The 111608-nt window shown below is 58.8% G+C and carries 110 protein-coding genes and 1 pseudogene (2 of these 111 only partly in view); 63 read left to right on the top strand and 48 right to left on the bottom strand.

What is annotated here, in order from left to right; translation table 11 throughout:
- The 16 genes from rfbH to FJD34_RS08775 form a co-directional block, all read left to right on the top strand.
- On the top strand, window positions 1-1209 hold the 3' portion of the coding sequence (rfbH, locus tag FJD34_RS08700) for a lipopolysaccharide biosynthesis protein RfbH (RefSeq protein WP_065942619.1). Its footprint begins 105 nt before the window's first position; 1209 of the gene's 1314 nt are visible here — the last part of the coding sequence; the start codon falls outside the window, past its left edge; the stop codon is at window positions 1207-1209.
- 2 nt (window positions 1210-1211) lie between these two features.
- A complete protein-coding gene (locus FJD34_RS08705) occupies window positions 1212-2096 on the top strand; it encodes an NAD-dependent epimerase/dehydratase family protein (protein ID WP_090291578.1) in 885 nt (294 codons plus the stop codon).
- A complete protein-coding gene (locus FJD34_RS08710; RefSeq protein ID WP_090291576.1) occupies window positions 2093-3112 on the top strand; it encodes a GDP-mannose 4,6-dehydratase in 1020 nt (339 codons plus the stop codon). The genes FJD34_RS08705 and FJD34_RS08710 overlap by 4 nt, the downstream gene beginning before the upstream one ends.
- Window positions 3112-4443, top strand: coding sequence for an oligosaccharide flippase family protein (locus FJD34_RS08715; protein WP_090291575.1), 1332 nt, complete (start codon window positions 3112-3114; stop codon window positions 4441-4443). The genes FJD34_RS08710 and FJD34_RS08715 overlap by 1 nt, the downstream gene beginning before the upstream one ends.
- A 58-nt stretch (window positions 4444-4501) precedes the next feature.
- Window positions 4502-5440 (top strand): glycosyltransferase family 2 protein, encoded by a 939-nt coding sequence (locus FJD34_RS08720; RefSeq protein ID WP_223232707.1) that lies wholly within the window; start codon window positions 4502-4504, stop codon window positions 5438-5440.
- A gap of 119 nt (window positions 5441-5559) precedes the next feature.
- Window positions 5560-6315, top strand: a complete 756-nt coding sequence (locus tag FJD34_RS08725; RefSeq protein WP_090291571.1) for a glycosyltransferase family 2 protein — start codon at window positions 5560-5562, stop codon at window positions 6313-6315.
- Between the two features lie 59 nt (window positions 6316-6374).
- On the top strand, window positions 6375-7334 hold the full coding sequence (locus tag FJD34_RS08730) for an EpsG family protein (RefSeq protein ID WP_146552194.1): 960 nt from the start codon (window positions 6375-6377) through the stop codon (window positions 7332-7334).
- 66 nt (window positions 7335-7400) lie between these two features.
- Complete coding sequence (locus FJD34_RS08735) at window positions 7401-8375, top strand: glycosyltransferase family 4 protein (RefSeq protein WP_029298656.1); 975 nt, start codon at window positions 7401-7403, stop codon at window positions 8373-8375.
- A gap of 1 nt (window position 8376) precedes the next feature.
- Window positions 8377-9501: a GDP-mannose 4,6-dehydratase gene (gmd, locus tag FJD34_RS08740; RefSeq protein ID WP_032867366.1), complete on the top strand. Its 1125-nt coding sequence runs from the start codon at window positions 8377-8379 to the stop codon at window positions 9499-9501.
- A 3-nt stretch (window positions 9502-9504) separates the two neighbouring features.
- Entirely contained in the window at window positions 9505-10479 is a 975-nt protein-coding gene (gene fcl / locus FJD34_RS08745; RefSeq protein WP_090291567.1) for a GDP-L-fucose synthase, read from the top strand.
- Window positions 10480-10719: 240 nt separating this feature from the next.
- Window positions 10720-12135 carry a mannose-1-phosphate guanylyltransferase/mannose-6-phosphate isomerase gene (locus FJD34_RS08750; protein ID WP_090291565.1) on the top strand — a complete coding sequence of 472 codons (1416 nt, stop codon included), beginning with the start codon at window positions 10720-10722 and terminating at the stop codon, window positions 12133-12135.
- A 4-nt stretch (window positions 12136-12139) separates the two neighbouring features.
- On the top strand, window positions 12140-12910 hold the full coding sequence (locus FJD34_RS08755; protein ID WP_090291564.1) for a glycosyltransferase family 2 protein: 771 nt from the start codon (window positions 12140-12142) through the stop codon (window positions 12908-12910).
- Entirely contained in the window at window positions 12907-13875 is a 969-nt protein-coding gene (locus tag FJD34_RS08760; protein WP_090291562.1) for a UDP-glucose 4-epimerase family protein, read from the top strand. The genes FJD34_RS08755 and FJD34_RS08760 overlap by 4 nt, the downstream gene beginning before the upstream one ends.
- Entirely contained in the window at window positions 13872-14885 is a 1014-nt protein-coding gene (locus tag FJD34_RS08765; RefSeq protein ID WP_090291559.1) for an MraY family glycosyltransferase, read from the top strand. Before FJD34_RS08760 ends, FJD34_RS08765 begins: the two co-directional genes overlap by 4 nt.
- A gap of 101 nt (window positions 14886-14986) precedes the next feature.
- Window positions 14987-16981 carry a polysaccharide biosynthesis protein gene (locus FJD34_RS08770; RefSeq protein ID WP_090291558.1) on the top strand — a complete coding sequence of 665 codons (1995 nt, stop codon included), beginning with the start codon at window positions 14987-14989 and terminating at the stop codon, window positions 16979-16981.
- Between the two features lie 109 nt (window positions 16982-17090).
- Window positions 17091-17426, top strand: coding sequence for a ComEA family DNA-binding protein (locus tag FJD34_RS08775; RefSeq protein WP_090291556.1), 336 nt, complete (start codon window positions 17091-17093; stop codon window positions 17424-17426).
- A 17-nt stretch (window positions 17427-17443) separates the two neighbouring features.
- On the opposite strand, the gene FJD34_RS08780 is transcribed toward FJD34_RS08775, so the two are convergent.
- The 3 genes from FJD34_RS08780 to eat form a co-directional block, all read right to left on the bottom strand.
- A complete protein-coding gene (locus tag FJD34_RS08780) occupies window positions 17444-18034 on the bottom strand; it encodes a TetR/AcrR family transcriptional regulator (RefSeq protein ID WP_032863116.1) in 591 nt (196 codons plus the stop codon).
- Between the two features lie 127 nt (window positions 18035-18161).
- The gene (locus tag FJD34_RS08785) at window positions 18162-18329 is read right to left on the bottom strand and encodes a DUF2897 family protein (protein ID WP_003172675.1); all 168 of its coding nucleotides are present in this window, start codon (window positions 18327-18329) and stop codon (window positions 18162-18164) included.
- 111 nt (window positions 18330-18440) lie between these two features.
- Window positions 18441-19805, bottom strand: a complete 1365-nt coding sequence (gene eat, locus FJD34_RS08790; protein ID WP_090291553.1) for an ethanolamine permease — start codon at window positions 19803-19805, stop codon at window positions 18441-18443.
- Window positions 19806-20141: 336 nt separating this feature from the next.
- Between eat and kdpF the strand changes: the two genes are divergently transcribed.
- From kdpF to FJD34_RS08820, 6 genes are all read left to right on the top strand, one after another.
- Window positions 20142-20231: a K(+)-transporting ATPase subunit F gene (gene kdpF / locus FJD34_RS08795; RefSeq protein ID WP_032863112.1), complete on the top strand. Its 90-nt coding sequence runs from the start codon at window positions 20142-20144 to the stop codon at window positions 20229-20231.
- 8 nt (window positions 20232-20239) lie between these two features.
- Window positions 20240-21934, top strand: a complete 1695-nt coding sequence (gene kdpA, locus FJD34_RS08800; protein ID WP_032863110.1) for a potassium-transporting ATPase subunit KdpA — start codon at window positions 20240-20242, stop codon at window positions 21932-21934.
- 5 nt (window positions 21935-21939) lie between these two features.
- Entirely contained in the window at window positions 21940-24003 is a 2064-nt protein-coding gene (gene kdpB, locus FJD34_RS08805) for a potassium-transporting ATPase subunit KdpB (RefSeq protein ID WP_090291552.1), read from the top strand.
- A 62-nt stretch (window positions 24004-24065) separates the two neighbouring features.
- Window positions 24066-24611, top strand: a complete 546-nt coding sequence (kdpC, locus tag FJD34_RS08810) for a potassium-transporting ATPase subunit KdpC (RefSeq protein ID WP_032863105.1) — start codon at window positions 24066-24068, stop codon at window positions 24609-24611.
- Between the two features lie 136 nt (window positions 24612-24747).
- Window positions 24748-27399 carry a sensor histidine kinase gene (locus FJD34_RS08815; protein ID WP_090291550.1) on the top strand — a complete coding sequence of 884 codons (2652 nt, stop codon included), beginning with the start codon at window positions 24748-24750 and terminating at the stop codon, window positions 27397-27399.
- Window positions 27400-27448: 49 nt separating this feature from the next.
- Window positions 27449-28144 (top strand): response regulator, encoded by a 696-nt coding sequence (locus FJD34_RS08820; RefSeq protein WP_032863102.1) that lies wholly within the window; start codon window positions 27449-27451, stop codon window positions 28142-28144.
- A gap of 123 nt (window positions 28145-28267) precedes the next feature.
- Here the strand turns inward: FJD34_RS08820 and FJD34_RS08825 are convergent, their stop codons facing one another.
- Window positions 28268-29305, bottom strand: coding sequence for a patatin-like phospholipase family protein (locus tag FJD34_RS08825; RefSeq protein WP_090291548.1), 1038 nt, complete (start codon window positions 29303-29305; stop codon window positions 28268-28270).
- A 216-nt stretch (window positions 29306-29521) separates the two neighbouring features.
- Between FJD34_RS08825 and FJD34_RS08830 the strand changes: the two genes are divergently transcribed.
- The 3 genes from FJD34_RS08830 to FJD34_RS08840 all read left to right on the top strand — a co-directional run bounded on the left by FJD34_RS08830 (window position 29522) and on the right by FJD34_RS08840 (window position 31557).
- Window positions 29522-29800, top strand: a complete 279-nt coding sequence (locus tag FJD34_RS08830) for a hypothetical protein (protein WP_032863097.1) — start codon at window positions 29522-29524, stop codon at window positions 29798-29800.
- 95 nt (window positions 29801-29895) lie between these two features.
- The gene (locus FJD34_RS08835; RefSeq protein WP_032863095.1) at window positions 29896-30657 is read left to right on the top strand and encodes a CHAD domain-containing protein; all 762 of its coding nucleotides are present in this window, start codon (window positions 29896-29898) and stop codon (window positions 30655-30657) included.
- A 102-nt stretch (window positions 30658-30759) separates the two neighbouring features.
- Window positions 30760-31557 (top strand): acyl-CoA thioesterase, encoded by a 798-nt coding sequence (locus tag FJD34_RS08840; RefSeq protein ID WP_065942598.1) that lies wholly within the window; start codon window positions 30760-30762, stop codon window positions 31555-31557.
- 7 nt (window positions 31558-31564) lie between these two features.
- Here the strand turns inward: FJD34_RS08840 and FJD34_RS08845 are convergent, their stop codons facing one another.
- From FJD34_RS08845 to FJD34_RS08855, 3 genes are all read right to left on the bottom strand, one after another.
- Window positions 31565-31927, bottom strand: a complete 363-nt coding sequence (locus FJD34_RS08845) for an Mpo1-like protein (RefSeq protein ID WP_032863091.1) — start codon at window positions 31925-31927, stop codon at window positions 31565-31567.
- Between the two features lie 145 nt (window positions 31928-32072).
- Window positions 32073-33554, bottom strand: coding sequence for a methyl-accepting chemotaxis protein (locus tag FJD34_RS08850; protein WP_032863089.1), 1482 nt, complete (start codon window positions 33552-33554; stop codon window positions 32073-32075).
- A 96-nt stretch (window positions 33555-33650) separates the two neighbouring features.
- Window positions 33651-34457, bottom strand: coding sequence for a TatD family hydrolase (locus FJD34_RS08855; protein WP_032863087.1), 807 nt, complete (start codon window positions 34455-34457; stop codon window positions 33651-33653).
- Between the two features lie 235 nt (window positions 34458-34692).
- Here FJD34_RS08855 and FJD34_RS08860 point away from each other — a divergent pair, with 235 nt between their 5' ends.
- From FJD34_RS08860 to FJD34_RS08870, 3 genes are all read left to right on the top strand, one after another.
- Window positions 34693-36114: an MltF family protein gene (locus FJD34_RS08860; protein ID WP_032863084.1), complete on the top strand. Its 1422-nt coding sequence runs from the start codon at window positions 34693-34695 to the stop codon at window positions 36112-36114.
- Window positions 36115-36216: 102 nt separating this feature from the next.
- A complete protein-coding gene (locus FJD34_RS08865) occupies window positions 36217-36651 on the top strand; it encodes a DoxX family protein (protein WP_032863083.1) in 435 nt (144 codons plus the stop codon).
- Between the two features lie 247 nt (window positions 36652-36898).
- Window positions 36899-37207, top strand: a complete 309-nt coding sequence (locus FJD34_RS08870; RefSeq protein ID WP_032863081.1) for a hypothetical protein — start codon at window positions 36899-36901, stop codon at window positions 37205-37207.
- Window positions 37208-37217: 10 nt separating this feature from the next.
- Here FJD34_RS08870 and FJD34_RS08875 read toward each other — a convergent pair whose 3' ends face one another.
- From FJD34_RS08875 to FJD34_RS08885, 3 genes are read right to left on the bottom strand one after another with little or no spacing between them, the layout of a single operon-like run.
- Entirely contained in the window at window positions 37218-38999 is a 1782-nt protein-coding gene (locus FJD34_RS08875) for a Gldg family protein (RefSeq protein WP_223232706.1), read from the bottom strand.
- Between the two features lie 26 nt (window positions 39000-39025).
- Entirely contained in the window at window positions 39026-39706 is a 681-nt protein-coding gene (locus tag FJD34_RS08880) for an ABC transporter permease (RefSeq protein WP_308425969.1), read from the bottom strand.
- A gap of 41 nt (window positions 39707-39747) precedes the next feature.
- Window positions 39748-40674, bottom strand: a complete 927-nt coding sequence (locus FJD34_RS08885; protein WP_090291541.1) for an ABC transporter ATP-binding protein — start codon at window positions 40672-40674, stop codon at window positions 39748-39750.
- A 309-nt stretch (window positions 40675-40983) separates the two neighbouring features.
- Between FJD34_RS08885 and FJD34_RS08890 the strand changes: the two genes are divergently transcribed.
- Window positions 40984-42177 carry a hypothetical protein gene (locus FJD34_RS08890; protein ID WP_174553287.1) on the top strand — a complete coding sequence of 398 codons (1194 nt, stop codon included), beginning with the start codon at window positions 40984-40986 and terminating at the stop codon, window positions 42175-42177.
- A gap of 138 nt (window positions 42178-42315) precedes the next feature.
- Complete coding sequence (gene greB, locus FJD34_RS08895; protein WP_032863073.1) at window positions 42316-42789, top strand: transcription elongation factor GreB; 474 nt, start codon at window positions 42316-42318, stop codon at window positions 42787-42789.
- Between the two features lie 82 nt (window positions 42790-42871).
- On the opposite strand, the gene FJD34_RS08900 is transcribed toward greB, so the two are convergent.
- Both FJD34_RS08900 and FJD34_RS08905 read right to left on the bottom strand, forming a co-directional pair.
- Window positions 42872-45382 (bottom strand): ABC transporter permease, encoded by a 2511-nt coding sequence (locus FJD34_RS08900; protein ID WP_032863071.1) that lies wholly within the window; start codon window positions 45380-45382, stop codon window positions 42872-42874.
- Complete coding sequence (locus FJD34_RS08905) at window positions 45382-46065, bottom strand: ABC transporter ATP-binding protein (RefSeq protein WP_032863069.1); 684 nt, start codon at window positions 46063-46065, stop codon at window positions 45382-45384. The genes FJD34_RS08900 and FJD34_RS08905 overlap by 1 nt, the downstream gene beginning before the upstream one ends.
- Window positions 46066-46075: 10 nt before the next feature.
- On the opposite strand from FJD34_RS08905, the gene FJD34_RS08910 reads away from it, so the two are divergent.
- Genes FJD34_RS08910 through FJD34_RS08920 form a run of 3 tightly spaced genes read left to right on the top strand, consistent with a single transcriptional unit; the run spans window position 46076 to window position 48063 of the window.
- Complete coding sequence (locus FJD34_RS08910) at window positions 46076-46681, top strand: arylesterase (RefSeq protein ID WP_032863067.1); 606 nt, start codon at window positions 46076-46078, stop codon at window positions 46679-46681.
- Between the two features lie 56 nt (window positions 46682-46737).
- Complete coding sequence (locus FJD34_RS08915) at window positions 46738-47034, top strand: hypothetical protein (RefSeq protein WP_029297976.1); 297 nt, start codon at window positions 46738-46740, stop codon at window positions 47032-47034.
- Between the two features lie 60 nt (window positions 47035-47094).
- Window positions 47095-48063: a L,D-transpeptidase family protein gene (locus FJD34_RS08920; protein WP_032863065.1), complete on the top strand. Its 969-nt coding sequence runs from the start codon at window positions 47095-47097 to the stop codon at window positions 48061-48063.
- Window positions 48064-48195: 132 nt separating this feature from the next.
- On the opposite strand, the gene oprI is transcribed toward FJD34_RS08920, so the two are convergent.
- Complete coding sequence (oprI, locus tag FJD34_RS08925; RefSeq protein WP_003172710.1) at window positions 48196-48447, bottom strand: outer membrane lipoprotei OprI; 252 nt, start codon at window positions 48445-48447, stop codon at window positions 48196-48198.
- A 614-nt stretch (window positions 48448-49061) separates the two neighbouring features.
- Between oprI and FJD34_RS08930 the strand changes: the two genes are divergently transcribed.
- Window positions 49062-49343 (top strand): GNAT family N-acetyltransferase, encoded by a 282-nt coding sequence (locus FJD34_RS08930; RefSeq protein WP_029297992.1) that lies wholly within the window; start codon window positions 49062-49064, stop codon window positions 49341-49343.
- 56 nt (window positions 49344-49399) lie between these two features.
- Here FJD34_RS08930 and FJD34_RS08935 read toward each other — a convergent pair whose 3' ends face one another.
- The gene (locus FJD34_RS08935) at window positions 49400-50476 is read right to left on the bottom strand and encodes a 3-deoxy-7-phosphoheptulonate synthase (protein ID WP_029297994.1); all 1077 of its coding nucleotides are present in this window, start codon (window positions 50474-50476) and stop codon (window positions 49400-49402) included.
- A gap of 187 nt (window positions 50477-50663) precedes the next feature.
- Here FJD34_RS08935 and FJD34_RS08940 point away from each other — a divergent pair, with 187 nt between their 5' ends.
- From FJD34_RS08940 to cysB, 5 genes are all read left to right on the top strand, one after another.
- Window positions 50664-50999, top strand: coding sequence for a YbbN family protein (locus FJD34_RS08940; protein ID WP_050593441.1), 336 nt, complete (start codon window positions 50664-50666; stop codon window positions 50997-50999).
- Window positions 50996-51958 (top strand): putative 2-dehydropantoate 2-reductase, encoded by a 963-nt coding sequence (locus tag FJD34_RS08945; protein ID WP_032863063.1) that lies wholly within the window; start codon window positions 50996-50998, stop codon window positions 51956-51958. The genes FJD34_RS08940 and FJD34_RS08945 overlap by 4 nt, the downstream gene beginning before the upstream one ends.
- 9 nt (window positions 51959-51967) lie before the next feature.
- Window positions 51968-52885, top strand: a complete 918-nt coding sequence (locus FJD34_RS08950) for a 5'-nucleotidase (RefSeq protein WP_032863060.1) — start codon at window positions 51968-51970, stop codon at window positions 52883-52885.
- Window positions 52886-52955: 70 nt separating this feature from the next.
- On the top strand, window positions 52956-53456 hold the full coding sequence (locus FJD34_RS08955; RefSeq protein WP_065942587.1) for a universal stress protein: 501 nt from the start codon (window positions 52956-52958) through the stop codon (window positions 53454-53456).
- A gap of 104 nt (window positions 53457-53560) precedes the next feature.
- Entirely contained in the window at window positions 53561-54535 is a 975-nt protein-coding gene (gene cysB, locus FJD34_RS08960) for an HTH-type transcriptional regulator CysB (RefSeq protein WP_010176165.1), read from the top strand.
- Window positions 54536-54540: 5 nt separating this feature from the next.
- Here cysB and FJD34_RS08965 read toward each other — a convergent pair whose 3' ends face one another.
- Together FJD34_RS08965 and FJD34_RS08970 are read right to left on the bottom strand one after the other, a co-directional pair.
- The gene (locus tag FJD34_RS08965) at window positions 54541-55023 is read right to left on the bottom strand and encodes a GreA/GreB family elongation factor (protein ID WP_090291536.1); all 483 of its coding nucleotides are present in this window, start codon (window positions 55021-55023) and stop codon (window positions 54541-54543) included.
- A gap of 13 nt (window positions 55024-55036) precedes the next feature.
- A complete protein-coding gene (locus FJD34_RS08970) occupies window positions 55037-55396 on the bottom strand; it encodes a hypothetical protein (protein WP_032863054.1) in 360 nt (119 codons plus the stop codon).
- Between the two features lie 132 nt (window positions 55397-55528).
- Here FJD34_RS08970 and earP point away from each other — a divergent pair, with 132 nt between their 5' ends.
- Window positions 55529-56662 carry an elongation factor P maturation arginine rhamnosyltransferase EarP gene (gene earP / locus FJD34_RS08975; RefSeq protein WP_090291534.1) on the top strand — a complete coding sequence of 378 codons (1134 nt, stop codon included), beginning with the start codon at window positions 55529-55531 and terminating at the stop codon, window positions 56660-56662.
- Between the two features lie 49 nt (window positions 56663-56711).
- Window positions 56712-57284 (top strand): elongation factor P, encoded by a 573-nt coding sequence (locus FJD34_RS08980; protein ID WP_032863050.1) that lies wholly within the window; start codon window positions 56712-56714, stop codon window positions 57282-57284.
- Between the two features lie 60 nt (window positions 57285-57344).
- Here the strand turns inward: FJD34_RS08980 and FJD34_RS08985 are convergent, their stop codons facing one another.
- The 3 genes from FJD34_RS08985 to FJD34_RS09000 all read right to left on the bottom strand — a co-directional run bounded on the left by FJD34_RS08985 (window position 57345) and on the right by FJD34_RS09000 (window position 59483).
- Window positions 57345-57764, bottom strand: coding sequence for an organic hydroperoxide resistance protein (locus FJD34_RS08985; RefSeq protein ID WP_076963876.1), 420 nt, complete (start codon window positions 57762-57764; stop codon window positions 57345-57347).
- 247 nt (window positions 57765-58011) lie between these two features.
- A complete protein-coding gene (locus tag FJD34_RS08995) occupies window positions 58012-58455 on the bottom strand; it encodes a MarR family winged helix-turn-helix transcriptional regulator (protein ID WP_090291532.1) in 444 nt (147 codons plus the stop codon).
- Window positions 58456-58532: 77 nt separating this feature from the next.
- Complete coding sequence (locus FJD34_RS09000; RefSeq protein ID WP_032863043.1) at window positions 58533-59483, bottom strand: LysR family transcriptional regulator; 951 nt, start codon at window positions 59481-59483, stop codon at window positions 58533-58535.
- 110 nt (window positions 59484-59593) lie between these two features.
- Here FJD34_RS09000 and FJD34_RS09005 point away from each other — a divergent pair, with 110 nt between their 5' ends.
- Window positions 59594-60343 (top strand): sulfite exporter TauE/SafE family protein, encoded by a 750-nt coding sequence (locus FJD34_RS09005; RefSeq protein WP_032863042.1) that lies wholly within the window; start codon window positions 59594-59596, stop codon window positions 60341-60343.
- Here FJD34_RS09005 and FJD34_RS09010 read toward each other — a convergent pair.
- The gene (locus tag FJD34_RS09010) at window positions 60333-61214 is read right to left on the bottom strand and encodes a LysR family transcriptional regulator (RefSeq protein ID WP_090291530.1); all 882 of its coding nucleotides are present in this window, start codon (window positions 61212-61214) and stop codon (window positions 60333-60335) included. The genes FJD34_RS09005 and FJD34_RS09010 overlap by 11 nt on opposite strands.
- A gap of 70 nt (window positions 61215-61284) precedes the next feature.
- Here FJD34_RS09010 and FJD34_RS09015 point away from each other — a divergent pair, with 70 nt between their 5' ends.
- The gene (locus FJD34_RS09015; RefSeq protein ID WP_032863432.1) at window positions 61285-61491 is read left to right on the top strand and encodes a DUF1127 domain-containing protein; all 207 of its coding nucleotides are present in this window, start codon (window positions 61285-61287) and stop codon (window positions 61489-61491) included.
- A gap of 43 nt (window positions 61492-61534) precedes the next feature.
- Window positions 61535-62767: a winged helix-turn-helix domain-containing protein gene (locus FJD34_RS09020; RefSeq protein WP_032863034.1), complete on the top strand. Its 1233-nt coding sequence runs from the start codon at window positions 61535-61537 to the stop codon at window positions 62765-62767.
- A gap of 51 nt (window positions 62768-62818) precedes the next feature.
- On the opposite strand, the gene FJD34_RS09025 is transcribed toward FJD34_RS09020, so the two are convergent.
- Window positions 62819-64165, bottom strand: a complete 1347-nt coding sequence (locus tag FJD34_RS09025; RefSeq protein ID WP_032863033.1) for a class II 3-deoxy-7-phosphoheptulonate synthase — start codon at window positions 64163-64165, stop codon at window positions 62819-62821.
- 141 nt (window positions 64166-64306) lie between these two features.
- Between FJD34_RS09025 and FJD34_RS09030 the strand changes: the two genes are divergently transcribed.
- Window positions 64307-65062: a spermidine synthase gene (locus FJD34_RS09030; protein WP_032863032.1), complete on the top strand. Its 756-nt coding sequence runs from the start codon at window positions 64307-64309 to the stop codon at window positions 65060-65062.
- Between the two features lie 85 nt (window positions 65063-65147).
- Here the strand turns inward: FJD34_RS09030 and FJD34_RS09035 are convergent, their stop codons facing one another.
- Entirely contained in the window at window positions 65148-65939 is a 792-nt protein-coding gene (locus FJD34_RS09035; protein WP_032863030.1) for a crotonase/enoyl-CoA hydratase family protein, read from the bottom strand.
- A 422-nt stretch (window positions 65940-66361) separates the two neighbouring features.
- On the opposite strand from FJD34_RS09035, the gene FJD34_RS09045 reads away from it, so the two are divergent.
- Complete coding sequence (locus tag FJD34_RS09045; RefSeq protein ID WP_032863027.1) at window positions 66362-68035, top strand: DEAD/DEAH box helicase; 1674 nt, start codon at window positions 66362-66364, stop codon at window positions 68033-68035.
- Window positions 68036-68130: 95 nt separating this feature from the next.
- Here the strand turns inward: FJD34_RS09045 and FJD34_RS09050 are convergent, their stop codons facing one another.
- On the bottom strand, window positions 68131-68898 hold the full coding sequence (locus FJD34_RS09050; protein WP_032863026.1) for a DODA-type extradiol aromatic ring-opening family dioxygenase: 768 nt from the start codon (window positions 68896-68898) through the stop codon (window positions 68131-68133).
- A gap of 103 nt (window positions 68899-69001) precedes the next feature.
- On the opposite strand from FJD34_RS09050, the gene FJD34_RS09055 reads away from it, so the two are divergent.
- Window positions 69002-69658: a thiopurine S-methyltransferase gene (locus FJD34_RS09055; RefSeq protein ID WP_032863025.1), complete on the top strand. Its 657-nt coding sequence runs from the start codon at window positions 69002-69004 to the stop codon at window positions 69656-69658.
- A gap of 57 nt (window positions 69659-69715) precedes the next feature.
- Here FJD34_RS09055 and htpX read toward each other — a convergent pair whose 3' ends face one another.
- Both htpX and FJD34_RS09065 read right to left on the bottom strand, forming a co-directional pair.
- Window positions 69716-70603: a protease HtpX gene (gene htpX, locus FJD34_RS09060; RefSeq protein ID WP_029298042.1), complete on the bottom strand. Its 888-nt coding sequence runs from the start codon at window positions 70601-70603 to the stop codon at window positions 69716-69718.
- A 314-nt stretch (window positions 70604-70917) separates the two neighbouring features.
- A complete protein-coding gene (locus FJD34_RS09065; RefSeq protein WP_029298044.1) occupies window positions 70918-72129 on the bottom strand; it encodes a pyridoxal phosphate-dependent aminotransferase in 1212 nt (403 codons plus the stop codon).
- A 203-nt stretch (window positions 72130-72332) separates the two neighbouring features.
- Between FJD34_RS09065 and msrB the strand changes: the two genes are divergently transcribed.
- The 3 genes from msrB (at window position 72333) to FJD34_RS09085 (ending at window position 73843) form a co-directional block, all read left to right on the top strand.
- A complete protein-coding gene (gene msrB / locus FJD34_RS09070) occupies window positions 72333-72734 on the top strand; it encodes a peptide-methionine (R)-S-oxide reductase MsrB (RefSeq protein ID WP_032863024.1) in 402 nt (133 codons plus the stop codon).
- Between the two features lie 165 nt (window positions 72735-72899).
- Complete coding sequence (locus tag FJD34_RS09080; protein ID WP_029298051.1) at window positions 72900-73385, top strand: glutathione peroxidase; 486 nt, start codon at window positions 72900-72902, stop codon at window positions 73383-73385.
- Window positions 73382-73843, top strand: coding sequence for a MarR family winged helix-turn-helix transcriptional regulator (locus tag FJD34_RS09085; RefSeq protein ID WP_065942581.1), 462 nt, complete (start codon window positions 73382-73384; stop codon window positions 73841-73843). The genes FJD34_RS09080 and FJD34_RS09085 overlap by 4 nt, the downstream gene beginning before the upstream one ends.
- On the opposite strand, the gene FJD34_RS09090 is transcribed toward FJD34_RS09085, so the two are convergent.
- Window positions 73827-76151, bottom strand: coding sequence for a hybrid sensor histidine kinase/response regulator (locus FJD34_RS09090; protein ID WP_065942580.1), 2325 nt, complete (start codon window positions 76149-76151; stop codon window positions 73827-73829). The genes FJD34_RS09085 and FJD34_RS09090 overlap by 17 nt on opposite strands.
- Window positions 76152-76316: 165 nt before the next feature.
- On the opposite strand from FJD34_RS09090, the gene FJD34_RS09095 reads away from it, so the two are divergent.
- Complete coding sequence (locus tag FJD34_RS09095; protein ID WP_090291527.1) at window positions 76317-77207, top strand: ATP-binding protein; 891 nt, start codon at window positions 76317-76319, stop codon at window positions 77205-77207.
- A complete protein-coding gene (locus FJD34_RS09100) occupies window positions 77204-77686 on the top strand; it encodes a GAF domain-containing protein (RefSeq protein ID WP_090291524.1) in 483 nt (160 codons plus the stop codon). Before FJD34_RS09095 ends, FJD34_RS09100 begins: the two co-directional genes overlap by 4 nt.
- Window positions 77687-77824: 138 nt before the next feature.
- Here FJD34_RS09100 and FJD34_RS09110 read toward each other — a convergent pair whose 3' ends face one another.
- From FJD34_RS09110 to FJD34_RS09145, 8 genes are all read right to left on the bottom strand, one after another.
- A complete protein-coding gene (locus FJD34_RS09110) occupies window positions 77825-81451 on the bottom strand; it encodes a transporter substrate-binding domain-containing protein (protein WP_090291522.1) in 3627 nt (1208 codons plus the stop codon).
- A gap of 8 nt (window positions 81452-81459) precedes the next feature.
- Window positions 81460-82086 carry a response regulator transcription factor gene (locus tag FJD34_RS09115; RefSeq protein WP_032863015.1) on the bottom strand — a complete coding sequence of 209 codons (627 nt, stop codon included), beginning with the start codon at window positions 82084-82086 and terminating at the stop codon, window positions 81460-81462.
- 353 nt (window positions 82087-82439) lie between these two features.
- Window positions 82440-82841: a response regulator gene (locus FJD34_RS09120; RefSeq protein WP_090291519.1), complete on the bottom strand. Its 402-nt coding sequence runs from the start codon at window positions 82839-82841 to the stop codon at window positions 82440-82442.
- A gap of 246 nt (window positions 82842-83087) precedes the next feature.
- Window positions 83088-84419 carry a deoxyguanosinetriphosphate triphosphohydrolase gene (locus tag FJD34_RS09125; RefSeq protein ID WP_032863012.1) on the bottom strand — a complete coding sequence of 444 codons (1332 nt, stop codon included), beginning with the start codon at window positions 84417-84419 and terminating at the stop codon, window positions 83088-83090.
- Between the two features lie 72 nt (window positions 84420-84491).
- Window positions 84492-85655, bottom strand: coding sequence for an EAL domain-containing protein (locus tag FJD34_RS09130; protein ID WP_090291517.1), 1164 nt, complete (start codon window positions 85653-85655; stop codon window positions 84492-84494).
- Between the two features lie 94 nt (window positions 85656-85749).
- The gene (locus FJD34_RS09135; RefSeq protein WP_032862787.1) at window positions 85750-86091 is read right to left on the bottom strand and encodes a hypothetical protein; all 342 of its coding nucleotides are present in this window, start codon (window positions 86089-86091) and stop codon (window positions 85750-85752) included.
- Window positions 86088-86474, bottom strand: a complete 387-nt coding sequence (locus FJD34_RS09140; RefSeq protein ID WP_032862786.1) for a phage holin family protein — start codon at window positions 86472-86474, stop codon at window positions 86088-86090. The genes FJD34_RS09135 and FJD34_RS09140 overlap by 4 nt, the downstream gene beginning before the upstream one ends.
- A 2-nt stretch (window positions 86475-86476) precedes the next feature.
- Window positions 86477-86791 carry an ElaB/YgaM/YqjD family protein gene (locus FJD34_RS09145; RefSeq protein WP_029298079.1) on the bottom strand — a complete coding sequence of 105 codons (315 nt, stop codon included), beginning with the start codon at window positions 86789-86791 and terminating at the stop codon, window positions 86477-86479.
- A gap of 354 nt (window positions 86792-87145) precedes the next feature.
- On the opposite strand from FJD34_RS09145, the gene FJD34_RS09150 reads away from it, so the two are divergent.
- Window positions 87146-88354, top strand: coding sequence for an ammonium transporter (locus FJD34_RS09150; protein ID WP_065942577.1), 1209 nt, complete (start codon window positions 87146-87148; stop codon window positions 88352-88354).
- Here the strand turns inward: FJD34_RS09150 and FJD34_RS09155 are convergent.
- Window positions 88341-90077: a cation:proton antiporter gene (locus FJD34_RS09155; RefSeq protein ID WP_373290089.1), complete on the bottom strand. Its 1737-nt coding sequence runs from the start codon at window positions 90075-90077 to the stop codon at window positions 88341-88343. The genes FJD34_RS09150 and FJD34_RS09155 overlap by 14 nt on opposite strands.
- A 148-nt stretch (window positions 90078-90225) precedes the next feature.
- Between FJD34_RS09155 and FJD34_RS09160 the strand changes: the two genes are divergently transcribed.
- The 3 genes from FJD34_RS09160 (at window position 90226) to FJD34_RS09170 (ending at window position 91813) form a co-directional block, all read left to right on the top strand.
- Window positions 90226-90462, top strand: a complete 237-nt coding sequence (locus FJD34_RS09160; protein ID WP_032862783.1) for a glutaredoxin family protein — start codon at window positions 90226-90228, stop codon at window positions 90460-90462.
- 75 nt (window positions 90463-90537) lie between these two features.
- Window positions 90538-90873: a hypothetical protein gene (locus tag FJD34_RS09165; RefSeq protein WP_032862791.1), complete on the top strand. Its 336-nt coding sequence runs from the start codon at window positions 90538-90540 to the stop codon at window positions 90871-90873.
- Window positions 90874-90922: 49 nt separating this feature from the next.
- Complete coding sequence (locus FJD34_RS09170; RefSeq protein WP_032862782.1) at window positions 90923-91813, top strand: pseudouridine synthase; 891 nt, start codon at window positions 90923-90925, stop codon at window positions 91811-91813.
- A gap of 68 nt (window positions 91814-91881) precedes the next feature.
- Here the strand turns inward: FJD34_RS09170 and FJD34_RS09175 are convergent, their stop codons facing one another.
- Window positions 91882-92103 (bottom strand): YgdI/YgdR family lipoprotein, encoded by a 222-nt coding sequence (locus FJD34_RS09175; protein ID WP_029298091.1) that lies wholly within the window; start codon window positions 92101-92103, stop codon window positions 91882-91884.
- A gap of 80 nt (window positions 92104-92183) precedes the next feature.
- A complete protein-coding gene (gene mobA / locus FJD34_RS09180) occupies window positions 92184-92786 on the bottom strand; it encodes a molybdenum cofactor guanylyltransferase MobA (RefSeq protein WP_032862781.1) in 603 nt (200 codons plus the stop codon).
- 76 nt (window positions 92787-92862) lie between these two features.
- Here mobA and moaB point away from each other — a divergent pair, with 76 nt between their 5' ends.
- The 3 genes and pseudogenes from moaB to yegS form a co-directional block, all read left to right on the top strand.
- The gene (moaB, locus tag FJD34_RS09185) at window positions 92863-93402 is read left to right on the top strand and encodes a molybdenum cofactor biosynthesis protein B (protein WP_029298095.1); all 540 of its coding nucleotides are present in this window, start codon (window positions 92863-92865) and stop codon (window positions 93400-93402) included.
- Window positions 93386-94612 (top strand): molybdopterin molybdotransferase MoeA, encoded by a 1227-nt coding sequence (locus FJD34_RS09190; protein WP_090291513.1) that lies wholly within the window; start codon window positions 93386-93388, stop codon window positions 94610-94612. Before moaB ends, FJD34_RS09190 begins: the two co-directional genes overlap by 17 nt.
- A gap of 87 nt (window positions 94613-94699) precedes the next feature.
- Window positions 94700-95624, top strand: a pseudogene (gene yegS, locus FJD34_RS09195) (lipid kinase YegS); the annotation flags it as partial.
- On the opposite strand, the gene FJD34_RS09200 reads toward yegS, so the two are convergent.
- From FJD34_RS09200 to FJD34_RS09210, 3 genes are all read right to left on the bottom strand, one after another.
- The gene (locus FJD34_RS09200; RefSeq protein ID WP_032862776.1) at window positions 95586-96245 is read right to left on the bottom strand and encodes a response regulator transcription factor; all 660 of its coding nucleotides are present in this window, start codon (window positions 96243-96245) and stop codon (window positions 95586-95588) included. The pseudogene yegS and the gene FJD34_RS09200 overlap by 39 nt on opposite strands.
- Window positions 96242-97135, bottom strand: a complete 894-nt coding sequence (locus tag FJD34_RS09205; protein ID WP_032862775.1) for a sensor histidine kinase — start codon at window positions 97133-97135, stop codon at window positions 96242-96244. The genes FJD34_RS09200 and FJD34_RS09205 overlap by 4 nt, the downstream gene beginning before the upstream one ends.
- Window positions 97136-97472: 337 nt before the next feature.
- The gene (locus FJD34_RS09210) at window positions 97473-97922 is read right to left on the bottom strand and encodes a hypothetical protein (RefSeq protein WP_032862774.1); all 450 of its coding nucleotides are present in this window, start codon (window positions 97920-97922) and stop codon (window positions 97473-97475) included.
- A gap of 549 nt (window positions 97923-98471) precedes the next feature.
- Here FJD34_RS09210 and FJD34_RS09215 point away from each other — a divergent pair.
- Window positions 98472-99407, top strand: a complete 936-nt coding sequence (locus FJD34_RS09215) for a chemotaxis protein CheV (RefSeq protein WP_065942574.1) — start codon at window positions 98472-98474, stop codon at window positions 99405-99407.
- 627 nt (window positions 99408-100034) lie between these two features.
- A complete protein-coding gene (locus tag FJD34_RS09220; RefSeq protein WP_032862772.1) occupies window positions 100035-100841 on the top strand; it encodes an MOSC domain-containing protein in 807 nt (268 codons plus the stop codon).
- Window positions 100842-100905: 64 nt separating this feature from the next.
- Here FJD34_RS09220 and ppnP read toward each other — a convergent pair whose 3' ends face one another.
- From ppnP to FJD34_RS09260, 8 genes are all read right to left on the bottom strand, one after another.
- Complete coding sequence (gene ppnP, locus FJD34_RS09225; protein WP_032862771.1) at window positions 100906-101190, bottom strand: pyrimidine/purine nucleoside phosphorylase; 285 nt, start codon at window positions 101188-101190, stop codon at window positions 100906-100908.
- 48 nt (window positions 101191-101238) lie between these two features.
- On the bottom strand, window positions 101239-101781 hold the full coding sequence (locus FJD34_RS09230) for a 3'-5' exonuclease (RefSeq protein ID WP_090291512.1): 543 nt from the start codon (window positions 101779-101781) through the stop codon (window positions 101239-101241).
- Between the two features lie 70 nt (window positions 101782-101851).
- On the bottom strand, window positions 101852-103786 hold the full coding sequence (locus FJD34_RS09235; protein ID WP_090291510.1) for an acetyl/propionyl/methylcrotonyl-CoA carboxylase subunit alpha: 1935 nt from the start codon (window positions 103784-103786) through the stop codon (window positions 101852-101854).
- A 65-nt stretch (window positions 103787-103851) separates the two neighbouring features.
- A complete protein-coding gene (locus FJD34_RS09240; protein ID WP_090293181.1) occupies window positions 103852-104613 on the bottom strand; it encodes an enoyl-CoA hydratase/isomerase family protein in 762 nt (253 codons plus the stop codon).
- 17 nt (window positions 104614-104630) lie between these two features.
- On the bottom strand, window positions 104631-105788 hold the full coding sequence (gene atuD / locus FJD34_RS09245; RefSeq protein ID WP_032862768.1) for a citronellyl-CoA dehydrogenase: 1158 nt from the start codon (window positions 105786-105788) through the stop codon (window positions 104631-104633).
- Window positions 105789-105808: 20 nt separating this feature from the next.
- Window positions 105809-107425, bottom strand: coding sequence for a geranyl-CoA carboxylase subunit beta (gene atuC, locus FJD34_RS09250; RefSeq protein ID WP_065942572.1), 1617 nt, complete (start codon window positions 107423-107425; stop codon window positions 105809-105811).
- A 3-nt stretch (window positions 107426-107428) separates the two neighbouring features.
- Complete coding sequence (locus tag FJD34_RS09255; RefSeq protein WP_032862766.1) at window positions 107429-108301, bottom strand: SDR family oxidoreductase; 873 nt, start codon at window positions 108299-108301, stop codon at window positions 107429-107431.
- A gap of 12 nt (window positions 108302-108313) precedes the next feature.
- Window positions 108314-110092 carry an acyclic terpene utilization AtuA family protein gene (locus FJD34_RS09260; RefSeq protein WP_090291508.1) on the bottom strand — a complete coding sequence of 593 codons (1779 nt, stop codon included), beginning with the start codon at window positions 110090-110092 and terminating at the stop codon, window positions 108314-108316.
- A 157-nt stretch (window positions 110093-110249) separates the two neighbouring features.
- Here FJD34_RS09260 and FJD34_RS09265 point away from each other — a divergent pair, with 157 nt between their 5' ends.
- Together FJD34_RS09265 and FJD34_RS09270 are read left to right on the top strand one after the other, a co-directional pair.
- Window positions 110250-110873 carry a TetR/AcrR family transcriptional regulator gene (locus FJD34_RS09265; RefSeq protein WP_032862762.1) on the top strand — a complete coding sequence of 208 codons (624 nt, stop codon included), beginning with the start codon at window positions 110250-110252 and terminating at the stop codon, window positions 110871-110873.
- A gap of 97 nt (window positions 110874-110970) precedes the next feature.
- Window positions 110971-111608, top strand: the 5' portion of a protein-coding gene (locus FJD34_RS09270) for a substrate-binding periplasmic protein (protein ID WP_032862760.1). The gene runs 160 nt beyond the window's last position; the window shows 638 of its 798 coding nt (coding positions 1-638); the start codon lies at window positions 110971-110973; its stop codon lies off the right edge, out of view.

Consider the following 111608-nt stretch of genomic DNA (forward strand, 5'->3'; position numbering starts at 1 on the left):
CCTTCCGGCAAGGTTATTGGGGCTCGTGAGCTGCAATTAATGGTTGAGGCCTCTCTGGATGGTTGGCTGACCACTGGGCGTTTCAATGCACAGTTCGAACAGAAACTGGCTGAGTTCCTGGGCGTCAAATATGCCCTGTCGGTCAACTCTGGTTCTTCGGCCAACCTGGTTGCCTTCAGTACGCTGACCTCCCCGAAGTTGGGGGATCGTGCGATCAAGAAAGGTGACGAAGTGATCGGCGTTGCCGCCGGCTTCCCGACTACGGTAAACCCAATCGTGCAGTTCGGGGCGATCCCGGTGTTCGTCGATGTCGATATGGTCACTCACAACATTGATACCAACTTGATTGAAGCGGCCATTACGCCCAAGACCAAGGCCATCATGCTTGCCCACACCTTGGGCAACCCATTCAACCTGGGTGCAGTCAAAGCCATCTGCGACAAGTACAACCTGTGGTTGATCGAAGACTGCTGCGACGCGTTGGGCGCTACGTACGACGGTAAGCTGGTAGGTACCTTTGGTGATATCTGCACGTTGAGCTTCTATCCGGCTCACCACATCACCATGGGTGAGGGCGGTGCAGTCTTTACCAACAGCCCACAGCTGAAAGTGATCGCTGAGTCCTTCCGCGACTGGGGTCGCGATTGCTACTGCGCACCAGGTTGCGACAACACCTGTGGCGACCGCTTCGGCCAGCAATTCGGCAGCCTGCCACAGGGCTACGACCACAAGTACGTGTACGCCCACTTGGGTTACAACCTCAAGATCACCGATATGCAAGCGGCCTGCGGCCTAGCCCAGCTGGACCGAGCGCAAGAGTTCATTGACACGCGCAAGCGCAACTACGTGTTGCTCAAAGAGCGTCTAAGCAGCTTGTCCGACTTCCTGGAAATCGCCGAACCTACGCCAAATAGTGATCCTTCGTGGTTTGGTTTCCCGGTGACACTTAAAGAAAGCTCGGGTGTCCAGCGCGTTGACCTGCTGAAGTTCCTGGATCAGAACAACATCGGCTCACGTCTGCTGTTCGCAGGGAATTTGACCCGCCAGCCGTACTTCCAGGGCATCGAATACCGTGTAGTGGGTGAGCTGACCAACACGGATCGTACGATGAACCAGACATTCTGGCTGGGGATTTATCCAGGCTTGGGCCAGGCGCAGTTCGATTTTATCGGCGAGAAGCTTGAAGAGTTTTTTGGTATTAACTTCTAAGTATGAAAAATATACTGCTGACGGGCGCTACCGGGTTTTTAGGTAGCGCACTTGCTCGACATTGGGTCCGGGCTGGGTATCAGGTCTCGGCCTTGGTTCGCCCGACCTCGTCGTTCATCAGGATCGAAGATCTACTCACGGAAATCCAGTTATACACTTGCGTCAGTGACGAAGATGTTTCCTCAGCGGTTGCTACGGTTGCGCCAGATTATATTGTGCATACCGCATGTGCCTATGGCCGTGCGGGAGAGACCATTGTCGATATATTTGATGCGAATGTACGTTTTGGGCTCCTGCTACTGGAGGCAGCCAAGCAACTGGGCAAGGGTGTTGCTTTTGTGAATACGGGAACCATACTTGATCCTGCCGTCAGCAGTTATGCCATGTCGAAACAGAGTTTCAGTGCCTTCGGCGCGCTTCAGGCTGGGCAAAGCGGCTCGATGATCAAGTTCGTCAATGTCGCGCTGCAGCACATGTATGGTCCTGGTGACGACGACAGCAAATTCACAACTTACGTGATCGGTTCGTGTCTGACGAACGTCGACGCCTTGAATCTGACATCTGGCGTTCAAAAACGGGATTTTGTGTTTATTGATGATGTCGTCAGTGCTTACGATGCGATTCTTTCTCGTATCTCGAGCATTGCCGACTCCGAGGAAATTGAAGTCGGGTCCGGTGATGCCTGGCCGGTGCGCCATTTCGTGGAGCTGGCGCATGCAATGACTTCATCTCGTACGCAGTTGAATTTCGGCGTTGTGCCGTATCGCGCTAATGAAGCAATGCTCTTTCAGGCAGACACCCGCCGCCTTCGTGCTCTCGGTTGGGAGCCACGTACCTCTCTAGAAGAGGGGATACAAAAAACGATAGACAAGGATATTATTCGATGAAGTTGCTCATTACTGGCGGTTGCGGATTTCTTGGCAGTAACTTGGCGTCCGACGCCATCCAGCGCGGGGACGAAATTGTTATTTTTGACAGCTTGTACCGGAGCGGTTCTCGCGAGAACCTTGGCTGGCTACAAAGCCAGGGAGGATTCAAGTTCGAGCACGGCGATATTCGAAATCAAAACGATATCACTCGAGTCGTTCAATCATATGAGCCTGATGTGATTTTCCACTTGGCCGGCCAAGTCGCAATGACCACCTCTATTGCCAATCCGCGAATGGATTTTGAGGTCAATGTGATGGGAACGCATAACCTTCTTGAGGCGGTAAGACTGCATGCCCCTGATGCGACGGTTGTGTATTCTTCGACCAACAAGGTGTATGGCGATCTTGAGCAATTTGCGTATCGTGAAACAGCATCGCGGTACGAGTGTATAGAAAAACCTAAAGGTTTTGATGAGACCACGCAACTCGACTTTCACTCTCCTTACGGTTGCTCTAAAGGTGCCGCAGACCAGTACATGTTGGACTATGCACGTATTTTTGGCCTGAATACCGTGGTGTTCCGACATTCATCGATGTACGGGGGGCGTCAATTCGCAACCTACGATCAAGGCTGGGTGGGTTGGTTCTGCCAGAAAGCAATTGAGTTGAAAACAGGCTCGTCCACTGGTCCATTTACTATCTCGGGTACTGGCAAGCAAGTGCGTGATGTCCTACATGCGGATGATATGAAGACACTGTACATGAGCGCTGTGCATAACATCGAGAAAGCGAAGGGCCAGGCATTCAACGTGGGGGGCGGTATAGATAACAGTCTCTCGTTGCTTGAGTTGTTTGGGTTGCTGAATGAAATTAATGATATAGAACTGCTTTATACCAAGCTTCCAGTGCGTGAGAGCGATCAGCGGGTATTTGTAGCTGATATCGCAAAGGCTTATCAGTTTTTAGGCTGGAAACCAGCGGTGTCTTCACGTGATGGCGTGACTCAGATGGTGGAATGGGTGAGTCAGCAGTAATGCCCGAGAATGTAACCGTTGAGCGGACGAATAACTATCTGAGGCAGGTTAAGGGATCGGTCCTCTATAAAGGCGCCGCTGTTGCGGCGTCTTTTCTGGTAATTCCCATTATGATTTCATACTTGGGGGTTGTGCAGTTTGGTGTTTGGTCGACGATGCTAACGATTATGTCTTGGGTCGTTTTCTTTGATTTGGGTGTTGGTAATGGATTGCGTAACAAAGTAGCGGAATCTCTTGCCAAGGATCAACCTGATGAGGCTCGCAGCTATATATCCTCTGCCTATAGCCTGATAGGTCTTATTGCGCTCGGGCTGTGGGCGGCGTTCTTTTTCGCATCATACGGTATTTCCTGGCAGGGCGTTTTTAATACGACGGTCGTGGTAGAAGAAGACCTTAGGTATGCCGTACAAGTTGCTATCAGCTTTGTGTTGGTAAATTTCTGGGTTGGTTTGATTACTGCGTTGTTGGGGGCTGTTCAGAAAAGCGCTTTGATATCGCTGGGGCAGCTATTTACAAACGTATTTGCACTGTTGGTTACTTATCTTCTATATCATTTTACCTCAGGTAGTATTGGTAAGCTCGCTTGGATGTACGGTGCCGGATTATTAGGCGGGAACCTTCTGCTGACAGCTTGGTTTTATCGTAAATATAAATATTTGTCCCCCGATTTATCGTTACAGCGTGAGCATTTAACGCCTCTGCTTTCTGTGGGGATTCGTTTTTTTATCATTCAGTTGGCTGTGCTGGTTGTGTTCACTACCGATAAAATATTGATCACTCAACTATTTGGTCCAGAGCATGTTGCTGAGTACGAAGTGGTTTTCAAGTTGTTCAGTGTTATTGCATTCTTGCATACGCTAATTTCATCACCCTTATGGTCCGCTTATACTGACGCTTATCATCGCAAGGATAATGCCTGGATTGTAAGAATGTTGCGAAATCAGTTGAAACTCTATGCAGTTGTAATTATTGGAATAATTTTCCTGGTCTTCCTAACTAAATTTATTGTGGGGGTTTGGATCGGTCATGACTTTAAGGTTTCGCTGGGTTTGGTCGCCTCCGTGGCTGTGTTCGTTGCTATCACCACATGGAACAATATTTTTGCAATGATGCTCAATGGTGCGGGTGCAGTAAATGTACAGCTATATACCGCGCTTGTAGCGATGGTTTTGAATATACCCTTGGCGTTGCTCATGGTTAAAGTTTTTGGAATGGGGGTGGAGGGTGTTGTCTTGGCAGCAACCCTGAGCTTACTGTTCTCTGCGATCTTGCTACCTTTACAGGTATTCAGGCTCACTCGCTCTCAATCACCAGGTGTTTCAATGATGTGAGAGCAGATTCTTTCCGAGTAAAAATATTGTTAATTGATATGGATGATGAGTTGGTATGGTGTCTACAAAACCGTTGGTAAGTATTCTCGTACCTGTGTACAACCGTGAAGGTATAATTTCGGAAACACTAAGCTCTGCGCTCTCTCAAACATATGAAAATATAGAAGTGATCGTTGTTGACAATGCCAGTACTGACGGCACTTGGTCAGTTATAAGCGATTATGCCAATCGCGACCCGCGCTTGAAGGCTTTTAAGAACGAAAGTAATCTAGGGCCAGTCCGCAACTGGCTGCGCTGTGTGGAATGTGCAACTGGCGTATTCGCCAAAATTTTATGGTCGGATGATCTGATTTCACCTGACTTCCTGGAAAAAACAATTCCGTATTTTGATGACCCTCAGGTTGGTTTTGTCTATACCGCTACCAAGATTTTTACCGAAGAGCCTGAGGCGGGCGTGCTTTCCTATGCCAACGGTAAAACTGGAATCTACGAGGCTGAGTCCTTCATTCAGGGCGACTTTAAGGCAAAGGGCTATCCGCTATCTCCAGGGTGTGCTGTATTTTATCTTAAGGATATTAAAAGAAACTTGATGTTGCATATCCCAAATGCAACGGGTAGTGATTTTTCAATGCATGCTATTGGTAATGATCTTTTGTTGTTTTTATTGACGGCGAATCAGTATAAAAAAATAGCATATATATCGAATCCAATATCTTATTTTAGAGCTCATCCGGGGTCGATCAGTATTGAGTCAGCGGATGGGAAGTTACCGTTGCATTATGATATGGCTAGAGCACATTTTGCAGAGGTTTACAGGCCCGATTTGATTTGCGTACTTAACTCCCGACTATTTATGGATCTTAGAAGGTACTCTGCAGCTAAGAGTTTTGGTCTTGAGCGGATATCTGATTTTTATGTCGAGAATCAGATTTTTAATGTGAGTTTTTTCTATATTTTTGTAGCGGTAATACGTAAGGTGTTGCGTAGGTTTTTCTGACGTTCTCTCTGTTATGTATTGGTTGTTTTTCAGAGTGATAATAACGTGTTTAGGAATGAATGGCGACTCTGAATCTATGCGGATTACCTTAGTCGTCGTTTAACTCATATGGTGAGTTTGTGATTAAACCTTTAGTTTCCGTTGTCACAGTTGTTTATAACGCATTCGGTAGTATCGAAGCTACTATTAAAAGTGTGCTTGAGCAAGATGTGGGGGCAGGTGGAATTGAGTATTGGGTTGTCGATGGCGGCAGTACGGACGGAACTCTAGATGTTATAGACAAATATTCCGGAGATTTGCAGCTTGTAAGTGCTCCTGATCGAGGTATTTATGATGCGATGAATAAAGGGGTTGAGCTTTGTAGCGGTCGTTGGATTATCTTTATGAATGCCGGTGACATGTTTTATAGTGATAGCTCCATTAAGGAGGTTTTTGATGGTAAGTCTTACGCAGGCGTGGATGTAATTTATGGTGATTGCATTGTAGATTATGATGGGGGGAGAAAGAGGTATCGCAAGGGGGGTAGCGTCAATCAGTTGTGGAAGGGGTCTTGTTTTTCTCATCAAAGTGCGTTCATTGATTTGAATCTCCATAAGAAAAATCTCTATAATATTAAGAATAGAATTGCCGCGGACTTCGAGTTTTTTTATGGGTTGAGTGCTACAGGTGGGAACTTTTTAAAAGTTGATCAGGCGATCAGTGTTGTTACATCTGGAGGCTTGTCGGATATCAAGCGAGTTGATGCAATGGTTGCTTGGTGGAATTGTGTTAATAAGTCAAGCGTTGTTAACTTTCATTATATTCGAATTGTTCTTTTGGAAATGCTTAAGGGGTTCGTAAAAAGCGTGATCCGTCCTGTGCGGAGGAAGATTTAGTGTTTTTATCTGTTTGGGGGGGGGTGTTTCTAAGCTCTATATTGTCGCTGAGATATAGAATGAAGTTTCTATATTGGGGGCTTGTTGCTCTGCTTGTGTATGTTGCGGCTTTTGTTGCTCCCGAGAATTCAAGGGATGCAGTTGCTTATCTGGGCTATTATCGTTCAATAATGTCCGGGGAAGCTGCGGATGTTGAATTGTCCTTTCGACTTGTTTCGTATTTGGCGAGTTTTTTATTTTCGTCAGGTATAGGTGTGTTTTTTATATACGCTTTTTTATCTGTTCCTATAAAGGCTTTCGTTATTTGGAAGCTGTCGCCTTATCCGTTTTTATCTTTATTGGCTTACGCGTCATATGTTTTTTTATTGTATGATTATACGCAAATTCGCGCAGGACTGGCAGCGAGTTTCATTTTTTTGGCTTTTTATTTTTATGTATGTTGTTCTCGTTACAAGATGCTATTTGCGATCTGCGTAGCATGTTTTTTTCATGTGAGCGCTGTAGTGTTTTTAGTTTCAGTTGTTTTGTTTTTTTTGGGTAACTATTTGTTGGTTTCAATGGGGTTGCTCCTGCTAGCATTGGTTGTCTTGTTTATAAACACTCTTTTCCCAGGCGGGGATATTGTCACTTTTTTGGGGACTCTGGATTTTACCGGAAAAACAGCACTGTATTTATCTCTTCAGAAAGAAGGTGTGTTCTCAGATATTTCTTTGTTGAGGCGTTTTTCTCCAGTTTTTTATTGCCTGATTCCTTTGTTTTTGCATTTGGTCTATGTTGGGCGAGATAGGCTGATTTTGCTATACTTTCAGACGCTATGCTTGGGAGTGTTTGTGTTCTCGTTGTTTAGTTCTGTTCCTGCGCTTGCATATAGGCTGTCTGATTATTTTTTTATGTTCTGCTGTCTGTCACTGGCAAGTGCTTGGCGTGTTCTGGGATATAGGGTTTTATTCGTTTACATTGCGATATATTCAACTGGTATGATGTATTATGTTTATTTTTACCTTGGTTTTGCAGGCTAACCTTCGATTCTGCAGTGGTTCAGATGCCATTTTCATTACGTGCTATGACTTTTTTCGAGGTCGAATATGATTTTATTTGATGGGGTGATTTATAACTTACAGCGCGGTGGAGGCATATCTGTACTTTTTAACGAGTTGCTTTCTCGCCTTTCGGTTGGTACGTATGAAATGATTGTTCCTGAGTCTAAGCGGCCACTAGAGCGTTATAGGGATTTTGAGGTTAAACAGCCCTATGATGTATTTCACTCTACTTACTACAGATTGCCGAGTAATAGAGAGGGGAAAATTGTAACGACAGTTCATGACTTTACTTATGAGCGCTATTCTTCTGGCCTGAAACGGCGGGTGCATTCTTGGCAGAAAAAGAGAGCTGTGCTTGGAGCTGATAAAATCATCTGTGTCTCTGAATGCACCAAGCGCGATTTAATTGAGTTTTATGGCGTAGAGTATGAGCCGCGTGTGGTTGTTGTGCCTAATGGGGTGTCGGACGACTATGCCCCTTTAGCGATTGAAGTTATTGAACAAGTTTTGTTTGTAGGCGCTCGTGGCGGATACAAAAATTTTGAGGCCACTGTTGATGCGATTAGCCAATTGTCGGGTTTAGGATTGGTTTGTGTTGGTGGGGGAGGGTTTTCTCCCGCAGAGCTGATTTTTCTGGAGCAGAAAATTCCAGGCCGTTATAAGCATGCAGGTTTTTTATCCAATGCTGAGTTGAATATAGAATATAATCGTTCTATTTGTCTTGTATATCCCTCCTTGTATGAGGGGTTTGGTATACCAGTATTGGAGGCAATGCGTGCAGGCTGTCCAGTCATCGCGGTGAATTCGTCTTCGATACCCGAAGTCGCAGGTACTTCGGCGTTCCTTGTTGAAAAAGGTGAGGCGACGGAGTTGCGTGATGCTATACGCTACTTTTATAGTGTCGATAATCGACAAAAATATATCGTTATGGGCAGGGCACAGGCAGAGAAGTTCAGTTGGGATTCGACTTTTCAGCAGACTGTGAGCGTTTACAATAACCTTTTAGATGAAAAGCAGTGAGATGAATATGAAGAAGGCGTTGATCACAGGTGTAACGGGGCAGGATGGCTCCTATCTCGCGGAGTTTCTCCTGGCTAAGGGCTATGAGGTTCATGGTATTAAGCGCCGAGCGTCGTCGTTCAACACTCAGCGTGTCGATCATATTTACGAAGATCCACACGTCGACAACCAGAAGTTCGTCCTGCACTACGGCGACCTGACCGATTCGTCCAACCTTACCCGCATCATCCAGGAAGTGCAGCCGGACGAGGTCTACAACCTCGGTGCACAGTCCCACGTTGCCGTAAGCTTCGAGTCTCCTGAGTACACGGCTGACGTCGATGCCATGGGTACCTTGCGTATCCTGGAAGCCATTCGTCTGCTGGGCCTTGAGAAAAAGACCAAGTTCTATCAAGCATCGACTTCCGAGTTGTACGGCCTGGTACAGGAAATTCCGCAGAAAGAAACCACACCTTTCTATCCGCGCTCGCCTTATGCCGTTGCAAAAATGTATGCCTACTGGATCACGGTCAATTACCGTGAGGCCTACGGCATGTACGCCTGCAACGGTATTCTGTTCAACCACGAATCGCCTCGCCGTGGCGAAACCTTCGTTACCCGCAAGATCACTCGCGCCCTGGCCAACATTTCCCAAGGCCTGGAGAAGTGTGTATTCCTTGGCAACATGGACGCACTGCGTGACTGGGGTCATGCCAAAGACTACGTACGGATGCAGTGGATGATGCTGCAACAGGACGAGCCTGAAGACTTCGTGATTGCCACCGGCGTTCAGTATTCGGTGCGTGAGTTCGTGCGCTGGTCCGCTGCTGAACTGGGTATCAAACTGCGGTTCGAAGGCGCTGGCGTTGACGAAGTTGCGGTCGTCGAGTCCATTGAAGGTGACAAAGCGCCTGCTTTGAACGTGGGTGATGTGGTCGTGCGTGTTGATCCGCGTTACTTCCGTCCTGCCGAAGTGGAAACCTTGCTGGGTGACCCAACCAAAGCCAAGACCAAGTTGGGCTGGACGCCGGAAATTACCGTACAGGAAATGTGCGCCGAGATGGTTCGCGAAGACCTGAAAGTAGCGCAGCGTCATGCCTTGCTCAAGCAGCACGGTCATGAGATCCCTGTAGCAACGGAGAACTGATCGGTGGCGCGCAATCTTAATGAGGCCGTATTGGTCGTAGGGCACCGCGGTATGGTCGGCTCGGCCATTGTGCGGCGCCTGTCCGACTTGGGTTATCAGAACATCCTGACCTTAGGTCGGGAGAATGTTGACCTGCTGGACCAGAAAGCGGTGCGAGCGTATTTCGATACGCATCAGGTCAGCCAGGTGTACCTGGCTGCCGCGCGGGTAGGCGGGATTCATGCTAATAACACTTACCCCGCCGACTTCATCTACGATAACCTGATGATCCAGGCTAACGTGATTGAAGCCGCACATCGTGCAGGCGTACAAAAGCTGCTGTTCCTGGGCTCTTCATGCATTTATCCGAAGCTCGCCGAGCAGCCGATGAAGGAAGAAGCCCTGCTGACCGGTACGCTTGAGTCGACGAACGAGCCCTATGCGATTGCCAAGATTGCGGGCATCAAGTTGTGCGAGAGCTACAACCGTCAACATGGTCGTGACTATCGTAGTGTGATGCCGACGAACCTATATGGCCCCCACGACAACTACCATCCGGATAACAGCCACGTTATCCCGGCGCTGCTGCGTCGTTTCCATGATGCTGTAGAGCAGTCTGTCGAAGAAGTCTCCATTTGGGGTAGCGGCAAGCCAATGCGTGAGTTCCTGCATGTTGACGATATGGCTGCCGCCAGCGTTCACGTGATGGAACTCGACGGTGAGGTATATAAAGCCAACACTCAACCGATGCTTTCGCACATCAATGTGGGAACAGGGATCGATTGCACGATCCGTGAGCTTGCTGAAACCATCGCCAAGGTCACCGGGTTCAAAGGAACCTTGAGTTTTGATGCTAGCAAGCCGGATGGCACGGCGCGTAAACTGATGGACGTATCGAGACTCGAATCCATGGGATGGAAAGCGAGTATCGAACTCGAAGACGGCTTGCGGGATGCCTATCAGTGGTTTGTCGTTAACCGCTTGGAGGTTCGAGGCTGAACGGTTTGTGGGCGGCGAGGTCTTAACGGGCGTCGCCGCTCCTCGTTTTGTATTCATACAGCACCAGATGAAGGACTTTTCTCACGATGCGTGTCAGGTTCTACCTCTGTGCCTCTTTATTGAGCTGCAGACGAACTAACACGAAGCGTATGATGAGTATCCCTGAGTCGTGTACTCATGTGTCACAACACCCGCGCGTATCCAGCCGCGCTGATTTCGTAAGAATCAAAGGATGATTGAATGTTTCTTCCAGTAATCATGGCGGGTGGCTCCGGCACTCGCTTATGGCCTTTGTCTCGTCAGCTTAACCCTAAGCAGTTCCTGCCTTTGGTGGATCCAGACTTGACCATGCTCCAGGCGACGATCCAACGTCTTGATGGCCTTGAGCACGCAACTCCACGATTGATCTGCAATGAAAATCATCGTTTTCTCGCCGCTGAACAGCTGCGGCAACTGGGCCTGGAAGAGGCCAATATCATCCTGGAGCCAGTAGGTCGTAATACGGCGCCGGCCATTGCCTTAGCTGCCTTGCAGGCCCTGTCCGAGCAGACCGATCCGATCATGCTGGTATTGGCCGCTGACCATCTGATTCAGGATGTGAACGCATTCCACCAGAGTATCGCCAAAGCCTTGGTGCTCGCCGAGTCGGGCAAGCTGGTGACCTTTGCCATCACGCCAACTCACCCTGAAACGGGCTACGGCTACCTTCAAATGGGGGCGGCGGTAGGCGAGGGTGGTTTTGAAGTTAGCCGTTTTGTCGAAAAGCCGGACCTGGCTACTGCACAAGACTATCTTGCTCAAGGCAGTTACTTCTGGAACAGCGGCATGTTCATGTTCCGTGCCAGTCGTTACATTCAGGAACTGGAGCGTTTCCAGCCGAAGATCGTTTCGGTGTGTCGTGAAGCCTTGGCCAAAGGCGAGCAGGATATGCACTTCACCCGGGTCGACAGCGCTATCTTTTCCAGTAGCCCTGATGATTCGATTGACTACGCGGTGATGGAGAAAACCAGCGACGCGGTGATGGTGCCGTTGAATGCCGGCTGGAGTGATATCGGTTCCTGGTCAGCTATCTGGGATTCGGGCGAGAAAAACGAGCAGGGAAACCTGTTCAAGGGCGATGTTCTGTCCGAAAACACTTCAGGCAGTTATGTGCACGCAACGCACCGCCTTGTGACCACCGTTGGCGTTGAAAACCTGGTCATTGTGGAAACCAAGGATGCGGTACTGGTCGCGCACAAGGACCACGTACAGGACGTGAAGAAGATCGTTGAGCAACTTAAGGGCTGCAAGCGCCACGAGCACACCAACCATCGTGAGGTCTACCGGCCGTGGGGTGTCTACGACTCCATCGATAACGGCGAGCGTTATCAGGTCAAGCGCATCACCGTCAAACCTGGCGAGAAGCTTTCGGTACAAATGCATCATCATCGTGCCGAACACTGGATCGTCGTGAGCGGGACTGCACGTGTGACCAATGGTGAGAAAACCTACCTGGTGACCGAGAACCAGTCGACCTATATCCCGATTGGTCAGATTCACGCCCTGGAAAACCCGGGAATGATTCCCCTTGAGTTGATCGAAGTTCAATCGGGGTCTTACTTGGGTGAGGACGATATCGTTCGTTTTGAAGATATCTACGGTCGTGTAAAGGGGTAATTATTTGAAGATTTCGATTGTCACCGTTTCGTATAATAGTGAGAGCACAATACGGGATACCATCGAGTCGGTGTTAGCGCAAACTTACCAGAATATTGAATACATTATTGTTGATGGTGCTTCCAAAGATAATACTATGGGCATAGTCTCTGAGTATTCCGGGTCTATTGCAAAAGTCGTCAGTGAGCCAGATAAAGGAATATACGATGCCATGAATAAGGGTATCGCATTGGCGACAGGGGATGTTGTCGGTATTCTAAATTCGGATGATTTTTACGAAAATACTACCGCCTTAGCAACAGTTGCGGCGGCGTTTACAAAAAATCCAGCTAGCGCTTTGGTTTATGGAGATGTGGTTTTCGTCGAGCCGGATAACCTTCAACAGGTAACCCGATTCTATAGCGCCGCTCATTTTCGGGCCTGGAAGCTGCGGTTTGGCTGGATGCCGCCCCACCCAGGTACTTTCATACGGTCGACGGTTTATCGTGATGTTGGCCCCTATTCATTACTGTACAAAATATCGGCTGACTACGAAATGTTTGTGCGGCTGCTATTGGTCAAACGTTTGCAATATAGCCATATCAATCAAGTGCTAGTTCGGATGCGTTCTGGTGGCGTGAGCACATCGGGTGTTAGAAGCAGTTTACGTCTTAATCGTGAAATTGTTCAGGCCTGCCGTCGTAATGGTATTTATACCAACTTACTCATGGTTTTGAGCAAGATACCATTCAAACTTATGGAGTTTGTCAAGCGCTCAACGTCGGGTGGGCGATGACACATATTTTTGTAACCGGAGCGACAGGCTTTCTTGGGGGGCATCTAATTCGCCACCTCCATCAAGAGTACAACTATGATCTTTCTGCGTCGGTTCGCAGTGTTTCTACGGCAGCACTGCCTGAAGGTGTAAATACCCACCGAGTGGAGGGGATGGGTGCGGATACTGCGTGGAAAGTCGCGTTGCAAAGCGTCGACGTGGTTATTCACTGCGCCGCTCGCGTTCACGTAATGGATGATACCTCTATTGATCCGTTAGCCGAATTTCGCAAGGTTAATGTCGAGGGCACTTTGCGTCTGGCTCGTGAGGCGGTTGAGGCCGGCGTCAAACGTTTTGTTTTTATCAGCTCTATCAAAGTCAACGGCGAAGAAACATTGCTTGGTGCACCTTATACGGCTGATGACACTCCTAAGCCAATGGATCCCTATGGCGTCTCCAAAATGGAGGCTGAAAGAGGATTGATGGAGCTTGCCAAGAAGGTCGACATGGATGTGGTTATCATTCGTCCGGTGCTGGTTTACGGTGCGGGGGTAAGGGCGAATGTCTTGACCATGATGCGTTGGTTGAGTAAGGGCATACCGCTGCCGCTGGGGGCCATTCACAATCGGCGGAGCCTTGTGGCTTTGGATAACCTCAGCGATCTCATAGCCACCTGCATCTGGCACCCGGCTGCTGCGAATCAAGTATTTCTAGTCAGTGACGGGGAAGATCTTTCCACCACCGACTTGATGCGGCGTATGGCTTTATCCTTAGGTACCTCTGCTCGACTTTTACCGGTTCCTGCCGGTCTATTGAAGATTGCGGCCACGCTCATCGGAAAATCGAGCTTTTCTCAGCGTCTATGCGCCTCACTGCAAGTTGATATCAGCAAGACTCGCCTGCTTTTAGGGTGGAGTCCACGCGTTAGCGTCGATAAGGGATTGGCTGTGACAGCCCAGCACTATTTGGAACAAACTAAACGATGAACTTCATTTGGTGTTTACCGGTGTTGGCCGGGATTTCTTTGTTTTTGACTTGGTTGCTTCGCCGCTATGCTTTGGCGACCAGCTTGATTGATACGCCTAACGCACGCAGTTCTCATACTATCCCCACACCTAGGGGCGGGGGAGTTGCGATTGTCCTCTGTTTTTTAATGGCTGTGCCTGTACTGGCATGGGCTGGTCTAATCCAGTGGTCATGGGCGTGGGCTTTACTCGGGGCGGGAGTTGCGATTGCCGCGCTGGGTTTCCTGGATGACCATGGTCATGTTCCTGCCCGATGGCGTTTGCTTGGCCATTTTTCAGCTGCAGTTTGGGCGCTGTTTTTCTTGGGCGGTTTCGCACCTATTCATATTTTTGGTTTTATTGTTGATTTGGGTTGGTTTGGTCATTTTTTTGCCGTCCTCTATCTTGTGTGGTTACTAAACCTCTATAACTTCATGGACGGTATCGACGGGATCGCCAGCGTTGAAGCTCTGTGCGTTTGTCTCGGTATGTGCGCCATTTATTGGCTTGCAGGATATGAAACGCTGATATGGGCCCCCCTATTGTTTTGCATGGCCGTCCTAGGCTTTCTTTACTGGAATTTCCCTCCAGCTCGCATTTTCATGGGGGATGCGGGTAGCGGCTTCATTGGCATCACCTTAGGCATTTTTTCCATCCAGGCTGCTTGGGTATCACCCCAGTTATTCTGGGCCTGGCTGATTATGCTGGGCGTCTTTATCGTTGATGCGACATTCACACTGGTTCGCCGGATTCTGCGTGGAGATAAAGTCTATGAAGCTCATCGCAGCCACGCCTACCAGTTTGCTTCTCGTCATTTTGGCAAGCATCGCCCAGTGACATTAACGGTGGCATTTATCAATGCTTTTTGGCTGCTGCCAATTGCGTTTGGCACGATTCTTCTGGGCTTGGATGGAGCGTTGGCGATTTGTGTGGCGTACATACCACTAATCGTACTCGCCATCAGGTTCAATGCTGGAGCGTTGGAAAAGTGAAGTCGTAAATTTTGGGTTGAATGTGCTTGAGTAAGCTATCTTGACGCTTCCGTGATCCAGATTTTGTTTTTATGCAGGGCGTTGTGAGCTAGGAGGTAAATATGGATAGGATTCGAGCTTTATTGTTGGGCCTACCTCGTAGATATAAACGGCTGATCCAGGTTCTAACTGACGTTGTACTGGTTTGGCTGGCTCTTTGGGCCGCTTTCGTCGTACGTCTAGGCATCGACGAAATGATCAACCCCGTCAGAATGCATTTCTGGCTGTTTATCGCCGCACCCGTTGTTGCAATTCCGTTGTTCATCCGCTTCGGCATGTATCGCGCCGTGATGCGCTACTTCGGCAACGATGCACTGATCGCCATTATCAAGGCCGTCAGCCTTTCATCGTTGATACTGGCGGTGGTGGTGTATTGGTATAGCAACCACCAGAACGTGGTGCCTCGCTCGATCATCTTCAACTACTGGTGGTTGAGCATGATCATGATTGGTGGGCTTCGTTTGGCGATGCGTCAGTACTTTCTCGGCGATTGGTTCACTGCTGCGCAGCACGTGCCATTTACCAGTCGTGACAATGGCCTGACCAAAGTGGCGATTTACGGTGCTGGTGCCGCTGGCAATCAACTGGTTGCGGCCTTGCGCATGGGGCGGGTAATGCGCCCGGTGGCATTTATCGATGATGACACGAGCATTTCCGATCGCATTATCTCGGGCCTTCAGGTCTACAAGCCCAAACATATCCAGCGCATGATTGATGCAACAGGGGCCGAGGAAATCCTCCTGGCAATCCCTTCGTCCAATCGTGGTCGCCGTCGTGAAATCCTCGGGTTCCTGGAGGGCTATCCGCTGCACGTGAGAAGCGTCCCAGGCTTCATGGATCTGGCCAGTGGTCGAGTCAAGGTCGACGATATCCAGGAAGTCGATATTGCCGATCTGCTGGGACGCGATGCCGTCCCCGCCCAAGGCGAGTTGCTGGAGCATTGCATCAAGGGCCAGAGTGTCCTGGTTACGGGGGCTGGTGGCTCCATCGGTTCTGAGTTATGCCGGCAGATTCTGTCTCTGCGCCCCACGACACTGTTGTTGTTCGAGCACAGTGAATTCAATCTTTACAGCATTCTCTCGGAGCTTGAGCAGCGGATCGTTCGCGAGTCGCTGCCAGTCAAGCTGCTACCTATCCTGGGGTCGGTGCGCAATCAGTCCAAACTATTGGATGTGATGAAAACCTGGCATGTAGATACGGTCTACCACGCTGCCGCCTACAAGCATGTCCCGATGGTCGAGCACAATATTGCTGAGGGCGTGTTGAACAATGTGATCGGCACCCTGAACACGGCTCAAGCTGCGCTGCAGTCGGGCGTTGCCAACTTTGTCCTGATCTCCACCGACAAAGCTGTGCGTCCCACCAATGTCATGGGCAGTACCAAGCGTCTGGCCGAGCTGACGTTGCAAGCCCTGAGTCGTGAACTGGCGCCGGTATTGTTCGGTGACAACGCCAATATTTCCCGCGTCAACAAAACCCGTTTCACCATGGTGCGCTTCGGTAATGTGTTGGGTTCCTCGGGCTCGGTGATTCCGCTGTTTCACAAGCAAATCAAGTCCGGCGGGCCTCTGACCGTGACCCATCCGAAAATCACGCGCTACTTCATGACCATCCCCGAAGCTGCGCAGTTGGTCATTCAGGCGGGCTCCATGGGGCAGGGTGGTGATGTGTTTGTGCTGGACATGGGCGAGCCGGTGAAGATCGTTGAACTGGCCGAGAAAATGATCCACTTGTCCGGCCTTAGCGTACGCTCCGACAAAAATCCCCATGGCGACATTGCCATCGAATTTTCTGGATTGCGCCCTGGGGAGAAGCTCTACGAAGAGTTGCTCATCGGTGACAATGTTGTCGCGACCCAGCACCCGATGATCATGAGTGCCAACGAAGATCACCTGCCATGGGATGTACTGAAGGACAAGCTGACTCAATTGCTCGCAGCAGTGGAAGCGGACGACTACAACCGCGTCCGCCAGCTCTTGCGCGATACCGTTAGCGGTTATGCCCCAGACGGTGAGATCGTCGACTGGATCTACCAGCAACGCCGCCTCGAACCCTGAACTCACACCCTGTAACTCACCCATTTTTGACTATCCCCAAACATCACCTAAGTTTGAAAAGCAGCTTCGGAAAAGCTGCTTTTCTCACTGATGTCATGGAGCGTCTCTAATGCGTAAATCCGTTTTATCCTCCCTGGTTTTCGCCGTCCTCACCAGCCTGTCAGTCGCGGCCTTCGCCGCCCCATCGGCCAAGCCCGAGGCGCCAGTGCCGGTAGGGGCCCAGGTAGACAAAAGCGAACAGCCAACCCCAAAAATCAACCTAAACGCAGCCGACGCTGAAACCCTGCGCCGCGATTTGTTCGGCATTGGCGCAGCCAAGGCCAAGGCGATCATCGCTTATCGCGAGTCCAATGGATCGTTCACGGCGGTAGATGAGTTGTTGGAAGTGAAAGGGATCGGCAAGTCACTTCTGGAGAAGAATCGCGACAGGCTGGAGGTTAAGTAATCAACGCAGGAGGCCGGTCATTGACCGGCCTTTTTTGCGTCAGCAGTGGCTGTATTGATCCCGGTCTTCAGGCTTTCCCGCACGACGTCGAGTATGCGTGTCGCCAGTTCCGGATTGTCGACACTGCGCGCCAACACCAAGGCGCCTACCAGTGTCGACATGATCACCAGGCTTTGTTCGTCCGCGCTGGGGCTGGCCAATGCGGTTTCGATTTGCTTGAGTCGGGCGTCGAGGACTGTATCGGTAGTGGGGCTTTGTTGCCCGCGCTGGCCCAGTTCCGATGACATGGTGGGCAACGGGCAGCCTTGATCGGGGGATGTGTGGTGCCACTCGGACAAGTAGCTGTCGATGAAGGCTTCCAGCGGTCGTTCCTGGCTGAAGAGCATTTCGCAGTGGGCGTCCAGTTCGGTGGCGGCGGCTTGCAGGGCCTTTTCCACCAGTTCGTCCTTGGATTTGAAGTGGGCGTAGAACCCGCCATGGGTCAGGTTCAGGGCTTTCATCAGGGGTTGCAGGCCGGTGGCGCCGATGCCGTCGCGGCGAAACCGGACCGATGCCTCTTTAATGATGCGCTGGTGGGTTTGAGCTTTGTGATTTTGCGAGTAGCGCATGAGAGGCCCCTCTGAAACATTGGGCCATATTAACCAAGGTCGGGTGCTGTTTCTCGGCTGTATTACAAAATACCTGAACCGATTCGCCTGGCGTGCTGCCGGTCAAGGTCAGCACGGGGCGTTTGCTTCAACGATCCTGCGCGTCCTTGGCGTCCGCTTGAGCATTGCGCTCGGCGACGCGTTTGCGTTGTTCGTCGGTCAGTTCCACTTTGTTGGCGCTGTCACGCAGCATCATCAAGCCACCAACGATCGAACCGATGGCGACCACCATGATCAACCAGGCATACCAGGGCATAGGGCTCTCCTTGAGGCCGACTGCCATGGGGAAGATTCCCCACGGCACTATCAGCTTTGAGTGACGACGTTTGTCAGTCGTTCCATTGTAGGCCCGTTCTGCCTCGCTGGTTTAAAGCCCAGTCAACATGGCATCTGCCGGTGCATCGGCGCGGTCTTGGGTGGTCAGTTGGAAGTAGATGAAGCCTACCGCCATGAACCCGAGGAAGATCAGGCCGATCAAGGTGTTGAACCACGCCATGGCCACCAGGCACACCAGTGCGAGGATCAGCGCGATGGCCGGCACGACGGGGTAGCCCGGTGCGCGGAAGGTGCGCTCCAGCAAAGGTTCGCTCTTACGCAGCTTGAACAGGCTGAGCATGCTCATGATGTACATGACGATGGCGCCGAACACGGCCATGGTGATCATTGCGGCGGTGAGGGTCATGCCGCCGAGGTTGATCAGGCCATCGCTGTAGATTGCGGCGATGCCCACCACGCCGCCGGCAATGATGGCCCGATGGGGTGTCTGGAAGCGCGACAGTTTGGCCAGGGAGGAGGGCAGGTAGCCGGCGCGGGCCAGGGCGAAGAACTGGCGCGAGTAGCCGAGGATGATCCCGTGGAAGCTGGCCACTAGGCCAAACAAGCCGATCCACACCAGCATATGCAGCCAGCCGGAGTTTTCGCCCACCACGGTTTTCATCGCCTGGGGCAACGGGTCGTTGATGTTCGACAGGGTGCGCCAGTCACCCACGCCGCCAGCAAAGAACATCACGCCCATGGCCAGGATTACCAGGGTCAGGATGCCGCTGATATAGGCCTTGGGAATCGTGCGTTTCGGGTCCTTGGCTTCTTCGGCGGCCATGGCGGCGCCTTCGATGGCGAGGAAGAACCAGATGGCGAAGGGGATCGCCGCAAACATCCCGGCAATCGCCGGGGCGCCAAAGGTGTCGGAGCCCGCCCAGCCGTTGAGGGCGAAATTGCTGAAACTGAAGGCCGGCGCGACCACGCCCATGAACACCAGCAGTTCGGCCACGGCCAGTACACACACCACCAACTCGAAGGTCGCGGCCAGCTTGACCCCGAGAATGTTCAACCCCATGAACACGAAGTAAGCCCCGACCGCCGCGTGTTTCGGGTCCAGGGCCGGGAATTGCACATTCAGGTAGGCGCCAATGGCCAGGGCAATGGCCGGGGGCGCGAAGACGAACTCGATCAAGGTTGCTAGCCCGGCGATCAACCCACCTTTTTCTCCAAAGGCCCGGCGGCTGTAGGCAAACGGCCCTCCTGCGTGGGGAATCGCGGTGGTCAGTTCGGTGAAACTGAAGATGAAACAGGTGTACATGGCGGCGACCATCAACGACGTCACCAGAAAGCCCAGCGTCCCGGCTACGCCCCAGCCATAGCTCCAGCCAAAGTACTCGCCGGAGATCACCAGCCCCACGGCGATGCCCCACAGGTGCAAGGTGCCCAAGGTGGGTTTGAGTTGTGTGTTCATTGTGCTGCTCCCTGAACGGTTTTGAATGTTTCAGGACATTGCAGCGGCCATGCCAGCTTGAAAAAGGGTGTCGCAAAGGGCTGGAACTGTCGTGTGGGAGATAGTCTGTTGTTTGAGACCGTTATTTCGTGCACCAGAGTAGGGCGGTGGTGGCTATGCTGACGCTATCGCGTGCTTGCCCGCGATAGCGGTCTCAACAGCCCCACTAACCTCTCGTCCAACCCACTCTTTACGCCCTCTTTACGCCCCCTCCACCCCCTCGCCCTCGTTCCTTTACGCCACTCCTGCGGACAATGCCCCCATACGCGGCAGTCGCCGTATGACGGAGAAACTTCCATGAGTGTTCTGGACGGGGTGTCACTGCTATTGGCCGTGGCGCTGTTCATTTATCTGCTGGTTGCGCTGTTGCGCGCGGACCGGGGTTAGGAGCGGCTATGCACAGTTATGACTATTGGCTGATCATCGCCTTCTTCGCCGTGGTGCTGGTTCCGGCGCCATTTCTGGGGCGGTTCTACTACAAGGTGATGGAAGGGCAGCGCACCTGGCTTACGCCGGTGTTCGGGCCGGTCGAGCGCGTGTGTTATCGCGTGGCTGGGGTCGATGCGCAACAAGAGCAAAGTTGGCAGAAGTACACGTTGGCCCTGCTGGCCTTCAACCTCGCCGGCTTTTTACTCCTCTTTGCGATCCTGCTCTTCCAGGACTACTTGCCCCTCAACCCGCAGCAATTGCCCGGGCAGGAGTGGACGCAGGCATTCAACACCGCGGTCAGTTTCATGACCAACACCAACTGGCAGTCCTACAGCGGTGAGGCGACTCTCAGCTACCTGAGCCAGATGGTCGGCCTGACTGTGCAGAACTTTGTCAGTGCGGCCACCGGCCTTGCCGTCCTCGTCGCTCTTTGCCGTGGGATTGGTCGCAAGTCCGCCAGCACCTTGGGTAATTTCTGGGTGGACATGACCCGCGCCACCCTTTATGGCCTGTTGCCGTTGTGCCTGGTACTGGCGTTGTTTCTGGTCTGGCAGGGCGTGCCGCAAACCTTCGCTCATTACGTTGATGCATTGACCCTGCAAGGCATCGACCAGGTGATCCCGCTCGGCCCGGCTGCCAGCCAGATTGCGATCAAGCAACTGGGGACCAACGGCGGTGGCTTCTTTGGTGTCAACTCGGCGCACCCGTTCGAAGATCCGACGGCCTGGGCCAACCTGTTTGAAGTGGCGGCGATCATCATGATCCCGGTGGCGCTGGTGTTCACCTTTGGCCACTACGTCAAGGACCTGCGCCAGAGCCGCGCGATCCTCGGCTGCATGCTCGCGCTGTTCCTGATTGGCGGTGCGGTGTCGTTGTGGTCCGAGTACCAGCCCAACCCGACCCTGAACAACCCGGCCGTCGAGCAGACTGCACCGCTGGAAGGCAAGGAAGCACGCTTCGGTACCACCGGCACGGTGCTGTGGTCGGTGACCACCACGGCGGCGTCCAACGGTTCGGTCAACGGCATGCAGGACAGCCTCAACCCCCTGAGCGGGATGGTGGCGCTGGTCAATATGATGGTTGGCGAAGTGATCTTCGGTGGTGTCGGCGCCGGCATGTACGGCATGTTGCTCAACGTGCTGATCGCGGTATTCCTCGCTGGCTTGATGATTGGCCGCACCCCGGAATACCTCGGCAAGAAACTCCAGGCCCGGGAAGTGCAACTGCTGGTGGTGACCCTGCTGGTGATGCCCGTAGGCGTGCTGGTGCTTGGCGCAATTGCCGCCAGCGTGCCGGCTACCGCCGCGACCATCAGCAACCCTGGCCCCCATGGTTTCAGCCAGTTGCTGTACGCCTACACCTCGGCCAGTGCCAACAACGGCTCGGCCTTTGGTGGTCTGGGCGCCAACACACCGTTTCACAACCTGATGCTCGGGTTGGGCATGTTGATCGGGCGCTTTGGCTACATCCTCCCGGTACTGGCCCTGGCCGGCAGCCTGGCGATGAAGAAAAGCGCACCGATTGGCCAGAACAGTTTCCCGACCCACGGCCCGTTGTTCGTGACGTTGTTGACCGTGACCATTTTGCTGGTGGGCGGACTGACGTTCCTGCCGACGCTGGCACTGGGCCCTATCGCTGAACACCTGAGCATGGGCTTCTAAGGGGTATGAACATGAATATGCCTGTAAACAATGCCGCTCCGGTCAAGACTCAGGAGTCGGCGAAAACCGCGATCTCCGCCCTGTGGCGCCCGGCGCTGGTCCAGGCGTTCGTCAAGCTGGACCCGCGCCAGTTGAAGCGTTCGCCGGTGATGCTGGTGGTCGAGTTGACCGCAATCCTCACCACCGTGCTGTGCCTGGTGCCGGACAGCAGCGTGCCGACCTTTGTCGCGGTGCAGATTGCCCTGTGGCTGTGGTTCACCGTGCTGTTCGCCAACTTCGCCGAAGCCTTGGCCGAAGGTCGCGGCAAGGCCCGCGCCGACAGCCTCAAGGCCGGCAGTGAGGGTCTCAGCGCTCGGCGTAAAGAGGCCGATGGCAGCTTCAAGGTGGTGCCCGCCACCAGCCTGCGCAAAGGTGATGTGGTGCGGGTTGCGGCCGGGGAAATGATCCCTGGCGACGGTGAAGTCATCGAAGGCATCGCGGCGGTCAATGAAGCGGCGATTACCGGTGAGTCCGCACCGGTCATCCGCGAATCCGGCGGTGACCGCTCGGCCGTCACCGGCAATACCCGGCTGGTCTCGGACTGGCTGCTGATTCGCATCACCGCCAACCCTGGCGAGTCGACACTGGACCGCATGATCGCCCTGGTCGAAGGCGCCAAGCGCCAGAAAACCCCCAACGAAGTGGCGCTGGATATCCTGCTGATCGGCCTGACCCTGATCTTCCTGCTGGTGGTCGTGACCTTGCAGCCGTTCGCCCATTTCGCCAATGGCAGCCTGCCGCTGGTGTTTCTGGTGGCACTGCTGGTCACGCTGATTCCGACCACCATTGGTGGCCTGTTGTCGGCCATCGGCATCGCCGGCATGGATCGTCTGGTGCGCCTCAACGTGATCGCCAAGTCCGGTCGCGCCGTGGAAGCAGCGGGGGACGTGCATGTGCTGTTGCTGGACAAGACCGGCACCATCACCTTCGGTAACCGGCGCTGCGCTGGCATCTATGCTGCGCCTGGCGTCAACGGCAAGGAGTTGGCCGAAGGTGCGCTGCTGGCCTCGCTGGCGGACGATACGGCCGAAGGCAAGTCCATCGTCGAATACCTGCGTGCCCTGCATCCGTACGCCGAGCCCTCTGTGCAAGAGCTGACCGGTGTGCCGTTCAGTGCCGAAACGCGCTTGTCCGGTGTGGACTATCAAGGCCGCGTCTACCGTAAAGGCGCTGTCGATTCGCTGCTGGCCTTTATCGGCCAGAAACGCCAGGACCTGTTGCCAGCGCTGTCGCGGGAAATCGACAAGATCGCCCAGAGTGGCGGCACCCCGTTGCTGGTGTGCGCCGACGGCAAATTGCTCGGCGCGATTCACCTCAAGGACGTGGTCAAGCCCGGTATTCGCGAGCGCTTTGCCGAGTTGCGCAAGCTGGGGATCCGCACGGTGATGGTGACTGGCGACAACCCATTGACCGCCGCCGCGATTGCCGCCGAAGCGGGTGTGGATGATGTGCTGGCGGAAGCCACGCCGGAGAAGAAACTGGCGCGCATCCGCCATGAGCAGAACGACGGGCGCCTGGTGGCCATGTGTGGCGACGGTGCCAACGACGCTCCGGCCCTGGCCCAGGCGGATGTCGGCATGGCGATGAATGACGGCACCCAGGCGGCACGCGAGGCGGCGAACATGGTCGACCTCGACAGCGACCCAACCAAGCTGCTGGACGTGGTGCAGATCGGCAAGGAATTGCTGGTGACCCGAGGCGCGCTGACCACCTTTTCGATTGCCAACGACGTGGCCAAGTACTTCGCGATCCTGCCGGCGCTGTTCGCCTCGATCTACCCGCAACTGGGCGTGCTCAACGTGATGCACCTGAGCAGCCCGCAGAGCGCGATTCTGTCGGCGATTGTGTTCAACGCGCTGATCATCGTGGTGCTGATCCCCCTGGCCCTGCGCGGTGTGCGGGTGCAGGCAGCGAGTGCGGCGGCGTTGCTGCGGCGCAACCTGCTGATCTATGGCGTGGGTGGGCTTTTGGTGCCGTTCGCCGGGATCAAGGCGATCGACATGCTGCTGACTGCGCTGCACCTGGTCTGACCCAACCCTGTAGGAGCCGGCAGCCGGCTCCTACAGGTCACGAATCAATTGAGGAAGATGAAATGTCCAGTACGATCCGTCCGGCCATAAGCCTGTTGGTACTGATGACCCTGATCACTGGCGTCGCCTATCCGCTGGTGGTGACCGGCGTCGCCCAGGTCGCCTTTCCCGACCAGGCCAATGGCAGCCTGGTGCGTGATGCCGAAGGCAAGGTGCGTGGTTCCAGCCTGATTGCCCAGCAATTTTCCGGTGACCGCTGGTTCCACTCGCGGCCTTCGGCAGGTGCGTTTGCCACTGTATCGAGCAGTGCCAGCAACCTGGGCCCAAGCAACCCGGCGCTGGCGACGCGGGTGTTCGAAGACGCTGGCAAAATCCAGGTCCCAGGCCAGGGACCAGTGCCACTGGCACTGTTGACTACCTCCGGCAGCGGTCTTGATCCACACTTGCCACCGCAGGCAATTGCCTATCAACTGGCGCGGGTAGCGGCGGCGCGGCAGTTGCCCGTGTCGACCCTGGAGCGCTTGATGGACGAGCATATCGAGCAACCGCTGGTGGGGCCGCCGGTGGTGAATGTACTGGCGCTGAACATGGCGCTGGAAAAGCTGTAACTCCCTGTAGGAGCGAGCTTGCTCGCGAAAAACCTGAGGGCGCCGCGTTTATCCAGGATGAATGCGGTGCACTTGAGTTATTCGCGAGCAAGCTCGCTCCTACAGTGGCTCTATTGACCTTGAGAGACCTTTGCACATGAGTGACTCCGGCCGCGCCGATGCCCTTCTAGCCGACCTACCCAAGCACGGCCGTGGCCGGCTCAAAGTATTCCTCGGCGCCGCCCCTGGCGTGGGCAAGACCTACGCGATGCTCCAGGCCGCCCACACCCAACTGCGCCAGGGCGTCAAAGTGGTGGCCGGGGTGGTCGAGACCCACGGCCGCGCCGAGACCGAGGCCTTGCTGGGTGGCTTGCCCCAGCAGCCACTGCTGCGTTCGGAATACCGCGGGGTGATGCTCGAAGAGATGGACCTCGACGGCTTGCTCGCCACCAAGCCCAAGTTGGTGCTGGTGGACGAATTGGCCCACAGCAACGCCCCGGGCAGCCGCCACGAAAAGCGCTGGCAGGACATCCAGGAACTGCTTTCCGCCGGCATCAACGTGTTCACCACGGTCAACGTCCAGCACCTGGAAAGCCTTAACGATCAGGTGCGCGGCATCACCGGCGTGCAGGTGCGCGAAACCCTGCCGGACTGGGTGTTGCAGGAAGCCGATGAGTTGCTGCTGATCGACCTGCCATCGCGCGAGCTGCTGGAGCGCCTGCGCGATGGCAAGGTCTACGTGCCGGAGCAGGCGCGCGCCGCCATTGATGCGTTCTTTACCCAGACCAACCTTATGGCCCTGCGCGAGTTGGCGATGCAGACGGCCGCCGCCCACGTCGATGACGATTTGGCCCAGGGCTATCGGCAACTGGGCCAGGCCGCTCCCACCGTGCGCGGGCGCCTGCTGGTGGGGGTGGACGGCGATGCCGAGGCCGAGCGCCTGGTACGCCACGCCAGCCGTGTGGCCCAGCGCCGGCATTTGCCCTGGAGCCTGGTACATGTGGACAACGGCCGGGTGCGTGACGAACAGTCTCGGTTGCGCCTGCAAAACGCCCAGCAATTGGCCGAGCGCCTGGGTGGCGAAGTGGTGTTGTTGCGTGCCGGCGAGGTGGCCAAGACGTTGATCCAGCACGCCGCCGAACGTCGTGCCAGCCTGGTGCTGGTCGGGCAGTCGCGCCCGCGCTGGTGGCGCAGGATCTTCGGTGGCGGCTTGGCCGCGCGCTTGTTGCGCAATGCCCGGGGCCTGGAAATCAACGTCCTCGACAGCGATGGAGCACCCGCCGCACCGCGCTTGCCCGATGTACGTGGCCTGGTCTGGTTCGACTACTCCTTGGCGCTGCTGGCGACCGTGCTGGCCAGTGCGTTGGCGTGGGGCGTGTCGAGTATCTTGCCGCTGCCCAATATCTCTCTGGTGTTCCTCGCAGCGGTGCTGCTGGTGGCGGTTCGCAGCAGCCTGGGCCCGGCATTGGCTTGTGCGGCGCTGTCGTTCCTGACCTATGACTTTTTGTTTATCCCGCCGAATTTCTCCTTCGCCATCCAGCGTGAAGAAGATGTGCTGACGCTGTTGTTTTTCCTGCTGATGGCGGCGCTCACCGGCAACCTGGCTGCGCGCCAGCGTCGGCAATTGCAGGCCCTGCGCGACACCCAGGAAGAAACCAGCGAGCTGCTCGACCTGTCGCGCAAACTCACCGCTGCCACCGACCGCCAGGCGGTGATCAGCGCAGCGGCCCATCATCTGCAGGGGTGGAGCGATTTGCAGCTGTGCCTGGTCAATCGCGACGGGCCCAGTGAGTGGAAGGTCGAGACCGGTGGCCCGATCACCTTCACCGAGGCCGAGCGCGCCGCCGCCGACTGGGCCTGGCAGCACGACCAGCCGGCAGGCATGGGCACCGGGACCTTGCCATTTGGGCGTTGGTGGTGGTGGCCGTTGTCCGCCGAAAATGGTCCGCTGGGCCTGCTCGGTGTCAGCCCCAAGGCCGGCCTGGAACTCAGTGGCCAACGCCGGCGCCTGCTCACGGCCTTGAGCCAGCCATTGGCCCAGGCGCTGGCCCGTGCTCAGTTGGCGCAGAATCTGGAGGCGGCCCGTTTGCATGGCGAGACCGAACAACTGCGCAGTGCCTTGCTGGCTTCGGTGTCCCATGATTTACGCACGCCGCTGACCTCCATGCGCGGCAGCATCGACAGCCTGCTGGCCCTGGGCGAAGCCATTCCCCTGGAAGATCGTCGCGAACTGCTGGAAGGCACTCGCGATGAAGCCGAGCGCCTGGACCGCTATATCCAGAACCTGCTGGACATGACCCGTCTCGGCCACGGCGCCTTGAAGCTGGCGCGGGACTGGGTGTCGCCCGGTGATATCGTCGGCAGTTCTCTCGGCCGTTTGCGCGCGGTGCTGGCGCCGTTGCAGGTGAGCACCGATGTGCCGGCCGAGTTGCCATTGCTGTATGTACACGCCGCCTTGATCGAGCAGGCGTTGGTCAATGTCCTGGAAAACGCCGCGCGCTTTTCACCGCCCCATGGCCGCTTGCAACTGCGTGCCGGCGTGGCGGACCAGGCGTTGTTTTTCTCGGTCAGTGACGAAGGCCCGGGGATTCCCGAGGAGGAGCGAGCGAAGATTTTCGACATGTTCTACACCGCTGCACGCGGCGACCGGGGCGGCCAGGGCACCGGGCTCGGTCTGGCAATCTGCCAGGGCATGGTCGGTGCCCACGGCGGGCATATCAGCGTGACCGAGGGCATCGAGGGGCGGGGCACGTGCATCACTTTGTTCCTGCCGTTGCAGGCGCAGCCAAGCCTGGACAGTGAAGCGTGATACCCGGTGCGCTACTCTTATCTTTTTTTAGCGATTGTGACGGAACACCATGAGCCAGACTGCGACGATTTTGGTCATTGATGACGAGCCGCAGATCCGCAAGTTCTTGCGCATCAGCCTGGCCTCCCAAGGCTACAAAGTGCTGGAGGCCGGAACCGGTGCCGAAGGACTGGCCCAGGCGGCATTGAACAAACCGGACCTGCTGGTGCTGGACCTGGGCCTGCCGGACATGGACGGCCAACAGGTGCTGCGCGACTTGCGCGAATGGTCGACGGCCCCGGTGCTGGTGTTGTCGGTACGTGCCAGCGAAGGGCAGAAGGTCCAGGCACTGGACGGAGGCGCCAACGACTATGTGACCAAACCGTTTGGCATCCAGGAGTTCCTGGCCCGGGTCCGTGCGTTGTTACGCCAGGCACCTGCTGGAGAAGCCCAACAGGCGGCGCTGCAATTTGGCCCGTTGACGGTGGACCTGGCCTATCGGCGGGTGTTGCTGGACGGGGCCGACGTGGCCCTGACCCGCAAGGAATATGCCGTGCTGGCGCAACTGGCACGCCATCCCGGCCGGGTGATAACCCAGCAGCAGTTGCTCAAGGATATCTGGGGGCCGACTCACACCGAAGACAGCCACTACCTACGGATTGTGGTGGGGCACTTGCGTCAGAAACTGGCGGATGACCCGACCCAGCCGCGGTTTATCGTGACCGAGGCAGGGGTGGGGTATCGGTTGTTGGGGGCTGAAGTCTGAGGGAATGTGGTTGCTGGGCCGGCCTCATCGCGGGCAAGCCCGCTCCCACATTTAGATCTGTGAATACATTCAAGTGTGGGAGCGGGCTTGCCCGCGATAGGGCCCCAAGCCCCAGCGAAGATCTCAACTCTGCTCACTCTCATACCGATCCAGCGTATCACTGGCAATCTCGCGCCCCAGCGCGATCAATTCCGGTGCCTTGTAGAACTCGAAGAACCGGCACACCCGCTTTGGCACGTTGATCAGCACATCCGGCGGATAACCGGCGATCTTGTACTGCGCCAACGATGTCTGCATCACCTCGAAACTCTGGTTGATCAAATCCAGCAGCGACGCCGGCCCGACGTTGTCGATGATGAACGAGCCGGTAGCGGATTTCGGTGTGCCGGCAGCTTCCGGCGCGGCAGCCGGTTGCTGGGTCTCAGGCTCGGCGCCTTCGAGCCATGGATTGATATCGGCGGCTTGCGCCTGTAGCGCTTCCTGCTCCAGCAGCAACAAGTTCTCGGCTTGTTTGCGCCGAAACGGCAAGTGCGAGCCCAATGAACGCACCAGGCTGTCGAAGCGACTCTTGAATGCCGGTGGGCGTTGGATCACCGGCAGTTTGTAATGCTTCTGGTTGGTGGCGTTGAGGTTGACCGCAATGATCAAGTCGCAATGGCTCGACACCACCGGCACGATGGGCAACGGGTTAAGCAGGCCGCCGTCCACCAGCATGCGGTTGCCTTGCATTACCGGAGTAAACAGGCTGGGAATCGCCGCCGAGGCCCGCATGGCCTGGTGCAGGCAGCCTTCCTGGAACCAGATTTCCTGCTGGTTGGTCAGGTCGGTGGCCACCGCCGTGTAGGGAATGCGCAGGTCCTCGATATTGATCTCGCCGACGATCTTGCGGATCTGCCCGAAGACTTTTTCGCCGCGTATCGCCCCCAGGCGAAAGCTCACATCCACCAGGCGCAACACGTCCAGATAGTCCAGGCTTTCGATCCAGTTCCGATAGTCTTCAAGCTTGCCTGCCGCATAGACCCCGCCCACCACCGCACCCATGGAGCAGCCGGCGATACAGGCGATTTCATAGCCGCGTCTTTCGATCTCTTCGATCACCCCGATATGGGCATAACCCCGCGCACCGCCGGAGCCCAGGACCAATGCAACACGTTTTTTCATGACCGGATCCTTCGCAAAACAGCTGTCCACAATGCACCCATCGAGGGGGCTGCTTCAATCCTAGCTGACAAGAGTGATTATTTTCAGAAGCCGAGCTATTTGCTCGGGTATGCTTTGACCATCGGCGCTGGGCATTTCAGGCTGTGTGATAAGGCACTTTTCGATGTAGGCAACGTCTACATCCCACGACTGTTTTCTTTTCTTGAGGTGTCATTGATGAAAGCCTGGATGTGTTTGCCTGTGATCGTACTGGCCTTGGCCGGTTGTGCTGGTAAAACGGCCTATCGCGATAGTTGTGGCAGCCAGTTGGATTCTGCCTGGCGTGAGCTGGACTTGGCCAAGGCTGAAGGTTTTGCCGGGACGGTCAGCTATTCCAAGGCCCTGTCGTTGCTGACCGGTGCCAAGACCCAGCAACAATTCGAAGCGTTCGAAGGGTGCGCCAATAAAGCGGAAAAAGCCCGTTTCTATATCCGTGAGTCGCGCGCCGGGCGTTGATCCGAGTCAGCGCAACACGCCGGGGTAGTGGTTAAGGTGGTTCCAGGCGCCTGTTTTGCGCAGGCGTATGGACGTTGTTTAACAGGGGAAGCAGCATGTCGGCGTTGGTAGATCAGTTGGTCGCCCAGGTCATTGGCCTGGAAGTCGGATTGTTGAGTTGCCAGGCGCGCCTGGCGGCGGTGACCGATGACGAGGCGTTGCATGACTTGCGCACCACCGTGCGGCGCTTGCGCAGCTTGTTGCGGCCCTTGCGCGGGCTGCCCGGTGTCGAGCAACTGGAAGCGGCCGCCAGCGCGGTCGGCCAATTGACCACGCCGCTGCGCGACCGTGAAGTGCTGGCGGCGTACTTGCAGCAGCACGGCTATCACGAAGCTGCGGCGCGGCGCCTGCGCCAGCAGCCACAAACCTATCGACAGGTGGCGCGTAGTCCGCAAGTCGCACACCTGCTGCTGATCCTGGATGCCTTTCCCCGCTTTATCCGCGCGTCCGATCACCAAAAATTGCTCAAGGGGCTGCAGGCGCGCATCGAAAAACGGTTGGCCAAGCAGTGGCAAACCCTCGATGAGGCCCTGCACGATCCCGGTCACGACCGTCATCGCCTGCGCTTATTGATCAAGCGCGTCCGTTACGCGGCCGAGGCTTATCCGCAATTGGGGCAATTGCCGGCCAAGGCCATGTCCCGTCTCAAGTCCGCCCAAGGCGCGCTGGGGGATTGGCATGACTGCTGGCAATGGCTGGCGCAGGCCGAACATCAGGCGGATCTGCAACCTTGTGTTGCGGTCTGGCATCGCACCATGGCCCAGGCCGAAGGCAAGGCCGATCGGGTGCTGGATAAGCTGGCGGCGGAGTGTTTCTGATCCGGCGGCTTATCTGTCCGGTTTTTTGGCCGGAATAAGCGCTGTACCTGACTGGCACGCTGGTTAAGATCGCACAATCGATTTTCTTGATGTGAGGTCGCCATGCGCTTTAGTGATTTGCTCGACGCCGCCCGTAATAACCCGTTGGATGTGTCTATCCCGGCCGAGTGGGCCCAGGGCCGCGCCACGTTTGGCGGGCTGGTCGCCGCTTTGCAGTACGAAGCCTTGCGCGCCCAGGCGCCGGCAGACCGCCCGTTGCGTTCGCTGGCCGTGACCTTTGTCGGGCCGGTAGCGCCAGACGTATCGGCCAGCTATCAAGTGGAAGTGCTGCGCGAAGGCAAGGCGGTCAGCCAGTTGCTGGGGCGGGTGGTGCAGGGCGGTGAAGTCATGACCCTGGTCCAGGCCAGTTTCGGCGCATCGCGCCCTTCGGAGATCGATGTGCAGGCGTTGCCGGCGCCGACCTTCAAGCATTGGGACGAGTGCCAGGAACTGCCGTATATCAAAGGTGCGACCCCCGAGTTCATGCGTCACCTGGCGATGCGCTGGAGCGTCGGCGGCTGGCCGTTCACCGGCAACAAGTCGCGGGACATGGGCGGCTGGGTACGTTTGCGTGGGGATGTGAAGGAAGAACCCTTGACCGAAGCGCATATCCTCGCGTTGGTGGATGCCTGGCCGCCGGCCCTGTTACCGCATCTGAAGCGGCCTGCAGCGGGCAGCACCCTGACCTGGACCATCGAGTTCATCCAGCCGCTGGCGCAGTTGACGACCCTGGACTGGTGCCAGTACCACGTCGAGATCGAGCATGCCCGTGATGGCTACGGCCATGCCGCTGCCAAGCTATGGGGGCCTGACGGCCAGTTGATCGCCATCAGCCGTCAGACCGTGGTGGTATTCGCCTGAGCGGCCTTCAGTGGCGGTGGCGCTGACGCCAGGCTTGCCACCAGCCGCCACTGAGGACAAAGCGCGGAAAAGTCACGAACTGCTCGACCAGCAGGCGCTGTACCGCATCTTTACGATCACTGAACGGTTCGCTGGCCTGGGCTTCCAGGCTATGGCCATGGCGTTGCAGCGCCAGGCCGGCCAACACGCCGATCACGCCGATGGCAAAGCTGGCCAGGCTCAGGCTGAACACCCCGGACACAATCAGCAGAAACCCGACGATGAACAGCGGCACGGCAATCAGGTGCAGTACCAGATTGGTTGGGTGCTGATGATTCTGCGGGTAGGCGCGCCATTGCCAGGCCGGGAGATTGGGGTGACGTTTACCCATGATGATAAATCCTCTGTCCATTGATACTCGATGAGCAGAGTTTAGGTTGGGCGGGCAGGGTCGGCGAATTGGTGTTGGCTATGGGGGTTATAGCGATTTGATGGGATCCGCCAACGGCAAGCGTTGGCTGATCGGCAGGCAAACTTCACAACTTCAGTTGACCGATCGCCTTGTTCAACTCGCCGGCCAGGGTCGCCAGCTCGTTGCTGGTGGTCGCGGAATCCACGGTCTGTTGCACGGTGTTTTCCGTGACATCACGAATGCTCACCACTGCGCGGTTCATCTCTTCGGCCACGTGGCTCTGCTGTTCGGCGGCCACCGCAATCTGCGTGTTGCTCTCGCGCATCTGCGCCACGGCGCTGGTGATTTCGGCGAGTGAGGCGCCGGCTTCCTGGGCTTGCTGTACACAGTCATCTGCCTTGAAGGAGCTTTCCTGCATAAAGTCCACCGCGTCCCGGGTGCCGGCCTGCAGGGCCGAGACCATGCGAGTGATCTCATCGGTGGAGCTTTGTACGCGCTTGGCCAGGTTGCGCACTTCGTCGGCGACGACGGCAAAGCCGCGGCCCATTTCACCGGCGCGGGCGGCTTCGATGGCAGCGTTGAGGGCCAGCAGGTTGGTTTGTTCGGCGATGCTGTGGATCACGCCGACCACGCCGTTGATCTTCTGACTGTCTTCGGCCAGCTTCTGGATCATCTCTGCGGTTTGCTGCACGCCGGTGGACAGCCCGGCAATCGAGCGCTGGACCCGGGTCACCACTTCCTGGCCGCTGCCGGCCAGGGTGTCGGCGGTCTGCGACAGATCGCGTGTGGCGCCGGCGTGTTGGGCAATGTGATACACGGTGGCGGTCATTTCATTGATCGCGGTGGCAGCCTGGTCGGTCTCGCTTTGCTGGCCGAGCATGCCGTGCTGGACTTCATTCATGCTGCTGGCCAGGCGCGCGGCACCGTCGTCCAACAGTTTGGCGGTGCGCGCCACGGTACTGACTACCCGCTGGTAGCCGGCCTGCATGGCGTTGAACGCGCTGGCCATCTGCCCGACTTCGTCCTTGCACGCCAGGGGGACGCGGGCCGAGAGGTCGCCGGTTTTCTCAACATGTAGCATCACGTCTTTCAAGGTGTTGAGTTGGGCGAGCAAAAAACGGATCAGCAACTGCGAGGCGCAGAGCATCGCCAGCATCAGGATCAGAACCGCTACCGCGTAGTGGGTGAAGCGTTCGGTAAACACTTGGCTCAAGCTGGGTGCATAGGCCAGGACGGCGACTTGCTGGCCGTCGGCGCGGGAGATGACTTCGGCGCCCAGCAACGGGTTTTCGCCGAACAGCGGCATAGGGTTGAACTCGACCCAGCCATTGGCCTCACTGAGGGCGGACAGGTCCTGGTCTGCCAGTTCGGGCGCCAGGCCCCGCTGGAACACCAGCCAGTGTTCATCCTTGGGCAGCGCCTGCCCCGCCGGCCATGCGCCGAGCAAGCGGCCCTGGGCTTGTGCCGAGGCTTGGGAGGCATGGCTGCGGGCCTGTTGCTCAAGGTGCACGGCATACAGCACCAGCAGCAGCGTGGTGATGAAAGCGACCGCATTCACGGCCCAGAATTTGTACTTCAGCGAGATATTGCTAAGCCAGGCACCCATGGAAGGTTTTCTCTGATAGCGGAAACAGTTTTGGCAAGGTGCCATTATTGTGCCGCTATTCGAAAAAAGGGTGTTGATATGGGTCAATACGCCGCGTCAATCCAACGCAGGCAGGCCGAAAAACGCGCGGGCGCAGGCGGTGCTGTGTTGTGCCAGGTCTTCCAGGCTTTCTTCGCGGTGCTGGGCCACTTCACGCAAGACTTCCGGTAAATAGGCGGGTTCATTGCGCCCGTTCTTGGGTTTGGGACGCAGGGTGCGCGGCAGCAGGTAGGGTGCGTCGCTTTCCAGCATCAGGCGGCCTCGGGGGATTTCCCTGACAAGCGGGTGCAGGTGCGTCCCACGCCGTTCGTCACAAATCCAGCCGGTGATACCAATATGCAGGTCAAGGTCGAGGTAGCTGAACAGGGCGCGCTGCTCGCCGGTGAAGCAGTGCACCACGGCGGCGGGCAGATGGTCGCGGTAGTCGCGCAGGATCTCCAGCAAACGCTGATTGGCATCGCGCTCATGGAGAAACACCGGCAACTGCAATTCGACGGCTAATGCCAGGTGGGCTTCGAGGACTTTTTCCTGCTGGGGGCGTGGTGAGAAATCACGGTTGAAGTCCAGCCCGCATTCACCCACGGCGCGTACCCGGTCCTGGCTGAGCAGGTCACGCAGTTGCCGGGCGCTGTCGGCGTTCCAATCGCTGGCGCTGTGGGGGTGAATGCCCGCGGTGGAGAACAGCCGTTGGGCGCTTTCATCCCAACGCTGGCACAGTTCCAGGGCCTGTTCGCTGCCTTGCACACTGGTGCCGGTGACAACCAATTGGCCCACGCCGGCGGCATAGGCGCGGTCGAGCACGGCCTGGTGTTTGTCGTCGAAACTGGGGTTGGTCAGGTTGACGCCAATATCAATGAGTTGCATGGTGCTATCTCCGCCTGCGGCCGGAAAGTCTATCAGAGCTGTAGATTTATAAGAAAAACCTAGAACTACAACGAGTTATCGCTGTCTTTGAACGTCGCAAGTAACACCGTGGTTGGCCGATGAGCTGCTGCTGTGACACCCTTGCGCCCAAAGTCTGTGCCTCTGGCGCTCTGTTTCTGTCCCCCAATGTGACGTTTTCCACGGTGCATGGGGCCTTGTTCTTTCCGGAGAGCGGATGATCCGACCCTCGGCATTGCTCATGGTATGCCTGACGCTGCTGCTGCCCACTGCGGCGGTTGCGCGCCTGGACGGGCCGCTGGAAGTGACCAAGACGGGCAAGGTCCGCGACCTGGCCGAAATCCGCAGCAGCCGCACGTTACGGGTGCTGGTCAACCAGAGTCGCAACAGTTCCGGTGAAGTCCAGGGGCAGTCCATCGGTGCTGAATACCATCGCCTGCGCGCCTTCGAACATTACCTTAATGGCCGGGCCCGTGACGGCCAGGAAATCAACCTCAAGATCATTCCCAAGGCCAAGGACCAATTGCTGGGGGCGCTGGCTCGCGGCGAAGGCGATCTGGTTGCCCCCGGTGAATTGCTGGATGCGACGGGGGCGCACAAGATCAGCAGCAGTGACCCGATTGCCAGCGATGTGCCGCTGTGGCTGGTGGGGCTCAAGGGCGAGCGGCGGTTTACCCGGCTGGAACAGTTGTCTGGGCGCACTTTGGCCTTGACCACTGGCAGTGCGGCGGGGGAGGCGGTCAATCAGATCAACCAGAAACTGGCGCTGCGCAAACTGCCGCCGGTCAAGGTGGAATGGGTGGACCCCAGCCTGGCGGTGGAGGATGTGCTGGAGATGGTCCAGGCCGGGATCTTCCATCTGACCATTGTCGAGCGACCGATTGCCGAGCGTTGGTCCAAGGTCCTGCCCAAGCTGCGTTTTGATCGGCAAGTGGCGATCAGCGAGCCGGGCGAAGAGTACTGGTTCGTGCGCCAGGATGCCTCGATGCTACGGGCGAGCATTGATCGCTTCCTGAAAACCTACAAGACCCCGTCGGACCAGGATGTGGCTTTCCAGCGTATCTATCGCCGTCTCTATAAGGTGCGCTATCCCCTGGCGCGGGCTGATCGCCAGCGCCTGGAAAAGCTGCGCCCGGTGCTGCAAAAGCATGCCCGGGAACAAGGCATGGACTGGTTGAACCTGGCGGCCCTGGCCTACAAGGAATCATCGCTCAATCCTGCGGCGAAAAGTGGCAGCGGGCCGACGGGCCTGATGCAGATCACCCCGTCAGCCGCCCAGCGGGTCGGGGTCAACAATATCCAGACCCTGGACAGCAATGTGCAGGCGGGCGCGCGCTACCTGGCGCTGATTCGCCGCAAGTTCTTCGCCAGCCCCAAACTCAACGAGCGCGAGCGCATGGCGTTCGTGCTGGCGGCCTACAACATGGGGCCGGAGCGGGTACAGGGCATGCGTGCCGAGGCCAGGCGCCGGGGCTTGAACCCCAATCAGTGGTTCTTTCAGGTGGAGCGCATCGCCATGGAGCAGGTCGGAATGGGCGGTGTCAGCTATGTTAATAGCGTGAACAAGTATTACTTGGCCTTTGATCGGGAACGGGACTCCCTGGAGCCGGTGTCAGCGAAGATTGTCTCGCGAAAATAATCGATATTATCGATATGATTTAGGCATTTTTTCCGCTTTTATCATTATTTAAACTGATTAATATAGCGGCCAACCAACCCCTACATTGAAAGGATTGTCAGCATGAGCCCATTGATCAAAAACATTCTGTCCACCCGCGCAGGCTACGGCCTGACGGTACTGCGGATTTTCGTCGGCATCATTTTTGCCGCCCACGGTTCGCAGAAGCTCTTTGGCTGGTTCGGTGGTGGTGGCTTGGCGGGGACGGCGCAGTGGATGGAAAGTATCGGCCTGGCACCGGGCACTCTAATGGCACTGTTGTCGGGCGGTACCGAGTTCTTTGCCGGCCTGGCGCTGATCATCGGTTTGCTGGTACGTCCAGCAGCGCTGGGCTTGGCCTTTGTCTCGCTGGTGGCGATTTTCTCGGTGCATATCAGCAACGGTTTGTTCATGGCCAACAACGGCTACGAGTTCGCCCTGGCATTGCTGGGCGGTACAGTGGCGGTGCTGTTTGAAGGGGCTGGCAAACTGTCTGTCGACCGCGCAATCGCCAATTGATCCTGCTAACGCTCCTGTAAAGGCCCGCCCCGTGCGGGCCTTTTTCGTTGTACGGGATTCTTGACACTTCCCCACCGGCTTCTCTAGGATGCTGCATGCGCCGATTTAAACAGCTAATTGCGGGGCGCCACAGGGACTCGATGCAGCCCCGACAGAAGCCTGCTCCAGGTTTCGAAATACCGCTAAAGCGCTGGTTCGGTGTTGCCTCTCACCTGCCCGCAGACTTTTGAGGCAGAGACACGACACGATGAATGCACTACGACCTCTTGTACGCTTGGCCCCGATCACTGCGGGCCTGACTCAGCGCAATCCGAAAATTCTTCTTGGCGGCAAGCACCAGCCGACGCTGCTGCGTTATCTGGATGGCTGGCCCCGGCGCACGGGTCGTCCTTCGGCTTTCCTGATCCAGTTTGTCGAAGACGGCGAGTCCCTGGCGCGTTTTGCCACGAACAGCTTTGATCTGGCGGTGATCCAGGCGCCGAACGCCGAGGATGCCGCTGAGTTCATCCAGCACCTGACCCGCGTGGCGCGCCAGGGCTTGATTACTCGGCGGTAACCCGTACGGCTCAGTAGAACGCTGCGGTAGGCGGATGATGGCGACGTCGCTGCGAGATGAAGATCCCCAGGCCCAGCAGGCTTACTATCAACGGAACGGTGGTGAGAGTGAGCAGTGCCACAGTGAGTTCGAGGCTGCGGACGTTCCTGTAGGCATCCCTTTCCAAGGTGTGAAGCTCCAAGCGTAATCGCAGGCGTTCTTTGTTTAACGCTTGCAGCAACGTATTGGAGGAGATGGCCTGACTCCCCAGCATTGATGACGGCGTGTTCAGCGACTGCCATTCTTTTTCTGCCTGGTCCAGGCGTTGCTCCAGAAGGGGGGCTTTTTTTCGATAGGACTGCGCGGCCTCGTTGCGCAACCTGTCCAGCAAACCGAGTGGTTGCCGGTCGCTCGCACGAGGGCTGATAGCGCTTAGTGTGTCGGGCGCAGCCAGGTTATCCAGGGTATTGAAGACAAACCTGGCATTGCCCGGAAGCCGTGCTTGTTGTCCGTTGGCATTGCGTGCGGCCAGCCAGACGCGGTCACTGAGCAGGTCAGTGTCGGCCACTACCACCACATGGATGTTGGCGGCCTTTTGCAACGTTGCTTTCTGACCATTGAGACCGTCAGGAAAGGCGGAATAGGCGGGCCCTTCTATGCGAGCGGCGATCACATTCTGCCGGCCGCGAGTGGTTGCCTCGCTGAGCATGGCGTCAAATGCGTCCTGTTGAGCGAAGCGTGCCCCATCGAACGTGCTGGCTTGTCTGGAACTCTGGAGTAGCGCGGTGAATGTGATGCGGCTTTTTTTCAGTGGCGTGAGCGTGCCGGGATTTAACAGCGTTATGTTGTCAACGCCCCAGGTGCTGATATCGTGCCGGGTCATCGCCTCTCTGGTCAGGGTGAGCGCCCCGGGATGGCGTACGGGCGGCAGGCCGCTCGCCAGTACTACCGGGGTTGCATAGAGGTTGTCTGCCAATACCTTGTTTGCTGGCATCTGCACGCCCCACGCCGCGAGCAGGTTTTGCTGGCCTGAGGTGTCGGCGGTTGAGCCCGGGTCATTCAGGGGGTCGATAAACATCATCAACTTACCCCCACCCAGGACAAATTGATCAATGGCAAACAGTGTCTGTTGCGGTAGACGATCGGGATGGATGACCATCAAGGTCTTTACATGCCCGGGGATGCGCGAGATGTCGCTGCCCAGGCTCATCAGATTAAACTGACTGCGGAGTGCCTTGAGTAACTGCCACGAAGGTGCGATTTCCTGGTTGGGTTCATCCCGGCTGCCGTCCATGGCTAATCCGGAGAGTAGCCCGATTATGGGTTGTTCCTGGCGCGCGACGTTGTGGATCAGGCGACTGATCTCATACTCCAGGAAGCCCGCCTGGGCAGGGTCGAATCGTTCGATTTTCTGAGGTTCATGGTTGGTACGGGTCCCGATGAGGCCAAACAGCCCATGCTTGCTATCCAGGCCCAATAACTCAGCCTTGTACTCATCTTCTGAAAAGGGTTTAGGGTCAATCAGGTGCAGCGTAACGTTGCCCTTTGACGCGCTTTCATAGGCCTTGAGTAGCAGGGCGATGTACTCGCCATGGCTTTTCAAGGCTTCACTTTTTGGGGGATGGCTTGCGTTGAAAAAATACAAGTCCATGGGGGTTTCAAGTGCCGCGAGCAGGGCGTTGGTAGACGGTGACAGGGTGTGGATTTTTTTCTCTGAGAGGTCCAGCCTATAATTGGGCAGCTTCAGTGCCCATACCAGATTGAAGGCGAGAAAAAGCAGGGCGATGACGATCAACGTCACACCGAAGTTCATAAGGTTCCTCATGGGAATTTCCTTCCTCAGCTTTTTCTGAAATTTAAAATAAGGGTGGTCGCGGTGAGGAAGGCAATGATCATGCTTATGAAGTACGACGTGTCTTGTAGCGTCAGAAGACCGCTGTCTATCGTACTGAAACGTATTCGTGGATTGAGTGAAATCAAACTGTCAACTACCCAGATGGGGGCCTGATGGGACAACATATCCAATACTGACGATAAAGTGCTTGCTGTCAGTAACAGCGCGAGTGTGATGCCGAAAATAATCAGGCGGTTATAGGCCATGACACAAACAAGGCAGGCGAACGAGAGATAGGCACCTGCCAGTAGCCAGCTCCCTATGAATTGAGCCAGTATGGTTGAATTGTCTGCTATGACCAGGTAGTTAATGGTAATGACCAGTGGGAGCGTCAGTGAAAGCGTTAGTGCGCAAAGGATCCAGGCGGCTAGAAATTTACCCAGTGTCAGTTCTAGGGCTGATACTGGCAGTGTGTTTGTAAAGGAAAAAGCATTGTCTTTGTACTCGTCCGACCAAAGTAGAGTGGAAATAAATGGAATGAAAAAAAGATAAAGCCATGGGTGGTACTGAAAGAAAGCGTGCAAGTTTGTTGGCGTATTCTCCAGGAATTTTCCTACATAAAAACCGAGCGCAGTGTTGGCAATCAAGAAGATCGCGATGCCAAAATACGTGGACGGGGTCGACAAGTAGTTACTCAGTTGTCGTTTGAATATCACGGGTAGACGTTTCAATTGGGCGCCCCCTGGCTCAAATGGTGGATGACATCGCTCAGGCGTCCCGGCTCAAGGCTCAAGGTATTGATCTTCCAGCGGCGGTTGGCGACCAGGGCGTTGACATGTGGGTAGATGATTTGCCCCGGCATCGCGAGTACTGTCACGCTGCCGTCGGCATGCCGGTCTTCTTCGATGCCAGCCACCCCCGGAAGCACGGCCAGTGCCAGGAGGTCCAGGGGGGTATCGCCAGCCAGGGTGATTGCCTGGTAATGACGCGAACTACGTTGTAGCTCGGTGATGGGGGCATCGGCCAGTAATCTACCCTCGGACAGAACCAGCGCCCGTTGGCAGATACAGGAGAACTCTTCTGGATTGCGTGAGGCGATAATGACCGTCATGTCTTCGGTCAGCGACTGGATAAGCGTCCCGACCTTTTGTTTTTGTAGGGGGGCCAGGCCTTCTGTTGGTTCATCGAGTAGCAGTAGCCTGGGGTCATGCAGGATGGCTTGGGCCAGCGCCACTTTGCGCTGGTGCCCTGGAGGAAGGGCTGCGATCGGCGAGTCAAGTATTCGCCAAAGCTCCAGGCGGGTGATGGCTCGATCGACCATCTTGCGCTTTTCCAGGCCATGGAATCCGCGGACTTCGGCCATGTAACCCAGAAAATTTTTTACCTTCATGTCGCCATGGCCGAGTGCGGATTCAGGCTGGTAACCTATTATTTTTTTTGCCTTTATGGGGTGGGTAGAGATATTAATATCATATATTTTCATAGTGCCGGAGGTTGCCGGAATTGCGCCTGAGAGCAATTTGAGTAGCGTGCTTTTGCCAGCACCATCATGTCCAAATAACCCTAGGCATTCCCGGGGATGGGCGCTAAATGACAAGTTGTCGATGGCCGTCGCCCGTCCTGTTTTTTTTGTTAGATTTGTTATTTCGATCATTGGGTTTTCTACTTGGTTGTTTGCCTGGGTATGCGAGTATGCGGTGGCCTCAATAAGCCTGTGTCTTTAGGTTGAAAAATTCCGAAGGTTGAAGGCGAAAAGTATTGATCAAGTGTTTCAGGTGCGGCTTTGTTAAAAAATGGTACGTTCAATAGGATCGCTTGGAAACGCTGAGGTGCTGAAATAAGGGAAGTCCTACATGTGGCTCAATCACTCGCTGAAACAATTGTGTTGCTCTTGATGTGGTGTTGATTTTTATTTGATAGATGGCGTGTATATGAAGTACTACCGTAATGGAGTCCGACACTCATGATGCTTCTACGTACTCTTGTTCTTGAACACTCTGGTCATGATTCCCCGGTTAACGGTGCATTGCTCTGTTGCTTTGCGATACCCCAAATCGCTTCGAACTTTCTTGTCTATAGCCTGGACGAAGAGGTTGAGCCGGGGAGCTCTCGGGTCTATATCGCCGCCCTGCGCAAAAAGGCCGAGCGTTATTTTCTTGGCGGCATCGAGTCCAAGGAGAACCTGCAACTGGCGATGAGGGTCCTCAAGCAGATCATCACCCTGGCCACGGGGTCCGGTGTCAAGGATGGCAATACCTCAGAGGCACAGGTGCCTTACCACTTCATTGACCTGAAGGGTAGCAAGCTACCGACGGCTAGACCGGAGGATCACCACTCGCTGATGATCAAGAAGGCATTGGTGATGAAGGTGATCACCCTCGGAACGTCAGTCATTGGTCTACCCGCGATTGAGAGTACCGAGTTGATTGTGCCGTCTATTCGTTTCTCGTCAAAAATGGTGTCGCCTCCCAGTACGGCAGATGGCACTGAGGCTGTGGCGCAGGGGGCGGATGAGGAACCGTCAGTCGTCTTGCCGGTGGCAGCGCCTGCTGACCTATTGCCTCCCCCGCCTAAGGAGTCGGTGCCGCAGGTGCCCGCTCCGCGAGTGCAGCAGCCTGTTACGCCGCCAGAAGCCGTTTCGTCAGTCGTGGCCCGGGATCAGTCCTCCCTGCTTGAAGTGGACACCACGCTGACCAATCTTGCCCGTGTGGCGCAAGAGTTGACGCAACAAAAGCGTGCAGTGTTCCAACAGCAGGAGGAGCTTGAGCAGCACAGAAGTCAGTTGCTACGGGAAAAGGCCGCACTGGAGCAGGCCAATCAACAGCTGGCCGTACTGGAGTCAGCCTTGCAGCAGCGAACCGAAGCGTTGAATGGGCGTGAGGAGCACCTGGCCCAGGATGCGCAGTTGCAGCAGGCAGAACAACGCCGCCTGGAGAGCTGGGCCCGCCAGTTGGAAGAAGAGTCGTTCAGGCTACAAGCGTTGGATAGGGCATCGCAGCAACAGGCTGAGCAATTGGCGACCGGACTGGGGCAGTTATCGGGTTTCAGAGGTGATCTGAAGGGGTTACTTTATCGCTTGGACGGAACCTTGTTTCCGGTTGAGAAAGTTGACCGGCGGCAGGGTGCGGATGCAGGCAATGTGCCTGGTCCTGATTGACCAGGGGAATCAGGCCTGGCTACTTTCTGGCGTTCATTTATCATCAAAGCCGACCGATTGCCGTCAGGCAGCCAGTGCATTCTTGGCTGATGCAGAGGTGGTTTGAACCAATGGACATTTCCTGGGGATGTGACGCTTTTGAGTACCAAGCTGATTACCAAAGAAGGTCATGAGGCGCTGAAGAAAGAGCTTGATTACCTGTGGCGAGAAAAGCGTCCCGATACAACACGCAAGGTCACTTGGGCTGCCTCGCTGGGAGACCGCAGCGAAAACGCCGACTACCAGTACAACAAAAAGCTGCTGCGCGAAATCGACCGCCGGGTGCGTTACCTGCGCAAGCGCCTGGAAGATATGCGGGTGGTGGAATACATGCCCGAGCAGGAGGGCAAGGTATTCTTCGGGGCCTGGGTGGATATCGAGAACGAGCAGGGCGATACCAAGCGTTTTCGGATCGTGGGCTATGACGAAATTTATGAGCGCATGGATTACATCTCCATCGACTCCCCCATGGCCAGGGCCTTGCTGCGCAAAGAGGTGGACGATGAGGCCATTGTGCAGACGCCCGGCGGCGAAATGTGCTGGTGGATCACCGGCATCGAGTACATCAGGTAGGCGCCGGCTTGCCGGCGATGGCGCCAGGAAGAACGCCGTGATGCAGTGAGCCGGCTCCCACAAGGGGGCCGGCTTTTTTGTTTCAGCCTTCGCGCAATACCGTCAGCGGGCTGGCGTTCAGCGCACGGCGTGTACCGAACACCCCCGCACCGCCGATCAAGACCGCACCAATCACCGGAAGTACCAACAACCAAGGGTGAGGGTGCCAGACCAGGTCGAACGCATAGCGATACAGCACCAGGGTCACCAACTCGGTACCCAGCGCCGCCAGCAGCCCACTGACCGCACCCAACAGACCAAACTCGATACGCCGGGCCTTGACCAGCAACTTGCGCTCCGCCCCCAGGGCGCGCAACAAGGCGCCCTGGCGGATGCGTTCGTCCAGGGTGGCCTGCAGGCCGGAGAACAGCACCGCCATGCCTGCCGCCAGGACAAACAGCAGCACATACTCCACGGCCAGCGTGACCTGGGCCAGGATGCTGCGCAGTTGGGCCAGCAACGCCTCGACCTGCAGGATGGTGACTGCCGGGAAGGCCCGGGACAGGTCGACGATCTGCTGGTCATGGCCGGCGGCCAAGTAGAAGCTGGTCAGGTACGTGGCCGGCAGGTCCTTCAGGGTGCCAGGTTGAAAGATCATGAAGAAGTTGGGTTGGAAGTTGTCCCAGTTGATCTCCCGCAGGCTGGTGACCCGGGCCTCACGGTTTTCCCCGCCAACGGTGAAGACCAGGTGGTCATTGAGCTTGAGCTTGAGGCTTTCGGCGACCTTGGTTTCTACCGAGACACCCGGTATTTCATCCTTCGGCTGATCCGCCCACCAGGTGCCCGATGTCAGGGTGTTGCCCGGGGGCAGGTTGGCGGCCCAGGTCAGGCTCAAGTCCCGCTGTATCGCACGATCGCCACTGGAGTCCTTGCTGACAATTTCCTGCACGGGTTCGCCGTTGATGCTGATCAGGCGCCCTGGTACCACCGGATATAAGGGCGCTGCCTGTGCTTGCAACTCCAGCAGGCGGGCACCGAAGGCGTCCTTGTCGGCCGGCAGGATGTTGAGCGCGAAATAGTTGGGGGCATCCTTGGGCAGTTGGTTCTGCCAGGTGTCCAGCAGTTCTCCACGCAGCAGGGCGATCAACCCCATCGACAGCAGGATCAGGCCGAACGCCAGGGACTGGCCCGCCGCCGCCAACGGGTGGCGCAATAACTGGCCCAGCCCCAGGCGCCAGGGCAGGGCTGCACGCGCCAGCAGGCGGCGCAGGCTTTGCAATAGCAGCAGGAGCAGGCCGCCGAGGAGCAGCGCGGCGATAACCCCGCCGCCCAACAGCGCGAAGGTCAGCACCAGGTCCAGGCTCAGGCGCCACATGATCAGGCCCAGGGCAAACAATGCCGCGCCATACACCATCCAAGTGCTGGAGGGGATCGGCAACAGGTCGCGCCGCAGAACCCGCAGTGGTGGTACGCGGCCCAGCGCCGCCAGGGGCGGCAGGGCAAAACCGGCCAGGGCTACCAGCCCGGTACCGATGCCGGCGACGGCTGGCAGCAATCCGCCAGGCGGGACATCTGCCGGCAGCAGATCGTGCAACAGGTAAAACAGCCCCAACTGCGCCAGCCAGCCAAGTGCCGCACCGGCGAGGCTGGCCAGCAAGCCCAGGACGGTCAGTTGCAGGCTGAACAGCAGCATGGTTTCGCGCCGCGACAGGCCCAGGCATCGCAACAGTGCACTGGCGTCGAAGCGGCGGCTGGCAAAGCGATTCGCCGACAGGGCCACGGCCACCCCGGACAGCAGCACGGCGACCAGGCTGGCCATGTTCAGGTAGCGCTCGGCCTTGCCCAGGGCACCACCGATTTGCTGGTTGCCGTCCCGTGCATCCTGCAGGCGCTGGTTGGCCGCCAGGCCAGGTGTTATCTGGTCGCGGTAGGTTTGCAGGGCGGTACTGGCTGGCGGCGCGCGCCACAGCTCGCGGTAGCTGACGCGGCTGCCTGGCTGGACCACGCCGGTGGCCTCAAGGTCGGCCAGGTTGATCATCACCCGTGGGGTAAGGCTGTAGAGGTTGCCGGCCCGATCCGGCTCATAGGTGAGGACGCGGGTCATGCGCAGGGCTTTCATGCCGACGTCGATGCTGTCGCCGACTTTCAGGTCCAGTGCGGTCAGCAGGCGAGCCTCGACCCAGGCCTCGCCGGGTTTCGGGCCGCCGCCCGAGGTCTCTTGCGCGAACGGTTCAGCCGCGCTTTTCAGTTGGCCGCGTAGCGGGTATTGCTCGTTGACCGCCTTGATACTCGAAAGCTGAATGCCGTTGTCGGTGGCGATGACACTGGAGAACTCCACCACCCTGGCGTGCGTCAGGCCCAGTTGCGTGCCGCTGGTTAACTGCTCGGAGCGGGCCGGGGAACTGCCCTCCAGCACCAGGTCGGCGCCGAGGAACTCGGTGGCGCGCAGCAGCATCGCGCCGTTAAGCCGCGCACCGAAATAACCGATGGCAGTGCTGGCGGCCACTGCCACCAGCAGGGCGAAGAACAACACGCGCAACTCACCGGCACGGGCATCGCGCAGCAATTGGCGCAGGGCAAGGCTGAACAGGCGTAACAGCGGCAGACGTGCCATCAAGGCTCCAGGGGCTCGACCATCAGGCCGGCTTCAAGGCGGATCAGGCGTCGGCAGCGGTGGGCCAGGCGCTCGTCGTGGGTCACCAGCACCAGAGTGGTGCCGTTTTCTTTATTGAGTTCGAACAGCAAGTCGCTGATGCGCTCGCCGGTATGGCTGTCGAGGTTGCCGGTGGGTTCATCGGCAAACAGCACGTCCGGCTCGGCGGCGAACGCCCGGGCAATCGCCACTCGTTGCTGCTCGCCACCGGAGAGCTGGCGGGGCGAATGGGTCAGGCGCTGGCCCAGGCCGACCCGTTCGAGCAAGTGCCGGGCGCGTTCGCGGGCGTCCTTGCGCCCGTCCAGCTCCAGGGGCAGCATGACGTTTTCCAGGGCGTTGAGGCTGTCGAGCAATTGGAACGACTGGAACACAAAACCGACGTGTTCGGCGCGGATGCGTGCCCGCTGGTCTTCATCCAGGAGGCTCAGGGCCTGGCCGGCGAGGGTGACTTCACCGCTGCTGGGCAGGTCGAGCCCGGCCAGCAGGCCAAGGAGCGTGGATTTTCCGGAGCCGGAGCTGCCGACGATAGCCAGGCTATCGCCCTTGTTCAGTTCCAGGCTCAGTTCGTGCAGGATGGTCAGTTCACCTTCCGCGCTGGGAACCACTTTGCTAAGGTTCTGCGCGGTGAGAATGCATGCGCCCATGGAGAATCCGATGCGAATATGGTTTTTGAGTGCTGGCCTGGCCCTGATGTGCATGGCCCAGAACGCAGCGGCGGGTACTGTCCTGATCGTTGGCGATAGTATCAGTGCCGGTTTCGGCCTGGATACCAGCAAAGGGTGGGTGGCGCTGCTGGAGCAACAGCTCAAGAAGGAGGGTTTTGACGACAAAGTGGTCAACGCCTCCATCAGCGGCGACACCAGTGCTGGAGGCCTCGCGCGGCTGCCGGCGGCGCTTGCAGAGCATAAGCCAGACGTGGTGGTTATCGAGTTGGGTGGTAACGACGGCTTGCGCGGGCAGCCCCCGGCGCAATTGCAACAAAATCTTGCGTCGATGATTGACCAGTCCAAGGCCGGCGGTGCCAAGGTGCTGCTGCTGGGGATGCAGTTACCGCCCAATTATGGCCCGCGATACACCAAGGCATTTGCCGAGGTCTATGGCGTGTTGGCCAAGGAAAAAAACGTTCCCCTGGTGCCGTTTTTCCTTGAAGGCGTGGGGGGGCATCCGCAGATGATGCAGGCTGATCAACTGCACCCGGCAGTCGGCGCCCAGGCCAAGTTGCTGGAAAATGTCTGGCCGACGCTAAAACCGCTGTTATGACGCTTTTCTAGCAGCGGTCTTTCGGCTAAGGTGGCGCCCCCGATTTGGAGCCCCCGATGTCGTCGCGTCCTGCCTGGTCCCTGTTTGCCTACCAACTGATCGAGCCCGACGAGCAGTTGGATCTGTTCGCCTGCCAGGAAGTGAAGGTGCATCTGGTGACGCGCCAATTGGAGCTGGGCGGCACCATCGACCGCACGCTCTGTGGCACATTGCTGCCTGCCCAGCCACGCTGGTCCTCGGTGGATCGCTCGATCTTCCAGGATCAGCGCCTGTGCCCCCTGTGCCGGGCGATTCTTGAATCGCAAAAACGCGGCACACCGCCTATCTGGCCTGAGCTGCGCTTCGAGCTTTAAGGGCCGCTACACGCTACAATCGCCATTTTACCCCCCGTCGATCTGCGAAGGATTTCCCGGATGTTGTCGCGCCTCCCTGTCGTCACCCGTTGCCTGTCTCTCGCTGCCTTGTGTGCAGCCGGTCCTGTTGCAGCCCTGCAACTGCCCCTGCCACCGCCGGGTGAAGACATTGTCGGCCAGGTCCAGGTGATCAAGGCCAAGTACGAAGACACCTTTGCCGACCTGGGGGTGACATATGACCTGGGCTATTCGGAGATGGTCGCGGCCAATCCGGGTGTCGATGCCTGGCTGCCGGGGACCGGCGCCGAGATTGTATTGCCGACCCGTTTCATCCTGCCGCCGGGCCCCCGGGAAGGCATCGTGATCAACCTGGCCGAGTACCGCCTGTACTACTATCCCAAGGGTCAGGACGTGGTGTACACCTTCCCGCTCGGTATCGGTCGCGAAGGCTGGGGCTCGCCGATTGCCCATACCAGCATCATCGCCAAGACCCCCAACCCGACCTGGACCCCGCCTGCGTCGATCAAGGCCGAGCACGCGGCTGACGGTGACCCGCTGCCCAACGTGGTGCCGGCAGGTCCCGACAACCCCCTGGGGCCATTCAAGTTCACCCTGGGTACGCCGGGCTACCTGATTCATGGCTCCAACAAGAAGTTTGGCATTGGTACCCGTACCAGCCATGGCTGCTTCCGCATGTTCAACAACAACGTGCTGGAGATGGCCAAGATGGTTCCGGTGGGTACGCCTGTGCGGATCATCAATGACGCCTACAAGTTTGGCATCAGCGGCGGCAAGGTTTACCTGGAGGCGCATGCGCCATTGAACGACGATGGCACGCCGTCGGTGGTCGACAAGCACACGGCCGTCATCAACGCGATGCTCAAGCGCGAAGACCTGGCCAACAACCTGCGGGTCAATTGGGATGAGGTGCGTGATGTCGTGGCGGCCGAAGATGGCTTGCCGGCGCAAATCGGCGAGCCGGGCGAGGCACCTATGGTCACCAGCGCGCCGGGCGACTTGCTGCAATAACGTCACCCAATAGAAGCCCGCCACGGATTATTCCCTGGCGGGCTTTTTATTGCCTGGGATCCGGTGCCGAATTACGGGCAATAAAAAGCCGATCCAAAAATGGATCGGCTTGATAACAATCCCGAGGGATTATTACTTGCGGCTAGCTTTTTCAAGCATGCGCAGAGCGCGCTCGTTAGCTTCATCAGCAGTCTGTTGTGCTTTTTGAGCAGCAGCCAGAGCTTCATCAGCTTTACGGTAGGCTTCGTCTGCACGGGCCTGGGAGCGAGCTGCTGCGTCTTCAGTTGCAGTCAGACGAGCTTCGGTTTCTTTGGAGACGCTGCTGCAACCGGTAGCCAGAACTGCGGCCAGAGCCAGAGCAGAGAATTTCAGAACGTTGTTCATCGTGTTCCCCTTCAAGGACTTTCTATTTAATGGCTACTATCTCAGAGTGAGCTAATAGCCGGCGTACATACTACCCATTACTTGTAGTAAGTAAACTGACGTAGCGCAAGAAGCAAAAAAAATTCTTGTACCGCATCTATTTTGGCTAATCTTTAGCGAGTTTGTATAAAAAATGTCCAGTCTTTGATGCGCAGTCAAAGATTGGATCCAGGCTGAAAGCGCCAGCTGGCAAGTGTTAAGCGTTGTAAGCGCAAGTCAATTTATATATCAAGGCGAACACTATTGTTCAGAATTTCCTGGCGTTGACGGGCATCTTTTGCGCATGTAGAGGTGACTTTAAGAGCCGCTGTTCGTCTCAAGCTTCAACTGCCGGCAATGTTCAGGCTATCGACCAGCGGATGCTCGATCAGCCCTTTCTATGTCCGCCAGCCCCATGGATGACAAGCGTCCCTTGAGCAATGACAGGATTGGTGCCTACTATTCCTGGGTGCGGGGCGTGAGTGCTGTAGGGCTTTTCTCGTTGTCGAAACCGGCACGGGGTGGCGTAGATGTTCCTTCGCCGGAAAAACATCGGTAAGGTAGGGGTCAGAAACCAAGACCCGCGAGGAGTAGTGATGAGCGAGGCGTTGTCCATCCACCATGACCAGGCTGGTCATCAGTTCGAGACCAATGTGGACGGTCATCGTGCCTATCTGACCTACATGGACCTGGGGAAACAGACCCTGGATATTTACCGCACGTTTGTGCCCAATGCCCTGCGTGGACGCGGCATTGCTGCTGCGCTGACCGAAGAGGCACTGCAATACGCCGAGAGCATGGGCTACACGGTGATCCCGTCCTGTTCCTACGTCGAGCGCTACATGGAGCGCCACCAGCGCCATGCCGCGAAGCTGTGAAAGCCGATAGACACGCATAAAAAAACGCCGGGCTTAGCCCGGCGTTTTTGTGTGCGTCAGGTACGTTTGCGTTTGGGCAATACGTCCTTGAGCTTGGCGTGCATGCTGCGCAGGGTAGTCTCGGTGGCGGACCAGTCGATGCAGGCATCGGTGATCGACACGCCGTACTGCAGGTCGGCCAGATCCTTGGGGATCGCCTGGCAGCCCCAGTTCAGGTGACTTTCGACCATCAGGCCGATAATCGACTGGTTGCCTTCCAGGATCTGGTTGGCCACGTTCTCCATCACCAGCGGTTGCAGGGCTGGGTCCTTGTTGGAGTTGGCGTGGCTGCAATCGACCATGATGTTTGGCTTGATCTTCGCCTTGGTCAGCGCCTGTTCGCACAGGGCCACGCTGACCGAATCATAGTTGGGCTTGCCATTGCCGCCACGCAGTACCACGTGGCCATAGGCGTTGCCCTTGGTGGTGACGATGGACACGCCACCTTCCTGGTTGATCCCCAGGAAGCGGTGTGGGCTGGAAACCGACTGCAAGGCATTGATCGCCACGGTCAGGCCGCCATCGGTACCGTTCTTGAAACCCACGGCCGAAGACAGGCCGGAGGCCATTTCGCGGTGGGTTTGCGATTCGGTGGTACGCGCACCGATCGCCGACCAACTGATCAGGTCCTGCAAGTACTGCGGGGAAATCGGGTCCAGGGCTTCAGTGGCCGTGGGCAGGCCCATTTCAGCCAGGTCCAGCAGCAGCTTGCGGCCGATATGCAAGCCGTCCTGGATCTTGAACGAGTCGTCCAGGTATGGGTCGTTGATCAGGCCTTTCCAGCCGACGGTGGTCCGTGGCTTCTCGAAATACACGCGCATCACCAGATACAAGGTGTCAGACACTTCTGCAGCCAGCACTTTTAGGCGCTCGGCGTACTCGTGGGCAGCCTTGAGGTCGTGGATCGAGCAAGGGCCGATCACCACGAACAAGCGGTGGTCAGTGCCGTCGAGGATGTCACGAATGACTTCGCGGCCCTTGGTGACGGTCTGCAGTGCAGCGTCGCTCAAAGGGATTTCGCGTTTGAGCTGATCGGGCGTGATCAGGGTCTCGTTGGATTCGACGTTTAGGTCGTTGATCGGTAAATCAGCCATCGTGTTACTCGTCAGGGTCACGGGTGCCGGCCGCCAGCGAACCCCGTGCGGCGGAGCACAGCATGATTTAAATGCAGCGGGGAGCCGAACCTTAGCGCGTACACGCCGGCTCGACAATGGGCAATTGCGCGCAGTGGCGTACGGCCTGATAGTGTGTTGCCTGGTTAAAGGGCGTGGTGTGGATCGAGTGAAAGCGTTTGAATTGACGGATTTGGATATCGACCAGCAGTTACTGACGTTACCGGGCACTTCGCTGCTGGTGTTTACCAGCGTCGGCTGTTCCAGTTGTCGTTGGGCACGCCAGCAGATACCGGGTTGGAACCTGCCGGTGGCGCGCATCTGCTGGGTCGACGCTGGGCACAATGGTGGTGCGGTGGAGCGCTACGGGATCTTTCATTTGCCGGCTTTATTTGTAGTGTGCGAGGGTCAACTCCACGGTGCACTGCAGGTGGGCCTGAACCCCAGCGACCTCAGCGACGCTATAAATGAGGCGCTCAAACAAGAACCAGAGGAGTTGCCATGACGAGTGCAGTTGAGCCTGGCCCGCGCATTGGGATTATCGGCACCGGTGCCATCGGTGGTTTTTACGGGTTGATGCTGGCGCGCGCCGGTTTCGACGTGCATTTCCTGCTGCGCAGTGAATACGCGGCGGTCAGTGAGCGTGGCTTGCAACTCAATAGTGCGGTGCATGGGGCCTTGAACCTGCACCCGGTCCAGGCCTACGCCAATGCGGCCGACATGCCGCCTTGCGACTGGCTGCTGGTGGGCACCAAAACCACTGGTAACGTTGAGTTGGCGCCGACGATTGCCCAGGTGGCGGCGCCGGGTGCCAAGGTCGTGCTGTTGCAAAATGGCCTCGGTATCGAGGATGACCTGCGCGAACATTTGCCTGAGTCCCTGCATTTGCTCGGTGGGCTTTGTTATATCTGCGTACACCGTTCCGGGCCGGGGATTGTCGAGCATCAGGCCATGGGCCGGGTCAGTCTTGGCTATCACAGTGGCAGTGCCACTCATGATGCTGCACGCCGCCAGGCGATTGTCGAAGAGGGCGCCGGGCTGTTCCGCGAGGCCGGGATCGACTCCCAGGCCATGCCCGACCTCGACCAGGCACGCTGGCACAAACTGGTGTGGAATGTGCCGTACAACGGCCTGTCGGTGCTGCTCGGTGCGAACACCTCGACGTTGATGGCCGACGAATCCAGCCGGGAGTTGATCCAGGGGTTGATGGCTGAAGTGGTGCAGGGCGCACGGGCGTGCGGTCATGAGATCGCGCCTGGCTACGCCGAGCAGATGTTCAACATGACCGAGCGTTTGACGGACTACTGGCCAAGCATGTATCACGATCATCAGCACCAGCGCCCGCTGGAACTGGCCGCGATCTACGCCCGCCCGCTGGCCGCTGCCAGGGCCGCAGGCTGTGAGTTGCCGCGGATGCAGGCGCTGTACCAGGCCCTGAGCTTTATCGATCGACGCAACGGCTGAGGAACTGACATGGCCAAAGGGATAAGCGACAAACTGGTGCTGGCGATTTCCTCGCGAGCGCTGTTCGACCTGAGCGAAAGCCACAAGATCTACCTGGCCCAAGGCGTCGAGGCGTACCGCAAATACCAGATTGAGCACGAGGAGGAAATCCTTGAGCCGGGAGAAGCCTTTGCCTTGGTCAAGAAACTCCTGAGCCTGAACGCCAGTCTCGGGCGGGCTCGTGTCGAAGTGGTGCTGGTGTCGCGCAACAGTGCCGACACCGGTTTGCGTGTGTTCAATTCGATCCAGCATTACGGTCTGGATATTTCCCGTGCCGCGTTTGTCGGTGGGCGTAACCCGCACCCTTACCTGGCCGCGTTTGGCAGTCACTTGTTCCTTTCGACCCACGCCGAAGATGTGCGCAGTGCGCTGGACGAAGGTTTTGCCGCCGCGACTATTTTGTCTGGAGGCGCGCGGCGGGCCTCCAGCGCCGAACTGCGGATAGCCTTCGATGGCGACGCGGTGCTGTTTTCCGATGAGTCCGAGCGTGTCTACCAAACCGGTGGCCTGGAAGCGTTCCAGGCCAGCGAGCGGCAGTCGGCCCGCGAGCCTCTGCGCGGCGGTCCCTTCAAAGGCTTCCTGGCGGCGCTCAATCTGCTGCAGCGCGAATTTTCCGACGAGTCATGCCCGATCCGCACGGCGCTGGTGACGGCGCGTTCGGCGCCGTCCCACGAACGGGTGATCCGCACCTTGCGTGAGTGGGATATCCGCCTGGACGAGTCGCTGTTTCTGGGTGGCCTGGAGAAATCAGCGTTCCTTGAGGCGTTTGCTGCCGATGTGTTTTTCGACGATCAGGCCGGTCATTGCGAAAAAGCCAGGGCGGTGGTGGCCACCGGGCATGTGCCCCATGGCATCAGCAATGAACCAAAAATCCAGGTCGAAAGCTAAGTCCATCGCAGTCGCCAAGGCGCTGCTAAGCTGAAGCAATCCCCGCCATCCTGGCAGTCCAGGAGGTTTTATGATCGGTTCGATGTTGTACGCCACTGACTTGGGTGTTTATGCGCCTTATGTGATGCAACATGCGCTGGCGATGGCGCGAACGTTCAAGGCTGATCTTTATGTGATTCATGTTGTAGAGCCTATCGGGCTGTTCGCCGAGTCGGTGCTGCAAAGCTACCTTGATGAGCATGCACTGAGTGAATGGCAGACCCAGGGATTGGACACAGTGATGGCGAGTATTGAGCAGCGGGTACTGGACAGCTTTCGCGAAGAGCTGGACGACGACGCCCAGGATTTGAAACTGATTCGCTCGGTGCGGGTGATCCAGGGGGATCCCGCCCAAGTGATTCTCGACCAGGCGCAGAAACTCTCGGTGGATTTGTTGATCGTAGGAAGTCATAGCCAGGGCACGGGGGCCTCCACGCCACTGGGACGTACGGCGGCGCGGGTGTTGCAGTTGTCCCAGGTACCGGTTTATCTGGTGCCTTTGCTGCAGCGTCGGCGCAGTGATGATGTGTGATGGGGCGTAAACGATAAAAAGTTCTAGATTTATCATTCAAACCTTTAATATAGTTATATACCGTCGCTGATATCCGTGGCGTCTATCTGCTTTGAGGGACACATATGAAGCTTCAACAATTGCGCTACATCTGGGAAGTGGCGCACCACGACCTCAACGTTTCCGCCACGGCTCAAAGCCTCTACACCTCGCAACCGGGTATCAGTAAACAGATCCGCCTGCTGGAAGACGAACTGGGCGTCGAAGTGTTCGCCCGCAGCGGCAAACACCTGACCCGCGTCACGCCAGCCGGTGAGCGCATCATTACCACGGCCGGCGAAATCCTGCGCAAGGTAGAAAGCATCAAGCAGATCGCCCAGGAGTTCTCCAACGAGAAAAAAGGCACCCTATCGATCGCCACCACCCACACCCAGGCGCGTTATGCGCTGCCGCCAGTGATCAGCTCGTTCATCAAGCAGTACCCGGACGTGGCCTTGCACATGCACCAGGGCTCGCCGATGCAGATCGCCGAAATGGCGGCTGACGGCACCGTCGACTTCGCCATCGCCACCGAAGCCCTGGAGCTGTTCGGTGACCTGGTGATGATGCCGTGCTATCGCTGGAACCGCTGTGTAGTGGTCCCTCAGGGACACCCATTGGCCAAACTGCCGAAGCTGACCCTTGAAGCCCTGGCCGAATACCCGATTGTCACCTACGTGTTCGGCTTCACCGGCCGCTCCAAACTCGACGAAGCCTTCAGCCATCGCGGCCTCACGCCCAAAGTGGTGTTCACCGCGGCTGACGCTGACGTGATCAAGACTTACGTGCGCCTGGGCCTGGGCGTCGGCATCGTGGCCAAGATGGCGGTCGATACCAAGCTCGACAGCGACCTGGTGGTGCTCGATGCCAGCGAACTGTTCGAGTCCAGCGTGACCAAGATCGGCTTTCGTCGTGGCACGTTCCTGCGCGGCTTCATGTGCGATTTCATCGAGAAGTTCGCCCCGCACCTGACCCGTGAAGTCATGGCCAAGGCGATCCAGTGCCACAACAAGCAGGAACTGGAAGAACTGTTCGACGGCGTTGAACTGCCGGTTCACTGATCGGCTCAGCGGGCCTCGGTCACGGTGAACTGTTGCCGGGCGCCCGCCACCAGAATCTCCACCTCATCCCCTTCGAACTTGCCCAGCAGGCTTTTGCCCAGCGGCGAGCGAGGGGTGATGACGGTCACCAACTGCCCCACCACGTAGACTTTCAAGCCTGCCGCATCCGGTGCGAGGAACAGCCATTGCTGGCGACCGTTGTCGTCTTCCAGGCCGAGCAGGGCGCCCACTTCGATACCTCGTTGCTCATCGTAGGGCCGCAGGTTGAGGTTCTGGCACAGCACCAGTGACTGTTTGATCTCCTCGACGCGCTTGGCCTGTCCGGCGGCAAGGTAAGACGCCTCCAGGCCCAGGGTGTCGTATTTGTTCTCGGCGATATTTTCTTCGTGGGTCGCGGTTTCGTACGCGGTTTGCGCGGCGCGTTGGGCCACATCCAGATCGGCGGCGAGTTTTTCCAGGATCAACTGGAGGACGGCGTGTTTATTCATGGGGGCTTGCGGCTCAATCACACAATTGCAGGACGTTGGCCCGGCTCTTGTCGCTGGGGGCGTTCTGGTCCTGCTGGAGCCAGAACTGGCATTTGGGGTTGGACAGGTTGCGCGGGTTGGCGCGCGCCTGCTCCATCGCCTGTTGTTGCTCCTGCTTGTGCAGGTTTTGCTGGTATTGCTCGAACATTTGGTTCGGCGGTTCAGGCGTCACGGCAGGCGGCTTGCCCAACTGTTGCACGACCTGGGCCACGGGCTGTTCAAACAGGTAGCGCGAGGCCAGCCAGCCTGTCAGCACGATGGCGACAAAGCCCAGCCACAGGCCCAGGGCCACGGCAATACTGAGTTTGAACATCGACAGCGGGCGATCGGACATGGCGGCCTCCTGGCGGGCGGTTGCGGTGAGTTGCGGATTGTCGCACAGCCGGCGTGCAGAATAATCGCGATCAACCCTTCTGCATGGCGGCATTTATGCGGACAATCGAGCCTTTCAATGATGGAGCCCGGAATGAAAGCCCGCTGGGATATTTTTTGCAGCGTCGTCGATAACTACGGCGACATCGGCGTGACCTGGCGCCTGGCCCGGCAATTGGCAGCGGAACACGCCTGCGTGGTGCGCTTGTGGGTCGATGATTTACGGGCGTTCGAACGCATGTGCCCAGAGGTGGATGTGCGGTTGGACCAGCAGTGGCAAGAGGGTGTCGATGTCCGTCACTGGTCGCAGGAGTGGGTTGCGACGCCGGCAGCCGATGTGGTGATCGCCGCCTTTGCCTGCCAATTGCCCCATGACTACATGGAGGCCATGGCTGGGCGTGAGCTCCCGCCACTGTGGATGAACCTCGACTATTTGAGTGCCGAAGAATGGGTAGTCGGTTGCCACGGCCTGCCGTCGGTGAAGTTCAAGGGCGTGCAAAAGTATTTCTTCTTTCCCGGATTTCGTCCTGGTACGGGCGGCTTGCTGCGTGAGGCCGGGCTGATCGAACAGCGGCAGGCCTTTGGGCGTGATCGGCAGGCTCAGCAACAATTCCTACAAGCGCTGGGCGTCTTTCCCGCAAAGGGCGCGCGTTTGATGTCGTTGTTTGCCTATGAAAACGCCGGCTTGGCCAGTTGGCTGGACGTGTTGGCGTCTGATGGGCAAGCCACTCATCTGCTGGTGCCGGAAGGGCGCATCCTTGGCGACGTGCAACGCTGGTTGAGTATCGAGACGTTGGCAGCGGGGGATGTTCATCTGCGCGGTACCCTGACGGTACAGGTGCTGCCGTTCGTGCGGCAGGAACAATACGACCGCTTGCTGTGGTGCTGTGACTTCAACGCCGTACGCGGCGAAGACTCCTTTGTGCGGGCGCAGTGGGCAGGACGTCCGTTGCTATGGCATATCTACCGACAGGATGACGACATTCACCTGGACAAGCTCGATGCCTTCCTCACGCTCTACACCCAGGACCTGTCTGCACCGGCGAAAGCTGCGCTGATTGCCCTATGGCAAGCCTGGAACACAGACAGCGATATGGCCCCAAGCTGGAAAATGCTGCTTGAGCATTGGCCGGAACTGACCACACACGCCGAAAAATGGTGTCTGGAACAGGCCTTGCAAGCCGATCTTGCGACGGCGCTGGTACAGTTTTATGAAAATTGGATATGATACGCGACCTTGATTTTTGTAAATCCCATCCAAATTTCGGATATTCGTAATGAAAACTGGTAAAGAACTGAAACCCGGTACCGTGATCCGTATCGACAACGACCCTTGGTTGGTTCAGAAAGCTGAGTTCACCAAGTCTGGTCGTAACAGCGCAATCATGAAGACCAAGCTGAAGAACCTGCTGACCGGTTACAAGACCGAAACCGTATACAGCGCCGATGACAAACTGGACGACGTGATCCTCGACCGCAAGGAAGCGACCCTGTCCTTCATCAGCGGCGACACCTACACGTTCATGGACACCACCGACTACACCATGTACGAGCTGAACGCTGAAGACATCGAAGCCGTTCTGCCGTTCGTGGAAGAAGGCATGACCGACGTTTGCGAAGCCATCTTCTTCGAAGATCGCCTGGTTTCCGTAGAGCTGCCGACCACCATCGTGCGTAAGGTTGCCTACACCGAAGGTTCCGCTCGCGGCGACACTTCGGGCAAAGTGATGAAGCCTGCCAAGCTGGCTAACGGTACCGAGCTGCAAGTGGCTGATTTCATCGAAATCGACGACATGATCGAGATCGACACCCGCGAAGGTGGTTCGTACAAAGGTCGCGCCAAGAAGTAATTCTGGCGTTACTGACAAAAACCCGACCAAGAGTCGGGTTTTTTTATGCCTGTTTTCCCGTCACACAGTGATATGCAAGCGCACATCGACATTGCCACGAGTGGCATTGGAGTACGGGCAGACCTGGTGTGCGGCATCCACCAGGCTTTGTGCCTCATCCGCGGCCAGGCCGGGCAGGGATACGTGAAGGTCGATGTCCAGGCCAAAACCACCGGGGATCTGGCCGATGCCTACATGGGCAGTGATCGAGGCGTCATCGGGGATTTTGCGTTTGCTCTGGCTGGCGACGAATTTCAGGGCACCGATAAAGCAGGCCGAGTAGCCAGCGGCGAACAGTTGCTCGGGGTTGGTGGCCTGGCCACCGGCGCCGCCCAGCTCTTTTGGGGTGGCGAGCTTGACGTCGAGGATGTTGTCGCTGGAAACGGCGCGACCATCACGGCCGCCGGTGGCGGTGGCTACTGCGGTATAGAGGGTTTGCATGGGTTTTTCCTCGCTTGTTCTGCGCTAAAAGTTAGCGCGATAAGTAGTTGGCGAGATAAATCTACCGTGCAAGTATTTTGCGCGCAATATATTTTTTAAATGAACACGATTACCTGTAGGAGCCAGCTTGCTGGCGAAAAACCTGAGCGCGACGCGGGGCACCTGGCACCGCGCATTATCGTTGGCGATTTTCGCCGGCAAGCCGGCCTCTATAGGGGCCTATGTTCGGTCGAAAACAGTGAGAGGGTCAGACGCTACCCTGCAAGTTCCTGCGCAATTGCAGCAAGTCCGCCTGCAGCTTCTGCAGTTGCTCCATCTGCAACCCGCTGGCGCCGAAGATGCATGGAGGAACATCCATAGCCTTGTCTCGCAACGCTCGACCTGCCTCGGTCAACTCCACCACGACCACGCGCTCATCGGCACGGCTGCGCGTACGGCTCAACAGGCCTTCGGCCTCCAGGCGCTTGAGCAGTGGCGTCAGCGAGCCCGGGTCGGTGAGTAGGCGGTTGCTGATTTCGCCCACGGTCAAACCATCCTTTTCCCACAACACCATCATGGCCAGGTACTGCGGGTAGGTCAGGCCAAGGGCTTGCAGCAGGGGTTTGTAGACCTTGGTCATCAACAACGACGTGGAGTGCAGGGCGAAGCACAGTTGGTTGTTCAGAAGCAGGGCGTCGCAAGAGTCTTTCATGGCAGTGCCTTAAAGCGTATTTGATCTGGAATCTAGCGGCCAAATCTTTAACGCGCCAGATAATTCTGTGGCAGTTGTCAGCCCCAGCCGCTTTGCAGTGCCAGATCCCAAGGCGGGACGGGGCTGAAACGGCTCTTGAGGTACTCCAGCAGCAGGCGGCTGCGGGCGTTGGCCTGCTGCTCCAGGCGCAGGGCGTAAATACCCGCGCTTTCGGCGGTAGGCAGGCCGTTTTCGCAGAACAACGGTACCAGTTCGCCGCGCACAAGGTATTCACTGGCCAGCCAGGTCGGCAGGTGAGCGATGCCCAGGCCGGCCAGGGCACCGGACAGCAGGGCTTCGGCATTGTTGGCGCTCATGCGGATACGCTGTGGGCGGTAAGTGTTCTTGCGCCCATCGAGTTCAAAGCGCCAGGCGAACATCGGCGCCAGTCCTTCCCAATCCAGGCCATCGTGTTCGTTGAGTTGGCTGGGGTGGGTCGGTGTACCACGGTTTTTCAGGTAGGCCGGACTGGCACAGGCGATTCGCACGATGCTGGCCAATGGCGTGGCGATCAGCCGGGTGTCGACGATATGTCCCGCGCGCAGCACCAGATCCACCTTGCCCAGGTGTTCGCCTTGCATGTCGACAAAGCTGTCGATCAGGTGCAGGTGCACGTCCAGGCCCGGGTAGACGGTCAGAAAGTCCGCAATGGCCGGCGCCAGGTGTCGCCGGCCAAAGGCGGCGGGCGCGTCCACGCGAATCAGGCCCTCGGGCGCATGGCTCAGCGACACGGCTTCGGCCCGCGCCAATTGCAACTCCCGGACAATCCGCCGCGCGCGCTCGGCAAACGCCAGGCCGGCGGGGGTGGGCAGTACCGCATGGGTACTGCGCAGGAATAACTGGCTGCCCAGGGCGCCCTCCAGGCTGTCAATCCTACGGGCAACAGCGGAAGGGGTCAGCGGATGGCGGCGCGCGGCTGCGGAAAAGCTGCCGGCCTCCAGCACATCGAGGAACAGGCCCAGTTGGTCAGTCAAGGTCGTGGGGTTCATGGGGGATTCGCTTGTGCGTATTTGGCATAGCCATTGTGCGTTGCTATGCGTTTCCATGCCAGAGTGGACTGCGTAGCATGCAGGGCTTGAGTCAGTGCGGGGGTGTAGCTGTGGTGGATATGGCGATGTATGTGGTGCTGGGCATAGCCCTGGGTACCGTCGGCGGTCTGTTTGGCATCGGTGGCGGGTTGATCGCGATTCCGGTGCTGGGCGTGCTGTTTGGCCTCGATCAGCAAATCGCCCAAGGCACGGCGCTGGTGATGGTGGTGCCGAATGTGATGCTGGCCTTGTGGCGTTATCACCAGCGTAATCGCATTGAGCTGCGCCATGCCTTGCCCCTTGGCGTCACGGGTTTCTGCTTTGCCTGGCTGGGTTCGATCTGGGCGGTAGGCATCGATGCGGGCGTCATGCGTATTGGCTTTATTGCGTTTTTGGTGGCCCTGTCGGCGTACAACCTGTTGCGTATGGTCACCAGCAATGCGCCACCCAGTGCGCAGATGCGTTACTCCTGGCCGTGGCTGGGGGTGTTGGGAGCGGCGTCGGGTTCCATGGGTGGCCTGTTCGGTGTCGGCGGCGCGGTGGTTGCGACGCCGGTCTTGACCAGTGTGTTCGGCACCACCCAGGTGGTCGCCCAGGGCCTTTCCCTGGCATTGGCCTTGCCTAGTACAGGCGTCACGCTGGTGACCTATGCCTGGCACCACGAAGTGGATTGGCTGATCGGCGTACCCCTGGCCGTCGGCGGGTTGCTCAGCATCAGTTGGGGCGTGAAAATCGCCCACGCATTGCCGGAGCGCCTGTTGCGCGGTTTGTTCTGCGGCTTCCTGGTGATGTGCGCGGTGATGTTGACCTTTAAAGTCTGAAACCCTCCAGGATGTATTCCGCCAGGCATTCGGTGATGGGGGAGGACATGCTCGGGTTGCGCAGCAGTCGCAGGTTGACCGTGTGCAGGGGGCCGAAACCTTCGTCACTGCCGAGTATGCGCAGATCTTCGGTGACCAGGCTTTCCATCATGACCGTCACCGCCAGCCCCGCACCGACCACCGCCTGGATCGCCGCGCCGTTGGAGCTGTGATAGGCCAGGCGATACTCGCGCCCTATGGCATCCAGCGAAGCGCGGGCCCATTGGGTGCAGAAGCTGTCCATGCCGGAAATCGCCAGGGGCAGGGCTTCGTGTTCATCCACGCAGAAGCAGGGGGAGGCCACCCAGACCATGCGTTCGTTACGCAACAGCTCGCCGATTTCATTACCCGCCTCGCGGCTGACCACCGTGAGTGCCAGGTCGCGTCGCTGCATCAGGATGGGTGTTCCTTCGCAGTGCATCTCGATCTGGATCAGCGGGTATGCCTTGGAAAACCGCTTGAGAATGCCCGGCAGGTAGCGCATCACATAGTCATCCGGGGTGCCGATCCTCACCAGCCCGACCATGTGCGGTTCGCGCAGGGTGTTGAACACCTCGCTGTGCAGTTTCAGGATGCGCCGCGCATACCCCAGCAACACCTGGCCCTCGGGTGTGAGCCTGACCTGCCGCCCATCGCGCTCGAACAGCTTGCGTTGCAGCACGTCTTCTTCCAGGCGCTTCATCTGCATGCTCACGGCGGACTGGGTGCGATTGACCAACTCGCCGGCGCGGGTGAAACCGCCCTGGTCGGCGATGGCGACGAAGGTGCGCAGCACGTCGGTGTCGATGCTCGGGTAGTTGGACAATTGATCAATCTCCGAGATGTATAACATAAGAAACATTCGTTGGATTGATCATAGCCGCAGGCACAGACTTCAGTCATCCCCACTGGAGGGCGAGATGATGAAAGGTCAGAAAGGTTTTGTGTTGATGGTAAGGCGACCGTTTTCCGGGCTGTTTCAGCGGGTTTCTCGTTGGTATGCCCTGCATTGCGAACGTCAGTTGCTGGCAAGCATGAGTGATGAGTCGCTCAAGGATATCGGTTTGACGCGTGCCGATGTGGAGCAGGAGCGCCACCGGCATTTCTGGAATGATCCGTTGGGTAAATGACGGGCATCGCGCTACAGTTCGCGGGCGCAATCAGGAGATGCACATGCCCGCAGAACTGAGTTTTTCCCTCAAGCAGGCGCGCCGTCTGGCGCTGGCGGCCCAAGGTTTCAGCGGGCGCCAGCCGCCGGCGCAGGTCAAGGCCGCGCAGGTCAATCGCCTGATCGAGCGCCTGGGCGTATTGCAGATCGATTCGGTCAACGCAGTGGTGCGCTCCCACTATCTGCCGCTGTTTTCCCGCCTGGGCAATTATTCCCCGCTGCTGCTCGAACAGGCCGCCTGGAGTCAGGGCCGACGGCGCACGCTGTTTGAATATTGGGGGCATGAAGCCTCCCTGCTGCCCATGGCGCTGTATCCGTTGATGCGCTGGCGCATGCAGCGCGCGTCCGAGGGGCAGGGGATCTATCAGCAGATGGCGCGTTTTGGCCGCGAGCAGCAGGCCACCATCCGCCGCGTGCTGGCTATCGTCGAACAACAGGGCGCGCTGGGAGCCGGCAGCCTGTCGACCCGTGAAGAGCGCGCCGGGCCCTGGTGGGACTGGAGTGATGAAAAGCACGCCTTGGAGTGGTTGTTCGCCGCGGGCTGGGTGACGGTGGCCGGGCGGCGGGGTTTCGAGCGGTTGTACGACTTGCCGGAGCGAGTCATTCCAGCGGCCATTCTGCAACAGGCGCCCTTGAGCGAAGCCAGCGCCCAGCGTGGTCTGATAGTGCATGCCGCAACGGCGTTGGGTGTCGCTACGGAAAAGGACCTGCGCGATTACTTCCGCCTGGAACCCGCGCAGAGTCGCGGGCGCCTCGCCGAATTGGTCGAGGATGGGCAATTGCAGGTCTGCCAGGTTCAGGGTTGGAAGCAGCCGGCTTATTGCCTGCCCGAGCCAAGCGTCCCGCGCAAGGTGGTGGCCAGTGCCTTGCTGTCGCCCTTCGATTCACTGATTTGGGAGCGTAGCCGCACCGAACGATTATTCGACTTTCGCTATCGACTGGAAATCTACACCCCGCAGGATAAACGGGTGTATGGCTATTACGTGCTGCCGTTTCTGCACAACGAACGGATTGCTGCGCGGGTGGACTTGCGGGCCGAGCGGGCCAATGGCCGGCTGGCGGTGCATGCCGTGCACGAGGAAGAACCGGGGTTGGACGAGGCGGGGATGCTGGCGTTGGCGTTGAACTTGCGGCAGATGGCCGATTGGCTGGGGTTGGCGCAGGTGCAGATCAACTGTCAGCGGCACAGTGCGGCCCGGTTGCGGGTGGCGATGCTGGCGATGGAAGTTGCCAGGTAGGGTGCTATCGCGGGCTTACCCGCGATAGCGGTGGATCAGGCCACCACCGCTCTAGCGTTTGACCTGTTTCAATGTCTCGGCAATCAGGAACGCCAATTCCAGCGACTGATCGGCGTTCATCCGTGGGTCGCAATGGGTGTGGTAGCGGTCCGACAAGCCATCCTCGGTAATCGGCCGCGCGCCACCAATGCATTCGGTAACATTCTGTCCGGTCATTTCGATATGAATCCCTCCGGCATAAGTGCCTTCGGCTTCATGAACCTGGAAGAACTCCTTCACTTCGCTGAGGATCTGCGCAAAGTCCCGGGTCTTGTAGCCGCTGCTGGCCTTGATGGTGTTGCCATGCATCGGGTCGCTGCTCCACAGCACCTGCTTGCCTTCGTGCTGCACGGCGCGGATCAGGTTGGGCAGATGGTCGCCGACCTTGTTGGCGCCCATGCGCGCGATCAGGTTCAGGCGGCCGGGGTCGTTGTCCGGGTTGAGGATGTCGATCAGGCGAATCAGGTCGTCGGGGTTCATGCTCGGGCCGACCTTGACCCCGATCGGGTTGTTCACCCCGCGCAGGAACTCGACGTGGGCGCCATCGAGCTGGCGCGTGCGGTCGCCGATCCACAGCATATGGGCCGAACAGTCGTAGTAGTCGTTGGTCAGGCTGTCGCGGCGCACGAAGGCTTGCTCGTAGTTGAGCAGCAGGGCTTCGTGGGCGGTGAAGAAGCTGGTCTCGCGCAATTGGGGCGAGGTGTCCATGCCGCAGGCACGCATGAAGGCCAGGGTCTCGTCGATGCGGTCTGCCAGTTGGCTGTACTTGTCGGCCAGGGCGGAGTTGGCAATAAAGTCCAGGTTCCACTTGTGCACCTGGTGCAGGTCGGCAAAACCGCCCTGGGCGAAGGCCCGCAGCAGGTTCAGGGTGGCGGTGGACTGGTGGTAGGACTGCAGCAGGCGGTCGGGATCCGGGACGCGGCTTTTCTCGTCGAAACCGATGCCGTTGACGATGTCGCCACGGTAGGCGGGCAGGGTGATGCCGTCGATGGTTTCATCATTGGCCGAGCGCGGCTTGGCGAATTGGCCGGCCATGCGCCCGACTTTTACCACTGGGCAGCCGGCCGCGAAGGTCATGACAATGGCCATCTGCAGCAGCACTTTGAAGGTGTCACGGATCTTTGCGGCGGAGAATTCGGCAAAGCTCTCGGCGCAATCGCCACCTTGCAGCAGGAACGCGCGACCCTGGGTCACCTCGGCAAACTGGCGGCGCAGCTCCCGGGCTTCGCCGGCGAAGACCAGCGGCGGGTAACTGGCCAGGCTCTGCTCGACCTGCAACAAGTGCGCGGCGTCAGGGTAGCGGGGTTGTTGCTGGATCGGCAGGGCGCGCCAGCTGTCAGGGCTCCAGGGTTGGCTCATCGTGAACTCGAATGAATGTCGGGGACGTGCATGTTATCAGCAATTAGTGCGTGACCTGCTGGCGCTGCTTGGCCGACAATCGCGCCTTTCCCGCCTGGTACCAGGCGGCTTGCACCCGTGCCGGGGCCATTAGGAGATGAAATGTCTGAGGAGCGCGTCGAGCGCCTGCTGGCTGAGGTCCATGACGACTTCGGCATGATCCGTGTGCTGGAAGTGGCCGATTACCGCTTTCTTGAGTTTGGCGATGCCATCGAGCAGAGCTGTGTGTTTACTGCCGATCCGAGCTGGCTGGAGTATGACTACACCCGTGCCATGCTGATTGGTGCCCTGTGCCATGAGCAGCCCGAAAGTGCGCTGTTCCTCGGCCTGGGTGCCGGGACCCTGACCCAGGCTTGCCTCAAATTCCTGCCCCTGGAAGATGTCGAGGCCATTGAGTTGCGCCCGGACGTGCCGCGCCTGGCTATCGAGTATTTAGGGCTCGATGATGACCCGCGGTTGTACATCCGCGTGGGCGATGCACTGGAGTTGCTGGAGACTGCGGAGCCGGCGGACCTGATTTTCGTCGACTTGTATACCGATGTGGGGCCGGGGGTTGGCCATCTGGCCTGGACCTTCCTGGAAAATTGCCAGAAGAAACTCAACCCCGGTGGCTGGCTGGTGATCAACCAGTGGGCGACCGATGATGGCAAGCCGCTGGGTGCTGCACTGTTGCGCGGGCTTTATCATCGGCATTACTGGGAGTTGCCGGTGAAGGAGGGCAACGTGATCCTGCTGGTGCCGGCGGATCTGGAGCAGACGCTGGACCTGGCGGCGGTTTCAGCGCGGGCCGAGGCGCTGGCGCCGCGCCTGGGGTATTCGTTGCAGGCGTTGATCAAGGCTGTTCGTCCGGCGACCTAGTTGCCTGTACTGGCCTCATCGCGGTCAAGATGACCGCGTACACCAGTGGGAGCGGGCTTGCCCGCGATGAGGCCATCACATCTGCTCACAATCCCTTGAACACCCCCGGCCGCTTCTCCAGCATCGCCCGCACCCCTTCCTTAGCATCCTCGCTGTTAAGCAGTTTCTCGACCAGCACTGGCAGCCCGGCCGCCGCAGCGGTCTCGCCTTCATCCCGCGCCTGGCGTGCCGATGTCAAAGTGGCCTGCACCCCCAGCGGCGCCTGGCTGGCGATCCGATTGGCCAGGGCCAACGCCCGGGGCAGCAGGTCTTCGCTGGCCATGACCTCTTGCACCAGCCCCAGTCGCAGCGCTTCATGGGCATCGAACTCATCGCCCGTCAGCAACCAGCGCATGGCATTGCCCCAGCCGGCGATCTGGTGCAGGCGCAGGGTGGCGCCGCCAAAAGGAAAGATCCCACGCTGTACTTCCATCTGCGCAAAGCGCGTATTGCTGGCGCACAGGTTGATGTCCGCCGCGAGCATCAATTCGATACCGATGGTCAGGCAATAGCCCTGCGCGGCAACGATCACTGGTTTGCTGACCCTGGGCCCGGCGAACACGCCCCATGGGTCGCAGCCTCCCAGCGGCGGTTGCCAGCCTTGCGCCATGGTGTGGGCGACGTTGATCAGGTCCAGCCCGGCGGTGAAGTGGTCGCCATGCCCGAACACCACGGCCACGCGCGCTTCTTCATTGCGATCGAACTCGCCATAGGCCAGGCTCAGTTCGTTGAGCAGGTCGAGGTCAAAAGCGTTGCGCTTGGCGACCCGATCAAGTCCCAGCAGCAGGACATGCCCTTGTAGTTCACGGCTGACGCGGCTGCTGCTGGCTTGTTTCATGGGTGGATCCTCGGGCGCGAAAGGCAGTTTCGGACCGAAGGGCCCGCTGCAAAAGGTGAAGCGTTTAAGCGCAATGACCAACAGGGCCGGGCCTTTGAAAAATAGACGTTCCTGCGAGGATGCGCAAAGCCTGTGACACAGAGCAGTTGAATGGCCTTTTCCGATAAAAAAAGCTCCCTTTTTCAGGGATTTCCGGTATAGTGCGCGCCGGCCTTTAACCGGGCCGCGTTTAGGTAGCGCAATTCCCCGAAGTCAGCTTCGGCTGCACGTCCGCACAGCGGACTCTTCCTTGACGAATCTTTTTCATTCATTCGTTTTCGCAAATCCCCGCCGACAAAGCAGCCAGGGCGACTCTTGAGTCTCAACACGGCATGCGCAGCTTTGGAGCATGGGTCTTTGCGGATGCACTTAGAGGCAGACCCATGACCCAGGAAACCGGCGGCTTCGCCGCTTTTAATCTTAACCCGAACATTCTTGCTGCCGTCATCGCGACTGGCTACGAAGAACCTTCGGCTATTCAGCAGCAATCGATCCCGATCATCATGGCCGGCCAGGACATGATTGGCCAGGCGCAAACCGGTACCGGTAAAACCGCCGCGTTCGCCCTGCCTATCCTGCACTGCATCGATCCTGCCAAGCGCGAGCCGCAAGCCCTGATCCTGGCGCCAACCCGTGAGTTGGCGCTGCAAGTAGCAACCGCTTTCGAAACCTACGCCAAGCAAATGCCGGGCGTTACCGTTGTGGCCGTTTACGGCGGCGCCCCTATGGGCCCACAACTGAAAGCCATCCGTAATGGCGCACAGATCGTTGTCGCCACTCCGGGCCGTCTGTGCGACCACCTGCGTCGTGACGAAAAAGTGCTGTCGACCGTGAATCACCTGGTTCTCGACGAAGCTGACGAAATGTTGAAGCTGGGCTTCATGGATGACCTGGAAGTCATCTTCAAGGCGCTGCCACCGACCCGTCAGACCGTATTGTTCTCGGCCACCCTGCCGCAGTCGATCCGTGCCATTGCCGAACGCCATCTGCGCGATCCGCAACACGTGAAGATCCAGACCAAGACCCAGACCGTTACCGCGATCGAACAGGCTCACCTGTTGGTTCACGCTGACCAGAAGACCTCGGCTGTATTGAGCCTGCTGGAAGTCGAAGACTTCGATGCCCTGATCATGTTCGTGCGCACCAAGCAAGCGACTCTGGACCTGGCCAGTGCCCTGGAAGCCAAAGGCTACAAAGCCGCTGCGCTGAACGGTGACATCGCCCAGAACCAGCGTGAGCGTGTGATCGACTCCCTCAAGGATGGCCGTCTGGACATCGTTGTGGCGACCGACGTTGCTGCTCGTGGCCTCGACGTTCCACGTATCACCCACGTGTTCAACGTTGACATGCCGTACGACCCAGAGTCCTACGTTCACCGTATCGGCCGTACCGGTCGTGCGGGTCGCGAAGGTCGTGCATTGCTGCTGGTGACTCCGCGTGAGCGCCGCATGCTGCAAGTGATCGAGCGTGTAACCGGTCAGAAAGTTGCCGAAGTCCGCTTGCCGGATGCCCAGGCCGTTCTCGATGCGCGCATCAAGAAACTGACCAACAGCCTGTCGCCGCTGGTGGCTGATGCTGAATCGACCCACGGTGATCTGCTGGACCGCCTGACTGCCGATATCGGTTGCACCCCGCGTGCCCTGGCTGCAGCCCTGCTGCGCAAGGCTACCAACGGTCAGGCCCTGACCCTGGCTGCGATCGAGAAAGAACGTCCACTGGTGCCGAACAACGCTCCACGCGGTGATCGTCCAGAGCGTACCGGCGACCGTCCGGACCGTGGTGATCGCGAGCGTCGTGCTCCGGTTGCATTGGCTGAAGGCCGTGCTCGTTGCCGTACCGCGCTGGGCGCACGTGACGGTATCGCCGCCAAAAACCTGCTGGGCGCTATCCTCAACGAGGGTGGCCTGGCACGTGAAGCAATCGGTCGTATCCAGGTGCGTGACAGCTTCTCCCTGGTGGAGCTGCCGGAAGATGGCCTGGAGAAGTTGCTGGCCAAGCTCAAGGACACCCGCGTTGCCGGCAAGCAGCTCAAGCTGCGTCGCTATCGCGAAGATTGATCGACCTTAGGGTTGATTGATCGAACATAAAAAATCCCCGACTGGTTCGGGGATTTTTTTTGCCTGGGATTTGGGCCAGGACTGTAGGCGCGAAGTTATCCGAAGCGGTAGATGTCCATCCCCAATGCGCCCAGGGTGAAGCCTTGGTGCGCGATGCTGAACTCGCCTCCGGCCCCGCGCGCGAAATACAACGGTAACAAGTGCTCATCGCTGGGGTGGCTGCGCACCGCATAAGGCGCTTGCTTGCGGTAGTCGTGCAGCGCGGTCTCATCCTGTGCCGACAGTTTGTCGACCACCCAATCGCGAAAGTCCCCCGCCCAGGGCTCAATGCTTTCCGGCCCGGCTCGCCAATCCAGCTCACCGAGGTTATGGGTGATGCTGCCGGAGCCGATCAACAGCACGCCTTGTTCACGCAAACTGCGCAGTGCCTGCCCGATCCGGGTTTGCAACGCAGGGCCCATATGGCTAGGTAGCGAGACCTGTACCACTGGGATATCGGCCGCCGGATACATCAGCGACAGCGGCACCCAGGTGCCATGGTCAAACGGGCGCTGGTTGTCGAGGCGGGCAGGCAAGCCATCGGCTGCGAGCAGTTCGACGATCTGTTGCGCCAGTGCTGGGTCGCCGGGCGCTGGATATTGCACCGCAAACAGTTCGCGGGGGAAGCCGCCGAAGTCGTGCCAGGTTTCTGGGGCAGGGCTGCCACTGACCAGTAGCTCGCGACTTTCCCAGTGCGCGGACATCACCACGATTGCCCTGGGGCGTGGCAAGTCAGCGGCCAGGCGCTGGAGTGCCGGGCCGCTGGCGCCGGGTTGCAGGGCAAGCATGGGGGAGCCGTGGGAAATAAACAGGCTGGGGAGCATGAGCAGGGCCCTCAAGGTTAAGATGGCACCATCTTCAATCAGATCATTGATCTAAATCTAATATAAGTTTTAGCGCTATTTGATCAAGTTTTCAGGGGTATTCATGGATTCCACTTTTTGGCATGACCGCTGGGCACGCAATCAGATCGGCTTTCATCTGCCAGAGGTCAATCCCTATTTGCAGCGACACTGGCCGGGTTTGGGGTTGGCCAGTGGGGCCAGGGTGTTGGTGCCGCTGTGTGGCAAAAGCCTGGACCTGCTGTGGCTGGTGCAGCAGGGGTATCGGGTCCTGGGTGTGGAGTTGTCGCAAAAGGCTGTTGAAGAGTTCTTCCAGGAGCAACACCTGACTGCGCAAGTCAGCCAGCGGGGGGATTTCAAGGTTTATCAGGCGGACGCTATCGAGTTGTGGTGCGGTGATTTCTTCCAATTGAGCGGTGCTGATGTGGCGGGATGCACTGCACTGTACGACCGTGCGGCGCTGATAGCCTTGCCGCCGCCGATGCGTGAGCGTTATGTCGCGCATTTGCAGGCGATTGCACCTCAGGTGCAGGACGGCCTGTTGATCAGCCTGGATTATGAGCAGGCCCTGAAGGCAGGGCCGCCATTTGCAGTGAGCGACGATGAGGTTCGGGGGCTGCTGGGAGTGCACTGGCGCCTGAGTGTCCTGGAGCAGCGGGATATCCTGGCCGAGAGCCCGAAGTTCGCCCAGGAAGGCGTCGCGCGGCTGGAGGAGCGGGTTTACCAACTGACGGGGCGGTAAAACACGCGAGCACAAAAAAGGGGCGATTCAATCGCCCCTTTTTGACCTGCTTGGCTGTCAGCCGCGACGACGCAGTGCGTCGATCCGCTCTTCCAGCGGCGGGTGGCTCATGAACATCCGCGCCAGGCCTTGCTTGACGCCACCGTTGATGCCGAAGGCATTCAGGGTGTCAGGCATATGCACCGGCAGGCCCTGTTCGGAGCGCAGGCGTTGCAGGGCGCCGATCATGGCGGCAGTACCGGCCAACTGGGCGCCGGCTTCGTCGGCGCGGAATTCGCGTTTGCGCGAGAACCACATCACGATGGAGCTGGCGAGGAAGCCCAGGACCAGTTCGGCAAAGATCGTCGCCACGTAGTAGGCGATACCCTGGCCGCCTTCGTTCTTGAAGATCACCTTGTCGACAAAGTTGCCGATGATCCGTGCGAAGAACATCACGAAGGTGTTCACCACGCCCTGGACCAGTGCCAGGGTCACCATGTCACCGTTGGCGACGTGGCCGATTTCGTGGGCCAGCACGGCCTTCACTTCGTCGGGCGAGAAACGCTCCAGCAAACCCTGGCTGACGGCAACAAGAGCATCGTTCTTGTTCCAGCCGGTGGCAAAGGCGTTGGCCTCGTAGGCCGGGAAGATCCCGACTTCGGGCATCTTGATCCCGGCTTCGCGGGACAGTTGCTCGACGGTCTGCAGCAGCCATTGCTCATGCCGGGTGCGCGGCTGGGTGATGATCTGGGTGCTGGTGCTCATCTTCGCCATCCACTTGGAGATGAACAGCGAGAAGATCGAGCCGGCAAAACCAAAGACGGCACAGAAAACCAGCAGCTGATTGAGGTTCAGATCAACCCCGTTGGCCGCCATGAACCCGTTGAAGCCGAAAAGGCTCAGGGTGATGCTGGCAATCAGCACGACCGCCAGGTTAGTGGCCAAGAACAGCAGGATGCGCATCATGGTTGTAGAATTCTCCTCATGCTTAATATGTCGCGTACTGCGGGGTATATAAGGTGCGGCACTGGGCTATTCAACCGGGCGACTATTTCAAACTGTGTCCTACAGCTTGAATGTAGAGCCTTGAAGGTTTTTTCTGACTCTGAATGCCGAGGGAAATTCCCGTTCGGCAGCCTTGGGGCCCTGTGATTGTTGGGGACTACAGAGTCGATGGGGCGTGGGGCGGGGCAAGAAGGTGTTTCTGCCTGGAGTGGGCACAGATGTGTTGCCAGATACTCGCTGTACGACCTGTGCCGGGTCGTACAGCGAAAGCAGGGTTACTGGCGATAGGACTTCAGGAAGTTGCCGATGCGGCCGATGGCCATGTCCAGGTCATCCACACGCGGCAAGGTCACCACGCGGAAGTGATCAGGCCACGGCCAGTTGAACGCGGTGCCTTGCACCACCAGCAGCTTTTCCGACAGCAGCAGGTCGAGGACGAACTTCTCGTCGTTGTGGATCGGGCAGACTTTCGGGTCGATCCGTGGGAACGCATACAAGGCGCCCATGGGTTTGACACAACTGACGCCAGGAATATCGTTGAGCAGCTCCCAGGTGCGGTTGCGCTGTTCCAGCAGGCGGCCGGCTGGCAGCACCAGGTCGTTGATGCTCTGGTAGCCGCCCAGCGCGGTCTGGATCGCGTGCTGGCTGGGTACGTTGGCGCACAGGCGCATATTGGCCAGCATGTCGATGCCTTCGATGTAGCTCTGGGCATTGTGCTTGGGGCCGGAGATGGCCACCCAGCCGGAGCGGAAACCCGCCACCCGGTAGGACTTGGACAGGCCGTTGAACGTCAGGCACAGCAGGTCCGGGGCCAGGGAGGCGGTGCAGATGTGCACGGCATCGTCATAGAGGATCTTGTCGTAGATCTCGTCGGAGAACACCACCAGGTTGTGCTGGCGCGCCAGCTCCAGCATGCCCAGCAGCACTTCTTTGGAATACACCGCGCCGGTCGGGTTGTTCGGGTTGATGATCACCAGCGCCTTGGTGTTGGGCGTGATCTTGGCCTTGATATCGGCCAGGTCCGGCCACCAGTTGGCTTGCTCGTCACACAGGTAGTGCACCGGGTGACCGCCGGCCAGGGTCACGGCGGCGGTCCACAGCGGGTAGTCAGGCGCTGGCACCAGCACTTCGTCGCCGTTGTTGAGCAAGGCCTGCATGGCCATCACGATCAGCTCGGAGACGCCGTTGCCCAGGTAGATGTCCTCGATGCCGACACCTTCCACCTGTTTTTGCTGGTAGTACTGCATCACCGCCTTGCGTGCGCTGAACAAGCCTTTGGAGTCGCTGTAGCCCTGGGCGGTGGGCAAGTTGCGGATCACGTCCTGGAGGATTTCGTCCGGCGCTTCGAAACCAAAGGGCGCCGGGTTGCCAATGTTCAGCTTGAGGATGCGATGGCCTTCCTCTTCCAGGCGTTTGGCGTGCTTGAGCACTGGGCCGCGAATGTCGTAGCAGACGTTGGCGAGCTTGTTCGATTTGCTGACCTGCATGGCGATGTGATCCTGAAAATGAACGATCCAGACGATGTGAAGACTACCGTGCTGGGAATCCGGCGTTTGGCTTGACCCATAAATACGTTTGAATGCCGATAACGCGGGTGCCAGACTGGCGCTTTGAAGAGGCGCAATCATACGTGCCGCCTGATCCATGGAAAAGACACAGATCAGGCTTTTTCAGTTGTCGAGGTGTATTGATGGAAAAGTTGGATAAAACCCTGGATGAATGGCGGGAAATGCTCGACCCGGCGCAGTATCAAGTGTGTCGCCTCAAGGGCACCGAGCGGCCGTTTTCCGGTAAGTACAATGCGACCACCACAGACGGTGTGTACCACTGCATCTGCTGCAATGAACCGCTGTTCGACTCCAGTACCAAGTTCGATGCCGGTTGTGGCTGGCCCAGTTTCTATGAGCCGATTGCCGATAGCGCGATGATCGAGATTCGCGATGTCAGCCACGGAATGATTCGCACCGAAGTGACCTGTGCCAAGTGCGATGCGCATCTGGGCCATGTGTTCCCTGATGGGCCGCCGCCTACTGGCTTGCGCTATTGCATCAACTCGGTGTGCCTGGACCTGGTTCCCCGCGAAGATCGTTAACGGTGACGCGGGTTGCTTGGGTGAACGCGGCGTCTGGGCGTTTTTCGCGGGCAAGCCCGCTCCTACAGGGGAGAATGTTGGGGTATCAGTTTGGTCAATTACATTGTGTGCAATTGAATTGCTCGCTATGTTTATCTTGTCTTCCCTACTTCTTGAGGCCTTGTCATGAGCGACAACCTGCTGACCATCCCCTGCACCACCATCAAGGGCGAGCAAAAGACCCTGGCGGACTTCGCCGGCAAGGCGATCCTCGTGGTCAACACCGCCAGCAAATGCGGGTTCACCCCACAGTACAAAGGCCTTGAACAGCTCTGGCAGCAGTACAAGGACCAGGGCCTGGTGGTCTTGGGTTTTCCGTGCAACCAGTTCGGCAAGCAGGAGCCGGGCAACGAGGGGGCCATTTCCGAGTTTTGCGAACTGAATTTCGGCGTCAGCTTTCCCTTGTTCAAGAAGGTTGATGTCAACGGTGGCGAGGCCCACCCGTTGTTTGTGCAATTGAAGCAGCGGGCGCCGGGGCTGCTGGGTTCCAAGGGCATCAAGTGGAACTTCACCAAGTTCCTGATCGGGCGCGACGGTCAGGTGGTCAAGCGTTTTGCCCCGACCACCAAACCCCAGGAACTGACTCAAGAGATCGAAGCGCTGCTCAAATGACGGACTTGCCTGCCACATCCCTGGCCCTGGATGACCAGCTGTGTTTCAAGCTCTACGCCGCCTCTCGAGCGGTGACGCGGGCCTATAAACCCATGCTTGATCAGTTGGGCCTGACGTATCCGCAATACCTGGTCATGTTGGTGTTGTGGGAGTGGCACACCGCCGCGCCGCTCCAGCCGACGCTCAAGGCGCTGGGGGAGCGCTTGCTGCTTGATTCCGGCACGTTGACGCCGTTGCTCAAGCGCCTGGAACACCTGGCGCTGATCACGCGCCGTCGTAGCGCGGTCGATGAGCGTGAAGTGCACCTGCGCCTTACCGACGCGGGCCAGGCGTTGCGTGAGCGCGTCCAGCCACTGAAGGCCCGCCTGCTGTGTGACAGCGGAGTCGATCTGGGCCAGGCCGACGTTTTGCGTCAGGGCCTGGACCAGTTGCTCCAGCAGGTCAGAGGGTTGTCGTAGTCGGCACCCAGAGGTCGAGCAGGGCGTTGAGCTCTTCGCGGCGAAAGGGCTTGGCCAGGTAGTCGTTCATGCCGGCCGCCCGGCAGCGTTCGCGCTCTTCGGCCAGGGCATTGGCGGTCAGCGCGACAATCGGCAGCTCTGGCCAGCGTCCGCTGCGGCGGATCTGCCGGCTCGCCTCGTAGCCATCCATGACCGGCATGTTGCAGTCCATCAGCACCATATCGAAACGTTGTTCGTCCAACTGTTTCAGTGCCTCTGCGCCATGGGCCGCTACAACGACCTCGCAGCCGAGCTTGCCGAGCATGCCTTTGGCCACCAGTTGATTGACCAGATTGTCCTCTACCAGAAGGATGCGCGCGCGATGCGCAACCGGGCTGGTTTCCAACTGGACAAGGTCGAGGACGATTTCGCTGTCGGCGCGCAGGGTACGGTGCAGCACCTGATACAGCGCGGCGCGACTCAGTGGGCGCGCCTGTTGTTGCAAGGGGGCCAGGGCGACCACTTCTTCGCTGGGCATGAAGTTGCCGTAGGCGGTGACCAGCAGGATCGGTGCGCTGACGGTCGGGCGCAGGCGGAATAGGCATTCGGGGCAATCGGTGATCAGGATGTCGGGTGCCAGGCCACTCAAGTCATCGTCGATCGTTTTGCAGTACGGCGTCAGTCCCCAGTGCGGTAGCAGGGTGAGCAGCAGTTCTGCCAGGCCACTGCTGGCCCCGGTAATGACAGCAACCTCGCCCTTCAACGGCCCCAGCCGCGCCGCCGGTGTGTGGGCGGGCAGTGGCAGTTCGGCACAGAACTGGCTGCCGAAGCCGGTTTCCGAGCTGATGGTCAGCCGGCCGCGCATGGCCTCGCAAAGATTGTGGGTCAGTGCCAGGCCCAGGCCGGTCCCGCCAAATTGGCGGGTAATGCCGGCACCCGCCTGGGTGAAGGGGTTGAAAATCCGCGCCTGGGCCTCCAGGGCAATGCCGATCCCGGTGTCGCACACTTCGATCCGCACGCCATCGGGGTGCGCACTGAGGCGTACATCAACGCGGCCGAAACGGGTGAACTTCAAGGCATTGGACAACAGGTTGCTGACAATCTGCCGGACCCGGGTCGGATCACCCACGACCTGGGCAGGAAACTGCGGATCGATCAGGCAGGTCAATTCGACGCTGGGCGCGGCGTTTTGCGACAGCAGGTTGGCAGTATCTTCCACCAGGGAGCCGAGGTCGAAGGGAATGCTCTCCAGTTCCAGTTGCCCGGCATCGAACTTGGACAGGTCGAGAATATCGTTGAGCAGTTCCACCAGGACTTTGCCGGAGTCATGGGCAATCGACAATTGTTGGCGCTGCTCGGCATTCAACGCGCTGTCCAGGGACAGGGCAATCATGCCGAGCAGGCCATTGAGCGGGGTGCGGATTTCATGGCTCATGTTGGCTAGGAAGGCCGCGCGTGCCTGGGCCATGCCCAAAGCGGTCATTTTCGAGGCTTCCAGTTCTTCGTTGGATTGGCTCAGTTGCTGGTTGATCGCCTTGAGTTCGGTGGTACGGCTCGAAACAATGCTCTCCAACTGGCCAAGGTACTCGGTCAGGCGGTCCTCGGCGTGGCGCCGTTGCTGGATCTCGGTCTCCATATTCTCGAATTGCTGGTTGGTGACGTTGACCAGCACGCCGATCTCGTCGTGTTCGTGCCCGGGTGGGCAATCCAGGCGAGTCAGGGGTGCACTGCCGGGGTTGCGGGTGCTCAGTTCGCGGATGATCCGGATCAGCGGCTGGGTCAGCATCACATAGAACAGGCCCAGCAGGATGGCGGTCAGGATCAGGCTGCGGGCAAAGCCATTAAGCAGCGTGATCTCTGCACGGCGCAGGAAACGGCTGCCAAATGCGTAGGTATCGACGTCAAGGCGTAAGACGCCCAGGGATTCACCGGGCATGTGCGTGAGGTAGAGGCGGTCTTCGAACTGGCGGTTGGCGCCAAACAAAAAGTCGCTGACAGGGCGGTAGGGGCTCTCCTTGCGAGAGCGGCCAACGTCAGCCAGCACCAGGCCATTGTTGTCGACCAACTGTGCCCGGATGATGGCGGGGGAGTGCAGCAGGCCCAAGGTCAGTTCCTGGGCCAGTTCAGCGTCGATGTTGTAGGCGATACGTGAGGCAGGGTTGTGACTGATTTCAAGCAGCGCGTGTATTTCACGGTTGATGGACGTGTCTTCGCTGGCATAATCAATGCCGATTTGGATCAGGCTGAGCAAGGTTCCCAAGACGAAACCGACCAGCACAGTCAGTCTGGCTTGTTTATAAGACAAGCGGTGGGCGAACTTGATATCCATTGGGTGCTGAACCACTTTACGTTTCCCTTCGCCCGGCAAGCATAGCTGAACATCCTCTGCGCCAGCCTTGCCCGGTATGAATGGTTTTTCAGGTGCAGTTGTCTGGCAACTGCGTCAGGGTTGCCAATACGCCATTTTTTATAAGAACTTGCCACAGGAATAGTCATGGATTCTCGATTGAATGCCTTTCTTGAACGGGCCGATGCGGTGCTCGCTCGTCTGGAACCCCTGTTGCCAGCGCCTCGCGAGGTCATTGACTGGAACCACTGCCTGGCGGCCCGCTGGCAGCGCGAGGGCCGCAGCGGGTTTTTGATGCCGCTGGAGGTCAGCCTGGATATGCGTCTGTCCGACTTGATCGGTGTCGACAAGCAGCGCGAGCAATTGGCACGCAATACCCAGCAGTTTATCGATGGCCTGCCTGCCAACCATGCATTGCTCTGGGGCTCGCGTGGCACGGGCAAATCGTCCATGGTCCGCGCCTTGCTGGCCCAGCATGCCAAGGCCGGCTTGCGCCTGATCGAAATCGAGCGTGATCACCTGGCCGATCTGCCGCGTGTGGTCGAGCAACTGCTCAAGTTGCCGCAGCGTTTCATTCTGTTCTGCGACGACCTCTCGTTTGAGGCCGGCGAAGGCGATTATCGTGTGCTCAAGAGCGTGCTGGACGGCTCGCTGGAGCAGGCCCCGGAAAACGTGTTGTTGTATGCCACGTCCAACCGTCGTCACCTGGTGCCGGAAAACCAGAGCGACAACGACAACTGGAAACGCGTGGACGGTGAGCTGCACCCCAGTGAGGCGGTGGAAGACAAGATTGCCTTGTCCGACCGTTTTGGCTTGTGGTTGTCGTTCTACCCGTTCACCCAGGAGCATTTCCTGGATGTGGTGGAGCATTGGATCGGTGAGCTGGCGAGCAAAGCGGGTCTGCAGTGGCAGCGCGATGAGGCCCTCGACATCCTTGCCGTGCGCTGGGCTACCGGCCGGGGCAATCGCAATGGCCGCTGTGCTTACCAATTTGCCCGTTACTGGGTGGGACTTAAATTGCTGGAGCGTCAGCCATGATCGATTTGCAACAGGCGGGCAGCGGCCTTGATGGGTACACCATGCTTTGTGCGCAGCTGGAATCGCTGCTGGCCGATGAGCGCGACTTTATTGCCAATGCGGCGCAGTTTTCGGCGTTCCTGTTCAACCAACTCGATGATTTGAACTGGGCTGGTTTTTATCTCAATCGTGATGAAGAACTGGTACTTGGACCGTTCCAGGGGCAGATCGCCTGTGTGCGGATTCCGTTTGGCCGAGGTGTGTGTGGTGCGGCGGCGGCTTCGCGGCAAACCCAGCGGGTGAAGGATGTGCATGCGTTTGCCGGGCATATTGCTTGCGACAGCGCTTCCAATAGCGAGTTGGTGGTGCCCTTGATCAAGGCGGGGAGGTTGATTGGGGTGCTGGATCTGGATAGCCCGAAACTGGCGCGTTTCAGTTCTGAGGATCAGGTGGGGATTGAGCGGCTGGCCGCGATTTTCCTGCGGTTGACGGAGTGCTGAGAGAAGCGCGCTTAAGCCTTTTGGTAGGCGCGAGCTTGATCGCGAAGAGCTTGATAACGCCGCGTTTATTCAGCAAGCCTGGGTTATCGTTGACGTCCTTCGCGAGTAAGCTCGCTCCTACAGTGGATGAGCGTTCAATCAGTGTGGTGGCAGGCTGTCCAACTGTTGTTGCAGCACCTGCTCAAGGTCGAGCATGGCTTTCTCGATGGCCTTGACCCAGGTGTCGACCTGCTCCTGGTCAGTATCCTCGCTAGCCTGTTCCAGCCTCTCGCATTGCTCGGCCAGTGCACGGGCCTGGACGATCCTGGCAGCGCCCTTGATCTTGTGGGCCTGGTCGATCAGGTCCTGGTGAGCGCCTTGTACGAGCAATGCCATGAGTTCCTCGCGATCACGACGGCTACTGCTCAGCAGTTCTTCCAATAGACGCTGGCTTAACAGTGGATCACCGCCGGTGAGGGCGTTCAGGCTTTCGAGATCGAAAATCCGCGCTGGCGACAGCGGGGTGATCTCGGCCAGGTGGCGTTCCAGCGTCGTAAGGCTGATGGGCTTGAACAGGCAGTCATTCATGCCTGCATCCCGGCAGCGCTGTTTTTCCTCCGGCTGGGCATTGGCGGTGAAGCCCAGGATGATGCAGGGGGTGATGTTCTCCCGTTGCTCCTGTTCACGGATCGAGCGGGCCAGTTCATAGCCGTTCATGACTGGCATATTGCAGTCGGCGATGATCAGGTCGAAATGTTCCTGGCGCCAGGCCTGGAAGCCCGCTGCGCCATGTTGGACTGCGGTGAAGCGATGCCCGAGGAAACCCAATTGCTGGCACATAAGCAAGCGGTTTGCCGGATGGTCGTCCACCACCAGCACATTCAACACCGCTGCAGCATCCTGTGCCGCGGGCTTGAGTTCGATCAGCGGGTAGGCCGGTGGCAGGCTGGTCATCTGCAGCGAGACAAACACCTGGGTACCGACGCTGGCTACGCTGCTCAGGGTCAGTTGCCCGCCCATCATCTCGCACAGGCTGCGACAGATCACCAGCCCAAGACCGGCGCCGCTCCTGGCCAGATGCCCGGAATTGTCGGCCTGGGAAAAAGGTTCGAACAGGCGTTGCTGATCATCCCGGCTGATACCGATACCGGTGTCCTCGACCACCAGTTTCATCTGGATCTGTTGTGGCTGCCCGGTGGGCTGGATATCCACCTTGATCTTCACCTCACCCTGCTCGGTGAACTTGATGGCATTACTTACCAGGTTGGACAAGACCTGTTTGAAGCGCAGGGGATCGATCTGCACGTCGCGTTCTTCGACGCCGGGATTGAACTCCAGTAACAGGTTGAGATTCTTCTGGCGGGCCAGGCCATCGAACACACGCACGACTGACTCGATCAGTTCCCGCAGGTTGACGCGTTCCGGCGCCAGGCTCAGACGGCCCGATTCGATGCGCGCGATGTCGAGGATATCGCCAATCAACTCCAGTAGATCCTTGGCCGAATTGTAGGCGACCTCGATGGCCGGACGATCCAGGTGCCCGTGGTCGGCGCGCTTGAGGGTCAGCTCCAGCATGCCGATCACCGCGTTCATGGGCGTGCGGATCTCATGGCTCATGGTCGCCAGGAACGTGCTTTTCGCTCGGTTGGCCTCATCTGCGCGGTCCTTGGCGGCGCGCAGGTCATCGAACAGTTGGCGACGTTCGCTGATGTCGATCCAGCCGCCGATGATGCCCTGGACTTCACCGACGGAGTTACGGTACGGCAGGATCCAGTGATAGATCGTCAGGTGTTGCTCGTGAATATGCAACGGGCGGTCAAGGATCAGCGGCTTGCCTTCGGCCACCACCCGCAGATAGTCGGCATGGTACTGCTTGGCTTGGGCTTCGTTGGCCAGGCTGCTCTGTATGACACTCTTACCGATGACCTCCTCGCGCTTGACGCCGAAGGCCTGCAAGTAACTGTCATTGCAGGTCTGCAGCAAACCGTTGCGATCACGCACGTAGATCGGGTGAGGGGTTTCATTGACCAGGGCGCGCATGAATTCGTATTGATCACTGAGGGCTCGCTCTGCCATCTGCCGATGCTTGATCTGCCTGCGCATGTAGCCGTTCCAGGCCAGTGATGTGAGCAGCAGTAGCCCGGCGGCGCTGATGATCTGGATGATCAGGCGGTGGTAGTTGCGCCAATAGCTATCGGATGCGGCTGTGTAGCCACGCCAGCGGTTGTTGATAACGCCAAGTTCATCGGGCGCGATGCTGAGCAGGGCCTTGTCAAGAATGGAGGCCAGTTCGGTGGCGTTGCGTGACGTGGCCAGGGAAAAAGACGCCAGTTGCGTGCCGATACTCGAACTGATCTGCAATTGACCTTGGAAAAAGTGTGATGAGAGGAAATAGTTGGCGACCACCAAAGAGTTGACGGCCCCGTCTACATGCCCCTGGGCCAGCATTTCTGAGGCCTTGAAGGTATCGCTGGCCTGCACCAGGGTGATCTGCGAAAAATTCCGACGCAGATAATCCACCAAGGGGTTGCCTTCGGTGATCGCCAGTTTCTTTCCTGCCAGTTGCTCAAGGCTTGAGGGCGCTCCAGGCTCCTTGCGTGTCAGTAGGACGTAGGAGTTCTGCAGGTAGGGCCGGCTGAAGTTGAGCCTGGCTTCGCGTTCGGGGCTTGGGCTGATGGCGGCAATGATGTCCGCGCTGCCATTTTCGACCTGCTCGATCATTTGGTTGACGTTGCGGGTGTGCTGGAACTCCAGGCGCAAGCCCGTACGCAGCCGTATCAACTCCAGCAGGTCGGCGGTCATGCCCCGCATCTGGCCGTCTGAATCGACGAACGTCAAGGGGGCGAAGGTTTCGTTGATGACCACTTTCACCACCGGGTGGTCCTTGAGCCAGCGCTCTTCACGTTGGCTCAACTGCAACTTGTGGTCGGTCAGCAGGATAGCGCTGCCTGCACTCCAGCGTTTGGCGATGTTTTCTCGCTCGTAGGTACCGATGCCCGTGAGGACCGTATCGACGATGCCCAATAGGGTTTGCTGGTCGCGGTGTACGGCGAAGCTGAAGCCGTACGCTTCGTGCTTGCCGAAATTGGCCATGCGGATGTTCTTCAGGTAGCCCTTGTTGATCATGTAATGGGTGGAAATGGTATCGCCGAGAAACACATCGGCCTGGTCGAAGGCCACGGCGTTCAGCGCATTCAAATAGGACGGATAGACCTGGATGATCGCATTGGGGTAAAGCGCTTTGACTTCCTTCAACGGCAGGTAGTGGTAGACAAGGCTCAAGCGCATGCCCGCCAGCCCGTCATTGAGCGGGCGGGTTTCTGCGTCACGGGTGACCAGCACGGGTTGGTCGACCGCGTAGGGCGTTGACAGGACGATCTCGGCGTTGTTCGCTTCAAAACCGTTGGCGCTACCCAGTAAATCGATTTTCCCGTCTTTCAGTGCCTGGATGGCTGCCTCCCGTGACGGGTAGCGCATCACCGTCACGGGTAATGCCAGGGCTTTGGCCAGGATGCCTGCGTAATCTGCAGTAATACCTTCATAGTCATGACCGCTGGCGGTGATGTCGAAGGGGGGGTAGTCGGGTGTCGAGGTTCCCAGCACCAGTTCGCGTTTGTTCTGTAGCCATTGGCGCTGCGTGTGGTTCAGTTGAGTGTCCAACTGAACGATGCCGGCACGACTCAGCAGTGAGTAGCGTTCTGGAGCGGTTTGAGTGGCTGGCACGGCTGTACTCAAGCACAGTCCGGCACTCAAAATGATTAGATAGTCCTTTAAACGCCTTGGCATCCTGTTTCTCACACTAACGCGTTGCGTTTTGCCATCTCGATAAGCTCTACCAAAGACTTGGCCTTGAGTTTTTGCATCAGTCGTTTTTTATAAGTGCTGACAGTTTTGTTGCTGAGAAACATGCCTTTGGCAATTTCCTTGTTTGTACGGCCTTGCGCAAAAAGTTGTAAGACCATAAGCTCTCGGTCGTTGACTGATTTGAAAAGATTTAATTCTTCGTTTTCGCCGAGCTCGGTGCCATTGGTGTTCAATGCCTGACTTGGAAAATAGTTGTAACCTGAAAGTACGGCCCTGATGGCACTTAACAACTCACTTAGGTCGCCTTCTTTACAGACATAACCATCGGCACCTGAACGCATGCAGCGTGTGGCAAAAAGTGTCGGGGACTGGGCTGTCAGAATCAGGGTTTTCATTGGGGTGCTCATGGCATTGAACCTGCAGAGAACCTCCAGACCGTCGAGTTTTGGAATGCTGATATCAAGTATGATGAGGTCTGGAAGACATTCGCGGACCATTTGTATTGCATCACAACCGTTATCTGTTTCACCCACTACTTTGTAACCTTCATGTTCCAGCAACATTCTGATTGCAAGTCGAATAACCGGGTGGTCGTCAATAATAAAGACTGTATTCATGAGCCAATTCCATACTAGTGCAAATAAGCGCGCACAGTAGCTCAGAAGGTGGGGTAGGAGCATGAAGGGAAGGCTGAGCAGATATAAAACAGGAAAATTCCTACGCATAAAAAGGTGTTGGACTACGATGCGCTAAGGCTTTGTTGGCTGCGCTGTAAGAGTTTCTTGGGTGAAAGGTTTTAAAGTTGTGCGGTGTTGTTTGCAGGCTGAATAGAGGTGACATTTCATTTGTGTGAGCGTTTAGTATCCTACGTTAAATGTTGAAAAATACCTGAGCAATCAACAGGGTGTTGGTGTCGTGGAGCACTTCAGGTTTGTCAGGCAATTTGTGGTCAAGTGCAAAACAGTACTTTTTAATCGTAGGCAAGCCCTGATTGGCTGATCAACTCGATCCAGGCTTCTTTGTTCAAGGGCTTAGCCAAGTATCCAAGCAGACGCAAGTCACGTTGTATTGCTAAGGTTTTCAGATGTTCCAGTTCGAGGGCGGGTAGTCCACTTAGCAATACAGCACTTTTGACAAAGCCTGCATGGCTGGCTATCTCCACCAGCTCCAACCCGGTAAGGTCGGGCAGGCATTGATCACATAACATCACATCGAAGGGGGCTTCGGTTGTTCTCATCAACTTGATCGCCTGCTCGGCATTCTCGGCAGGTGTCAGTTGATTGAAGCCGAAACTTTTGAGCAGGCACTGAAGGGCCAGGAGTTGAAAAGGATGATCTTCCACCAACAGGATGCGCAATTGTCGTTCGGGCATAGGAAGTTCCGTGGACGTAGCTAAAGCCGGAAGATACCAGCCAGTGCCAATGACGATTTGCCCAGTGAACCAGGCGCTGGGCGATCGAAGGTTTGCGTGAATGTAGGAGCTGATCGCTGGGGTGGATCAGAGAGGGGTGATTATTCATCGGGTGTTGGGGCGAATTCGATCAGGCCGCTCTGGTGCCTGTGTAGGTCAATTCTTTGAGGCAAGCACCCAGGCAGGAAAACCTGCCTGGGGCACGGGTCACTGAGGGTGCGAACGCCCGGTCATCTCGCGGGCCATTTCGCTGGCGTAGCTATCGGTCATGCCGGCGATGAAGTCGATCATGCGCAGGAACGAGCGATGCAGCGACCAATCAGGATGGGGGGCACTATTGCCCAGCAAATCCAGGACACGCCGATTCTTGAAGGATGGGGTACGGCCGCCATGTTGTTCCAGGGCTGCGCCACAGAAGGTGTTCAGGAGGATCTCCAGGGTGGTGTAGGCGCCGATCTCATGCAGGGTTTTGCGTTTGTCCTGGAAGATTTTTTTGCGCGCCATGTCCTTGGCATTCAGCACGCAGCGTTTGGCTGGGCCATGCATGTGTTCCACCAGATCACCTTGCAGGGTCCCGGCCAATAGCGCGGGTTGTTGCTCGACGAACGCCCGCGCGGCGGCGTTGGTCAGGTGCTCGATCGCCTTGCCGCGCAGAATCGCGAGTTTGCGTCGCCTGGAGTCCAGGGGCCCCAGTTGCCGGTAGGTTTCCGGCAAGTCATCGCCTACCAGGTTCAACAGCAATGATTCGACCTCGGCGTACTCCAGCAAGTCCATTTCCAGGCCATCTTCAAGATCGATCAGGGCGTAGCAGATATCGTCGGCCGCCTCCATCAGGTAGACCAGCGGGTGGCGGGCCCAGCGTTGTTCCTCAAGTTGGGGCAGGCCAAGCTTCTGGGCGATCTGCTCAAGGATCGGCAGCTCGCTCTGGTAGCAGCCGAACTTGTGTTTCTTGTAGCCCAGGGAGTCGGCGTGACGGGCGGTCCATGGGTACTTCAGGTAAGTACCCAGGGTGGCGTAGGTCAGGCGCGTGCCGCCGTCGAACTGGTGGTATTCCAATTGCGTCAGGACGCGGAACCCTTGCGCATTGCCTTCGAAGTTGAGGAAGTCATTGCGCTCGGCGCCGCTCATATCATCCAGCCAGCCACGGCCGGCAGCCTGCTGGAACCAGTGGCGAATCGCATCTTCGCCGGAATGGCCGAACGGTGGGTTGCCGATGTCGTGGGCCAGGCAGGCCGATTGCACGACCATCCCCAGGTCACTGGGGTCGCACCAGTCGGGCAGGGCGCTGCGGATGGTCTCGCCGACGCGCATGCCCAGGGAGCGCCCGACGCAACTGACTTCCAGCGAGTGGGTCAGCCGGGTATGGATATGATCGTTGCTGGTCACCGGGTGGACCTGGGTCTTGCGACCCAGACGACGAAAGGCCCCGGAGAAAATGATCCGGTCATGATCTTTGTGAAATGGGCTGCGACCCAGCTCTTCCGGGCTGTGCAGGGGTTTTCCAAGGCGTTCGCGGGTAAGCAGGGTAGGCCAATCCAAGGCGAGGGCTCTCCGTGGGATGAATGTCGACCCCAAGCTTCCCGGTTCGGCGTGCCCGGAGCAAGCGAAAAACTACAGGCCGGCGGCGTCAATATCGATTAGCAGCAAGCGCTGACCGTTATCGAAGAATTGTCCTGCTGTCAGGCAGTATTGATTGGTTGTGGCATCGCGGTAGGTGGTGGAGAGAATCACGCGGCGTTCTTCCCAACCTTCGGCCAGCAGGTGATAGAAATAGGGGCGCCACGACCAGTTGTGACCCAGGTAGCGGCCGTCCGCTTGCCAGGCATCCTGGCGCCACTCGAAGTTGGGAGTCAGTTGGGTGCCGTGGCTATCGCACTGATAGAACCGCAGCAGCCTGGGGAAACCCGGCAACCATGGCAGTTGATTGAGCGGCTCCTGGGCCAGCACCCAGCCTTGCAGGATCTGCATCAACTCGATCAGTTGCTGGCGCAGCAGCATGATTCGCCCGCGCTCTGCCAGTTTCTGCTGCACATATGCCTGGCGCAGCACGGCGAAACGCGAGACGAAGGCATCGGCTGCGAACCAGTTCAGTTGCGCCTGGGCAAACAGGTAGCCTTGGACATAGCGCGCGCCACATTCAAGGGCAAAGTTCAGTTGCGCTTCGGTTTCCACACCTTCGGCAATGATCCAGCACCCGGTTTTTTCCGCCATTTGGGCCAGGGCGCGTACCACCTCACTGCTTGGGCCTCCCAGGGCCGCAGCCTGGAACAGGCGCATATCCAGCTTGAGGATATCCGGGCGCAAGGCCAGGACCCGATCCAGTTGCGAATACCCGGCACCAAAATCATCAATGGCAATCCGTGCACCGGCCTGACGGTAGCGTGCGACGACTTCAGCCAGGCGCTGGCTATCACCTCCCAGTTCGGTGATCTCAAACACAATGCGTTTTGGATCGATGTCATGGGCCTGCAACTGTTTCAGGCTGGGCAGCGGTTGGCCCGGTCGCAGCAGGGTGATCCAGCGGGGGGAGATATTGAGGCTCAGGAACCAGTCTTCAGGCGCTTCATGCAGGCGGCTCAGGGCATTGTCACGGATCTTGCGGTCCAGGCGGCGCAACGCCGAGGTAGGCGTACGGGCATCGGCGAACAACGGGCCGACCGACAGCAATTGCCCGTCTGTCTGTTGCAGGCGGCCTAGTGCTTCCACCCCGGCAATACGGCCGGTGGCGGTGTCGATAAACGGTTGGAAAAAGGCGAGCGGTTGCCCGTCAATCACAGAGCCTCCTTAGGATGCTTCGGTATGAAAAAGGCCCGGCCCCTACAGAGAGGGCACCGGGCCTGATCCATTTGCAAGAATGCAGCCAGTTGCGTCAGGGCTTGCGGGCGGCACTCTGCATGGCGAGCTTGATCAAGGGGATCAGTCCTGCACCGAGTCGTACCAGACGGGTCATGGTGCCGATTCCGCCACTCTTGGCGCCTTTACCGGTGAAAAATCCCAGCAGGGTCACCGCCGCGACGCCCCACAGCGGCGCATGCTTGATACCGAACCCGTCCTGCCAGCTCTGGCCCATGTTGCGCACCTTGTGCAGGGGCAGCAGCAATTGCTGGGATTCGTGGCGAATTTCCTGGCGGTGCATTTCCATGCGCAGGCGGATCAGTGCCTTGCGCATTTCCCGTCGGGAGTTGGTTTGCGGCAGTTCAGTCAGGCTCATGGCAGCAGGCGCTCCCGGTCGTTGGCCAGCTCTTCGAGGGTGGCGTGGAAAGGCGTGGACTCATCGAATACCGCGGCCTTCAAGCGCAGCCCGCAGAACGCTGCGGCGAGTACATAAAACACGCATAGGCTGATGATCCCGGTCAGGCGATAGGTATCCCAGACCAGGATCATGACCAGCGCCGATAACCCCACCAGCAGCAACAGGGCAAACACCAGCGCCAGGCCGGCAAACAGCAGCAGGCTGACAGTGCGTGCCTTCTGTTCCTGCAACTCGATGCCGAACAGCTCGACATGGCTGTGCAGCAAGCCCAGGACAGCCGCGCCGAGGCGCCGCGAGGTGGAGCTTGGGCCCGTGGACGAGCCGGTTTCGCCATTAGACATGATTAGCGCCTTGTAGCCAGCAGGCCGATCAGAAAGCCCACGCCGGCCGCGATACCCACGGACTGCCAAGGGTTGGCCTGTACGTAGTCTTCGGTGGCGGTGACTGCCGCCTTGCCGCGTTCGCGCAAGGAGTCTTCAGTCAACTTCAGGGTTTCCCGGGCCTGCAGCAGGCTGTCGTGGATTTTCGAACGCAGTTCATCAGCCTGGTCACCGGCCAGAATCGCGGTGTCGTCCAGCAGTTTTTCGGTATCGCTGACCAGGGTCTGGAAATCTTCCATCAGTATTTCTTGAGCAGTCTTTGCCGTTTTTCTGGCCATGGTTAACTCCGTGAGTGGCTGTCTGATGCTTTTGCAGGGTTTTGGTTGAGAGTCGCCGGTATCGGTGAAGGTTCACTGCAATTGTCTGGTACAGCTTTTGCTTTGCCTTGGTGCGCGAGCCGCAAGGCTTGCGCGCAATGTGGGCGGTTTCGGCAAAAGCCTTGAAAAACCTTACCCTAAATCACTAAAACCCGTGGAAAAACCCACAAGTCACTGCCTTCTTCATCTGTCGTCGCGCCAAAGCGGTTCAAACCCTCTCAAGAAGGGTGGAACGCGTGGTGCCAATTTAGTGCGCGACCGTTGGCAATGAACTGATTTGGTGCTTTTTCCTGAACTGCAGGCCTGCCAATTCCCATGGAAAATGTGCAAAGCGCGGTGGACACCCTGGTCCACAGCTCCAATACGCTGTTTATTCTGATTGGCGCGGTAATGGTCCTGGCGATGCATGCCGGCTTCGCGTTTCTGGAAGTCGGTACGGTGCGGCAGAAGAACCAAGTCAACGCGTTGTCGAAAATCCTCAGTGATTTTGCGGTCTCGACCCTGGCCTATTTCTTTATAGGCTATTGGATCTCCTATGGGGTCAGCTTTATGCAGCCGGCCGCAGTGCTCAGTGCCGACCATGGCTATGGCCTGGTGAAGTTCTTTTTCCTGCTGACCTTCGCGGCTGCCATCCCGGCGATCATCTCCGGAGGCATTGCCGAACGTGCACGCTTTGCTCCACAGCTGTGCGCTACGGCGTTGATCGTGGCGTTCATCTACCCGTTTTTCGAGGGCATGGTGTGGAACGGCAACTTCGGTCTGCAAGCCTGGTTGCTGGCGACCTTTGGCGCGACGTTCCATGACTTTGCCGGTTCCGTAGTGGTCCACGCCATGGGCGGGTGGCTGGCGTTGGCTGCGGTGCTGCTGCTGGGCCCGCGCCAGGGACGATATCGCGATGGACGCCTGGTGGCGTTCGCGCCTTCGAGCATCCCGTTCCTGGCGCTGGGCTCGTGGATATTGATCGTCGGCTGGTTCGGTTTCAACGTGATGAGTGCGCAGACCCTTTCCGGTGTGAGCGGGCTGGTGGCGGTCAACTCGCTGATGGCGATGGTGGGCGGTACCGTGGCGGCGCTGGTGATCGGGCGTAATGACCCGGGCTTCTTGCACAATGGTCCGTTGGCCGGGTTGGTGGCGATTTGCGCCGGTTCCGACCTGATGCACCCGGTGGGCGCATTGATCACCGGCGTGGTGGCCGGTGGCTTGTTCGTCTGGTGCTTTATCGCCGCCCAGGCGCGTTGGAAGATCGATGATGTGCTGGGTGTCTGGCCGCTGCATGGCTTGTGCGGTGTGTGGGGCGGGATTGCCTGCGGGATTTTCGGGCAGAGCGCCTTGGGTGGGCTGGGCGGCGTGAGCCTGATCAGCCAGTTGATCGGCACCGGCCTGGGGGTGGTGGTGGCCTTGGCTGGCGGGTTGCTGGTGTATGGCGTGCTCAAGCGCATCTGCGGCCTGCGCTTGAGTCAGGAAGAGGAGTACTACGGCGCGGACTTGTCGATCCATAAGATTGGTGCGGTCAGTCAGGATTGATCGGCGCCTGCCGGCTGTCGTCGGTGTGCTGGTAGAAACCGTGAAGCAAGCGGTAACGGTTGCGCCGCACTTCGTCGACCCGCTCGCGCACCTGTTGGTCAGGCTGGCCGAGCATGATCAGCGCGTGTGACGCGAGCATCAGGCTCGACTCCAGCAACTCGGGCACCACCTCGCTGGCTCCGGCAGCCTTCAGTTCGGTCAGTTGGCTGTCGTCGCGGGTGCGCACCAGGATCGGCACCTTGTGGTTGATCCGCCGCGCTTCCTTGAGCACCACCAGGGCTACATCTGCATTGTCCACGGCAATCACCACCAGGCGCGCGCGCTCCAGGCCGACCGCGCAGAGCAAGGCGCCGCGTCGGCAATCGCCATAATGCACGCTGCTGTCCTCGGTGGCGGCTTCCTGTACGCGCTCGGGGTCATCGTCCAGGGCAATGAACGCCTGTTGTTCACGGCGCAGGAAACGCCCGATGGATTGACCAACGCGGCCATAGCCGCAGATCAGCACGTGCCCGCGCAGTTCGGCGTTGAGCGCGGTGATTGCTTCCAGTTGCACTTGCTGGTTGGGCTTGCGATGCAGGCGCAGCGCGATAGCGGGCGCGGCCCGCAGCAGCAAGGGCGTCAGCAGCATGGAGCAGAATGTCGCTGCCAGCAGCAGGCTGCTGATTTTGCCTGGCAGCATATTGCTCAGTTGCATCTGCGCCATCAATGCAAAGCAGAATTCACCACCCTGGGCCAGGGCCAGGCCGCTGCGCCAGGCGGTTTCGCTGTCGCTGCCGCGCAGCTTGACCAGTGCGGCAACGACGCAACCCTTGATCAGCATCAGCGCGAGGGTCAACCCGAGGATTTGCAGGCTGTGACTGATGAACAGCTGCAGGTCGATCAGCATGCCGATACTGACAAAAAACAGCCCCAGCAGGATGTCGCGAAACGGCCGGATATCCGCTTCGATCTGGTGCCGGTAATGACTTTCCCCCAGCAACATGCCCGCCAGGAATGCGCCGAGGGCTGGCGACAGGCCCAGCAGGTGCGTCAGCCAGGCCGTAAGCAGCACGATCACCAGGGCCAGCAGCACGAACAGCTCCGCCGAATGTGAGGCGGCCACTTCGTGAAACAGGCGCGGCAACAGCCAACGGCTGGCGAGCAGCAGGCCGAGAAACAGCACCACGGTCTTGCCCAGGGTCAGGGGCAGCGCCCAGTACCAGGCTTGTTCGCTGCTACCGGCGAACACCGGGACCAGGGTCAGCAACAGTACCGCGACCACGTCCTGGAACAGCAGCACGCCAATCGCATTCTGCCCATGACTGCTGAAAATCTCCCCCAGGCTGGTCAGCTCCTTGCTCACAATGGCAGTCGATGAAAGGGCCAGACCGGCCCCTAGCAGCAACGCGGCCACCGGCGACATGCCTATCAACAGCAGCAACCCGCCCAGCAATACCGAGCAGCACAGTACCTGCAGGCTGCCCAGGCCAAACACCACCCGGCGCAGGGTGAGCATCTTGGACAGGGAAAACTCCAGGCCCAGGGAAAACAGCAGGAATACCACCCCCAGTTCGGCGAGGTCCGGCAGGTCTTCGCTGTCATTGACCCAGTCCAGGGCCGTTGGCCCGACGGCCAGGCCCACGCACAGGTAGCCGAGCACCGGCGGCAGCTGCAGCCGGCGAAACAGCGCAATGACCACCAGGGATGAGGCAAGAATGATCAGCAGGTTGGCAAACACAGACATCTCCGTCGGGGTGTTGCGGGAAAAAAGCCGCGAGAATCGCTGAATCAGTTATAGGCCATGGTGATCTGGATCAGGTGTTTGTCGTGACTTGGCGAGGTTTTTCCGACGGCCTAGAATGAACGCCTGTTTTCTATCGGGTCTGTTCATCATGCCTCCTGAATGCCAGCTGTTCGGCACCTTGGCCTGCCACCTTTGCGAGCTTGCCGAAGAAGAAATCATGCCGTTGGTCGAACACGGACTGTTGGTTGAGCTGATGGATATCAGTGAATCCGAAACCCTGTTCGAAGCCTATGGCCTAAGGATTCCGGTGCTGCGCCGGGTAGATACCGGGGCGGAACTGGATTGGCCTTTCGACACTGAGCAAGTGGTTGCCTTTCTACGTTAGCGCTAATCCCATGGCAGGTTGCCGATTATTCGGTTACTGTATGTTTGTACAGCGATTGAGTGAGAGGGAATGCCCGTGGTGAATGTTGAACAATTGAAAAGCAGCGTCAACCGCATGTCCGTCGATATTGTGCGCGATGCTGTGAATGAGCTGCGGCTCGATGGCCTGGTCACGGAAGGCAAGACGCCGTTCAACAAAGTGCATTTCAATACCTGCTTTGCCGAAATCGAGGCGCTGTTCCAGCGAGCCGGCTATCACAAGCAACTGGATGTGGTGGGTTACCAGGGTTTGCTGTATGCACTCTATGACCCTGGCCGCTGGGAGGCAGTGGATGTACTGCGCTGGCTCAAGGAGTTCACCGAGGCGGCCAGTGCCTCGCCGGTACTGCGGGCCGAGTTGGTCAAGGCTTGAGAATTTGGGGGATAATGCCCCCTTGGTTTTTCAAGTCTTGAGTGTGTGCATGTCCGATACCGGTTTTTCCGCGGCCCAGAACCAAGCCAGTACGTTGTACCTGCCACCTGGCTCTTGGGCGACGGTGCTCGATTGTCTGTGCGGGCACTTTCGTGCCATCGGCCGTGAGCAGTGGCTGGACCGTATTGCCCGTGGTCGGGTGCTGGATGGCAATGGCCAGCCCATAGGCGTGGACCTGGCCTACAAGGAAGGCTTGCGCATCCACTACTTTCGCGAAGTGCCGGATGAAAAACCGATCCCGGTGCAGGAGACCATCCTGTACGCCGATGAGCATCTGGTGGTGGCCGACAAACCGCATTTCCTGCCCGTCACTCCCGCCGGCGAATACGTCGAGCAGACGCTGCTGCGCCGCTTGATCCGCCGCCTGGATAACCCGTCACTGGTACCGCTGCATCGGATCGATCGCCATACCGCTGGGCTGGTGCTGTTCTCTGCCAACCCACAAAGCCGCTCGGCGTATCAGCAACTGTTCCCCACCCGTCAGATCGATAAATTCTACGAAGCCATTGCACCGGCCTTGCCTGGGCTGACATTTCCGTTAGTCCACAAGAGCCGTCTGGTCGATGGCGAACCGTTTTTCCGCATGCAGGAAGGGCCCGGTGTGAGCAACACGGAAACGGCAGTGCAGGTGCGTGAGAAGAACGGCGACCTGTGGCGCTATGGCCTGTTTCCGGTGACGGGCAAGAAGCATCAACTGCGCGTGCATATGACGGCGCTGGGTGCGAGTATCTGCAATGATCCGTTTTACCCCCAGGTTATCAAGGATGCCGTGGATGATTACGCCAACCCGCTCAAGTTGCTGGCCCAGGGTGTACGGTTTATCGACCCGGTGACGGGCGAGGAGCGCAGTTTCAGCAGCAGGATCAAGCTTGAGTGGTGATGTTTGCCACACGCCAGATACAACAAAGCCCGCTCAAAAGCGGGCTTTGTTGTATCTGGCGTTAAGACTTACAGGTCTTTAACGGTGCGAACCTGATCCTTGTTGATGCGGGTGCGCTTGCCATCCAGTTGTTCGAATTCGTAGAAGCCCGAATCCTGATCGAATTTAGGGGTATCGACAGCCTGGATTTCGCGACCGTCATTCAGGGTGATCACTGTTGGCGAGGCGCAACCGGCGAGGGTAGCAAGGCCCAGTGCAAGCATGAGAGCGGCGATGGTCCGTTGGGTCATGAGTCTTCTCCGAAAGTAATGCTGTATTGAGTTCTGACCTTGTGACGTGTGCAACGTCGGCAAAGTTCCTTGTCTAGCGCTCATTCTGACACGCTAGGGCGTGGGTGCAACAACTCTGGCGTATTGAGGTTGGCCAGGCGTGGGTCGTTTTCTGCGCAATCGAGCGCCTGTGCCCCCAGTTTCAGCAGGATCTGGCGCGGGCTGCGCTCTGCAGCCAGCCAGGCGTTTTCTACCGCCTCGCGCAGATGCGTCGGTATGACGCAGAGCAAAGGTTCCCAGAACGCGCCGTGGCGGATCATCACCGGCACCTGTGGGTGTTGCCGTGCGGTTTCGAGCAGGTCGGCCAGCAGTTGCCCATCGATGTGCGGCACATCACAGGGCAACACCAGTAAGTGCTCATGGCGTGCGGCAGTCAGCCCGGCGCGGATGCCGGCCAAGGGGCCGGGGAAGTCTGCACTGTCGTCACTGACCAACTGGTCGCCATAGGGGGCGTACTGCGCCTGATTGCGGTTGCAGGAGATGATCAGGTCGTCGGTCAACGGCCGCACCAACTGGTGCAGATGGGCAATCAGTGGTTGCCCGTGCCAGTCGAGCAGGCCCTTGTCCAGCCCGCCCATGCGCTGGCCGCGACCGCCGGCCAACAACAGAATCGAGCAGGGCAGGGGCGAAGAATTGAATGGCATGACGGCTCCGCAGGGGCAGTGAAATAGGGGGCTGTGATATAACATCGGGCTGTTCCTTCGACAACCGGACCGAGCCATGAAAGCCAAGGCTGATGCGCCTTTCGTACCTCTGAACATCGCTGTACTGACCGTCAGCGACACCCGTACCCTGGAAACCGACACCTCCGGGCAGGTCTTCGTCGACCGCCTGCTCGCGGCGGGCCATCGCCTGGCCGAACGGGTACTGCTCAAAGATGACCTCTACAAAATCCGTGCGCAAGTGGCGCACTGGATCGCCGAGGATGTGGTGCAAGTGGTACTGATCACTGGCGGCACCGGCTTCACTGGTCGCGACAGCACCCCGGAAGCCGTCAGTTGCTTGCTGGACAAGCAAGTGGACGGGTTTGGCGAGCTGTTCCGGCAGATATCGGTCGCCGATATCGGCACCTCCACCGTACAGTCCCGCGCCTTGGCCGGCCTGGCCAATGGCACCCTGGTGTGCTGCCTGCCGGGCTCCACCAATGCGGTGCGTACCGGTTGGGACGGGATCCTCGCCGAACAGTTGGATGCGCGCCATCGCCCGTGCAATTTCGTGCCGCACCTCAAGCTCGCCGAACCGTGTGAATCTCGTGGATAAGCCCGGCAAAACCGGTGCGTTGATGCCCGTAGAAGAGGCCCTTGAGCGGCTGTTGAGCATGGCCGAGGCTGCGCCGATCCGTGAGCAGGAACACCTGCCCTTGGCCGAGTGCGACGGGCGCGTGCTGGCCGAGGCGCTGGTGTCCACCCTCGACCTGCCGCCCTGGCCCAACAGTGCCATGGATGGCTACGCCTTGCGCACGGCCGATTGGGCGGGGGAACCGCTGGTGGTGAGCCAGCGCATCTTCGCCGGCCAGGCCCCTGAGCCCTTGGCGCCAGGTACCTGTGCGCGGATTTTCACCGGAGCCCCGGTACCCGAAGGGGCCGACTGCGTGGAAATGCAGGAAAACGCCGAGGTGCAGCCCGATCAGCGCGTGAGCTTTACCCAGGCGCTGCACCTAGGGCAAAACATCCGCCCCAAAGGCCAGGAGACAACTGTCGGTGAAGAAGTCCTGGCTGCCGGCACGCGTCTGGGGCCGATTGAGCTGGGCCTGGCAGCCTCCTTGGGGCGCGACCGACTGCCTGTGGTGCGCCGCGTGCGTGTGGCGGTGTTGTCGACGGGCGACGAGTTGATCGAGCCGGGCCTGCCGTTGGGGCCGGGGCAGATCTACAACAGTAACCGCCGAGTATTGTGCAGTTGGTTGCAGCGCCTGGGCTGCGAGGTGATCGACGCCGGTATCTTGCCCGATGACCTGGAGTTGACCCGTACCCGCCTGGGCGCACTGGGTGCGGTGGATTTGATTCTGTCCACCGGCGGTGTCTCGGTGGGGGAGGCCGACTTCCTCGGTATCGCTCTACGCGAGGAGGGTGAGCTGGCCTTGTGGAAGCTGGCGATCAAGCCTGGTAAACCGCTGACATTCGGCCATTTTCGCGGTGTGCCGGTGATCGGTCTGCCGGGGAATCCGGCGTCCACCCTGGTCACGTTCTCCCTGCTGGCACGGCCCTACCTGCTGCGCCGCCAGGGTGTCGAAGCGGTGCAGCCCTTGCGTTTCGAGGTGCCGGTGGGATTCGTCTGGGCCAAACCGGGCAATCGTCGCGAATACCTGCGCGGGCGCCTTGAGCAAGGGCGGGCGGTGATCTACCAGAACCAGAGTTCCGGTGTATTGCGCAGTGCCGCCTGGGCCGAGGGTTTGGTAGAAGTCCTGGAAGGCACCACATTGGCCATCGGTGACCGGGTGAACTTCATTCCCCTGAGTGAACTGCTGGGCTGAAGAATTAATTGACAGCCCAATGGCTTTTTTCCGCTTGCCGAAGGTCAACATCCCTCAGGTCCCCTGCAACGATAGGAGCTTCACCTCATGAGCACACCCAAGGCACTGCTGATTCTGCACGGCAAGCAAGCCCTCAATGAAGACGTGCGGGCGGCAGTGCAAGGTAAGCGTGAGCAGGGCTGGGAGCTGGCGGTTCGCGTCACCTGGGAGGGCGGCGATGCCCAGCGCCTGGTGGGCGAGGCGCTGGAGGCCGGTTACACACGCCTGATCGCGGGTGGCGGCGACGGCACGTTGCGCGATGTGGCCGAGGCCATGGCCCGCGCCAAGACTGACGCCAGCCTGGTGTTGATGCCCCTGGGCACCGCCAATGATTTTGCCCGTGCGGCCGGTGTGCCGCTGGAGCCGCGCCTGGCCCTGGAACTGCTGGACGTTGCACCGCACGCCATTGACCTGGGGGAAGTGGGCGGGCAGGTTTTCCTCAACATGGCTACCGGCGGCTTTGGCAGCCAGGTCACGGCCAACACCTCCGAGGATCTGAAAAAGGTGCTGGGCGGCGCGGCCTACCTGTTTACCGGCCTGTCGCGTTTCAGCGAGTTGCGGGCGGCCTACGGGGAACTGGTGGGGCCGGACTTTCATTGGCGCGGTGAGTTGCTGGCGCTGGGGATCGGTAACGGTCGCCAGGCCGGTGGCGGGCATGAACTGTGTCCGGGCGCGCTGGCCGATGATGGTTTGCTGGATATCAGCATTCTGCCGGCGCCTCAGGAAGTGGTCGGCACCTTGCGCAGCCTGATGACCGACGGCTGGGGCCTGGACAACCTGTTTGTGCGGGCACGCCTGCCGTGGGTGGAAATCAAGGTGGCCGAAGGGCTGGATATCAACCTCGATGGCGAACCGCTCAAAGGCAATGATCTGCACTTTCGTGCCTTGCCCAAGGCTCTGCAGGTGCACTTGCCGTTGGACTCACCGTTGCTGGCTAATCGTCCAGGCTGATGATCTGCTCGCGCACGGCAAACAGCACCAGGCCGGCGACATCGAAAATCTGCAGGCGCTTCATGATTTGCGAGCGGTGAGCTTCCACGGTCTTGATGCTCAGGCCCAGGCCGTGGGCAATCTCCCGGGTGGACTTGCCGCGCACGATCAAGCGCAGGATTTCCAATTGGCGTGCGGTCAGGTTGTGGCGCTGCACCGGCTGCGTGGTTTGCGACTGGCTGTGGATCAAGGCCTGGTTGATCACCGTGTGCGCGATGGCCGGGCTCAGGTAGCGCTCGTTATTGCGCAGGGCCAGCAACGCATGCTCCAGCTCGTTGGCGGTGGTGTCCTTGAGCAGGTAGCCGTGGGCGCCTGACTCCAGGGCACGCATGATCAATTGCGGGTCGGTGTGCATCGAGAGGATCAGCACTTTGCTCTTGGGGTAGGCGTGCTTGAGTTGCTGCAACGCATCCAGGCCGCTGGTGTGTTTCATCGACAGGTCCAGCAGGACGATATCGGGCTGCAAGGCAGTAAATTGTGCCAGCACCTGCGCGCCATCATTGGCTTCGCCGATCACGGCGTAGCCGGGGATATCGAGGATCAGTGCACGCACGCCGGCCCGGATCAGTGCGTGGTCATCCACCAGGAGTAAATTGCAGGTCACTCTAAAACCTTAGGCGGACTGGCCCGTTCGAGGGCGCGGGGCGCCCAGGGGAAAAGCGCCTCGATCCGTGTCCCGAAGCCGGGTTGGCTCCTGACAGACAACGTGCCTCCCAGTTGATCAATGCGCTCGGACATGCCCGCCATGCCTCGTTGCCCCTCCAGGCCGGGGTCGGTAGCGGGCGAGAATCCCTGGCCGTCATCACTGATAAACAGCGACAACCCCTGGGGCAGGCGTTGCAGGCGCACCAGCAGGTTGCGTGCCTGGGCATGGCGCAGCATGTTGGTCACGGCCTCCTGGGTGATACGAAAGGCCGCCACCGCCATCTCTTCCGGAATCCCGGCCAGGCGTTGCTGGCATTCCAGGCTCCAGTGCACAGGAGTGTTTTCCAGGGTCTTGAGCAGGTGCGCGCGCAGGCTTGCTTCCAGGCCCAGGCTGGCCAACTGCCGGGGGTTGAGAATGGCCGAGACGTCGCGCACCTTGGCCAGGGTTTCGTTGAGGGTGTTACACAGCACAGTGCACTGCTCCTGCAACTCTGCCGGCAGGCGACGCTGGAGCCAGTCGCCTTGCAGCTTGGCGGCGGTCAGCAGTTGGCCGATATCGTCATGCAGCTCGCGGCTGAGGCGATGGCGCTCGTTTTCCTGGACTTGCAACAGGCGGTCGGCCAATTCCTGGGGTTGAAACTTGATGGACTTGCGCGAGCGCCAACGCTGCAGGCCAACGGCGGCCAGGATGGCCAGGTTGAGCAGTAGCAGGAGTATCGGCAGCGGAGCCTGGTGGGCATATACCCACAGGCTGACAAGGGTCGCGCACAGGCACAGGCCAAGCGTGATCCAGCGAGTACTGCTTCGGGATCCGAACCTGGCGATAAGTGACTTGGGGCTGGTGTACATAGCAGATGGAGCCGATGGGTGTTCGCTGCGGGTAGACCGGTCACGACCGCTGACTGGGCTCTGTTTGAAAAGCATATTGAGTCTGATAAGAGTTCGAAGGCGTTCTCGGGGTTTTTACAGCATGCCGGTCAGCCACTTCGAACGCGGCAATAGTACCATCAACAATTACCGCTGGTCGCCTGGAACGGTGCTTAGTTCAACGATGGCTAGTTGTATTATTAATTTTGTCTTGCATCGTTATTACCAATGCTGGCTCATTGATAGTTGGCTGGCTAAATACCTCCTCGGGCACTAGTTGGGCACCCGCTGGCATGCCCGGATTAACCGCGAGGCCGGTTCAGGAGGCGTGGGGCACGGATTGGCGATAGGCGCTGCCAATGTCCTTCTGTGGGATCTGCCGGGCGACGGTTTCAATCAGCGTGGTTTGTTCCGCTTCATCCAGGCTGAGTTTGCCGGTCTTGATATCGATCAATTCCAATTGCCAGGCCAGTAATGTCAGGCAGTCATGCAGGGCTGAGAGCGCCGCATCGTGCAGTTGCACCGGGTTCTGGGCATTGCTGATCAGGACCTGGATATGCCGCGAAAAATTGCCGATGACCTCCAGCGCCATGGCGTCGGCTTTCTCGGCCAGTCGGGTCAGGCTGTTTTTCATGCAGTCGATGGCATCGTTGTCGTTGCGGATCAAATGCAGGTGGCTCAAGCATTCCTCCGACTTGGCCAGCAGCATTTCGGCCTCCAGAAGGAACTCGGGAAGTGCATCTTGCCACTCTTTACCGTCGTTCATCATGAAAGTCTCCACAACATACGGTCAGATAGTGAGATGTAGTACTGGCGTAATAGCTGCAAACTAGCGCCGAAATATGACCGGAATCTGTAGTTCGTTTCTGATTTTTTAGTAGTACTTTTATTTGGCTGATGAGCGTCGTGACTGCTGGCGCTGCTTGCAGTAGAAACATTCAGAGGCATTCGCATCACTTCGATTGCCCAGGTGTTAATGCCTGGAAGGCCCTTGGGCCGTGGGCTTGCGATAGCAAACAAAAGCCTGACTCCATTCATGCAATGAGAATGGCGTCACATTAATGGCTATTGGATATCGCGAATATCAGGTTGGACCCGATTGTGACTAGGGGAATCCCCTATGGCGTGGAACCTAGTGGTGTTTTGAGAGTCGCGCGTGGCTGACGGGCTGACAGTGAGATGACTTCAGTAAAGCATGATGTCAGTGTGACATCAATGCATTTGCGTGGCATTTTAGCGGGGGTCAAGGTCTGGCACTGTTTGCCGATAACCTCTTCCAGTAAGCAGCAAATCTTTCAGCGCACCCCAGGAGTCTTCAATGGCCGGCATTCTCGACACGGTAGATCAACGCACGCAATTGGTGGGTGAGAATCGCCTGGAGATCCTCATGTTTCGCCTGGCAGGGCGCCAGCTGTTCGCGATCAACGTGTTCAAGGTGCAGGAAGTCCTGCAATTGCCCAAGCTGACGCTGATGCCCCAGCGCCACCCGTTTGTCTGCGGTGTGGTCAACCTGCGCGGCCAGACCTTGCCGGTGATCGACCTGTCCCAGGCAATCGGCATGCGCCCGCTGGTGCCGGGGCCTAACAGCACCATTATCGTTACTGAGTACAACCGTTCGGTACAGGCCTTCCTGGTGGGCGGCGTAGACCGCATCGTCAACATGACCTGGGAGTCGATCCTGCCGCCACCAGCCAGCGCCGGGCGCCAGCACTACCTCACGGCGATCAGCAAGGTGGATGAGCAGTTGGTCGAGATCATCGACGTGGAAAAAGTCCTTGCCGAGATCGTGCCCTACAACGCCAAGGTCTCCCGGGAAAAGCTCGAAGACCCAGTGCTCGAACGGGCCCGTGGCCGCGAAGTGCTGTTGGTGGATGACTCCAATGTGGCTTTGTCGCAACTGCGCGACACCCTGGGGCAACTGGGGGTCAAGATGCATATCGCCAGCGATGGCCTCAAGGCGTTGAACATGCTCAAGGCGTGGGCGGACAGCGGTGTGGTGATGACCGACAAACTGTTGATGATCTTCACCGATGCCGAAATGCCCGAGATGGACGGCTACCGCCTGACTACCGAGATCCGTAACGACCCGCGCCTGCGCGGTCTCTATGTGGTGCTGCACACCTCGTTGTCTGGCAGCTTCAACGACTCGATGGTGAAGAAGGTCGGTTGCGACAACTTCCTCTCCAAGTTCCAGCCCGACAAACTGGTGGATGTGGTGCGCCAGCGCCTGATGCTGGATGAAATCCCGGCCTGATCCCCACCCCTGTAGGAGCTGGTTTGCCGGCGATGGCCATGAGTATCTACACAACTCTCTAATACTTCTGGGCTCTGGGCTCTGGGTTTTGGGCTGGTGCAGGGGACATATCCATTGCTGCGGTAACGGCGGCTAATGGTTCCGCTTTTACAGCGGCTCACTTTTGAAGAGTGCAAAAGTAAGCAAAACGCTTTTGCCCCATCACTCGGTGCCTCGCCTAGGCTCGGCATGCCCGCAGTCAGGCATTGCTCCGTGGGCCCGCCGCGATCGGCCATCCATGGCCGTGTCGCGGCTACCCGGGCATCCTGCCGGGGTGCCCACTGCGCAATACCTGTCTGCGGCCATCGTGGTTTAACGGGGCGCCTAAGATCAAAATCACAAGCAAAGCGAGGCGGCCTGACAGCCGACCTGATCGTCGAATCGTGCGCGTACCCCTGTGGGAGCGGGCTTGCTCGCGATGGTCGTTAACGATGACGTTGGGTATCTGACACCCTGTGGCGCTCTTACAGACACCATCGCGAGCAAGCCCGCTCCTACAGGTGATGGCGCCTTGAATGCCCGCGGATATTTTGATTCTGCCAGCGGCCTCGTATAGGGTGACGTTTTTGCTCACAGGAACCCAGGCTCATGCTTCGTCTCAGTGCGTTGTATCGGTACCCCTTGAAGTCAGGCAAGGCAGAAACCTTGGCGCATATCGGCCTGGATAAACTCGGGCTGGACGGGGATCGACGCTGGATGTTGGTGGATGAGGCCAGCGGGCGTTTCCTGACCCAGAGGGCGGTGGCGCAGATGAGCCAGCTGTCGGCACTCTGGAGTGCCAGCGGTGGCCTGACCTTGAGCGGTACCGGTCGGCCCACCCTGGAGGTGGCGTTGCCCGGCGCTGACGCCGAGTTGCGTGGCGTCACCATTTGGCGCGACACCTTGCGAGTTCCCGATGCCGGCGATGAAGCTGCACGCTGGGTCAGCGACTTTATCGGCAAACCGACCCGGCTGGTACAGGTGCCCCTGGAGCGTGCGCGCACCACGGCGGCCGGTTATGGCAAGGATGATGATCAGGTCGCGTTCGCCGACGGTTTCCCGTTGTTGCTGATTGGCCAGGCGTCCCTCGACGATCTGTCGCAGCGCATCGGTCGGCCCATGGAAATGCTGCGCTTTCGCCCCAACCTGGTGATTGAAGGCAGCGAGGCCTTTGCCGAGGATGGCTGGAAGCGTATCCGCATTGGCGATGTGGAGTTGCGGGTGGTCAAGTCCTGTTCCCGTTGCATCCTCACCACCATCGACCCGGCAACCGGTGAGCGCAGTGCTGACCGTCAGCCGCTGGCAACCTTGGAAACCTACCGTAAAGAGCCCGATGGCGTGATGTTCGGCCAGAACCTGGTCAATGACGGGGTTGGCCGCCTGGAAATCGGCATGCCGGTGACGATCCTCGAATAACCCTGGCCCCATGAAAAATGCCCGTCTCATCGAGACGGGCATTTTTTTTACGCATGGGAAAGGCTTAGCCGCGGTATTCGCACAGATAAGCAGTGTCCACGGCCACTTTGAGCTGGAACTTGCTGTCGGCAGGCACATTGAACTGGCTGCCGGCGGCGAAGGTTTCCCAGGCGTCGCTGCCTGGCAACTTGACGGTCAACGCGCCCGAGACCACGTGCATGATTTCCCGCTGGGCCGTGCCGAATTCGTATTCACCCGGTGCCATGACGCCGATGGTCGCCGGGCCTTCCGGGGTACCGAAAGCGATCGACTTGACGGTGCCGTCGAAGTACTCATTGACTTTGAACATGGGTGGATCCTCGAAAAAAGGGGCAAGAAAGGCCGGCCAGTATGCCTTCTACACGGGCAAAATCAACGGCAGCAAGCGTGCCGTGTTACGCGCATCTTCCAGTGCCCGGTGTTGCTGGCCGTTGAACTGCATGCCAGCCAGTTGCAACGCGCCATTGAGCCCCAGCGGCTTGTCCAGGCGCCGGGCCTTGGCGAAGCGTTGCTTGAGGTTCACATGACGCGTCTGGCCAAGCACACTGGCCAAGCTATGGCGCTGCCACTCCAACTCCAGTTGCTGGCGATCGTAGTCGCCCCAACTGGCCCAGCCTTCCAGGCGCGAATGATGCTGGCCCAGCCAGCGTTCGAACAGCGGCCAGACCTCGGTCAGCGGCGCAGCGCTGTCGATATTGGCCTGGCTGATGTGCGTCAACTGGCGGCAGAACGGCGTCAACAGTGGGCGGCGCAACGGCCGCACGAAACGCTGGAAGTGATCCAGCTCGCGGCCTTGACGGTTGACTAGGCTCACGCCGATTTCGATGATTTCCATCTCCGACACGGGCCAGCCGCCTTCATCCGTTGTGGCTTCAAGATCAATAATCAGCCAATGAGGCATCGCAGGTTCCCGTACTCATCCCTTTCTGATGGGGATAGAGCGTAGCCAAGCCTGGTAGTTCCGCCCAGGGCTACTCGATCTGCAGCAATACCTGGCGATTGCGCACCTGATCGCCGGCGGTGACGTGAATGGCCTTGACCACACCGTCGATGCCCGCCTTGAGCGGGTGCTCCATTTTCATGGCTTCGAGTACCAGCAGCAGTTGGCCTTTGCTCACCCTATCGCCTTCGCGCACCTGCGCCAGAATGATGGCCCCGTCCATCGGCGCCTTGACCGTACCGTTGCTGGCTGGCGCTTCACGACTGGCCACGGTTTGCGTCTGATTGCTCACGCACAGGCTGTTGCCGGCGTGCAACAGCCAGAGCTGGGTGCCTTGCAAGTGATAGGCAACCCGTCGCCGAACGCCATTGATGTCCAGGCTGGCCCAGCGCCCGTCGCTGTGGCGGATGTGTATATCGATGTTGGCGACTTGCACATGATCGTCCGCCAATAGCCGCACGCTGACCTCGTGACGGTGTTCATCGATGCCCAGGCGGTAGGTCCAGGGCACGTTGGCGTTGTTGCGCCAGCCCGCCAGGGCCGGGCGATGCACTGCCGCGCTGTGCCGATAGAACAGGGCGGCGGCCAGTGCCAGCGCTTCTTCGCTGATGGCGGGGCGGGCAATATCGCTGAAATGTTCGGCGATAAACCCGGTGCTGAAATCTGCCGCGACAAACTGTGGATGCTGGAGCAGGTCCGCCAGTAACCGCTGATTGCTGGGAACCCCCAGCAACACGCAGTCCTGCACCGCGCGCAGCAGCTTGCGCCGCGCCTCTTCGCGAGTGGCGCCATGGGCGATGATCTTGCCCAGCATTGGGTCATAGAACGGGCTGATGCGCTGCGGGGCCTGCAAGCCATGGTCGACCCTGACGCCGGCCGCCGGCTCCCAGCGCAGTACCTCGCCGGTTTGTGGCAAGAAACCCTGGGCCGGGTCCTCGGCGTACAGTCGCACCTCCATGGCATGGCCGGTCAGCGTCACCTGCTCCTGGCGCAACGGCAGGGGTAGGCCGGCGGCGATTTGCAGTTGCCAATCCACCAGGTCCAGGCCGGTGATCAGTTCGGTGACCGGGTGCTCCACCTGCAGGCGGGTGTTCATTTCCAGGAAATAGAACTGCCCGTTCTGGTCCAGCAGGAACTCCACGGTGCCAGCACCGACATACTCCACCGCGCGCCCGGCCTTGAGCGCCGCCTCGCCCATGGCCTGGCGCAGCTCGGCGGTCATGACCGGGCAGGGTGCTTCTTCGATGACCTTCTGATGGCGGCGCTGCACCGAGCAATCGCGCTCGCCCAGGTAGATCAGGTTGCCGTGGGCGTCGCCGAACAGCTGGATTTCCACATGGCGTGGCGCAATCAACGCCTGCTCCAGAATCAGCTCGTCGCTGCCAAACGCGTTCAGGGCTTCGGAGCGTGCGGTGTGCAACTGTTCTAGTAGTTGCGCAGGTGTATGCACCAGGCGCATGCCGCGTCCGCCGCCGCCGGCACTGGCCTTGATCATCAACGGGTAGCCGATGCGCTCGGCTTCGTTTTGCAGGGTGGCGTCGTCTTGTGCGCTGCCCTGATAGCCGGCAATGCACGGCACACCCGCGGCGAGCATGGCGATTTTCGACAGGCGCTTGCTGCCCATCAATTCGATGGCGTGGGCGCTGGGGCCGATGAATACCAGGCCGGCGGCGATGCAGGCCTTGGCGAACTCGGGGTTTTCCGAGAGAAAGCCATAACCGGGGTGGACCGCATCGGCGCCGGTGAGGCGCGCGGCGTCGAGGATCGCCTGAATGTTCAGGTAGGACTGCTGCACCGGGGCAGGGCCGATGTTGACGGCTTCGTCGGCCATGCGGACGTGCAGGGCGTTGGCGTCGGCCTCGCTATAGACTGCCACGGTGCGGTAGCCCAGGGCCTGGGCGGTGCGCTGGATCCGGCAGGCGATTTCGCCGCGGTTGGCGATCAGTATTTTATTGAAACTGGGCATGTTCGGTCCCTGTTTGATTGGTTGCGCAGGTGCGGGCTCCCACAGGTGATGTGGCGTTTTCAAGATCAACTCACCCACCTGGCCTTGCGCTTCTCGACAAACGCCCGCGTTCCCTCAATTCCTTCTTCCCCGGTCACCGCCTCGGCAAACCAATCGGCAGCCTGGTCCAGCAGCAGTTCCAACGGCTGATCCAGACTCTGGAGCAACAACGCCTTGGTCCGGGCATTGGCACGCGGCGCACAACGCAACACCTGGCCCAACACCTCATCCAGGCGCTGCGCCAACCCCTGGGGATCATGCTCGACAAAATGCACCACCCCCAGGCGATGCGCCTCGACCCCGTCAAACCGCGCCGCCGTCAACGCCAGGCGCCGGGCCTGTGTCAGGCCGATACGCTGCACCACAAAGGGTGCGATCTGTGCCGGCAACACGCCGAGGCTGGTTTCCGGCAAGCCGAACTGCGCCTGGTGATCGGCAATCGCAATGTCACTAACGCACGCCAGGCCAAAACCACCGCCCAACACCGCACCCTGCAACACCACGATCACCACCTGCGGCAATGCCTGGACCTCTTGCAGCAGCGCACCAAACACCCGGTTCAGATCTCGCAAGCCCTCGCGGCTGCTCGCACGGCTCATGTCCTTTACATCGCCGCCGGCACAGAAGTGCCCACCGGCGCCACTGATCACCAGCGCCCGCACGTGCTCGTCACCCGCAACATCCGCCAGCACCGCGCGCAGTTCGCTGACCATCTGCAAACTCATGGCATTGCGGCTCTGCGGGCGATTGAGGGTGATGTGCAGCACGCCGTTGTGCGGCTCCAGCATCAGCGTCTCGCAGGTATTCACGACTTTTTACCCGGCAGCGTGCCCATCAGTTTGCAGATGATCCCCAGCATGATTTCGTCGGCACCGCCGCCAATCGACACCAGGCGCACATCGCGATAGGCGCGGGCCACCGGGTTGTCCCACATAAAACCCATGCCGCCCCAGTATTGCAGGCAACTGTCGCTGACTTCACGGCCCAGGCGCCCGGCCTTGAGCTTGGCCATCGAGGCCAGCCGCGTCACGTCCTGGCCCTTGATGTATTGCTCGGTCGCCTGGTAGACCAGCGCACGCAGGCATTCGATCTCGGTGGACAGTTCGGCCAGGCGAAAGTGGATCACCTGGTTGTCGATCAAGGCCTTGCCGAAGGTCTGGCGCTCCTTGCAGTAGGCGATGGTGCTGTCGATGCACGATTCCAGGCCCTTGATCATATTGGCTGCGCCAAACAGCCGTTCCTCCTGGAATTGCAGCATCTGCATCATGAACCCCGCGCCTTCATGGCCGATGCGGTTGCGCTGGGGGATGCGCACATCATCGAAAAACACCTGGGCAGTTTCCGAGCTGTGCATGCCGAGCTTTTCCAGGGGCGGGCTGACGCTGATACCGGGGGTGTTCATCGGCACCATGATCAGTGACTTGTTGATATGCGGCTTGCCGTCCGAGGTGTTGGCCAGCAGGCAGATAAAATCGGCACTGGGGGAGTTGGTGATCCACATCTTGCTGCCGTTGATCACGTAGTCGTCGCCATCCTTGCGCGCGTGGGTTTTCAAGCCCGCCACGTCGGAGCCGGCGCCGGTTTCCGAGACGCCGATGCAGCCCACTTGTTCGCCGCTGATGGCCGGGCGCAGGAATTCCTCGCGCAACTCATCGGAGCCAAAACGTGCGAGGGCCGGGGTACACATATCGGTCTGCACGCCGATGGACATCGGGATACCGCCGCAATGGATGGTGCCGAACTCTTCGGCGGCGACAATCGAGTAGCTGTAATCCAGGCCCATGCCGCCGAACTTCTCGGGCTTGGAGATGCCCAGCAGGCCGAGGTCGCCGGCCTTGCGGAAAATCTCGTGGATCGGGAAGCGCCCGGCTTTTTCCCATGCGTCGACATGGGGGTTGATCTCGCGGTCGACAAAAGCCCGTATGGTACGACGCAGCTCTTCGTGTTCCTGGGTGAAGATCATTTTTATTGTTCTCCTGATCGTTAAAAGCGCGCGGCGCCGAAGCTGTTGGGTTGCAATTGGCGCACCTGGGCCTCTTGGCAGATATCCAGCAGGTAACCCAGCAAGGTGCGGGTGTCCCGTGGGTCAATCAGCCCGTCGTCCCACAGGTTGGCGCTGCCATACAGGGCCGTGGACTGGCTATCGAGTTTCTGTGCGGTGACCTGTTCGAGCATGTCGAGCATCTTGGGATCGGGCACCAGGCCGTCTTTCAATTGCTTGGCCTCGGTGACAATGCGCAGCACTTTGCCGGCCTGGGCGCCGCCCATCACGGCGGTGCGGCTGTTGGGCCAGGCAAAGATAAAGCGCGGGTCCAGGCCGCGGCCGCACATCGCATAGTTGCCGGCGCCGTAGGATCCGCCGACCACCACAGTCAGCTTGGGCACGCGGGCATTGGCCACCGCCTGGATCATCTTCGCGCCGTGCTTGATCACCCCTTGTTGTTCGGATTCGGTGCCGACCATAAAACCGGTGGTGTTGTGGAAGAACAGCAGCGGGGTCTGGCTCTGGTCGCACAGCTGGATAAACTGCGCGGCCTTGCTCGCGCCCTTGGGGGTGATTGGGCCGTTGTTGCCGATAAACCCGCAGGCGCGGCCCTGGATCTGCAAGTGGCCGCAGACGGTGTGGGGATCGTATTCGCCCTTGAATTCGAGAAAGTTGGAGCCGTCGGCGATGCGCGCGATGATTTCTCGTACGTCGTAGGGCTTTTTCGGGTCGTCGGGGATCAGGCCCAGCAACTCTTCAATCGGATACAACGGCTCAGCGTAGGCCCGCACCGGCTGGGGCGGCAGCCGATCGTCCCACGGCAATAGGCTGACAATCTCGCGCACGATGCGCACGCCATCGGCATCATTTTGCGCCAGGTATTCGGCGGTGCCGGCGGTTTGCGCATGCATCTGGGCGCCGCCCAGCTCTTCATCCGTCGCCACTTCACCAGTGGCCGCCTTGAGCAACGGTGGGCCGGCCAGAAACAGCTTGGCTTTGCCGCGCACTACCACCACGTAATCCGAAAGTCCTGGCTGATAGGCACCGCCAGCGGTGGCCGAACCGTGGACTACGGTGATCTGCGGCAGGCCCATGGCCGACATCCGTGCCTGGTTGGCAAAGCTGCGCGCACCTTCGACGAAAATCTCGGCGGCGTAGTTGAGGTTGGCGCCGCCGCTTTCGGCCAGCGTCACCACCGGCAGTTTGTTTTCCATGGCGATCTGTTGCAGGCGCAGGGATTTTTTCAGGCCCGATGGCGAGATCGTCCCACCCTTGATCGCACTGTTATTGGCCACCACCAGCATGCGCACGCCGCTGACATAGCCAATACCGGCAATCAAGCCGCCACCGGCGGCGCTGCCGTCCTTGTCATCGTGCAATTTGTAGCCGGCCAGGCTCGCCAGTTCGAGGAAGGGCGCGCCGGGGTCTAGCAACAGGTTCAGGCGTTCGCGGGGCAGCAGTTGGCCGCGTTTGTCGAACTTGCCCTTGGCTTCGGCGGCCTTGTCCAACAGGTTCTGTTCCAGTTGGCGCAAGTGGTTGATGGCCGTGAGCATGGCCTCGCGGTTCTGTGCGAACTGCGGGTGGTGGGCGTCGAGTAGCGAGTCGATGACCGGCATGGTTTATTGGCCCTCCTTGAGCACATCTGGCAGGTAGGCGCGGTGAAAACCATTGAAGGATGGGCTCGGCGGTTGGGCCTTGTGCAGCGGCCAGGCGCGGCTGCCCAGGCTGGCGGCGCCGTCGATGCGCAAGGTGCTGCCGCTGACGAACGCGGCGGCGGGGCTGAGCAGGAACACAATCGCTGCGCTGACTTCCGATTCGGTGCCAATGCGCTTGAGCGGTACATGCTCGCGCAGGGTCGGGATCACGGCCTTGAACGCACCTTCGTAGGTGTCCATGCCGCTGGAGGCGATCCAGCCTGGCGCCACGGCGTTGACCCGCACCCCGGCGTAGCCCCACTCGAACGCGGCGGTCTTGGTGAAGTTGTCCATCCCCGAGCGCGCCGCGCCGGAGTGGCCCATGCCAGGCATGCCGCCCCACATATCGGCCAGCATGTTGACGATGGTGCCGCCGTGCTTGCTCATCGATTGATTGAACACTTCCCGCGCCATCAGGAAACCGCCCACCAGGTTGGTGCGCAGCACCGTTTCAAAGCCTTTTTGATTGATCGACGCCAGGGGCGAGGGGTATTGGCCACCGGCGTTGTTCACCAGGCCGTGGATTGGCCCGTGTGCTTCGATGATCTGGCTGACCAGCGCCTTGACCGCTTCTTCATCGCGAATATCGCAGGCCTGCCAACTGGCGCGGCCACCGTCATCGCTGATCTCCTGGGCGACACCTTGGAGTTTTTCCGGCTTGCGCCCCACCAGCACCACATGGGCGCCGAGGGCTGCCAGTTCATGGGCGGTGCAGCGGCCGATGCCACTGCCGCCACCGGTGACGATAATGGTCTGCCCCAGGAACAGGTCGGCTTTGAAGATCGAGTCGAAGGCCACGGCGAGAGTCCCTTAGTTGAGTTGATCGGCGAGGTGGCGGGGCACGGCAATCGGTATTTCCAGCAGTTGCTGGGCGAAGGCCTTGCCCTGTGGGTCGATGCGCAGGCTGGCGATACCGCCGCCGCCCAGGGCATTTTCGAGGAGGAAATTGAGGCTGTGGCTGCCGGGCAGGTACCAGCGTTCCACGCGCCCATGCAGTGGGTCGAGGACGTGGCTCATCCAGTCGACGATCACCTCGGGCGTCAACGCCTCAGCGATCCATGGCAAGTATTCGGGGCGGCGTGCGATTACCCCGATATTGCTGTGATTGCCCTTGTCACCGGAGCGCGCCACGGCCAGTTTGACCAAGGGCACGCTGGCATCGGCGCGGCCTTCGGGCTTGGGCGGGTCGAGCGGTGTGTGGGGCGTGCCCAGGGCCGCTGTGGCAGGCAGTTCGCAGGGGTGGGACTGGCCCTGGAAGTCGACGCTCAAGGTGCAGGCGCGCTTATCGATCAGGAACGAAAACAGGCGGATCAGCGGATACACGGTGGGTCTGCCGCCAACGATGCCGGTCAGGCCCGGCGCCATGCCGGTGGCGGCCTGGGCAATTTCCCGGGCGAACAGCACCAGTGCTTGTTTGCTCGGGTGACGCACCGCCAGTTTGAGCACCACCTCGCGGCAATCCTGGCGCCGGGCGTGGGCGCCGTAGGTGGCTTCGCTGCCGAGCAATTCAATATTGACCTCGGTGTAGGGCGCCCAGCCGCGCTGGCTGAACAGTTGCGAGGTTTTGTTGATGATCGCCTGGCTGACCCGCTCGGCCTTGGCCACCGCATCCATGCCGGCCAGCAGGCAACTGGCGGTGCAGCGAAAACCGTCGGGGTAGGTGGCACTGACTTTGTACTGATCGGTCGGCGCCAGGCCTTTAGCGCCGTGCAGGCGCACGCGGTTTTCGCCTTGTTGCTCCAGTGTGACCTGGCTGAAGTCGCAGATCACATCCGGCAGCAAATAGGCGCGGGGGTCGCCAATTTCATACAGCAGTTGTTCGGCGACGCTCAGTTCGCTGATCAACCCGCCTGTGCCCGGTGCCTTGCTGACGGTGAACTGGCCGTCGGCGCTGACGTCGACAATCGGGAAGCCGATGTGCTCGTAGTCCGGCACCTCGCGCCAATCGGTGAAGTTACCGCCGGTGCACTGCGCGCCGCATTCGATGATATGCCCGGCCAGCGCGGCCTGGGCCAGTCGGTCGTAGTCCTGCCACGACCAGTTGAACTCATGCACCAGGGCCGCGCTGACCACCGCGCTGTCCACTACGCGCCCGGTGATGACGATATCGGCGCCCAGTTGCAGGGCCTGGACGATGCCCGGCGCGCCGAGGTAGGCATTGGTCGACACACACATCGCCGGCAACGGCGCGCCGCTGAACATATCGCTGATGCCCTGCAGTTGCTTGAACTGCGGTTGCAGGTCGTCGCCCAGCACCACGGCGATTTTCAGCGGCACCCGTGCCTGGTCGCAGACAGCCTGCAATGCCGCGGCGCAGGCCTGGGGGTGGATGCCGCCGGCGTTACTGATCACGCGGATGCCCTGGCGCTGGATATCGGCGAGCAATGGCGCAAGCACTTCGACAAAGTCCGTCGCGTAGCCGGCCTGGGGATCCTTCATCCGCGCCCCGGCGAGGATCGACAGGGTGACCTCCGCCAGGTAGTCGAACACCAGGTAATCCAGGGTGCCGCCGTGCACCAACTGCGCGGCGGCGGTGCAGGTGTCGCCCCAGAATGCACTGGCGCAGCCGATACGAACGGTCTTGTCCATGGGACGTCCTTCTCTGGAAAATCGCTGGGTCGAGACTACCAAGCAAGCGCTTGGTTTGTAAACTCTGCTCATAACTTTTGCCCAAGCGCTTGCTTGGGTGGCTGTCACGGCCTAAATTGCCGGCCATGACGCAATCAAAGTAGTTGAGGAGAGCAGCATGGATGAGCAAAAAGCCCTGGAGGTGATGCGCACCATGGTGGACGGCGGGCAACTGACCGACCCCGACAGCGCCCGGGGCAAGCTGCTGCAGACCGCGGCTCACCTGTTTCGCAACAAGGGCTTTGAACGCACCACCGTGCGTGACCTGGCCAGTGCCGTGGGGATCCAGTCCGGCAGCATCTTTCATCACTTCAAGAGCAAGGATGAAATCCTGCGGGCGGTGATGGAAGAAACCATCCACTACAACACCGCGCTGATGCACGCCTCCCTGGCCGAAGCGAGCAACGTACGCGAGCGGGTGCTGGCGCTGATTCGCTGTGAGTTGCAGTCGATCATGGGCGGCAGCGGCGAAGCCATGGCCGTGCTGGTGTATGAATGGCGTTCGCTGTCGGCAGAAGGGCAGGCCCAGGTGCTGGCGTTGCGTGATGTCTACGAAGATATCTGGCTGCAGGTGCTGGGCGAGGCCAAGCAGGCGGGTTATATCAAGGGCGATGTGTTTATCACCCGGCGTTTTCTGACCGGGGCGTTGTCCTGGACCACGACCTGGTTTCGCGCCCAGGGCAGCATGACCCTCGAACAATTGGCTGATGAGGCGTTGCTGATGGTTCTCAAGGCTGATTAGGCCTGGAGTGCAAGCCATTTATTGTCGGGTCGAAAGTTGTCTCTCCAGACAAAAACGCCTAGCTTAGCGAGATTCAGATTTGAACGGTGCGTGCCTGATGTTTTCGCCATTGCGGCTGGCTGCGGGACTTACAGTATTGGCAATGGGCACCCTGTGGCAGGCGCAAGTTTCGGCGGCCCAGTTGGTGCGGATCGGTGCCGCGCATTTTCCGCCGTACACCGTGCGCCCGGAGCAGGGCGCCGACACCGGATTGCTGCCGCAACTGCTGGAGGCGCTGAATCGTGCGCAGACCGAGTACCAGTTCGTACTGGTGCCGACGTCCATCCCCCGGCGTTTTCGTGATTTCGAACAAGGCCGGGTCGACATGGCTATCTTCGAGAACCCGCAGTGGGGGTGGCAGGATATTCCCCATACCAGCGTCGACATGGGCCTGGAGGACGCCGAAATTTTTGTTGCCCAGCGCCAGTCCGGTCGCGACCAGGGGTATTTCGCTGAACTCAAGGGCAAGCGCCTGGCAGTGTTCAGCGGCTACCACTACGCCTTTGCCAGCTTCAACCCCGACCCCAAGGCCATGGCCGCGCAGTTCAATGCCACGTTGACCTATTCCCATGACAGCAACTTGCTGATGGTGACCCGTGGCCGTGCGGATATTGCCCTGGTGACGCGCTCCTACCTCAGCGACTTCATGGTGCGCAATGCCGACACTGCCGGGCAGTTCCTGGTGTCCGAACGCAT

Origin of the sequence: Pseudomonas brenneri (assembly GCF_007858285.1) — a bacterium.
GTDB classification, from domain to species: Bacteria; Pseudomonadota; Gammaproteobacteria; order Pseudomonadales; family Pseudomonadaceae; genus Aquipseudomonas; species Aquipseudomonas brenneri.

Bases quoted from the DNA above. Each gene is read 5' to 3' on its own strand.
- FJD34_RS08705 (WP_090291578.1), top strand. From the start codon at position 1,212: ATGAAAAATATACTGCTGACGGGCGCTACCGGGTTTTTAGGTAGCGCA.
- FJD34_RS08710 (WP_090291576.1), top strand. From the start codon at position 2,093: ATGAAGTTGCTCATTACTGGCGGTTGCGGATTTCTTGGCAGTAACTTG.
- FJD34_RS08715 (WP_090291575.1), top strand. From the start codon at position 3,112: ATGCCCGAGAATGTAACCGTTGAGCGGACGAATAACTATCTGAGGCAG.
- FJD34_RS08730 (WP_146552194.1), top strand. From the start codon at position 6,375: ATGAAGTTTCTATATTGGGGGCTTGTTGCTCTGCTTGTGTATGTTGCG.
- FJD34_RS08735 (WP_029298656.1), top strand. From the start codon at position 7,401: ATGATTTTATTTGATGGGGTGATTTATAACTTACAGCGCGGTGGAGGC.
- gmd (WP_032867366.1), top strand. From the start codon at position 8,377: ATGAATATGAAGAAGGCGTTGATCACAGGTGTAACGGGGCAGGATGGC.
- FJD34_RS08750 (WP_090291565.1), top strand. From the start codon at position 10,720: ATGTTTCTTCCAGTAATCATGGCGGGTGGCTCCGGCACTCGCTTATGG.
- FJD34_RS08760 (WP_090291562.1), top strand. From the start codon at position 12,907: ATGACACATATTTTTGTAACCGGAGCGACAGGCTTTCTTGGGGGGCAT.
- FJD34_RS08765 (WP_090291559.1), top strand. From the start codon at position 13,872: ATGAACTTCATTTGGTGTTTACCGGTGTTGGCCGGGATTTCTTTGTTT.
- FJD34_RS08770 (WP_090291558.1), top strand. From the start codon at position 14,987: ATGGATAGGATTCGAGCTTTATTGTTGGGCCTACCTCGTAGATATAAA.
- FJD34_RS08775 (WP_090291556.1), top strand. From the start codon at position 17,091: ATGCGTAAATCCGTTTTATCCTCCCTGGTTTTCGCCGTCCTCACCAGC.
- FJD34_RS08780 (WP_032863116.1), bottom strand. From the start codon at position 18,034: ATGCGCTACTCGCAAAATCACAAAGCTCAAACCCACCAGCGCATCATT.
- FJD34_RS08785 (WP_003172675.1), bottom strand. From the start codon at position 18,329: ATGCCCTGGTATGCCTGGTTGATCATGGTGGTCGCCATCGGTTCGATC.
- eat (WP_090291553.1), bottom strand. From the start codon at position 19,805: ATGAACACACAACTCAAACCCACCTTGGGCACCTTGCACCTGTGGGGC.
- kdpF (WP_032863112.1), top strand. From the start codon at position 20,142: ATGAGTGTTCTGGACGGGGTGTCACTGCTATTGGCCGTGGCGCTGTTC.
- kdpA (WP_032863110.1), top strand. From the start codon at position 20,240: ATGCACAGTTATGACTATTGGCTGATCATCGCCTTCTTCGCCGTGGTG.
- kdpB (WP_090291552.1), top strand. From the start codon at position 21,940: ATGAACATGAATATGCCTGTAAACAATGCCGCTCCGGTCAAGACTCAG.
- kdpC (WP_032863105.1), top strand. From the start codon at position 24,066: ATGTCCAGTACGATCCGTCCGGCCATAAGCCTGTTGGTACTGATGACC.
- FJD34_RS08815 (WP_090291550.1), top strand. From the start codon at position 24,748: ATGAGTGACTCCGGCCGCGCCGATGCCCTTCTAGCCGACCTACCCAAG.
- FJD34_RS08820 (WP_032863102.1), top strand. From the start codon at position 27,449: ATGAGCCAGACTGCGACGATTTTGGTCATTGATGACGAGCCGCAGATC.
- FJD34_RS08825 (WP_090291548.1), bottom strand. From the start codon at position 29,305: ATGAAAAAACGTGTTGCATTGGTCCTGGGCTCCGGCGGTGCGCGGGGT.
- FJD34_RS08830 (WP_032863097.1), top strand. From the start codon at position 29,522: ATGAAAGCCTGGATGTGTTTGCCTGTGATCGTACTGGCCTTGGCCGGT.
- FJD34_RS08835 (WP_032863095.1), top strand. From the start codon at position 29,896: ATGTCGGCGTTGGTAGATCAGTTGGTCGCCCAGGTCATTGGCCTGGAA.
- FJD34_RS08840 (WP_065942598.1), top strand. From the start codon at position 30,760: ATGCGCTTTAGTGATTTGCTCGACGCCGCCCGTAATAACCCGTTGGAT.
- FJD34_RS08845 (WP_032863091.1), bottom strand. From the start codon at position 31,927: ATGGGTAAACGTCACCCCAATCTCCCGGCCTGGCAATGGCGCGCCTAC.
- FJD34_RS08850 (WP_032863089.1), bottom strand. From the start codon at position 33,554: ATGGGTGCCTGGCTTAGCAATATCTCGCTGAAGTACAAATTCTGGGCC.
- FJD34_RS08855 (WP_032863087.1), bottom strand. From the start codon at position 34,457: ATGCAACTCATTGATATTGGCGTCAACCTGACCAACCCCAGTTTCGAC.
- FJD34_RS08860 (WP_032863084.1), top strand. From the start codon at position 34,693: ATGATCCGACCCTCGGCATTGCTCATGGTATGCCTGACGCTGCTGCTG.
- FJD34_RS08865 (WP_032863083.1), top strand. From the start codon at position 36,217: ATGAGCCCATTGATCAAAAACATTCTGTCCACCCGCGCAGGCTACGGC.
- FJD34_RS08870 (WP_032863081.1), top strand. From the start codon at position 36,899: ATGAATGCACTACGACCTCTTGTACGCTTGGCCCCGATCACTGCGGGC.
- FJD34_RS08875 (WP_223232706.1), bottom strand. From the start codon at position 38,999: ATGAACTTCGGTGTGACGTTGATCGTCATCGCCCTGCTTTTTCTCGCC.
- FJD34_RS08885 (WP_090291541.1), bottom strand. From the start codon at position 40,674: ATGATCGAAATAACAAATCTAACAAAAAAAACAGGACGGGCGACGGCC.
- FJD34_RS08890 (WP_174553287.1), top strand. From the start codon at position 40,984: ATGATGCTTCTACGTACTCTTGTTCTTGAACACTCTGGTCATGATTCC.
- FJD34_RS08900 (WP_032863071.1), bottom strand. From the start codon at position 45,382: ATGGCACGTCTGCCGCTGTTACGCCTGTTCAGCCTTGCCCTGCGCCAA.
- FJD34_RS08905 (WP_032863069.1), bottom strand. From the start codon at position 46,065: ATGGGCGCATGCATTCTCACCGCGCAGAACCTTAGCAAAGTGGTTCCC.
- FJD34_RS08910 (WP_032863067.1), top strand. From the start codon at position 46,076: ATGCGAATATGGTTTTTGAGTGCTGGCCTGGCCCTGATGTGCATGGCC.
- FJD34_RS08915 (WP_029297976.1), top strand. From the start codon at position 46,738: ATGTCGTCGCGTCCTGCCTGGTCCCTGTTTGCCTACCAACTGATCGAG.
- FJD34_RS08920 (WP_032863065.1), top strand. From the start codon at position 47,095: ATGTTGTCGCGCCTCCCTGTCGTCACCCGTTGCCTGTCTCTCGCTGCC.
- oprI (WP_003172710.1), bottom strand. From the start codon at position 48,447: ATGAACAACGTTCTGAAATTCTCTGCTCTGGCTCTGGCCGCAGTTCTG.
- FJD34_RS08930 (WP_029297992.1), top strand. From the start codon at position 49,062: ATGAGCGAGGCGTTGTCCATCCACCATGACCAGGCTGGTCATCAGTTC.
- FJD34_RS08935 (WP_029297994.1), bottom strand. From the start codon at position 50,476: ATGGCTGATTTACCGATCAACGACCTAAACGTCGAATCCAACGAGACC.
- FJD34_RS08945 (WP_032863063.1), top strand. From the start codon at position 50,996: ATGACGAGTGCAGTTGAGCCTGGCCCGCGCATTGGGATTATCGGCACC.
- FJD34_RS08950 (WP_032863060.1), top strand. From the start codon at position 51,968: ATGGCCAAAGGGATAAGCGACAAACTGGTGCTGGCGATTTCCTCGCGA.
- FJD34_RS08955 (WP_065942587.1), top strand. From the start codon at position 52,956: ATGATCGGTTCGATGTTGTACGCCACTGACTTGGGTGTTTATGCGCCT.
- cysB (WP_010176165.1), top strand. From the start codon at position 53,561: ATGAAGCTTCAACAATTGCGCTACATCTGGGAAGTGGCGCACCACGAC.
- FJD34_RS08965 (WP_090291536.1), bottom strand. From the start codon at position 55,023: ATGAATAAACACGCCGTCCTCCAGTTGATCCTGGAAAAACTCGCCGCC.
- FJD34_RS08970 (WP_032863054.1), bottom strand. From the start codon at position 55,396: ATGTCCGATCGCCCGCTGTCGATGTTCAAACTCAGTATTGCCGTGGCC.
- earP (WP_090291534.1), top strand. From the start codon at position 55,529: ATGAAAGCCCGCTGGGATATTTTTTGCAGCGTCGTCGATAACTACGGC.
- FJD34_RS08980 (WP_032863050.1), top strand. From the start codon at position 56,712: ATGAAAACTGGTAAAGAACTGAAACCCGGTACCGTGATCCGTATCGAC.
- FJD34_RS08985 (WP_076963876.1), bottom strand. From the start codon at position 57,764: ATGCAAACCCTCTATACCGCAGTAGCCACCGCCACCGGCGGCCGTGAT.
- FJD34_RS08995 (WP_090291532.1), bottom strand. From the start codon at position 58,455: ATGAAAGACTCTTGCGACGCCCTGCTTCTGAACAACCAACTGTGCTTC.
- FJD34_RS09000 (WP_032863043.1), bottom strand. From the start codon at position 59,483: ATGAACCCCACGACCTTGACTGACCAACTGGGCCTGTTCCTCGATGTG.
- FJD34_RS09010 (WP_090291530.1), bottom strand. From the start codon at position 61,214: ATGTTATACATCTCGGAGATTGATCAATTGTCCAACTACCCGAGCATC.
- FJD34_RS09015 (WP_032863432.1), top strand. From the start codon at position 61,285: ATGAAAGGTCAGAAAGGTTTTGTGTTGATGGTAAGGCGACCGTTTTCC.
- FJD34_RS09020 (WP_032863034.1), top strand. From the start codon at position 61,535: ATGCCCGCAGAACTGAGTTTTTCCCTCAAGCAGGCGCGCCGTCTGGCG.
- FJD34_RS09025 (WP_032863033.1), bottom strand. From the start codon at position 64,165: ATGAGCCAACCCTGGAGCCCTGACAGCTGGCGCGCCCTGCCGATCCAG.
- FJD34_RS09030 (WP_032863032.1), top strand. From the start codon at position 64,307: ATGTCTGAGGAGCGCGTCGAGCGCCTGCTGGCTGAGGTCCATGACGAC.
- FJD34_RS09035 (WP_032863030.1), bottom strand. From the start codon at position 65,939: ATGAAACAAGCCAGCAGCAGCCGCGTCAGCCGTGAACTACAAGGGCAT.
- FJD34_RS09045 (WP_032863027.1), top strand. From the start codon at position 66,362: ATGACCCAGGAAACCGGCGGCTTCGCCGCTTTTAATCTTAACCCGAAC.
- FJD34_RS09050 (WP_032863026.1), bottom strand. From the start codon at position 68,898: ATGCTCCCCAGCCTGTTTATTTCCCACGGCTCCCCCATGCTTGCCCTG.
- FJD34_RS09055 (WP_032863025.1), top strand. From the start codon at position 69,002: ATGGATTCCACTTTTTGGCATGACCGCTGGGCACGCAATCAGATCGGC.
- htpX (WP_029298042.1), bottom strand. From the start codon at position 70,603: ATGATGCGCATCCTGCTGTTCTTGGCCACTAACCTGGCGGTCGTGCTG.
- FJD34_RS09065 (WP_029298044.1), bottom strand. From the start codon at position 72,129: ATGCAGGTCAGCAAATCGAACAAGCTCGCCAACGTCTGCTACGACATT.
- msrB (WP_032863024.1), top strand. From the start codon at position 72,333: ATGGAAAAGTTGGATAAAACCCTGGATGAATGGCGGGAAATGCTCGAC.
- FJD34_RS09080 (WP_029298051.1), top strand. From the start codon at position 72,900: ATGAGCGACAACCTGCTGACCATCCCCTGCACCACCATCAAGGGCGAG.
- FJD34_RS09085 (WP_065942581.1), top strand. From the start codon at position 73,382: ATGACGGACTTGCCTGCCACATCCCTGGCCCTGGATGACCAGCTGTGT.
- FJD34_RS09090 (WP_065942580.1), bottom strand. From the start codon at position 76,151: ATGGATATCAAGTTCGCCCACCGCTTGTCTTATAAACAAGCCAGACTG.
- FJD34_RS09095 (WP_090291527.1), top strand. From the start codon at position 76,317: ATGGATTCTCGATTGAATGCCTTTCTTGAACGGGCCGATGCGGTGCTC.
- FJD34_RS09100 (WP_090291524.1), top strand. From the start codon at position 77,204: ATGATCGATTTGCAACAGGCGGGCAGCGGCCTTGATGGGTACACCATG.
- FJD34_RS09110 (WP_090291522.1), bottom strand. From the start codon at position 81,451: ATGCCAAGGCGTTTAAAGGACTATCTAATCATTTTGAGTGCCGGACTG.
- FJD34_RS09115 (WP_032863015.1), bottom strand. From the start codon at position 82,086: ATGAATACAGTCTTTATTATTGACGACCACCCGGTTATTCGACTTGCA.
- FJD34_RS09120 (WP_090291519.1), bottom strand. From the start codon at position 82,841: ATGCCCGAACGACAATTGCGCATCCTGTTGGTGGAAGATCATCCTTTT.
- FJD34_RS09135 (WP_032862787.1), bottom strand. From the start codon at position 86,091: ATGAGCCTGACTGAACTGCCGCAAACCAACTCCCGACGGGAAATGCGC.
- FJD34_RS09140 (WP_032862786.1), bottom strand. From the start codon at position 86,474: ATGTCTAATGGCGAAACCGGCTCGTCCACGGGCCCAAGCTCCACCTCG.
- FJD34_RS09145 (WP_029298079.1), bottom strand. From the start codon at position 86,791: ATGGCCAGAAAAACGGCAAAGACTGCTCAAGAAATACTGATGGAAGAT.
- FJD34_RS09150 (WP_065942577.1), top strand. From the start codon at position 87,146: ATGGAAAATGTGCAAAGCGCGGTGGACACCCTGGTCCACAGCTCCAAT.
- FJD34_RS09155 (WP_373290089.1), bottom strand. From the start codon at position 90,077: ATGTCTGTGTTTGCCAACCTGCTGATCATTCTTGCCTCATCCCTGGTG.
- FJD34_RS09160 (WP_032862783.1), top strand. From the start codon at position 90,226: ATGCCTCCTGAATGCCAGCTGTTCGGCACCTTGGCCTGCCACCTTTGC.
- FJD34_RS09170 (WP_032862782.1), top strand. From the start codon at position 90,923: ATGTCCGATACCGGTTTTTCCGCGGCCCAGAACCAAGCCAGTACGTTG.
- FJD34_RS09175 (WP_029298091.1), bottom strand. From the start codon at position 92,103: ATGACCCAACGGACCATCGCCGCTCTCATGCTTGCACTGGGCCTTGCT.
- mobA (WP_032862781.1), bottom strand. From the start codon at position 92,786: ATGCCATTCAATTCTTCGCCCCTGCCCTGCTCGATTCTGTTGTTGGCC.
- moaB (WP_029298095.1), top strand. From the start codon at position 92,863: ATGAAAGCCAAGGCTGATGCGCCTTTCGTACCTCTGAACATCGCTGTA.
- FJD34_RS09205 (WP_032862775.1), bottom strand. From the start codon at position 97,135: ATGTACACCAGCCCCAAGTCACTTATCGCCAGGTTCGGATCCCGAAGC.
- FJD34_RS09210 (WP_032862774.1), bottom strand. From the start codon at position 97,922: ATGATGAACGACGGTAAAGAGTGGCAAGATGCACTTCCCGAGTTCCTT.
- FJD34_RS09215 (WP_065942574.1), top strand. From the start codon at position 98,472: ATGGCCGGCATTCTCGACACGGTAGATCAACGCACGCAATTGGTGGGT.
- FJD34_RS09220 (WP_032862772.1), top strand. From the start codon at position 100,035: ATGCTTCGTCTCAGTGCGTTGTATCGGTACCCCTTGAAGTCAGGCAAG.
- ppnP (WP_032862771.1), bottom strand. From the start codon at position 101,190: ATGTTCAAAGTCAATGAGTACTTCGACGGCACCGTCAAGTCGATCGCT.
- FJD34_RS09230 (WP_090291512.1), bottom strand. From the start codon at position 101,781: ATGCCTCATTGGCTGATTATTGATCTTGAAGCCACAACGGATGAAGGC.
- FJD34_RS09235 (WP_090291510.1), bottom strand. From the start codon at position 103,786: ATGCCCAGTTTCAATAAAATACTGATCGCCAACCGCGGCGAAATCGCC.
- FJD34_RS09240 (WP_090293181.1), bottom strand. From the start codon at position 104,613: ATGCTGGAGCCGCACAACGGCGTGCTGCACATCACCCTCAATCGCCCG.
- atuD (WP_032862768.1), bottom strand. From the start codon at position 105,788: ATGATCTTCACCCAGGAACACGAAGAGCTGCGTCGTACCATACGGGCT.
- atuC (WP_065942572.1), bottom strand. From the start codon at position 107,425: ATGCCGGTCATCGACTCGCTACTCGACGCCCACCACCCGCAGTTCGCA.
- FJD34_RS09260 (WP_090291508.1), bottom strand. From the start codon at position 110,092: ATGGACAAGACCGTTCGTATCGGCTGCGCCAGTGCATTCTGGGGCGAC.
- FJD34_RS09265 (WP_032862762.1), top strand. From the start codon at position 110,250: ATGGATGAGCAAAAAGCCCTGGAGGTGATGCGCACCATGGTGGACGGC.